This window comes from Halobacteroides halobius DSM 5150 (assembly GCF_000328625.1).
In the GTDB taxonomy this organism is placed as follows: Bacteria; Bacillota; Halanaerobiia; order Halobacteroidales; family Halobacteroidaceae; genus Halobacteroides; species Halobacteroides halobius.
The window spans coordinates 1-115,343 of sequence record NC_019978.1 but is presented as its reverse complement, the minus strand read 5'-3'; the positions used below and the strand labels follow the sequence as shown (position 1 = coordinate 115,343).

General features: G+C 33.7%; 94 protein-coding genes, 14 tRNA genes, 3 rRNA genes, 1 other RNA gene, 1 pseudogene, 1 riboswitch and 2 other annotated features (1 of these 116 running past the window's edge). Of the genes and pseudogenes, 9 read left to right on the top strand and 104 right to left on the bottom strand.

The window, feature by feature from the left end:
- Window positions 1–1,351: the 5' portion of a phospho-sugar mutase gene (locus tag HALHA_RS00560; RefSeq protein WP_015325857.1), read on the bottom strand. The gene continues 365 nt to the left of window position 1, outside the view; the window shows 1,351 of its 1,716 coding nt (coding positions 1–1,351); it begins with the start codon at window positions 1,349–1,351; the stop codon falls past the left edge of the window.
- Between the two features lie 240 nt (window positions 1,352–1,591).
- Here HALHA_RS00560 and crcB point away from each other — a divergent pair, with 240 nt between their 5' ends.
- On the top strand, window positions 1,592–1,966 hold the full coding sequence (gene crcB, locus HALHA_RS00555) for a fluoride efflux transporter CrcB (protein WP_015325856.1): 375 nt from the start codon (window positions 1,592–1,594) through the stop codon (window positions 1,964–1,966).
- A gap of 28 nt (window positions 1,967–1,994) precedes the next feature.
- Here crcB and HALHA_RS00550 read toward each other — a convergent pair whose 3' ends face one another.
- From HALHA_RS00550 to HALHA_RS00465, 18 genes are all read right to left on the bottom strand, one after another.
- Window positions 1,995–3,149 (bottom strand): D-alanyl-D-alanine carboxypeptidase family protein, encoded by a 1,155-nt coding sequence (locus HALHA_RS00550; RefSeq protein WP_015325855.1) that lies wholly within the window; start codon window positions 3,147–3,149, stop codon window positions 1,995–1,997.
- Window positions 3,150–3,163: 14 nt separating this feature from the next.
- Window positions 3,164–4,603: a bifunctional methyltransferase/pyrophosphohydrolase YabN gene (gene yabN, locus HALHA_RS00545; protein ID WP_015325854.1), complete on the bottom strand. Its 1,440-nt coding sequence runs from the start codon at window positions 4,601–4,603 to the stop codon at window positions 3,164–3,166.
- 1 nt (window position 4,604) lies between these two features.
- A complete protein-coding gene (locus tag HALHA_RS00540; protein WP_015325853.1) occupies window positions 4,605–6,209 on the bottom strand; it encodes a putative polysaccharide biosynthesis protein in 1,605 nt (534 codons plus the stop codon).
- Window positions 6,210–6,332: 123 nt separating this feature from the next.
- Window positions 6,333–6,887 carry a stage V sporulation protein T gene (gene spoVT, locus HALHA_RS00535; RefSeq protein WP_015325852.1) on the bottom strand — a complete coding sequence of 185 codons (555 nt, stop codon included), beginning with the start codon at window positions 6,885–6,887 and terminating at the stop codon, window positions 6,333–6,335.
- Between the two features lie 184 nt (window positions 6,888–7,071).
- Window positions 7,072–10,554: a transcription-repair coupling factor gene (mfd, locus tag HALHA_RS00530; RefSeq protein ID WP_015325851.1), complete on the bottom strand. Its 3,483-nt coding sequence runs from the start codon at window positions 10,552–10,554 to the stop codon at window positions 7,072–7,074.
- A gap of 101 nt (window positions 10,555–10,655) precedes the next feature.
- Window positions 10,656–10,880 carry an anti-sigma-F factor Fin family protein gene (locus HALHA_RS00525; protein WP_015325850.1) on the bottom strand — a complete coding sequence of 75 codons (225 nt, stop codon included), beginning with the start codon at window positions 10,878–10,880 and terminating at the stop codon, window positions 10,656–10,658.
- A 96-nt stretch (window positions 10,881–10,976) separates the two neighbouring features.
- Window positions 10,977–11,534 (bottom strand): aminoacyl-tRNA hydrolase, encoded by a 558-nt coding sequence (gene pth, locus HALHA_RS00520; protein ID WP_015325849.1) that lies wholly within the window; start codon window positions 11,532–11,534, stop codon window positions 10,977–10,979.
- An 84-nt stretch (window positions 11,535–11,618) separates the two neighbouring features.
- The gene (locus HALHA_RS00515; RefSeq protein WP_015325848.1) at window positions 11,619–12,275 is read right to left on the bottom strand and encodes a 50S ribosomal protein L25; all 657 of its coding nucleotides are present in this window, start codon (window positions 12,273–12,275) and stop codon (window positions 11,619–11,621) included.
- Between the two features lie 61 nt (window positions 12,276–12,336).
- Complete coding sequence (locus HALHA_RS00510) at window positions 12,337–13,284, bottom strand: ribose-phosphate diphosphokinase (protein WP_015325847.1); 948 nt, start codon at window positions 13,282–13,284, stop codon at window positions 12,337–12,339.
- A 21-nt stretch (window positions 13,285–13,305) separates the two neighbouring features.
- Window positions 13,306–14,652 (bottom strand): bifunctional UDP-N-acetylglucosamine diphosphorylase/glucosamine-1-phosphate N-acetyltransferase GlmU, encoded by a 1,347-nt coding sequence (gene glmU, locus HALHA_RS00505; RefSeq protein WP_015325846.1) that lies wholly within the window; start codon window positions 14,650–14,652, stop codon window positions 13,306–13,308.
- Window positions 14,652–15,506 carry a hypothetical protein gene (locus HALHA_RS00500; RefSeq protein WP_015325845.1) on the bottom strand — a complete coding sequence of 285 codons (855 nt, stop codon included), beginning with the start codon at window positions 15,504–15,506 and terminating at the stop codon, window positions 14,652–14,654. The genes glmU and HALHA_RS00500 overlap by 1 nt, the downstream gene beginning before the upstream one ends.
- 155 nt (window positions 15,507–15,661) lie before the next feature.
- Window positions 15,662–17,224: an N-acyl-D-amino-acid deacylase family protein gene (locus HALHA_RS00495; RefSeq protein WP_015325844.1), complete on the bottom strand. Its 1,563-nt coding sequence runs from the start codon at window positions 17,222–17,224 to the stop codon at window positions 15,662–15,664.
- A gap of 86 nt (window positions 17,225–17,310) precedes the next feature.
- Window positions 17,311–17,712, bottom strand: a complete 402-nt coding sequence (locus tag HALHA_RS00490; protein WP_015325843.1) for a MerR family transcriptional regulator — start codon at window positions 17,710–17,712, stop codon at window positions 17,311–17,313.
- A gap of 13 nt (window positions 17,713–17,725) precedes the next feature.
- Window positions 17,726–18,550, bottom strand: a complete 825-nt coding sequence (gene purR / locus HALHA_RS00485) for a pur operon repressor (protein ID WP_015325842.1) — start codon at window positions 18,548–18,550, stop codon at window positions 17,726–17,728.
- 107 nt (window positions 18,551–18,657) lie between these two features.
- Window positions 18,658–19,407, bottom strand: coding sequence for a nucleotidyltransferase family protein (locus tag HALHA_RS00480; protein WP_015325841.1), 750 nt, complete (start codon window positions 19,405–19,407; stop codon window positions 18,658–18,660).
- Between the two features lie 13 nt (window positions 19,408–19,420).
- Window positions 19,421–20,290 carry a 4-(cytidine 5'-diphospho)-2-C-methyl-D-erythritol kinase gene (gene ispE / locus HALHA_RS00475; RefSeq protein WP_015325840.1) on the bottom strand — a complete coding sequence of 290 codons (870 nt, stop codon included), beginning with the start codon at window positions 20,288–20,290 and terminating at the stop codon, window positions 19,421–19,423.
- An 85-nt stretch (window positions 20,291–20,375) separates the two neighbouring features.
- Window positions 20,376–22,997, bottom strand: a complete 2,622-nt coding sequence (gene cphA, locus HALHA_RS00470) for a cyanophycin synthetase (protein WP_015325839.1) — start codon at window positions 22,995–22,997, stop codon at window positions 20,376–20,378.
- A gap of 63 nt (window positions 22,998–23,060) precedes the next feature.
- Window positions 23,061–23,861 (bottom strand): cyanophycinase, encoded by an 801-nt coding sequence (locus HALHA_RS00465; RefSeq protein ID WP_015325838.1) that lies wholly within the window; start codon window positions 23,859–23,861, stop codon window positions 23,061–23,063.
- A gap of 146 nt (window positions 23,862–24,007) precedes the next feature.
- Between HALHA_RS00465 and HALHA_RS00460 the strand changes: the two genes are divergently transcribed.
- Complete coding sequence (locus HALHA_RS00460; RefSeq protein WP_015325837.1) at window positions 24,008–25,645, top strand: ribonuclease J; 1,638 nt, start codon at window positions 24,008–24,010, stop codon at window positions 25,643–25,645.
- Between the two features lie 22 nt (window positions 25,646–25,667).
- On the opposite strand, the gene HALHA_RS00455 is transcribed toward HALHA_RS00460, so the two are convergent.
- The 24 genes from HALHA_RS00455 to HALHA_RS00340 form a co-directional block, all read right to left on the bottom strand.
- Entirely contained in the window at window positions 25,668–27,278 is a 1,611-nt protein-coding gene (locus HALHA_RS00455; protein WP_015325836.1) for a DUF3794 and LysM peptidoglycan-binding domain-containing protein, read from the bottom strand.
- Window positions 27,279–27,377: 99 nt separating this feature from the next.
- Entirely contained in the window at window positions 27,378–27,743 is a 366-nt protein-coding gene (locus HALHA_RS00450) for a hypothetical protein (protein WP_015325835.1), read from the bottom strand.
- Window positions 27,744–27,877: 134 nt separating this feature from the next.
- Complete coding sequence (locus tag HALHA_RS00445) at window positions 27,878–28,537, bottom strand: CAP domain-containing protein (protein ID WP_015325834.1); 660 nt, start codon at window positions 28,535–28,537, stop codon at window positions 27,878–27,880.
- A 91-nt stretch (window positions 28,538–28,628) separates the two neighbouring features.
- Window positions 28,629–29,639: a chymotrypsin family serine protease gene (locus tag HALHA_RS00440; protein WP_015325833.1), complete on the bottom strand. Its 1,011-nt coding sequence runs from the start codon at window positions 29,637–29,639 to the stop codon at window positions 28,629–28,631.
- Between the two features lie 216 nt (window positions 29,640–29,855).
- Window positions 29,856–31,007 carry a group II intron reverse transcriptase/maturase gene (ltrA, locus tag HALHA_RS00435; RefSeq protein WP_015325832.1) on the bottom strand — a complete coding sequence of 384 codons (1,152 nt, stop codon included), beginning with the start codon at window positions 31,005–31,007 and terminating at the stop codon, window positions 29,856–29,858.
- A gap of 955 nt (window positions 31,008–31,962) precedes the next feature.
- Complete coding sequence (gene ltrA / locus HALHA_RS00430) at window positions 31,963–33,114, bottom strand: group II intron reverse transcriptase/maturase (RefSeq protein WP_015326122.1); 1,152 nt, start codon at window positions 33,112–33,114, stop codon at window positions 31,963–31,965.
- Between the two features lie 834 nt (window positions 33,115–33,948).
- Entirely contained in the window at window positions 33,949–34,218 is a 270-nt protein-coding gene (locus HALHA_RS00425; RefSeq protein ID WP_015325830.1) for a Veg family protein, read from the bottom strand.
- A gap of 159 nt (window positions 34,219–34,377) precedes the next feature.
- On the bottom strand, window positions 34,378–34,719 hold the full coding sequence (locus tag HALHA_RS00420) for a hypothetical protein (RefSeq protein WP_156801193.1): 342 nt from the start codon (window positions 34,717–34,719) through the stop codon (window positions 34,378–34,380).
- Complete coding sequence (locus HALHA_RS00415; RefSeq protein ID WP_041607579.1) at window positions 34,671–34,964, bottom strand: hypothetical protein; 294 nt, start codon at window positions 34,962–34,964, stop codon at window positions 34,671–34,673. The genes HALHA_RS00420 and HALHA_RS00415 overlap by 49 nt, the downstream gene beginning before the upstream one ends.
- Window positions 34,961–35,206, bottom strand: a complete 246-nt coding sequence (locus HALHA_RS00410) for a hypothetical protein (protein WP_169314482.1) — start codon at window positions 35,204–35,206, stop codon at window positions 34,961–34,963. Before HALHA_RS00410 ends, HALHA_RS00415 begins: the two co-directional genes overlap by 4 nt.
- A gap of 37 nt (window positions 35,207–35,243) precedes the next feature.
- Window positions 35,244–35,645 carry a hypothetical protein gene (locus tag HALHA_RS00405; RefSeq protein ID WP_041607575.1) on the bottom strand — a complete coding sequence of 134 codons (402 nt, stop codon included), beginning with the start codon at window positions 35,643–35,645 and terminating at the stop codon, window positions 35,244–35,246.
- Window positions 35,646–35,834: 189 nt separating this feature from the next.
- Window positions 35,835–36,692 carry a 16S rRNA (adenine(1518)-N(6)/adenine(1519)-N(6))-dimethyltransferase RsmA gene (gene rsmA / locus HALHA_RS00400; RefSeq protein WP_015325829.1) on the bottom strand — a complete coding sequence of 286 codons (858 nt, stop codon included), beginning with the start codon at window positions 36,690–36,692 and terminating at the stop codon, window positions 35,835–35,837.
- The gene (gene rnmV, locus HALHA_RS00395; protein WP_015325828.1) at window positions 36,679–37,236 is read right to left on the bottom strand and encodes a ribonuclease M5; all 558 of its coding nucleotides are present in this window, start codon (window positions 37,234–37,236) and stop codon (window positions 36,679–36,681) included. Before rnmV ends, rsmA begins: the two co-directional genes overlap by 14 nt.
- Window positions 37,229–38,251 carry a LacI family DNA-binding transcriptional regulator gene (locus tag HALHA_RS00390; RefSeq protein WP_015325827.1) on the bottom strand — a complete coding sequence of 341 codons (1,023 nt, stop codon included), beginning with the start codon at window positions 38,249–38,251 and terminating at the stop codon, window positions 37,229–37,231. Before HALHA_RS00390 ends, rnmV begins: the two co-directional genes overlap by 8 nt.
- A gap of 145 nt (window positions 38,252–38,396) precedes the next feature.
- On the bottom strand, window positions 38,397–39,272 hold the full coding sequence (locus HALHA_RS00385; RefSeq protein WP_015325826.1) for a sugar ABC transporter permease: 876 nt from the start codon (window positions 39,270–39,272) through the stop codon (window positions 38,397–38,399).
- Between the two features lie 12 nt (window positions 39,273–39,284).
- The gene (locus tag HALHA_RS00380; protein ID WP_015325825.1) at window positions 39,285–40,220 is read right to left on the bottom strand and encodes a carbohydrate ABC transporter permease; all 936 of its coding nucleotides are present in this window, start codon (window positions 40,218–40,220) and stop codon (window positions 39,285–39,287) included.
- Window positions 40,221–40,284: 64 nt separating this feature from the next.
- The gene (locus tag HALHA_RS00375; RefSeq protein ID WP_015325824.1) at window positions 40,285–41,595 is read right to left on the bottom strand and encodes an extracellular solute-binding protein; all 1,311 of its coding nucleotides are present in this window, start codon (window positions 41,593–41,595) and stop codon (window positions 40,285–40,287) included.
- A 345-nt stretch (window positions 41,596–41,940) separates the two neighbouring features.
- Window positions 41,941–42,519, bottom strand: coding sequence for a TatD family nuclease-associated radical SAM protein (locus tag HALHA_RS00370; protein ID WP_015325823.1), 579 nt, complete (start codon window positions 42,517–42,519; stop codon window positions 41,941–41,943).
- Between the two features lie 77 nt (window positions 42,520–42,596).
- Window positions 42,597–43,361: a TatD family hydrolase gene (locus HALHA_RS00365; protein WP_015325822.1), complete on the bottom strand. Its 765-nt coding sequence runs from the start codon at window positions 43,359–43,361 to the stop codon at window positions 42,597–42,599.
- 11 nt (window positions 43,362–43,372) lie between these two features.
- The gene (gene metG / locus HALHA_RS00360) at window positions 43,373–45,313 is read right to left on the bottom strand and encodes a methionine--tRNA ligase (protein WP_015325821.1); all 1,941 of its coding nucleotides are present in this window, start codon (window positions 45,311–45,313) and stop codon (window positions 43,373–43,375) included.
- Between the two features lie 43 nt (window positions 45,314–45,356).
- Window positions 45,357–45,569 (bottom strand) — a binding site (T-box leader).
- A gap of 81 nt (window positions 45,570–45,650) precedes the next feature.
- Window positions 45,651–46,898 (bottom strand): methyl-accepting chemotaxis protein, encoded by a 1,248-nt coding sequence (locus tag HALHA_RS00355; RefSeq protein WP_015325820.1) that lies wholly within the window; start codon window positions 46,896–46,898, stop codon window positions 45,651–45,653.
- A gap of 66 nt (window positions 46,899–46,964) precedes the next feature.
- On the bottom strand, window positions 46,965–48,812 hold the full coding sequence (locus HALHA_RS00350; RefSeq protein WP_015325819.1) for an ATP-binding protein: 1,848 nt from the start codon (window positions 48,810–48,812) through the stop codon (window positions 46,965–46,967).
- 80 nt (window positions 48,813–48,892) lie between these two features.
- A complete protein-coding gene (iscB, locus tag HALHA_RS00345; protein ID WP_015325818.1) occupies window positions 48,893–50,152 on the bottom strand; it encodes an RNA-guided endonuclease IscB in 1,260 nt (419 codons plus the stop codon).
- A 654-nt stretch (window positions 50,153–50,806) separates the two neighbouring features.
- Window positions 50,807–51,808: a DNA double-strand break repair nuclease NurA gene (locus HALHA_RS00340; protein WP_015325817.1), complete on the bottom strand. Its 1,002-nt coding sequence runs from the start codon at window positions 51,806–51,808 to the stop codon at window positions 50,807–50,809.
- Between the two features lie 283 nt (window positions 51,809–52,091).
- Between HALHA_RS00340 and HALHA_RS00335 the strand changes: the two genes are divergently transcribed.
- On the top strand, window positions 52,092–52,349 hold the full coding sequence (locus HALHA_RS00335) for an AbrB/MazE/SpoVT family DNA-binding domain-containing protein (RefSeq protein WP_281098766.1): 258 nt from the start codon (window positions 52,092–52,094) through the stop codon (window positions 52,347–52,349).
- Between the two features lie 44 nt (window positions 52,350–52,393).
- On the opposite strand, the gene rsmI is transcribed toward HALHA_RS00335, so the two are convergent.
- From rsmI to guaB, 9 genes are all read right to left on the bottom strand, one after another.
- The gene (gene rsmI, locus HALHA_RS00330; protein WP_015325815.1) at window positions 52,394–53,239 is read right to left on the bottom strand and encodes a 16S rRNA (cytidine(1402)-2'-O)-methyltransferase; all 846 of its coding nucleotides are present in this window, start codon (window positions 53,237–53,239) and stop codon (window positions 52,394–52,396) included.
- Window positions 53,232–53,486, bottom strand: coding sequence for a GIY-YIG nuclease family protein (locus HALHA_RS00325; RefSeq protein WP_015325814.1), 255 nt, complete (start codon window positions 53,484–53,486; stop codon window positions 53,232–53,234). Before HALHA_RS00325 ends, rsmI begins: the two co-directional genes overlap by 8 nt.
- 1 nt (window position 53,487) lies before the next feature.
- A complete protein-coding gene (locus tag HALHA_RS00320; RefSeq protein ID WP_015325813.1) occupies window positions 53,488–54,237 on the bottom strand; it encodes a tRNA1(Val) (adenine(37)-N6)-methyltransferase in 750 nt (249 codons plus the stop codon).
- The gene (locus tag HALHA_RS00315; protein ID WP_015325812.1) at window positions 54,230–54,577 is read right to left on the bottom strand and encodes an initiation-control protein YabA; all 348 of its coding nucleotides are present in this window, start codon (window positions 54,575–54,577) and stop codon (window positions 54,230–54,232) included. The genes HALHA_RS00320 and HALHA_RS00315 overlap by 8 nt, the downstream gene beginning before the upstream one ends.
- Before the next feature lie 29 nt (window positions 54,578–54,606).
- Window positions 54,607–55,398 (bottom strand): PSP1 domain-containing protein, encoded by a 792-nt coding sequence (locus tag HALHA_RS00310; protein WP_015325811.1) that lies wholly within the window; start codon window positions 55,396–55,398, stop codon window positions 54,607–54,609.
- Window positions 55,399–55,406: 8 nt separating this feature from the next.
- The gene (gene holB, locus HALHA_RS00305) at window positions 55,407–56,393 is read right to left on the bottom strand and encodes a DNA polymerase III subunit delta' (protein WP_015325810.1); all 987 of its coding nucleotides are present in this window, start codon (window positions 56,391–56,393) and stop codon (window positions 55,407–55,409) included.
- A gap of 46 nt (window positions 56,394–56,439) precedes the next feature.
- Window positions 56,440–56,880 carry a YaaR family protein gene (locus tag HALHA_RS00300; protein WP_015325809.1) on the bottom strand — a complete coding sequence of 147 codons (441 nt, stop codon included), beginning with the start codon at window positions 56,878–56,880 and terminating at the stop codon, window positions 56,440–56,442.
- Between the two features lie 79 nt (window positions 56,881–56,959).
- Complete coding sequence (locus HALHA_RS00295; RefSeq protein ID WP_015325808.1) at window positions 56,960–57,628, bottom strand: dTMP kinase; 669 nt, start codon at window positions 57,626–57,628, stop codon at window positions 56,960–56,962.
- Between the two features lie 236 nt (window positions 57,629–57,864).
- Entirely contained in the window at window positions 57,865–59,328 is a 1,464-nt protein-coding gene (guaB, locus tag HALHA_RS00290) for an IMP dehydrogenase (protein ID WP_015325807.1), read from the bottom strand.
- Window positions 59,329–59,447: 119 nt separating this feature from the next.
- Window positions 59,448–59,547, bottom strand: a riboswitch (purine riboswitch).
- Between the two features lie 346 nt (window positions 59,548–59,893).
- On the opposite strand from guaB, the gene HALHA_RS00285 reads away from it, so the two are divergent.
- Window positions 59,894–61,363: an alkaline phosphatase gene (locus HALHA_RS00285; protein ID WP_015325806.1), complete on the top strand. Its 1,470-nt coding sequence runs from the start codon at window positions 59,894–59,896 to the stop codon at window positions 61,361–61,363.
- 110 nt (window positions 61,364–61,473) lie between these two features.
- Complete coding sequence (locus HALHA_RS00280; RefSeq protein WP_015325805.1) at window positions 61,474–62,631, top strand: YibE/F family protein; 1,158 nt, start codon at window positions 61,474–61,476, stop codon at window positions 62,629–62,631.
- Between the two features lie 152 nt (window positions 62,632–62,783).
- On the opposite strand, the pseudogene ltrA (HALHA_RS00275) reads toward HALHA_RS00280, so the two are convergent.
- The 16 genes and pseudogenes from ltrA (HALHA_RS00275) to HALHA_RS00205 form a co-directional block, all read right to left on the bottom strand.
- Window positions 62,784–63,936: pseudogene (gene ltrA / locus HALHA_RS00275) on the bottom strand (group II intron reverse transcriptase/maturase).
- A gap of 847 nt (window positions 63,937–64,783) precedes the next feature.
- On the bottom strand, window positions 64,784–65,704 hold the full coding sequence (locus HALHA_RS00270) for a thiamine pyrophosphate-dependent enzyme (protein ID WP_015325803.1): 921 nt from the start codon (window positions 65,702–65,704) through the stop codon (window positions 64,784–64,786).
- A 12-nt stretch (window positions 65,705–65,716) separates the two neighbouring features.
- The gene (locus HALHA_RS00265; protein WP_015325802.1) at window positions 65,717–66,898 is read right to left on the bottom strand and encodes a transketolase C-terminal domain-containing protein; all 1,182 of its coding nucleotides are present in this window, start codon (window positions 66,896–66,898) and stop codon (window positions 65,717–65,719) included.
- A gap of 23 nt (window positions 66,899–66,921) precedes the next feature.
- A complete protein-coding gene (gene porD / locus HALHA_RS00260) occupies window positions 66,922–67,203 on the bottom strand; it encodes a pyruvate synthase subunit PorD (RefSeq protein ID WP_015325801.1) in 282 nt (93 codons plus the stop codon).
- On the bottom strand, window positions 67,203–67,775 hold the full coding sequence (locus tag HALHA_RS00255) for a 2-oxoacid:acceptor oxidoreductase family protein (protein ID WP_015325800.1): 573 nt from the start codon (window positions 67,773–67,775) through the stop codon (window positions 67,203–67,205). The genes porD and HALHA_RS00255 overlap by 1 nt, the downstream gene beginning before the upstream one ends.
- A gap of 144 nt (window positions 67,776–67,919) precedes the next feature.
- Complete coding sequence (locus tag HALHA_RS00250) at window positions 67,920–68,144, bottom strand: DUF2508 family protein (RefSeq protein WP_015325799.1); 225 nt, start codon at window positions 68,142–68,144, stop codon at window positions 67,920–67,922.
- 142 nt (window positions 68,145–68,286) lie between these two features.
- Window positions 68,287–71,892: a pyruvate:ferredoxin (flavodoxin) oxidoreductase gene (gene nifJ / locus HALHA_RS00245; RefSeq protein WP_015325798.1), complete on the bottom strand. Its 3,606-nt coding sequence runs from the start codon at window positions 71,890–71,892 to the stop codon at window positions 68,287–68,289.
- 167 nt (window positions 71,893–72,059) lie between these two features.
- Window positions 72,060–72,665: a recombination mediator RecR gene (recR, locus tag HALHA_RS00240; RefSeq protein WP_015325797.1), complete on the bottom strand. Its 606-nt coding sequence runs from the start codon at window positions 72,663–72,665 to the stop codon at window positions 72,060–72,062.
- 12 nt (window positions 72,666–72,677) lie between these two features.
- A complete protein-coding gene (locus HALHA_RS00235; RefSeq protein ID WP_015325796.1) occupies window positions 72,678–72,986 on the bottom strand; it encodes a YbaB/EbfC family nucleoid-associated protein in 309 nt (102 codons plus the stop codon).
- A gap of 26 nt (window positions 72,987–73,012) precedes the next feature.
- On the bottom strand, window positions 73,013–74,689 hold the full coding sequence (dnaX, locus tag HALHA_RS00230) for a DNA polymerase III subunit gamma/tau (protein WP_015325795.1): 1,677 nt from the start codon (window positions 74,687–74,689) through the stop codon (window positions 73,013–73,015).
- A gap of 33 nt (window positions 74,690–74,722) precedes the next feature.
- An RNA gene (gene ffs / locus HALHA_RS13230) (signal recognition particle sRNA large type) lies at window positions 74,723–74,985 on the bottom strand.
- 128 nt (window positions 74,986–75,113) lie between these two features.
- Window positions 75,114–75,202 (bottom strand) — tRNA-Ser (locus HALHA_RS00225).
- A 3-nt stretch (window positions 75,203–75,205) separates the two neighbouring features.
- Window positions 75,206–75,658, bottom strand: a complete 453-nt coding sequence (tadA, locus tag HALHA_RS00220) for a tRNA adenosine(34) deaminase TadA (RefSeq protein ID WP_015325794.1) — start codon at window positions 75,656–75,658, stop codon at window positions 75,206–75,208.
- Window positions 75,659–75,681: 23 nt separating this feature from the next.
- Window positions 75,682–75,758 (bottom strand) — tRNA-Arg (locus HALHA_RS00215).
- Between the two features lie 10 nt (window positions 75,759–75,768).
- Window positions 75,769–75,862, bottom strand: a tRNA-Ser gene (locus HALHA_RS00210).
- Window positions 75,863–76,112: 250 nt separating this feature from the next.
- Window positions 76,113–76,204: transfer RNA gene (locus HALHA_RS00205), tRNA-Ser, on the bottom strand.
- A 320-nt stretch (window positions 76,205–76,524) separates the two neighbouring features.
- Here HALHA_RS00205 and HALHA_RS00200 point away from each other — a divergent pair.
- Both HALHA_RS00200 and HALHA_RS00195 read left to right on the top strand, forming a co-directional pair.
- Entirely contained in the window at window positions 76,525–77,589 is a 1,065-nt protein-coding gene (locus tag HALHA_RS00200; RefSeq protein ID WP_015325793.1) for a ParM/StbA family protein, read from the top strand.
- A gap of 6 nt (window positions 77,590–77,595) precedes the next feature.
- Window positions 77,596–77,967, top strand: a complete 372-nt coding sequence (locus HALHA_RS00195) for a hypothetical protein (protein ID WP_015325792.1) — start codon at window positions 77,596–77,598, stop codon at window positions 77,965–77,967.
- Between the two features lie 39 nt (window positions 77,968–78,006).
- On the opposite strand, the gene adhE is transcribed toward HALHA_RS00195, so the two are convergent.
- The 25 genes from adhE to HALHA_RS00070 all read right to left on the bottom strand — a co-directional run bounded on the left by adhE (window position 78,007) and on the right by HALHA_RS00070 (window position 99,793).
- Window positions 78,007–80,607 (bottom strand): bifunctional acetaldehyde-CoA/alcohol dehydrogenase, encoded by a 2,601-nt coding sequence (gene adhE / locus HALHA_RS00190; RefSeq protein WP_015325791.1) that lies wholly within the window; start codon window positions 80,605–80,607, stop codon window positions 78,007–78,009.
- A gap of 188 nt (window positions 80,608–80,795) precedes the next feature.
- Window positions 80,796–81,434 (bottom strand): redox-sensing transcriptional repressor Rex, encoded by a 639-nt coding sequence (locus tag HALHA_RS00185; protein ID WP_015325790.1) that lies wholly within the window; start codon window positions 81,432–81,434, stop codon window positions 80,796–80,798.
- 11 nt (window positions 81,435–81,445) lie between these two features.
- Window positions 81,446–82,957: a 4Fe-4S dicluster domain-containing protein gene (locus HALHA_RS00180; protein ID WP_015325789.1), complete on the bottom strand. Its 1,512-nt coding sequence runs from the start codon at window positions 82,955–82,957 to the stop codon at window positions 81,446–81,448.
- A 29-nt stretch (window positions 82,958–82,986) separates the two neighbouring features.
- Window positions 82,987–83,211: an NAD(P)H-dependent oxidoreductase subunit E gene (locus tag HALHA_RS00175; RefSeq protein WP_015325788.1), complete on the bottom strand. Its 225-nt coding sequence runs from the start codon at window positions 83,209–83,211 to the stop codon at window positions 82,987–82,989.
- Between the two features lie 14 nt (window positions 83,212–83,225).
- Complete coding sequence (locus HALHA_RS00170) at window positions 83,226–84,374, bottom strand: SpoIIE family protein phosphatase (protein WP_015325787.1); 1,149 nt, start codon at window positions 84,372–84,374, stop codon at window positions 83,226–83,228.
- Between the two features lie 2 nt (window positions 84,375–84,376).
- On the bottom strand, window positions 84,377–86,065 hold the full coding sequence (locus HALHA_RS00165; RefSeq protein WP_015325786.1) for a [Fe-Fe] hydrogenase large subunit C-terminal domain-containing protein: 1,689 nt from the start codon (window positions 86,063–86,065) through the stop codon (window positions 84,377–84,379).
- Window positions 86,066–86,311: a (2Fe-2S) ferredoxin domain-containing protein gene (locus HALHA_RS00160; protein WP_015325785.1), complete on the bottom strand. Its 246-nt coding sequence runs from the start codon at window positions 86,309–86,311 to the stop codon at window positions 86,066–86,068. It abuts the gene before it with no gap.
- 158 nt (window positions 86,312–86,469) lie between these two features.
- Window positions 86,470–86,563 (bottom strand) — tRNA-Ser (locus HALHA_RS00155).
- 232 nt (window positions 86,564–86,795) lie between these two features.
- Window positions 86,796–86,887, bottom strand: a tRNA-Ser gene (locus HALHA_RS00150).
- 66 nt (window positions 86,888–86,953) lie between these two features.
- Window positions 86,954–88,378, bottom strand: a complete 1,425-nt coding sequence (locus HALHA_RS00145) for a glycoside hydrolase family 1 protein (protein WP_015325784.1) — start codon at window positions 88,376–88,378, stop codon at window positions 86,954–86,956.
- Between the two features lie 107 nt (window positions 88,379–88,485).
- Window positions 88,486–89,769, bottom strand: coding sequence for a serine--tRNA ligase (gene serS, locus HALHA_RS00140; protein WP_015325783.1), 1,284 nt, complete (start codon window positions 89,767–89,769; stop codon window positions 88,486–88,488).
- Between the two features lie 20 nt (window positions 89,770–89,789).
- On the bottom strand, window positions 89,790–91,376 hold the full coding sequence (gene serA / locus HALHA_RS00135) for a phosphoglycerate dehydrogenase (RefSeq protein WP_015325782.1): 1,587 nt from the start codon (window positions 91,374–91,376) through the stop codon (window positions 89,790–89,792).
- Window positions 91,376–92,542: a pyridoxal-phosphate-dependent aminotransferase family protein gene (locus HALHA_RS00130; protein WP_015325781.1), complete on the bottom strand. Its 1,167-nt coding sequence runs from the start codon at window positions 92,540–92,542 to the stop codon at window positions 91,376–91,378. Before HALHA_RS00130 ends, serA begins: the two co-directional genes overlap by 1 nt.
- 94 nt (window positions 92,543–92,636) lie before the next feature.
- Window positions 92,637–92,838: a binding site (T-box leader), on the bottom strand.
- A gap of 74 nt (window positions 92,839–92,912) precedes the next feature.
- The gene (sppA, locus tag HALHA_RS00125) at window positions 92,913–93,911 is read right to left on the bottom strand and encodes a signal peptide peptidase SppA (protein ID WP_015325780.1); all 999 of its coding nucleotides are present in this window, start codon (window positions 93,909–93,911) and stop codon (window positions 92,913–92,915) included.
- Window positions 93,912–94,061: 150 nt separating this feature from the next.
- Window positions 94,062–94,138, bottom strand: a tRNA-Pro gene (locus tag HALHA_RS00120).
- A gap of 4 nt (window positions 94,139–94,142) precedes the next feature.
- A tRNA-Gly gene (locus HALHA_RS00115) sits at window positions 94,143–94,219 on the bottom strand.
- A gap of 18 nt (window positions 94,220–94,237) precedes the next feature.
- Window positions 94,238–94,313: transfer RNA gene (locus HALHA_RS00110), tRNA-Lys, on the bottom strand.
- Between the two features lie 6 nt (window positions 94,314–94,319).
- Window positions 94,320–94,395: transfer RNA gene (locus tag HALHA_RS00105), tRNA-Thr, on the bottom strand.
- A gap of 4 nt (window positions 94,396–94,399) precedes the next feature.
- Window positions 94,400–94,476: transfer RNA gene (locus HALHA_RS00100), tRNA-Asp, on the bottom strand.
- Window positions 94,477–94,604: 128 nt separating this feature from the next.
- Window positions 94,605–94,680: transfer RNA gene (locus HALHA_RS00095), tRNA-Val, on the bottom strand.
- A gap of 54 nt (window positions 94,681–94,734) precedes the next feature.
- A tRNA-Glu gene (locus HALHA_RS00090) sits at window positions 94,735–94,810 on the bottom strand.
- Between the two features lie 22 nt (window positions 94,811–94,832).
- Window positions 94,833–94,907 (bottom strand) — tRNA-Gln (locus tag HALHA_RS00085).
- A 76-nt stretch (window positions 94,908–94,983) separates the two neighbouring features.
- Window positions 94,984–95,107, bottom strand: a 5S ribosomal RNA gene (gene rrf / locus HALHA_RS00080).
- Between the two features lie 89 nt (window positions 95,108–95,196).
- Window positions 95,197–98,154, bottom strand: a 23S ribosomal RNA gene (locus HALHA_RS00075).
- Between the two features lie 103 nt (window positions 98,155–98,257).
- A 16S ribosomal RNA gene (locus HALHA_RS00070) occupies window positions 98,258–99,793 on the bottom strand.
- The 16S, 23S and 5S rRNA genes sit together here with 8 tRNA genes alongside, the layout of an rRNA operon.
- 383 nt (window positions 99,794–100,176) lie before the next feature.
- On the opposite strand from HALHA_RS00070, the gene HALHA_RS00065 reads away from it, so the two are divergent.
- The gene (locus HALHA_RS00065; protein ID WP_015325779.1) at window positions 100,177–100,401 is read left to right on the top strand and encodes a CLC_0170 family protein; all 225 of its coding nucleotides are present in this window, start codon (window positions 100,177–100,179) and stop codon (window positions 100,399–100,401) included.
- On the opposite strand, the gene HALHA_RS00060 is transcribed toward HALHA_RS00065, so the two are convergent.
- The 3 genes from HALHA_RS00060 to HALHA_RS00050 are packed head-to-tail and all read right to left on the bottom strand — an operon-like array spanning window position 100,385 to window position 104,196.
- Window positions 100,385–101,524: a Ger(x)C family spore germination protein gene (locus HALHA_RS00060; RefSeq protein WP_015325778.1), complete on the bottom strand. Its 1,140-nt coding sequence runs from the start codon at window positions 101,522–101,524 to the stop codon at window positions 100,385–100,387. The two genes, HALHA_RS00065 and HALHA_RS00060, sit on opposite strands and share 17 nt — an antisense overlap.
- Window positions 101,508–102,629 (bottom strand): GerAB/ArcD/ProY family transporter, encoded by a 1,122-nt coding sequence (locus HALHA_RS00055; protein WP_015325777.1) that lies wholly within the window; start codon window positions 102,627–102,629, stop codon window positions 101,508–101,510. Before HALHA_RS00055 ends, HALHA_RS00060 begins: the two co-directional genes overlap by 17 nt.
- Window positions 102,616–104,196 carry a spore germination protein gene (locus HALHA_RS00050; RefSeq protein WP_015325776.1) on the bottom strand — a complete coding sequence of 527 codons (1,581 nt, stop codon included), beginning with the start codon at window positions 104,194–104,196 and terminating at the stop codon, window positions 102,616–102,618. Before HALHA_RS00050 ends, HALHA_RS00055 begins: the two co-directional genes overlap by 14 nt.
- A 125-nt stretch (window positions 104,197–104,321) precedes the next feature.
- Here HALHA_RS00050 and HALHA_RS00045 point away from each other — a divergent pair, with 125 nt between their 5' ends.
- A complete protein-coding gene (locus tag HALHA_RS00045; protein WP_015325775.1) occupies window positions 104,322–105,326 on the top strand; it encodes a substrate-binding domain-containing protein in 1,005 nt (334 codons plus the stop codon).
- 56 nt (window positions 105,327–105,382) lie between these two features.
- On the opposite strand, the gene gyrA is transcribed toward HALHA_RS00045, so the two are convergent.
- The 8 genes from gyrA to dnaA all read right to left on the bottom strand — a co-directional run bounded on the left by gyrA (window position 105,383) and on the right by dnaA (window position 115,036).
- Complete coding sequence (gyrA, locus tag HALHA_RS00040; RefSeq protein ID WP_015325774.1) at window positions 105,383–107,809, bottom strand: DNA gyrase subunit A; 2,427 nt, start codon at window positions 107,807–107,809, stop codon at window positions 105,383–105,385.
- A 10-nt stretch (window positions 107,810–107,819) separates the two neighbouring features.
- Complete coding sequence (gyrB, locus tag HALHA_RS00035) at window positions 107,820–109,724, bottom strand: DNA topoisomerase (ATP-hydrolyzing) subunit B (RefSeq protein WP_015325773.1); 1,905 nt, start codon at window positions 109,722–109,724, stop codon at window positions 107,820–107,822.
- Between the two features lie 22 nt (window positions 109,725–109,746).
- Complete coding sequence (gene remB, locus HALHA_RS00030; protein WP_015325772.1) at window positions 109,747–110,004, bottom strand: extracellular matrix regulator RemB; 258 nt, start codon at window positions 110,002–110,004, stop codon at window positions 109,747–109,749.
- Window positions 110,005–110,041: 37 nt separating this feature from the next.
- Window positions 110,042–110,908, bottom strand: a complete 867-nt coding sequence (locus tag HALHA_RS00025; protein WP_015325771.1) for a DciA family protein — start codon at window positions 110,906–110,908, stop codon at window positions 110,042–110,044.
- 2 nt (window positions 110,909–110,910) lie between these two features.
- A complete protein-coding gene (gene recF, locus HALHA_RS00020; RefSeq protein WP_015325770.1) occupies window positions 110,911–112,029 on the bottom strand; it encodes a DNA replication/repair protein RecF in 1,119 nt (372 codons plus the stop codon).
- A gap of 14 nt (window positions 112,030–112,043) precedes the next feature.
- On the bottom strand, window positions 112,044–112,256 hold the full coding sequence (locus tag HALHA_RS00015) for an RNA-binding S4 domain-containing protein (protein WP_015325769.1): 213 nt from the start codon (window positions 112,254–112,256) through the stop codon (window positions 112,044–112,046).
- Between the two features lie 11 nt (window positions 112,257–112,267).
- Window positions 112,268–113,374 (bottom strand): DNA polymerase III subunit beta, encoded by a 1,107-nt coding sequence (dnaN, locus tag HALHA_RS00010; RefSeq protein WP_015325768.1) that lies wholly within the window; start codon window positions 113,372–113,374, stop codon window positions 112,268–112,270.
- A gap of 285 nt (window positions 113,375–113,659) precedes the next feature.
- Entirely contained in the window at window positions 113,660–115,036 is a 1,377-nt protein-coding gene (gene dnaA / locus HALHA_RS00005) for a chromosomal replication initiator protein DnaA (RefSeq protein WP_015325767.1), read from the bottom strand.
- Window positions 115,037–115,343: the final 307 nt, after the last annotated feature.

Here is a 115,343-nt window from a genome sequence, read left to right as displayed (position 1 = left end):
AACCATACTCTTCATACATTCTCATTAGTTCTTCATATAAAGAACTACCTTGAGATTCATAATAAGCTGCCATTTCAGCAATTAACATTGTTGCTACTATGGCATCTTTATCTCGAGCATGAGTTCCATATAAATAACCATAACTTTCTTCAAAACCAAAGATATACTTTTTATCGTATTTACCAGCCTTGAATTCTTTAATTTTTTCACCAATATACTTAAAACCAGTTAAAGTATTCATCACATCAATATTATACTTATTAGCAATTGGATTAATCATCTCAGTAGTTACAATAGTCTTAATGATCGTTCCGTTCTCTGGAATTGAAGCTAAATTTTCAAGTATATATTCTGATAATAAAACTCCTACCTGATTACCATTTAAGAAATTCCATTCACCACTAGTATCTTTAACAGCAATCCCAACTCGATCTGCATCAGGATCATTAGCCATAATCAAATCTGCATTCTCTTCTTCTGCTAAATCCATTGCTAAATCAAATACTGCTGGTTCTTCTGGATTGGGATAGTCTACAGTTGAAAAATCAGGATCTGGTTCTTCCTGTTCTGCAACTACATGTACATTCTCAAAACCTAATTCATCTAAAATTCGCTGAACAGGAATATTTCCTGCCCCATGAAGTGGTGTATAAACAATATCAAAATCATTAGAGACTTTCTTTATGATTTCTTCGTTAAGTGATAAATTTTTTAGGGTTTCAATATACTCATCATCCATCCTAGGTGCAATAATTTCAAATAAACCTGCTTGCTTAGCTTCCTCTTTTGATATTATCTCGACTTTAGAAAAATCATTAATTGCATTAACTTCAGAAATAATCCCTTCATCATGTGGTGCAACAATTTGTGCTCCATCATTCCAATAAACCTTATATCCGTTATATTCAGGTGGGTTATGACTTGCTGTTACCATAATTCCAGCTGTAGTATTTAACTCTCTAACTGCATAAGAAAGTTCTGGAGTTGGTCTTAGATCATCAAATAAGTAAGCTTTAATTCCATTAGCTGCTAATACTAAAGCAGCCGCAGTAGCAAATTGACGAGATTTATGTCTATTATCATGAGAGATAGCAACACCTTTAGACTTATCTCCTTCTTTAGCTATGTAGTTAGCCAAACCTTGTGTAGCCTTTCTAATAGTATACTTATTGACTCGATTAGTACCAGCACCAATAATTCCTCTCATACCACCTGTTCCAAAGTCTAAATCAGTATAAAATCTTTCTTCAATTTCCTCTTCATCATTAGAAATTTTCTCTAATTCTTCTTTTGTTTCTTGATCAAAATAATCATTTTCTAACCACTTTTCATATTTTTCTTTGTAATTCATAAACTTATCCCTCCATTTATTATATTCCATTTATTGTTATTCAAGACTTATTAAATAATTCCTATTGAATTTGCTAAATAATTTCAAATTTATCTTAACTCTTCTTTTAGTTTAATCCTTTATTTAAGTTTACATTCATCTGCTAAAAAACAATTGTTAAAAGTATTATTATAAGATTTGATTGCAACTAAAAAAGAATTAATATATAATCGTAATAAGTTAATTAAAAGGAGAGATAAAATGTTTAAACTCATTAATATTGGTTTAGGTGGCTTTTTAGGAGCTATCGGGAGATACCTAATTACATTAAAAGTAAACAAGAATCTTAATCTAAATTTCCCTGCTGGAACTTTAGTAGTAAATTTAATTGGTTGTTTTCTATTAGGTTTTATTGCTACTATAACCAAAGAAAAGGAATTATTTCACCCTACTTTTAGAACAGCAATTACTACTGGATTTTTAGGAGCTTTAACTACTTTTTCAACTTTTACTTATAAAACAATCGGCCTTTTAGACAAAGAAAGTACTTTTTTAGCAGCTAGTAATATCATAATCAGCCTTGTCTTAGGCTTATTTGTAGCTTGGATAGGAATTAATACTGCTAAATTAATATAAAAAAGCAGGGGTAACCCCCTGCCTAAAATCATTTTAAAAAACCTAGTACAAAATCTTGTAACCATCTAAGTACCAAAACAAACCAGCTAGCCTGCTTTATCTCTTTAGTTGTTACTAGATTTACTGTACCTAACTCCTTATCTTGTTGAAGAAAGACTAATCTGCCTACTACTTGTCCTTTTTTTACTGGAGCTTGTAAGTTTTTAGAAATCTCTATCTTTCTTTTGATTTGATTTTTACTTCCTTTTTTAATAATTACTGATAACTTATTAGCTGTTTCTACTGTTACTGTTAATTCTTTTCCTTGGTTAACTGGTAACTTTTTAATCTTTACTTTAGAATTAATCAATCTAACTTTATGAAAAGCTCTAAAACCATAATTTAATAAATCTGCAGTTTCATCTACTCGAGCTTCTTCACTATCTGTCCCCATAACTACTGTGATTAAACGTCTTCCATTTCTTTTAGCCGTTCCCACCAAACAATAACCAGCTTCTGGCGTCCAACCTGTCTTTAAACCATCAGCTCCTGGATAATGCCCTATTAAATCATTAGTCGTATATAGTGGTAAAGTACCATTTTTAATTTTATCCACTCGATTATCTGACCACTTTAGAATCTGACTATGATTAGTAATTAATTCTCGCACCATAACTGCAATATCACGAGCACTAGAATAATGACCTCCTCCTGCTACTGGGAGTCCAGTTGGATTCATAAAATGAGTATTTTTTAGTCCTAACTGCTTTGCTTTTTGATTCATCATCTGAACAAAGTTTTGTTCTGTACCACCAATATATTGTGCTACAGCTACAGCAGCATCATTAGCCGAAGGAATAAGAATTGCTTTTATCAGACCTTTCAGTGAGAATATTTCTCCAGTTGATAACCAGAGCTGAGATCCACCCATTGATTCTGCTAATGGAGTGATTTCTACTTGATCTTTTAAATCTACTGCTCCACTATCAACAGCTTCCATAGTTAATAATAGTGTCATAGTTTTAGTAATACTAGCTGGTGGCAACTCTAAACTAGGTCGTTGACTAAATAAAATCTGTCCACTTTGGGCATCCATTAAAACTGCCGATTTAGCCTTAATAGCATAATCACTAGCCTGAGCAACCATCGGTACTAACATTACTAACATAAGACATAAAAATGTTAACTTTTTTAATTTTGACATAACCTTTCCTCCTATTATTTCAATTCTTTCTTAGCTTCTTGCCATAAATCATCTAGCTGAGATAAAGAATAATGGTTTAACTCTTGGCCCTTTTCTTGCACCTTATCTTCTAGATAGGCAAAACGATTTTTAAATTTCTGGATTGTCTTTCTTAAGCTTGTTTCTGCATCAATCTCTAAAAATCGTGCTACATTAACTAAAGAAAATATTAAATCTCCTAACTCCTCTTCAATATTATCTGAATTATTATTATTCAAAGCTACTTCAAACTCTTCTAGTTCCTCTTTTACTTTATTTAAAGCACCTGTAAGCTCGGGCCAATCAAAACCTACTTTAGCAGCTTTTTCTTGTATCTTTTGGGCCTGTAATAAAGAAGGTAACTGAGTAGGGATATCATCCAATAAATGATCAATTTTCTTTGCCTTTTCTTTTGCTTTAATTTCTTCCCAATTATCCATCACATCCGATGCATCTTCAACCTCTAAGTTACCAAAAACATGAGGATGTCTGCGTACCATCTTCTCTACAATATTAGAAATAACATTTCTAATTGTAAACTTACCTTCTTCTTTAGCTATTTGTGCTTGAAATACTACCTGTAATAATAAATCACCTAATTCATCAGCCAAACCAAAATAATCTTCCTCTTCAATCCGTTCGATTACTTCATACGTCTCTTCAATTAAATATTTCTTTAAAGATTGATAATCTTGTTTGATATCCCAAGGACAACCCTGATCACTTCTTAAGATTTCCATAATTTCTACTAACCTATTAAACTCTTGGGAGTTATCTTTATCAATAGGTAGATAAACAGAAGTTAAGTGATCAATCCATTCTAACCGATCTAATTTATATAATGGCACTTCTACTATTTTTTCTTCTTCTAATCCTACACCACGTAACACTTTAATTTTAAACTCATCAGGATAGACTTCCATTAACTTCAGTTTAACCTCAGAAGCAATAGCTTGGTTATAGACCTGACTAATTATTGTATCAACTCTTGGATTTAAGTCCCTACTAGAAAACTTTAACCCATCAATTACTTTAACACCTTTAATTGGATCTAAATTCAAGCTAGTAAATATAGTATCCAAAAAACTTGGCCCGGCTAATATTTGATATTCTGATGCGTCTAATTGATCAATAATTAGCTGCACAGATTCTTCTGCTACTAAAGGGTGACCAGGTAGCGCATACACAACATCTTTCTCGGTACTAGCTACAGAAACTACTTGATTGGCAATCTCCTGATAAATTTGAGTAAACTGATTAGCCTGTTGATATAAATAATCAAATGATTCAAAGTCAATACCTTCTGCAACTAAATCTTTAGCAGCTGGATGTACTTCAGTCCTAAGAAAAACTCTATCCGCCTCTTGTAATCTTTGATAAACCTCTAAAGTTACTAATTTTAAATCCCCTGCTCCTAAACCGACTATCTGTAACATCTTATCCCCTCACTAATCCTAATTTATCTAACTTAGAAGCTAATTTAGAACCTATTTTAGGTAATAATTCTAAGTCCTGTTTAGTTAGACCACCATTAAATAATAAAATCATTCCATAACTAATAGCTCCTATTAAAACTGCTGTTAAAGTAGTTATTATCTTTATATCTACTAAATGACTTAAAGAATAATATGTAAGATAAACAATCATTGACATAATAATACTACTATATAAAGGCTTAATAATTAAATTATAATAATCAAAATCAGGTTTAATAATCTTAAAAACTGCAATAATATTTAGTATAGCAGCTAAAGTAAATCCTGTTACAGTCCCAATTGCTGCTCCTCTAATACCTAACTGAGGCATGGCAGTCAAAAAATAATTTAAACCTGCATTAGCTATGACTCCTAAAAAAAGATTTCTCGCTGGCAATTTAGGATGATTAAAGCCTTGTAAAATACTAGAAGTAACTTGTTGTAGACTAACCGAGACTACCCCTAAAGCTACATAACGTAATGAAATAGCCGCTTGAGCAACACCAAAGATCATAACACATAATGGCCTAGCTAAAATAAATAACCCTAAGGAAGCAGGAATTGATAAATATAATGCTAGCTTAAATGCTTTAGCTATTCTATTTTTTACTAGCTTGTCCTCTTTTAAAGTAGCTGCTTCAGAAATAGCAGGCACTAAGTTTACTGCTAAGGAAGCTGCTATTACAGTAGGAAATCTAACCAATGTCATAGCCATACCATTAAATTGACCATATAAGCTCGTCGCTTGATTAAGAGTAAAACCAGCTACTATTAAACGTCGAGTAATCATTGAAGCATCTACTAATCTCATTAATGGTAAAATTAAAGCCCCAATTGTTACGGGAAGTGCCAAAGAAAATATTTTCACCAAAATATCCTTTAAATTGGGTAATTCAACATCCTTGACTTTTTGCTCAGTTGCAGTTTGAGGCTTATAACGATAATAAATAATTAGTATAGTTATTAATCCACCAATTGAACCCCAAAAAGCTCCTGAAGCAGCACCTGCTGCTGCTAATTCTACACCATACGGTAATAATAAGTAAGCTAAAAGGATCATTGTTGTCATTCTAATCAATTGTTCTATTACCTGAGAAATACCAGTAGGTTTCATCTTTCTTAAACCTTGAAAGTAACCACGGTAAGTAGCCATAATAGAAACAATAAAAATAGCAGGGGCAATAGCGATAATTGAATAATAAACTTTAATATCAGCTAGTAAATAACGAGCAATAGGTTTAGCTAGTATAACTATAGTTACAGATGCTACTAACCCAAAAATAAAGCTTACTCTTAAAGCTATTCTAAATATATAATCAGCTATGTAATCCTTTCCTTCTGCTCTCTTTTCAGAAACCAACTTAGAAATAGCCACTGGAATTCCGACAATGGAAATAGTTAAAATTAATGTATAAACAGGATAAGCTTTTTCATATAATCCTAGACCAACTCCACCAATCATTCGGGCCAAAAAAGCCTTATATATAAATCCTAAAAATTTACTAATAAAAGCTGCTACAGCTAAAATAACTGTTCCCTGTAATAAAGAGTTTTTCTGATCACTCAATAATTATCTTCCTTCCTTAATATAAAATAGCCCCCTATCTATTAACGATATCAAAAATCTAATTGTTAGTCCAGCCTCATTTTACTTAAAAATAAAAGGTGAGCTAAATAGCTCACCAGGGTTTTAATCTTCCATCTGTTTAGCTAAAAAACCAGCAGCAGTATCTGCTAACTTAATTTCTAAGTCTCCCATAGAGGATCCCTCTTGATAAGAAGCTAAAGCTACAACTCCAATAGACTCACCTTGAGAAACAATAGGTACTAATACTTGAGCTGTAAAATCTGCCTCATCTTCGCCATAGATGCCATCACAAAAGATTTCTTCCGACCTTTCATTAATTATTTTAATTTCTTGATTCTCCATAACTGTTTTAGCTAAATTACTAGCTGGTTTATCAATAAATTTTTTCTTTTTACTTCCAGCTACTGCCACAACAGCATCTTTATCTAAAACACAAGCAATATTACCCGTTACTTCTGCAAGAGAATCTACATATTCTTGAGCAAATTCTCCTAATTCTCCAATAGGAGAATATTTTTTCAAAATTACTTCTCCATCACGGTCAACAAAAATCTCTAAAGGCTCACCTTCTCTAATTCTCATTGTTCTGCGAATCTCTTTTGGAATTACTACTCTACCTAAATCATCTATCCGCCTTACAATTCCTGTTGCTTTCATCTGGTTAACCTCCTTTAAAAATATTCATTTTAGGGGACCTTAGATTTATTAATTTATCCTACTAATAACTAACTTAATTACAATGGATGTATTTTAAGCTATTAATTTCCCCTGTCTTCCAATCTGTTTCATTATTAGTATATAATTAAAATTAAAATTTTATTCTTTAAGATTACAATTAATGTTAAAAATTAGGAGTTAAACAAGCCAAAATATCTAATAATAAATTAATCTTTTGCTTATCTTCTAAATCTTTACTCTTAACTTCTAATTTAGGTTGTTTACTAGCTACTACTCGTATACCAGAAAATTGTTGTCCTAACTTTAAAAAGTCTGCTCCTTCTAACTTACAATCAGCACTGAAAATTAATTTTACTTTATCATTTTTCTCTGTTATCTCTTCTACCAATAACTTCCGGGCCAAGATTCTTAACTTAGTTAATTTCAATAACCTCTTTACTGCTGGAGGTAACTTACCGAATCTATCCTGTAATTGATTAACTAATTCAGTTTGTTCCTCTAAAGTACTAATAGTTTTTATCTCTTTATAAACCTCAATTTTTTGTTTAGAATCAGCAATATAATCAGCCGGAAGATACGCATCAACCTTCAGTTCCATCTTAACTTTTCTTTCTGCTTCTTCTTTATTTTGCAATTTCTTAATAGCTGTCTCTAACAACTTACAATATAATGAAAAACCAACGGCTTCAATATGTCCATGCTGCTCTGGCCCTAGAATATTCCCAGCTCCTCTAATCTCTAAATCACGCATAGCAATTTTAAATCCGGATCCTAAGCTAGTGAATTCTTTAATAGCTTTAAGTCTTTTTTCTGCTATCTCCGATAAAATCCGACCTTGGTCGTATAATAAATAAGCATACGCAATCCGGTTACTTCTACCTACTCGTCCTCGTAATTGATATAATTGGGCCAAGCCCATCTTATCAGCTTGATTAATAATAATCGTATTTACATTCGGAATATCCATACCTGTTTCAATAATTGTAGTAGAGACCAAAATATCAAAATTCCCTTCTAAAAAGTCAAGCATTAGTCTCTCTAATCTCTTTTCATTCATCTGACCATGAGCTACTGCAATTTCAGCTTGAGGTACTAAGCTTTGCATTTGGCTTGCTACTTCTTTAATATCCTTAACTCGATTATGAACTACATAAATCTGTCCATCCCGATTTAATTCTTTAACTAATGCATCTTTAACCAACTCATCTTTATACTCCCCTACATAGGTCCTAATTGGATACCTATTTTTAGGGGCTGTTTCAATCACACTGATATCTCTAATACCTACTAAAGACATATGTAAAGTTCTAGGAATAGGAGTAGCTGTTAAAGTTAAAATATCAATATTTTCTTTGATTCCTTTTAATTTTTCCTTCTGAGTGACTCCAAATCTTTGTTCCTCATCAACAACCACCAATCCTAAATTATTAAATTTTATATCCTGAGATAATAGCCTATGTGTTCCTATAATAATATCTGTTCTGCCTGCTTCTAAATCTTCTATTATTTTCTGTTGTTCTTTAGCAGTTCTAAACCTACTTAACATACTAACATTAACCGGATACTCACTGAATCTATCTATTAGGTTATTCCAATGTTGCTGCGCTAAAATGGTTGTAGGAACCAAAAAAGCTACCTGCTTTCCATCCATTACAGCCTTAAACATTGCTCTAATAGCTACTTCCGTTTTACCATAACCAACATCTCCACATAGTAATCTATCCATAGGCTGTTCAGATTCCATATCAGCTTTAACCTCTTCAATCGCTTTTAACTGGTCAGGTGTCTCTTGATAAGGAAAAGCTGCCTCAAAATCTACCTGCCACTCAGTATCTTTACTAAAAGCATACCCGGTAGCCATCTCCCGTTTGGCATACAACTCCAATAAATCTTCAGCCATCTCTTCTACTGATTTTTTTACTCGGGCTTTGGCCTTGGCCCAATTATCACTATCTAATTTATGCAATTTAGGCTCATTATCATCCATTCCTACATACTTTCCAATTAAATCTACTTGATCAGTTGGGATATATAATTTATCATCCCCAGCATACTTAACCACTAAATAATCTTCACTATTACCTTGTACCTCTAAAGTTTTAATCCCTAAATACTTTCCAATCCCATGATTCTCATGGACAACATAATTCCCTTCATTAAGCTCTGTAAAAGAAGATATCTTACTACCTTGATCAAAATTTTTAGCTCTCTTGCGTTGCCGTTTAGCTTGTTTAAACAATTCACTTGTAGTATAAAATAAAAATTTAGCCTCTGGGAAAATAAATCCTTTGCTTAAATTACTGACTGTTAAAATAATGTTATTAGAGTTTATCTGCTCTTTAATTTCTTCTATAACGACTGCTGTTAGATTATCTTCCTGTAACTTTTTTTGTAATCTATTAGCCTGCTTTAAATTAGAAAGTCCAATTATAATTTGGTAATCCTGCTTCCTATACTTTTTCAATTGATCAACTAATAAATCTAGTTGGCCATGTAATGATTCTAAATTTTGTGCAGTAAGATTAAGGTCAAATTGAGAAGTTATATCTTCTAGCTTCTTCTTAGTAGGCGATAAATATAATTTTGGATTTTGATCTGTAAAAAATAAATCATTAAATTCTACAAAATAATCTTGATAACTAGGTAATACCTTTCCTTGGTTTAAAAGGTTATTATATCTTTCTTGAATGCTATTTAAATAAGTAATAGCCTGTTGTTTAATTTGTAGCCAGTTATCACAGACAATTAACCCACTTACATAATCAAGTAAAGTGGCAGACTGATAAAAATAACTTAAATACTGCCTCTTTTCCACAATATCAACCTGTTCGTCTAAAAATTCTAGATCCTGCTTAATTATTTTTTTTAGTTGCTCTTCTTGTTCACCACTCAATTCTTTTAATCTAGTATCCAGATCAGCCTGAATATCTTTTATACCTTCTTTTAAATTAGAAGGAAAAATAAATTCAGTAGCTGGAGTAATCATAATGCTATCTAATTGAGAAGTAGAACGCTGATTAGCCACTTCAAACTGACGGATCGATTCAACTTGATCACCAAATAGTTCAATTCTTACTGGTAGATTTATAGTGTAAGAATAAATATCTATTATACCGCCTCTAATACTAAATTGGCCCCTGGTTTGTACTTGTTCAACTCGCTGATAACCACTTTGCCTTAACTTAGAAATAAGATCATCAGTAGATAATTTCTGGCCTGGATGAATCCGAAATACTTTATCTTGATATATCTGAGCAGGCATAATAACCTCTAATAGTGCTTGAATTGGAGCAATAATTACCCTTGGTTCCTTTGTTATAGCTGCTTCTAAAGCACTCAATCTCTCTAATTTAATTGTTTCTTCAATTTCTAATGGCTCATGTGGTAAAATCTCAAGTTGAGAAAATAACATTACTTGATTGGGTTCTAGTAACCTAACTAAATCTTCATAAATAGTATCTGCTCGTTGGTCATTTGCCGTAACAATTAATATATCATCTTCTAATTGCAAATATAAATTAGCCAAAAAGAAGTTCTTCCCACTACCCTCTAAGCCAATTAATTCTCCACTTTGAGCCCTTTGGTAATATGATTCTAACTTATTTAATTTTTCTCCTTGTAAAACTGTTAATAAATTATCCCCCATCCTCATCTACTCCTTTCAGGGAGTTTTAAATAAACTTCCCTGTTAAATCTTCTTTATTCTAAAAGCTAAAAAAGGCCTTAGATTAACCAAGGCCTTTAATTCTAATGTATTTGTGTATTATAAAGAGTTTGATTTGCTGCATAATCCTGAGCACATTCATCACAAACTACATTGACATAAGTATTATCCTCTTCTACTTCAATTATATCCTCTCGCTCTTCAGCAGTCAAGACATTGAATCCTAATGCTTCATCATCTATCTCTCCTGGTACAGCTAATTGATCAATTACTTTTTGGCATTGGGGGCATCTATAAACTAAGTTCATTACTAACCCTCCTTAGCAAGTTTATTCTGATTTCTCTTATTATTTTCACCTATCAATGCTTAAATATACAAAAAAACCTGAGAAAAATTCCCAGGCTTAGTTATACTGATTCATTACTAATTGTATATCATCTTGCTCTAGATATAATTTTAAAGCATCTACGGCTTCATCTAAGGCCTGATCAATTTTAGACCACTCTTCAGTCTCAAATTGATCTAGTACATAATCAACAACTGACATCTGTTTAGGGCGACCAATTCCAACTCGCAAACGAGGAAACTCTTTAGTCCCTAATCCAGCAAAAATAGATTTAATACCATTATGCCCTCCATGACCTCCTGTAGGTCTAACTCTAATTCGACCAGGAGCTAAATCTAAATCATCATAAACTATTACTATATCCTTAGGGTCAATATCATAATAATCACTTATCTTTTTAACTGCTTGTCCACTCTTATTCATAAATGTCTGGGGTTTAGCTAAAATAATAGTTTCACCATTAACTCTAATTTTTTCTATCATTGCTTTATGTTCTTCTCTATTAATTTCTGTGTGATAGTTTTTAGCTAATCTATCAAGTGCCATAAACCCTGCATTATGTCGAGTGGATTGATACTTGATACCAGGATTACCCAATCCAACAATTAATTTCATAGCACACCTCCAACTACTCCAAATAAAACTTAAGTAATCTAAAAAAGCGCAATCTAAAAAGATTGCGCTTTGGTCATTAATTTATTACTCTTCTAACTCTTCTTCTAATTCTTCATCTTCATCTTCTTCACCAATAACTTCTGGCTCTTCTAATTCTTCTTCTTCTGTTTCTTCACCTGGTTCATCTAAGTCTAACTCATCAGGAAGAACAACAGTAGCTATTGTTTCTTGTGGACTACTTACAATTTCAAGCTCATCTTCTAATTCAATATCATCTACACTTAAAGATTGTCCAATTTTAAGCTCAGAAACATCAACTACAACCTTGTCTGGAATATCAGCAGGTAAACATTCAACCTCAAGCTTTCTAAGTAGTTGCTCTAAAACCCCACCTTCCTGTTGACCAGCTGCAGGACCATCAAGTTCTACTCTCACTTCAATTGTAACAGGCTCATCAAGAGAAATATGATGTAAATCAACATGAACTAGATTACCTTTGATTACATCACGTTGAACATCCTTAACCATTACTGGTTGCGTAGTTCCATCATTTAACTCTAAATCAATAATTTGATTTCCACCTATTACCTTATTAACTTTTTTCTCATTTAGTTTTACACTAACTGATTCTCTGTCTTTACCATAAAGTACGCCCGGCACTAATCCGTTTTCTCTTAGCCGACGAGCAACACCTGAACCAGTTTTTTCTCTTATTTCAGCATCAAGTTGCAAACGTTCCATCAATACCCTCTCCTTTTACAGTTTTTCATAAATTATATTATAACATCTTTAAATCGAACTATCAACGAAATAACACACTTACTGATAAATCATCATAAATTCTCTTAATTGCATTAGCTACTAATGAAGATACTGATAAAGTGGTTATCTTATCTAATTGTTTTTCCTCTGGTAATGGAATAGTATCAGTAACCACTAATTCACTAATAGGAGATTCTTTAATTCTATCAATCGCTGGACCAGAAAATAAAGGATGAGTACAAGTTGCAAAAATTTCTTTTGCTCCTTTTTCTTTCAAAGCACTAGCAGCATTAGTAATTGTTCCAGCAGTATCAATCATATCATCAACTAAGATTACATTCTTATCTTTTACATCTCCAATAATATTCATAATTTCAGATACATTAGCCTCTGGTCGTCTTTTATCAATAATAGCTATAGAAGTATTTAACCTTTCTGAAAAATCTCTGGCTCGCTTAACTCCACCAATATCCGGTGCTACTACAATTAAATCGTCCATTTCCTTTTGAGCAAAATAATCTCCTAAAATTGGAGCTCCTCTTAAATTATCTACTGGTAAATCAAAGAAACCTTGAATTTGGCGGGCATGAAGGTCAATAGCTACTACCCTATCGGCTCCTGCTTTAGTAATTAAATTAGCTACTAATTTTGCAGTAATTGGGTCTCGAGCCTTAGCTTTTCTGTCCTGTCGAGCATAACCATAATATGGAACTACAGCAGTAACTACCTCAGCTGATGCCCTCTTTAAAGCATCAATCATAGTTAAAAGTTCCATTAAACTTTCATTAACTGGGGGACAAGTTGGTTGAATGACAAAAACATGATCTCCTCTAATGCTTTCATCAATCTCAACACCAATTTCACCATCACTAAATCGATTAACTTTTGCACTAACTAGCTCAGTATCTAAATCATTACATATCCGCTTAGCTAGCTGTACATTTGCATTCCCTGCAATAACTTTTAAATTCATCCCACTTGATGTCATTAATACAAACCTCCTACTAATCTAATTATCATCCTTTGGCTTAGCTGGAACTCCTATTACTGTTTGATCTGTTTCAACATCTTTGGTGACTACTGCTCCGGCCCCAGTGGCAGCATTATCACCTACTCTAATTGGAGCTACTAGAGTTGTATCACTTCCTATAAATGTATTATCACCAATAACTGTCTTATGCTTATCTTGACCATCATAATTTGCAGTAATACTTCCAGCTCCAACATTAGTCTTTTCTCCAATGGTTGTATCTCCAATATAACTCAAATGCGGAACTTTCGTCTTATCTCCTATTTCTGATTGTTTAACTTCAACAAAATCTCCTATTTTAGCATCTCTTCCTACTTTAGTGCCTGGTCTTAAGTAAGCATAAGGGCCAATAACTGTTCCTGCTCCAATTTGACTATCAACTACTGTAGAAGCTTCAATCTCTACCCTATTACCAATAATAGAATCTTTGATTCTATTGCGAGGGCCAACTATTACTTCTTCACCTATCTTAGTATCTCCTTCTAAAAATGTAAAAGGATAAATAATACTATCCCTGCCAATTTCAACCCCACTATCTATATAAGTATTCTGAGGGTCAATAATTGTCACTCCTTGCTGCAAATGTTTATTACATACTCTAGTTCTTAAGATTGATTCAGCCTTTGCTAAATGAACTTTAGTATTAACTCCAACAGTTTCCTCTCGATCCTTTGCTACTACTGCTGTAACATTCTTCTCTTGCTTGGCTAATACACCAGCCACATCTGTTAAATAATACTCCCCTTGCTCATTATTAGGAGTTATCTCTTCTAAAGCCTCCCATAATAATTGACTATCAAAACAACAAATTCCTGTATTAATCTCTTTAATCTTAGCCTCATCAACAGTAGTATCTTTATCTTCTACAATTTTTACTACCTGACCTGATTGATTACGTACAATTCTACCATAACCACTCGGGTCATCTATTTTAGCAGTTAAAATTGTTGCAGCTGCATCTTCTTGTTGATGCTTAGTTACTAATTCATCTAAAGTATTAGCTGTTAATAATGGAGTATCCCCATACATTACTAATACTGTTCCTTCAAAATCAGATAATCTATCTTCAGTTTGCATTACTGCATGGCCAGTTCCTAGCTGTTCCTCTTGCATCACAAATTGTAAATCACCTTTAGTCTTAGCCTCAACTTGATTAGACTTATAACCTACAACTACAATATTATGTATAGGATTTAACTTATCAGCAGTATCAACTGCATGCTGAACCATACTTTTACCGGCTACTTTATGTAATACTTTAGGCAAATCGGACTTCATCCTTGTTCCTTTTCCAGCAGCCAAAGTAATTATTGCTAATTCTGACATCATTCATCCCCCTTTAAAGAAAGCGATCGAAAATCAATTAACTCCCAAGCATCAGATTTTATAATTTGATTTATCTTCATTTTAGACTCAACTTCTGGTACTTTACCAGTCATAAAATACTCTCTAGCATAAATAGGATAAATAGCATCTCTTAATCCATATTTAACAAATAAATTTAATTCCTGATAAGCATTAAATAGACCTACTGTTCCATCAGAAAATATTTTTTCAATAATTTGGTCCAAACTTGCTCCACCAATAATATTAGCTACATTACTATTTCTAACCATCTGTAAAGTATCATCATAATTATGTAAAACAGGTAATTTATTATCATAACCTTTTTCTAATACATTAATGTCACAATTAAAATTATGTCCAACAAAAATATCAGGCTTAATATCTTTAATAATCCCCTTTAGGATATCAATTCCTTCTTTAATTTTTACTGCTGGGGCCAAATCACAATTAGTAAAGATAAGACCTACTTGCCAATCTTCTCCATCATAAGCTGCGTATTGAATAGAATCTAAATCACTCCATAAATATTCAGTATCTACACACATAATTGTTTTTGCTTCTGGAGCATTACTTAAATCAGTGCTAAACTTAGGGTCCGTTAAGCGTTGATAGGTTTTATCTAACTCTCTTAATTGGCGTAAGATTTTTGAATCCTTATTTTTAATCTTTAGGACTTTAGCAATTTGGTCTAAAGAAGCATTTTTAAAATCAGATTCAGTGGGAAATTTGTTAATCATACGCTTCAATCGCTTACCTCGACCTAAAATAACAGCTAATTTATGTTCATATAACTCAATATTATATAAGTCATCTGTATCCAAATATATTTTCATAATGGCCCCTTCCCTCCATTGAATTAAAGAGCCAATATCCTCTTAATTATTAAAAAATCAAAGTAAAACCATCTAAATCACATGTATTATAACAAACACTTATTGTTAAGTCAAAATTATTGTATCCAAGCTAGATATTAATCATACTTCATTTGTTATAATTTATTTTTTAATACTCTCCCAGAATTATTAGAAACTTGTCTTCCTTCCTTTATAACTAACTCTCCATTAATGATTACATATTTAATTCCTTGAGCGTATTGATGAGGGTATTGGTAATTTGCTTTATCTTTAATTTTCTTTAAATCAAAAATAACTACATCAGCATATAAATCAGGGGCCAACTGACCACGATTTAACCCCAACTTTTTAGCAGCTAGATACGTCATTTTTTTTATTGCTTCCTCTAATGACAAGACTCCTCCTTTAACATACTTATTTATAACTCGAGGAAAAGTGCCATATGTTCTAGGATGACAGTGATTATCTGCTAAAATAGTATCCTTGACTCTAGATGTAGCATCTGTACCAATCATACTAAATTTAGCCTGTAAAACTTGGATTAAATCATCTTCTGCAAGAGAAAATCTAATCATAGCTACATCTAATTTTTCCGCTATTAGTAAATCAACTGCTACCTGAGCTGGTACTTTACCTTTACGTTTAGCAATCTTAGCAATCGTTAATCCTTCCCACTCTTTGTAGTTTTTAGCCTCTGCAATCATAATCTTATCCCAGCCATCCTTTTTGGCCCTTTCTTGGTTTAAATAAGTAATTATTTCTTTTTGGTACTTCTTAATCTTTATGATTACCTCATCTTTACTACCTCCAAATACCCAATCCGGTAATAAAGAACTAAGACCTGTAGAAATAGCTAAATAAGGATATAAATCACAACTAATATCTATCCCTTCTGCTCTAGCTTCTTCAAGCAAAGCTAAACTTTTCTTTACCTTACCCCAATTATTTCTACCAATAGCTTTATGATGAGAAATCTGGACTCTAACTCCTGCCTGTTGACCAATAGTTATTGCTTCTTTAACTGCTTCTAGCAAGCAATCCCCTTCATCTCTAAGATGACTAGTATAAAGTCCATTATAATCTGCTACTATTTTAGCTAACTCAATCAGTTCTTTCATACTCGCATAACTAGATGGTGGGTAAACTAAGCCTGTTGATAAACCATAAGCCCCCTCTTTTAAAGCTTGCTCTAATAATTGTTTCATTTTTTTTAATTCACATGCTTTAGCTTTTCGCTTAGCATAACCTATAACACCTTTTCTTAGTAAACCATGACCTACTAAACTAGCAATATTAACTCCTATTCCTTGCTGGGATAACTGGTTTAAATACCCCTCCATATCATACCAGGATAAAGCTAAGTTATAATCATCTAGCTCATTTTCAACTTCTGATAGAACATGCTTATAAACTGGAGCTAAAGAAGAACCACAGTTTCCAACTACTTCAGTGGTAATCCCCTGATAAACTTTACTACTAGCTCTAGAATCAACAAGAATAGCTAACTCCCCATGCGAATGAATATCTATAAATCCAGGTGCTACAATTAATCCTTGAGCATCAATAACTTCTTTCGCTGAACTAGTAATAGAACCCACCTGAATAATCTTTCCCGCTTGAATCCCAATATCGCCCTTAAATTTAGATCGCCCAGTACCATCAACTACTAATCCTTGCTTAATCAATATATCTAACATAATTATCCCCCTCTCGGAAATATATATGCTGAGAGGGGACTTTTTATAAAATATTACTTAAAAATCCCACCTGAAGTAGTGGGAAATTAATTATTCTTATTCTTCTTATCTAATACCTCGTATAATTGGGCTCGATTAGAGACTGGATACAAAGAAGTTAATCCCTTTCTCCCCCCACGATCAAACTTATTTAACAGTCGACCATCGTAAGCAGAACTTTTAGTAGACTCTTCTTGGTTAGCCATTTCACCAGCAGTACCTATCTTCTTTTTAATCCCAGCTATATTTAAACCTTCATCCAATAACTTTTTTATTTCTGTTAATCGTTTAATATCATTTTCAGAGTAAATTCGTTGATTTCCTTCTGTTCGAGCTGGCTTAACTAAATCACATTCTTCATAATAGCGTATTTGTCTTCCTGTCAACTCTGTTCTTTTTTTTACTACCCCAATAGAATAAATAGGAGTAGAAGCTTCTTGGTTAGCCATCTTACCCCCTCCTTTAATTTAATTCTTGAATCCAAGAACTAGGTTTAACAACAATCTCTCGCTTAACTTTATCTACTTCTTCTAGTATAACTAGTGATGTATAATCATCTACTAATTTATCTTTAGGATTAGCCGTCTCTACTAATACCCCCAAATCAACCACTTCTGCCTTAAATTCAGCCATTAAATCCAGCATACCTTTAGCAGTTCCACCAGCTTTCATAAAATCATCAATAATAATTACTTTTGATTCCTCAGGTAATGCTCGACGTGCAAGAGACATCGTTTCAATCTTTTGTGAAGAGCCTGTGACATAATTAATACTTACCACTGATCCCTCTGTAACCCTACTATTCCGTCTAATACTAACTAAAGGCAAATTAAGAGCCCTCGCAACCATTAAGGCAATAGGAATCCCTTTAGTCTCCATAGTAATTATATAATCAGCCTCTAAATCAGCAAATTTAGTAGCAAATACTTTACCTATATTACTCATTAATTCTGGATCAAAGATTAAATCAGTCATGTATATATATCCACCAGGCAATACCCTATCAGAGTTAGAAAGGCGTTTACAAACATCTCTAATTATCTCTTTAATATCCCCTTCACCTTTACTAGGAATAAATCTAACCCCTCCAGCAGCTCCTGAAACAGTTTCTACCCTACCCATTTTTTCTTTAGAAAATACTCCTTTAATAATTGCTAAATCTTCACTAATTGTTGACTTAGCGGCATCAAAACGTTCAGTAAAACGGTTTAATGAAATTAACTTATATGGATTATCAGTTAATATCTTTGTTACAGCTACAATTCTTTCACTTCGTCGCATCTTCATCTTTTAAGGATGACACTCCTTCCGAATGTTCTACTAGAACAATTACTATATACTTAGTTTAATCATATCATTAAATAGTCACTTTGTAAATCTTTGCTTACCAGGAATCAATTAGCCTTACGATTAGCATAAATATCCTTTATAATCTTAAATTGATTTATATGATCTACATCAAAACCAACTTCTGGATAAGGTAGAATAATCCCTCGCCCTGGGTAACCTAATAAATCATTAATTCTATCTTCAACCTCTGAGATAGATAAAGTTCTTATCCAATACTTGAAAATAAACTTTGGCCCTAACATTCGTACTAGCTTCCAGGGATTCTTACGCCACTTTATAATTTCTTTAATCTTTTCTTGATGTTTTAAAACAACTTTACGGTTCACTAAAAATAAATTACCACCAGTAAATATACCTTCAGCTAATTTAAAATATGTTTTTTCAGCCTGAGGAAACATATTTTGCATATCATTTTTAGGAATTATAGGATAATAAAAAGCACAATCTATATTCTCGCACTGGGCCAAAAAAGAATCAATAGCTTCAACTGTAATTAGTGGAATATCAGATGTTACTAATAACACATAGGGGCTTTTAGCCGTCTGTAAGCCCCATTTAATATTTTTTAACAAGTTATTTTGGTCGGGAACTAAAGTATTAATTCCTTTACTCTTTAATCTAGAGGGGCCAACCCCAATAATCTTATCTATAATACTAACTTGTTCTAAGGTCTTAATTACATATTCAACCATAGCTTGACCATTAATATCAATTAATGCTTCATATTTTTGACTGCTTATTTTTTTTAAACTTCCCTCATTCTTACCTCCAGCCAAAATAATAGCATCTAACATCTAATTCCCCCTTTTAGGAGTCTAGTAATCCATGATTTACTGTCTGAGCTACTAAAATTCGGTGCTTACTAGATAGCTCTTCTTGTAACTTAGCTTGTACTGCTTTAGCTTGGCTTTTATTCTTTACAAAACCTAATACGGTTGGCCCACTTCCTGACATAAGAGCCTTATTTGTTAAACTTTCTACATTATCTTTAAGAGTAGCAACCTCTTGGTATAAATCAAAAGTTGTTAATTCTAATAAATTAGATAGGTTATTTATAACCATCTTTTTATTTTTCTCTTCTAATGCCTTAATCACCTTAGTAGTTTCAGGATGCTTAGTAACTTCATCTAGTGTCAAATTTTGATAAACTTGAGCTGTAGAAACTTCTAGAGGGGGATTAACTACTACTAAATATAGTTTAGGACAAGTAGGTAGTTCTTTAAGTTGTGTTCCTATCCCAGTGGCTAATTGAGTCCCCCCTTTGATACAAAATGGTATATCGGCCCCTAATTGAGCACCTCTGGTAGCTAACTGATCTTTAGTTAATCCTAAGCCCCATAATTTATTAATTGCTACTAATGTAGCAGCTGCATTAGTGCTACCACCAGCTAAACCAGCTGCTACAGGAATTTGTTTATCAATAAAAATTTCTAATCCACCATCTAAATTAAACTCATTAAATAATAATTCTGCAGCTTTATAAACCAAATTACTTGGCCCAGTAGGAAGATGAGGATGATTAGTTGTAATCTCTATTCCACTATTACCCCTAGAAAATGATAAATTATCATATAAACTTATATTTTGCATTATCATCTTTACTATATGATAACCATCAGTTCGTCTATCTAACACATCTAAAGTTAAATTAATCTTAGCATAAGCTTGTATATCCAATTTTAGTTCACCTCATAGCTATAGTATATATTCTTATTTATCTACTTACTGCTTAATTCCTTCATCTTCCTGAAATCAGCTATTATTAAGAGATCTTTTGTTCATCGTCTTGTTGCTGGTGGTTTATAAATTTAGAATCTTCTACTAGCTCTATTATCTGTTCTAGTCCTTGTTCGTAGAAGATAACTACTACATCTCCTACTTCTGCTTCTGACAATCCTTTCTTAATAGCTTCTAACTCTTTTAATTCAACTTCTATATCTTCTAATCCAGCTTTAGAGGCTCCTGCTTTTAATAACTTTGCTACTTCTCCTTTATCTCTACCCCGTAAATCAATATCTTCTTTAATAATTGCTCGGTCAAGATGACTTCCAGCTTCTTGACCTGCCTGCTCAATCAAATCATCTCCTCTATCACCTGGTACTCCAATAACCCCTATTAACTTATTATCAACTAACTGCTTAGCAAAATTTAAAGTCGCTCTATAACCTGCTGGATTATGACCATAATCAATAACAGTAGTAAACTTACTATTGGTTAATACATTTAATCGACCTGGATTATCTGTAAGCTCAGCCCCAAATTTACATAAGGCAGTTCTGATAATAAAAGTTGGTATTCCATAAGCAAAACCAGCAGCTATAGCAAATAGAGCATTCTCTAAAATATGCTTAGCTAATCCTTCTTGGGCAGCTGGTAACCTATCAATTGCCATAATAGGCAATTCATCTTCACCATCAAATAAAGTTAAGTTGCCCTCTTTTAAATAAACTGCTGGTTTAGATTCTGCTAAATGCCTTTCAATAACTAAATTATTTTCTTCTAAACTACAATAGATGATTTCTGCGTTACTTCTTTTAGCTATAGCTACCACTTGAGGATCATTAGCATTTAAAATAGCATAACCATTCTTTCTAACTCTCTCTATTACTAAAGATTTAATATTAGCTATTTCTTCTACAGTTTCAATTCCGTCTTGCCCTAAGTGATCAGCAGTAATATTAGTTATAATTCCAATATCACTCCAATCATATCCCAATCCATCTCGTAAAATACCACCACGAGCAGTCTCTAATACAGCAGCCTCTACATCTTTATCTCTTAGGACTGTTTGAGCACTTAAAGGTCCTGTAGTATCTCCTTTCAAAACTACTTCATCTCCAATTTTAATTCCACCTGTTGCAGCCATTCCTACTTTAATACCTGCTTCAGATAGGATATTTCTTATCATACGAGCAGTTGTCGTCTTACCATTAGTTCCTGTTATTGAAACAATAGGAATTCTAGCTGGATCAAGCAGATTAACAATTTTCTTAGCTACATTTCTAGACTTACCTTGACTAGGATAATGATGCATTCTAATCCCTGGAGCAGAATTAACTTCAATAATAGCTCCTTGATCAGACAGAGGCTTAGTAATATCAGAGGTTACTAGATCTACTCCTGCTATATCTAGACCTATTGTTTTAGCAGCTCTAATAGCTGATCGTTTAATATCAGGATGAAGCTGATCGGTACAATCAACTGCAATCCCTCCTGTACTTAAATTAGCTGTTTGCTGTAAGTAAACTGTTTCTCCTTGGGAAGGAATAGCTTCTAGACTATATCCTGCTTTAGATAAGACCTCCTTTAACCTATCATTAATTCTAACCTTAGTTAACGGCTTTTCGTGATCTATACCACGGTCAGGGTCTTGATTTAATTTTATTATTAACTCCTTTATTGTTTTCTCTCCATCTCCAACTACATAAGCTGGAACTCGTTTAGCACCAGCAACCACTTTATTATCAACTACTAATAATCTATAATCACTACCATTAATATACTCTTCTACTAATACTTTTGAACTATATTTTTTAGCCCTTTTAAATCCTTTTTTGATTGCAGCAGAATTCTCTAAATTAAGTGTTACTCCTGTTCCTTGATTTCCGTTGACTGGTTTAGTAATTACTGGTCTGTTCAATTGAGCTTGAAATTTAACTGCCTCATCTAATTTAGTAACTACTATCCCTCTTGGAGTGAGTACTCCCATATCATTAAGTAACTTCCTAGTTTGAGCTTTATCACAAGAAATATCAACTCCCACACAAGAAGTAGTCTCACCTATAGTTGCTTCAACTAATTTACTATATCTACCATAACCTAATTGAATCAAACTATTATCAACACCTAACCTTGTTACAGGTATCTCTTTTCTTTTCGCTTCTTTAACTATAGCAGCAGTACTTGGCCCTAGGGCACTAATTCGCTCCTGTTCTTTTAATCTACTAATTAGTTTACCCTTATCTATCTCTTCTCCTGCAATTAATTTCTCAACTAAAGTGATAGCTTCTTTGGCTACTAGTAAAGCCGTAGCTTTAGTTTTATATTCAAAAATAATCTCATAAACCCCTGTACTCTCATTATGTATTGTCTTCCCATAATATACATCCTGGCCAGCTATCACTAGTAACTCTATTGCTATATGTTCAATTATATGTCCTAGATACGTTCCCTCTTCTAAGCGCCTAATAAATCCTCCTGGTTGTTGTAAAGAACAATGATGTTCTTGTAATCCTGGCAGTAATTTTTCTAAACGCTTATTAAAATTAGACAGTTGATTACTTTCTACTTCACAGTACTCCTCTAAATCTAATGTTAATTTAATTACTGGTTGATGAGCATATACATTAGGACCAGAAATTGACTTTAACTCAACTATTCTCATACCGATTCCTCCTTAATTTTAGCTCCATTTATTTTAACCATGTCTGCAATATCTATACTATTTTTATTGGTCTTGAGGTAAAATAACTTTTTTTCTATCTAGATTAAAACCATACCTTTTAGATAAAATATGCAACTTAACATTAGTTAAAGTTAAAGCCTCATCAGGTAATAAATTAGAAATATTAGTTGTTTTTACTTGGCTACAATCTACTATTGTTACTGTTCCTGAACCTATGACTTCAAAGGTATTTTCCGTTACAATAATTGCAGTATTTTCATCAATTCCTACTCCTAATAAAGCAGGATTATGGGCCAAGCCTGTTAATAATCTCCCTAATCTACCACGTTGAGAAAAATGTTGATCAATAATCACATTATCCAAAAATCCTAGTCCCAAAGCTAAATCTAAAGCCCCTTGTTTAGCATTCTCATCACTTTCACCTGTTACTACCATAAGTCGACTCATAACAGCAGCTCCAGCACTAGTTCCAATAATTACTTTCCCATTTTTGTAGCCTCTTTTTATTGCATCACAAACCCTACTACCTCCCAATAAACTAGTGATTCTCAACTGATTTCCTCCAGTAAAAAATACTCCATCTGCCTTCTCTATTTGCTCTACATAATCTTTATAAGCAGCATCTGCTCTAGAATTAATATGCAAAGCTTTAACTTCCGGAACACCTAATTTACTAAAAATCCTATCATATTCCTCACCTGCTTCCTTAGGTTCTTGAGTAGCAGTAGTAATAATTAATAGCCTCTCCTCTACTAAGTTCGCCGCTTCTTCTAAAATTATTGGGTCATGATCTTTAGCTTCTGCACCACCAATAATGACTAATCGCCCCGCCTTATCTGTCATTTTTATCCTCCTGTAGAAACATTTTTTTACTCTTAGCTTATTATCCCTATTTAGACTCTAATTATTAATTTGATTTTGGATAAAAGATAATTTTTAGGTGATAATAAATTACAGAATCCAATAATTTGTTAGTTAGAGGTGAAATAATGGCAGAAGAAATATCCATTATCCCCTTAGGGGGCAGAGAAGAAATCGGTAAGAATATGATTTTAATTGAATACAATAAAGAGATACTGATTCTAGATTGTGGAATTGCATTTCCTACACCTAATATGTTAGGTGTAGATTTAGTCCTGCCTAAAGTCGATTACTTAGTTAAAAATCATGATAAAATTAAGGGGCTATTAGTCAGCCATGCTCATGAAGATCACATTGGGGGAATTCCTTTCTTATTATCAGAGATAAATATCCCCGTTTATGGTACTAAATTCACTTTAGGCATGATTAAAAAGAAATTAGCTGCCAAGAGTCTATCAGCTAAGACACAGCTTAGAGAAGCCAATCCTAGAGAAAAAATAAAAATTGGCCCTTTTGAAATTAATTATATTAGAGTAAATCATAGTATTCCTGGAGCAGCTGCTATTAGCATTAAAACTCCTGCTGGTACTATATTATATACAGGTGACTTTAAGTTTGATCAGACACCAATTAATCAAGAATTAACGGACTATTATAGTTTAGCCGCATTAGGGGAAGAAGGGTTACTAGCCTTATTATCAGATAGTACAAATGCGGAAAGGGAGGGCTTTTCAACATCAGAAAAGACAGTAGCTAAAAATATTAATAAATTATTTAAGAAAGCTAAAGGAAGGATTATCATTGCTACTTTCTCTTCTCATTTAGATAGGTTACAACAAATAATCGATGCTACAGCAAGAACTAACCGCAAATTAGCTATCTCTGGTCGGAGTATGAGAGAGAATACTAGCTTGGCCCAAAAATTAGGATATCTAGATATCCCAGAGGGATTGCTAATTAATCTCAATGAGATCAAAAAACTACCTAATCACAGAGTGGTTTTTATGATGACAGGTAGCCAAGGAGAAACTATGGCCTCTTTAACTCGAATCGCTAGAGGGGAGCATAGACAAATTGCTATACATCAAGGAGATATGGTTCTATTTTCAGCTACTCCTATTCCTGGAAATGAATTAGCGGTCAGTACCACTATTGATCAATTATTTGCCAAAGGAGCTTTAGTAAAGTATGGATCAGACCTTAACCTCCATGCATCAGGCCACGCCTCCAAAGAAGAATTAAAAATGATGCTTAATTTAACTAAACCTCAGTACTTCATTCCAGTTCATGGAGAGTATCGCCATCTTTACCATCATGCTTTACTAGCTAAAAGAGTGGGCATCCCTAAAGATAATATCTTTGTTGCTAAGAATGGGTCACGATTAAATCTAAGTGCTAATAAAGCATACTTTGGCTCGCCTGTAAAAACAGGCAAATTATTAATTGATGGTTCAAAGGTAGGTGATGTAGGGCCAACCGTTTTAAAAGAACGCCAAAGATTGGCCCAAAATGGTTTTCTACTCATCATAATTAACAACAACAAAGTATTAGATATCATTTCACAAGGGTTTGTCTACCTTAAAAAATCCGAAAAACTAATTAAAGAACTAAAAGAAACTATTCAACAAACCTTAAATAAATCTCCAGCTAAAAATAAAACTATCTTGCAAAACAAAATAAAAGAGAAAAGTCAAGAATTTCTATATAATAAAACTAAACGCAACCCTAAAATCATAACAGTCATTACAAAAAACAAAAAAGAGTAGGACTATGTCCTACTCTTTTTTATCAACCTCTTGGTTGATCAATGATTTCTTTAGGTATGATTATTTTTTGACCAACTTCGATATAATTAGGATTTTCTATATCATTGACTTCAACAAGAGCATCCACAGTTGTATTGTAACGAGCAGCTATCTTATATAAGGTATCTCCAGGTTGAACTACATAAACAATCCTAGATGGTCGCTCATAATCAGGCTGATCAACCACAGGAGAAACTGCAATAATATCAGTTACAATATTTAATTCTTTTAGATCGCTTACTCTAACATATTCACTTATAGTAGCAGTAATTTTAACACTTCTATCTCCCTGTTTAGTAGCTTTAACTCTTTGTAATACTACATCCTGATAACAATCCATACCAGCTTTAGCTCCACCTACACTAACAAAACTGGTAAATTCTTGATCTGCATTTTGTGCTTCAGTAGACCACACAAAATGAGCTGAGTTATCTTCAGCTTGATATAAAACCCCTGATTGCAAAGTACCTGTTACAGTTACTCCCCCATCATCTACATTGCAATCTAGATTCAACAAATTACCTTTAGATTCCACAATACTTTGAATATCCGGTTTCACATCTGGGATGGTAAAGCTTTGTACTATAGTATCCGTTATTTGATTTTCTCCAACAATTTCTTCTACCCTAATAACTTCTTCTTCTACTTTTACTTTATCACTACTAACATCAACAACAGCCATAACCTCTCTTGGAGCAGTTACCTTAACATAAATATTAATTATAGCATCTATATTAGCTACATTTGTATCTGCTATACTATAATTCCATCTTTTCAGATCTACATCAGCATAAGCCTTCATCTCATTAGTTACTTGCGGTATGTCTATAACTTGAGTAAAGTCAAAAGTGCCTTCTTCAATATAAACTGGTTGATCATCTGCTGCAGTATCAGCTACATACATTACTTTAGCTTTAAATCTACCTGTAACCTTTACTGCTCCATTTACTATTTTAGCCTTTGCAGTAGTAATCAATCCTCCTTCAACCTTTAAAATCCGTGAGATATCATTGTCTAATTCTAAATTTTTATCCTTGATAATTTTCTTTTGGTTAATCTCATCTATAATGTCTTCAACCTTTAATAATTCTTTATCAACTAAACTATCTTTAATTCCCGTTACGTCAGTAATAACTTCGATTTCCCTAGTTTCTGTAGCCTTAACCTCAATAGCTAAAATAGCTGTAACTTCTATAGTATCAGTAGGTGGATTAACTTCATAGCTTATATCTGTAACTTCAATTTTAACACTCACATTCATATCAGAAGTTAATTCTGGAATATCTAGATCAATATTACTTAATTCAAGATCATCATGGAAAAAATGCACTGGTTGGTCAGCTTCAGCAGCAACATAAACAACTCCCATTTCTATTGCCCCACCAGTAAATGATACCCCACCTTCTTCTACATATAAGTCACTGTCTGATCCCATATCATCAAGCTTAACCTGTTCAACACCAATTTCTAATACTCTTTGAATATCTGGCTTTTGATTTGGAACTTGTAATGTACCCTCAACAGAAGTTCGCACTGTCTCTTCAACAACAACATACTCAACCCTTACTTCTTCTTCCTTAACATTAACAGCCATTTTTTTCCCCCTTTTTTATTAATAAAAGAGTCCTCATTGATAAATATATGCTGGAGTAAGGGAAATGTGTATAATTTTTATTTACAATTATTGTAAATATTATCCTAGATGAATCGCTGGATGCTTACTAATACTTTTTCGACCTACTTCTAAATTATCTAGTGTAATCACACCCTCAACTGTTTGGTCAGTGAATTGACCTTGCTTAACTAATTTACTTATATTAAAATAAGCAATTAATTCTTCTTGATTATAATTATCTATCCAGGATGCTTCTACACCATTACCAGAGATTAAAGCACCTCTTCTATCAACCCCAAAAAATTGAATATTATCTCCTTTTAATTGATATCTTTTCATACTTACCAACAAGTAGCCAGGAACCTGTTTTATTCTTTCAGTGAATTGCCCGATTTCTATTTGAACCTTATTGCTTAACTTCTTAGCTCTTTCCAAAGCTAACAATTTACTACCTCCTTTTAATAATAACAAAATATATAAGCACCTTGCTATTGAATAATATATGTAACTAATATAACAAATATAATCAAATAAATAGTAAAAATAAAAAAGGAGCCTGGTTTAACCAGCTCCCTTCTTTAATCTTCTAAATCAACAAACTCTTGTGTATACATTTTTTCATATGGTCCACCTTCAATAATACCAATTCCAATGTGAGTAAAATCAGGATGTAAGATATTATTACGATGACTTTTACTCTTCATTAATTCTTCAAAAGCAACTTCTACACTAGATGCTCCTGCTAAATTTTCTCCTGCTAAGTAATAGTTAATATTTAATTTCCTCATCATATCAAAAGGTGAACCATAATTAGGAGAGTAATGACTAAAATAATCTTCCTTGATTAAATCTCGGCTTTTGGCCCGAGCTATCTTAACCAATCGATAATCAACTTTTAAGGGACTTAATCCCTTTTTAACTCTAGCTTGATTGACCATCTCTACCATTTTTTCTTCAGCTTTAGTTAAAGATGTAACTTCTCTTGCTGTCCAATCAGTTTCAATAGTTACTGAAACTGGAGATGAATTGTCACTAGCTTCAGTAGAATTAGATGTTGGTTGCTCCGTCTCAAACAAACCAAAGAATAATAGGTCTAATAACTTACTTAATAAGTTAAGAAACCCGTTATCTAAGTCTCCTCCTTGAGAAGCAGAAGCTAATTCAGTGCTAATTAATATTGTTGCTGGAAAAATTAAAGCTAAAATTAATACTAAACTTATTATCTTCTTTAACTGCATTCTCTGCCTCCTTTACCCTCTATAGTTAATTTTATTATAGCATAAATAGTCCTAACTAAGGTAATGTAACTTATGGCAGAAATGTTTTAGTTTAATTAAAACTAACTTCTAATGCATCCAAAACATTAGTAATTTTATTACAAATAGTACTTTTATCTGAACCAGCAAATAATAGACCAACCGCCTGATTTTGCTTATTAAGAACCAAAGAACCACTATCCCCTGGTTTAGAAAAAGGCTTTGTTACAATTTGGTCAGTGAATATAGCTGATCTAGAAGCAGATAATTGTACCTCCAGTGTCGCATTAACTGCTTTAATCTCAGATTCTGTTAAACCAGTAGTTCGACCACTCTTCTTTACTGCCATACCCACCTTAGGTTCAGTAACTCCTTTTACTGTACCAATATCCAAAATTTTAGAATCTACTACTTTTGCTTCCTTGGGCTTAGCTAAAGCACAATCTACTTTATTCTCTACATTCATAGTTCGTACCTGCTTAGATGAGTTTAATAACTTATTAACTCCATTTAGTACTTGCCTAAATCCAGACATTAAAGGACAACTCGGGGGTTGCTTATCATAAATAGGAACAAACCTTTCTAAATAAGCAATAGTATCCTCTCCTTTTTCACCTCCATCATAACTTCCAGGCTGTAAGATTGGATCACCAATTTGAGCTCTTCCATCCTGCCCATTAGTAATATTAGCTAATACATGATTGTTAGATAATATTAATTTCTCACCTGTATTATTATCTGTAACCACGGCTCCAAAAGTTCCGGCAGTAATCTTATAATGTCCAATACTTATCCCAGGTTGGGCTGGTCTTAATTTAGTAGTTCTTATTTCACTATTATTACCTAAAAGTTCCACTTTGCCTATTTCTATAACATCTGTCTTTTGCTCATCTAGACTCTCAGGAACAATATGATTACCACTTAATTCATCAGGGGTTAATTTTTCTTCTACTAATACTACAATACATTCTTCGCTAGTTTGTTTCCCATTAACCTCTTTATAACCTTCTCCAACCCCTATTACATTATCTAAAGAAAAAATTTGCTGCTTATAATTTTCTATTATCTGTTTAATCTTACTCATTTTATCCCTCCTTTCTGTTATTTATAATATATTCACCAATTAGTTAATTTCGTGACAAAAGAAGGGTATAAATAAAGTAGGACCAGCCTCACGGCTGGGACCTCTTGTCAAACTGCACGTACGGTTCTCCCGTATACAGCTTTCGGTCATTGTTGCTCCTTAACAGAGAGTAAGTTATCGTCTTTGTGTTGCCACAAATGTATATTTTACTCTTGTCTAAAGCACATCGGTAAGCAGTGATTCTAGTCCTAAATCTCTTAATATTTTATTAGGAAGGCGATAATTCTGCCCTTTCGCCTTCTTTCCTTCTATAAAACAACGTAATCTCATTCTTATCCAACCATCTAACCTTTTATATAGTCCTTTAACATTTCCTAGTAGAAAACTATTACCCCAACCTCTAATAATTAAATTAAGCTCATCAATCATTACAGCTACTCCTATTGACCTATTCCTTTTAGTTTTCTTTCTTACTTTGTCCTTGAAACTTTTAATAGAGCTCTCTTTTGGCTTTTTGTAATCACAATTATAAAATTTAAATTCTAGAAATTTAAATCCATCATTAAAATTCGTAATTACTGTTTTCCGAGGATGTAGTCTTAAGTTTAATTCATTTTCTATAATCTGGCGAGTTACTTCCAAAGCACGTTCTGCTTTAGCTTTACTCTTAGCCATAATTATAAAGTCATCGGCAAATCTAACTATCTTATATCCTCGACACCTCATTTTCTTATCAAAATGATGTAGGTAGATATTTGCTAAAAGTGGAGAAATTACGCCTCCTTGTGGAGTTCCCTCCGTTGTTTCTTCTCTTCCTTGCTCAGTCATGACACCTATAGTAAGCCACGACCTAATAATATCTAATACCCAACCATCACTTACTTCCTCTGCTATCAGCTCCATTAAAATTTCATGATCTATTGTATCAAAGTAAGATTTGACATCTGCGTCTAATACCCAATTATAACCTTGTTCTTTATATTCTTCTACTTTCTTAATTGCATCTTCGGTTGACCTATTAGGTCTAAAACCATAAGAACAGTCGCAGAATATTTCTTCAAAGTGTATCTCTAGAATCTGTTTCACTGCTTGTTGGGCAATTCGGTCTTTAATTACTGGAATACCTAGTGGTCTTTGTTCTCCATTTCCTTTTGAGATATACGTTCTTAGAACTGGTTGTGGCTCATATCTATCTTCTGTTAACTGGCGATATAAAGCACTCATATTCTTAGTGTAATTTTCTCTAAATTCTTCAACTTCTACACCGTCAATCCCTCCACAACCACCATTATTCAAAACTTTCTGAGCTGCACAATGTAAATGTCTTTTCTTAGTCACTAAATCTTTTATACTATATAGCGAACTAATTTTTTTTCACCTATCCTACCTCACGACTTACCAGTTCTTCCTATCCTGTCTTAATATCTAAACCCCTATATTCGTAGCATTCCTAAGCACGTCTTCTAAGCTCTCGCCAATCGCACCTCTTAGTTTACTACTACTTAGGTCATGGTTTTTCTTAAATTCATCACGCTTCCAGCTATGATTTTCTGTCCGCTATTTCTTTTAAGACTTATTGTCTTTAACAATGTTTAAACCATTTTGATTTAAATACCATCAACACTCAATTCTAAACTTCAATAACCTGGCTATCCTTCACTGTAATCAACTTTCATTGATTTTTTTTTTTTTTCACTACTATGATAGCTTCTGAACTCTAATATTTCATCGCTTTGACTTTCCCTATTCAGGTTATATCATCACTTATCTTTATAGATTTCTATAAAGACCATATTAGAGCATCCTCTGGTCACCTATGCTATATTCCAATCATTCCGACCATAATCACACTCATTAATCTAACATACTCCAATGGTCTGTAAGTCAGCTTTGGACTTCTCCATCCTTTTGGTAGATCGTCACTAATGAATGCCACCTTCGGTTCACATATTGTTCCGGACTGATTTTTCGCCTCAAACTCTTCAGATCACATCTCACGATGAACACCCTGTTACTGTTGGCTTCATATCCTGTTCTTTATTAACTTAGGTTGACGTTTGTTTTCTCCGTTTGCTCACCCATTTCGTCTGTGAGTGCCACAATATCTCAACCATATTATCCATTCTTCCAGAATAGGCAGGACTTACACCTACTATCATCATAGACTACAGAGCACACATAAAGTAGGACCAGCCTCACGGCTGGGACCTCTTGTCAAACTGCACGTACGGTTCTCCCGTATACAGCTTTCGGTCATTGTTGCTCCTTAACAGAGAGTAAGTTATCGTCTTTGTGTTGCCTCAAATGTATATTTTACTCTTGTCTAAAGCACATCGGTAAGCAGTGATTCTAGTCCTAAATCTCTTAATATTTTATTAGGAAGGCGATAATTCTGCCCTTTCGCCTTCTTTCCTTCTATAAAACAACGTACTCTCATTCTTATCCAACCATCTAACTTTTTATATAGTCCTTTAATATTTCCTAGTAGAAAACTATTACCCCAACCTCTAATAATTAAATTAAGCTCATCAATCATTACAGCTACTCCTATTGACCTATTCCTTTTGGTTTTCTTTCTTACTTTATCCTTGAAACTTTTAATAGAGCTCTCTTTTGGCTTTTTATAATCACAATTATAAAATTTAAATTCTAGAAATTTAAATCCATCATTAAAATTCGTAATTACTGTTTTCCGAGGATGTAGTCTTAAGTTTAATTCATTTTCTATAATCTGGCGAGTTACTTCCAAAGCACGTTCTGCTTTAGCTTTACTCTTAGCCATAATTATAAAGTCATCGGCAAATCTAACTATCTTATATCCTCGACGCGTCATTTTCTTATCAAAGTGATGTAGGTAGATATTTGCTAAAAGTGGAGAAATTACGCCTCCTTGTGGAGTTCCCTCCGTTGTTTCTTCTTTTCCTTTCTCAGTCATGACACCTATAGTAAGCCACGACCTAATAATATCTAATATCCAACCATCACTTACTTCCTCTGCTATCAGCTCCATTAAAATTTCATGGTCTATTGTATCAAAGTAAGATTTGACATCTGTGTCTAATACCCAATTATAACCTTGTTCTTTATATTCTTCTACTTTCTTAATTGCATCTTCGGTTGACCTATTAGGTCTAAAACCATAAGAACAGTCGCAGAATATTTCTTCAAAGTGTATCTCTAGAATCTGTTTCACTGCTTGTTGGGCAATTCGGTCTTTAATTACTGGAATACCTAGTGGTCTTTGTTCTCCATTTCCTTTTGAGATATACGTTCTTAGAACTGGTTGTGGCTCATATCTATCTTCTGTTAACTGGCGATATAAAGCACTCATATTCTTAGTGTAATTTTCTCTAAATTCTTCAACTTCTACACCGTCAATCCCTCCACAACCACCATTATTCAAAACTTTCTGAGCTGCACAATGTAAATGTCTTTTCTTAGTCACTAAATCTTTTATACTATATAGCGAACTAATTTTTTTCACCTATCCTACCTCACGACTTACCAGTTCTTCCTATCCTGTCTTAATATCTAAACCCCTATATTCGTAGCATTCCTAAGCACGTCTTCTAAGCTCTCGCCAATCGCACCTCTTAGTTTACTACTACTTAGGTCATGGTTTTTCTTAAATTCATCACGCTTCCAGCTATGATTTTCTGTCCGCTATTTCTTTTAAGACTTATTGTCTTTAACAATGTTTAAACCATTTTGATTTAAATACCATCAACACTCAATTCTAAACTTCAATAACCTGGCTATCCTTCACTGTAATCAACTTTCATTGATTTTTTTTTTTTTTCACTACTATGATAGCTTCTGAACTCTAATATTTCATCGCTTTGACTTTCCCTATTCAGGTTATATCATCACTTATCTTTATAGATTTCTATAAAGACCATATTAGAGCATCCTCTGGTCACCTATGCTATATTCCAATCATTCCGACCATAATCACACTCATTAATCTAACATACTCCAATGGTCTGTAAGTCAGCTTTGGACTTCTCCATCCTTTTGGTAGATCGTCACTAATGAATGCCACCTTCGGTTCACATATTGTTCCGGACTGATTTTTCGCCTCAAACTCTTCAGATTACATCTCACAATGAACACCCTGTTACTGTTGGCTTCATATCCTGTTCTTTATTAACTTAGGTTGACGTTTGTTTTCTCCGTTTGCTCACCCATTTCGTCTGTGAGTGCCACAATATCTCAACCATATTATCCATTCTTCCAGAATAGGCAGGACTTACACCTACTATCATCATAGACTACAGAGCACACAAAAAGACTCCTCATTTGAGGAGTCTTAAACAGTAATACAACCAATTTTCATTTGATTTTTCTTAATTTCTATTTCAACTGTTTCAGTAAGTACATCAGCATAACTATAAGACATCCGGCGAGGAGTTTGATTACCTTCCACCTTAACTACAAAGACTTTAGGGTAAGTACTTTCTAAAACCCCTTGTCGTTCAATAATTTTTCGCCGTCCTTGATTGGCTTTTAACTTAACTTCTTGCCCAACAAAAGAATCAAGATCAGACTTAATTTGCTTTAAGATGTTATTATCCCCCATTAGTGTCCCCTTTCGTATCATTGGAGTCATACTACATTATAACACACCTTTTAATTCTTTGCAAGAAATCTAATTATACCAGAAAAATATTACTCTGTCAATATATATAGCAATATAGAGTTTCCCCAAAATTATAATACCAGCAAGCCAACATTGCTATTATAGCAATAGTTTAGACAACATTAATTGTTGTGATTGTTGGTATTTGATATTTTTATTAATAAAACTTTGGATACCTGTTCGGGTTTTCTTGAAAATATTATAAATTCCAGTAGCTATTGCATAATAATCAAATTCGGGGATATCATAAATTCTTTCAGATAATTTAGTTATCCACATATTTAATTTAGTTTTATTTCGCTTTTCTGACAGCATAGCAATAAAACCAATTAAAATACTAAGTAGCAAATCCATAGTTCTAATACTATTTAAAGATCTGACTCTAATATTTTCTAAATTGAATTGTTGTTTTTTAAATCGAAGTATTCTTCTACTTTCCATCTTTTTAAGTATGCTTCAAATATAGTTTTAGTAAGTTTTTTTGATTCAGGAGCTAAATTACTAATTAATATCATAGGGGTTAGCCCAAGCCCTTTTACTATAACCATAGTTAAATCTTTATCTGGCATAGCAGGAAGTTTTATTTCAGCATAACTATACTTTGCTTTTTGGGGATTATTGTTTTTATCTTTAAAATTAGCAACATATTTACCTTTGTAAAACTTTGCTACATCTAATATATTCATTGTTTGCCCTTTATAAATAACATTTCTAGTTTTTTAGCTCTAATAACAAAATTACATTCATCATTGTTTTTTGTAAAATATTTATAAAAACGATTATTATCGTACCAACGATCTAAGGCATAAATACCTTGATTCCCAAAGTGTGATTTAACAAAATCAAGACCTTTGATAGTCTCTATATTCTGACTTTTGAATCCTTTTTCTTTAGTAGAATAAACCCGAAGAATATACAAAAACGGCATTCTCATGTTCTTTTGTTAATGATCCATTTCAAAAGTATCAATACCCATCGTTAATTTTCCCAGTGCTTCCATCACGAACTTGGTCTAATGCTTCTAATTTTTTGCTTGCAGGTTTAACTATATCAGATTTATCACAACAAAAAATTGTGTTTTCGTTAATGCATGTTTTAACTGAATTAATATAATTATTCATAACTGTTGATCTTTGATCAAAATTTTTACAATTGCGAGATAAACGATCAATTACTTTTTTTAATGTTATATCTTCTTTTAAAGCTCTAGAAATTTCACTTAATAATATAGATTGACTTTCTAATAGACCATATAATATTTGAAAAATGAATTTAGATTTTGGTTTTGATAAATTTTTAGTGATTTTATCTGAAAAAGTTGATAATTTTCGTTTCAATTGATAGATAAGTTTGGTATAATTAATCATGGTGAAATGACCTCCTATTTGGTTTTGGTTGCCAAACTAATTATACCAAATTTAGGAGTTCATTTCACCTTTTTTTATTTTAGAGCAGTTACTATCTGTTTTACCAAAAGTTATCCACAATTTTATTATCAATAAGTTCTAATTTATTATTTTTGAAAAAATGGGGAAACTCTACATATAGCAATTAACTTAGTTATACTTTAACTTAAATAAAAGATCACTTAATTGAGCAAATTGTTCTATATTTAATTTCTCTCCTCTTCTTCGCGAGTCAATCCCTACTCTCTCTAGTGCTTCATCTACTAAGTCACGACTCAAATCAATATTAGCTGCTTTACTTAAAGCATTTCTAATTGTCTTTCTTCGTTGCTGAAAAGAAGCTCTTACTACTTTAAAGAAGAATTTTTCATCTAATACCTCTGCTCTAGATTCTTCTCTAACTGTAAGTGATACTACTGCCGAATCAACTCTAGGCTGAGGAATAAAAACACTTGAAGGAACATTGAAGGCTATATTAGCTGCCGTATGATACTGGACTCCAATAGATAAAACCCCATAATCTTTTCCATCTTCTGGGCTAGCTACCATCCTTTCTGCTACTTCCTTTTGCACCATTACTACTATCTTATCAACAGAAAAATCTTCTTCTAGCAACCTCATAACAATTGGTGTAGTAATATAATAAGGTAAATTAGCTACTACTTTATAATTTTTACCTGCTAACTGATCAAAATCAACTTCTAAGGCATCACCATGCTTAATTTTAACATTATCATATTCAGCTAAAGTATCTTCTAATACAGGAATTAATCTATCATCTAACTCAACTGCTATTACTTCTCCTGCTTCTTTAGCTAATTGTTGAGTTAAGGAACCAATTCCCGGGCCAATCTCTACCACTGTATCATCTTTAGTGATATCAGCTACTCCAACAATATTTCTCAAAATATTACCATCAACTAAAAAGTTCTGTCCTAAACTCTTTTTTAAATTTAGATTATACTTTTGCAAAATTTCTTTTGTCTGACTTGGACTACCTAACTCCATTTTTATTACCTCCCATCTCTCGTTCAACAGCTTCTACTAATTCTTGTGGGCTAATCCCATAATTATTTAATCTACTTAAAAACTGCTTTCCATTTGCATAACCAATACCTAACCTTTTACCAACTAGTTCCCGCCTATTCTTGGCATTTTTATTACCTAATAGACCTAATTGAACTAAGTCTTGTTTATCAAATTGTTTCTGTCTAGTTTCATCCTCTACTTGAGCCTTATTTAAAGCCTCTCTAATCACTTGGGGAGGGGCATTCTCAATCCCAATATCTCCTGCTTCAATAGCTTCTGCTTGGGATAAATAAGCATCCTTACAGCCTGATACTTCTTGTTTAATTCTTTTTCTAATTAATTCACCTGCATGATCTGGGTCAGTAAAGATAATTACTCCTTTTCTTTCCTGGGCTAAACGAATCCTATCTAATACTTCCTCTCCCAAAGAAAAACCTCCTGTAATAATTAATTCTGCATCAACTGCTTTTTTAACTGCATCTACATCATCTCTACCTTCTACCACAATAACTTCTTTAATCATTCTTACCACCACAAGACTCTCTAACAATTAAATCAGTTGGTACTATATCATTACAATAACTAGTTACTTGTTCTGTAATTACTTGAATTAACAAACTAGTTGCCTTTCTTCCTAATTCATAAGTGTTAATATCAACAGTAGTTAAAGCAGGTTCAATTAATTCTGATAAAGGATTATTATTAAACCCAACTATAGCTATATCTTCAGGAATTTTAAAGCCTAACTCCTTAACTGCTTTGATTGCTCCATAAGCTATCCGATCATCAATACCATATAAAGCAGTCAGTTCAGGATAAGAATTGAGTAGATCTTTAGTAAATCGATAAGCTTTTTCTTGTTTACCACTTTCGATTTGTACTATATAATCTTGATTATAATCAATCCCGTGGGACTTAAGAGCTAATTTATATCCTTTTAATCGATCCTGATCAACTATATATTCTTCACTACCAATAAATGCTCCTATTTTATTATGCCCTAAATTGATTAAATATTCAACTAACTCCTTACTAGACTGTACATTATCATTATTAACCCAATAATTTTTATCTTCTTCTTCAGGTCTTCCTACTACTACAAAAGGAAAGTTCATCTCGTTTAATTTATCAGTTAACTTATCACTTTTTTTGGCCCTTAATAACAATAGACCATCCACCTGCTTTCCTCTAACTGCTCTTAAGGTAGCCTCTAACTCTCCTCCCTCTTCATCACCGGTAATTAATAATAAACTGTAACCATTTTTTTGAGCCATCGAACCAATTCCTCGTAAGACTTCGGCATAAAAAGGGTCTGCAAAAGCTTCCTCAGTAGAAGGGGCCATTACTAACCCTAATGTATTGGTCGTTTGATTAACTAAATTTTGAGCAATAACATTAGGATGATAGCCTATTTCATCCATTGCCTGCAAAACTTCCTCTCTGGTTTCTTGACTAATCCGTGGGTGATTATTAACTACCCTAGAAACTGTTGAAGGAGAAACACCTGCTTTCTTTGCCACATCCTTGATTGTTGGCATAACTATCTTCCTTCCCATTATTTATTAAAAATTATTTTACTTTTAAGAGTACTTTCTTTAATTACTATAATTGAATAAACTAACTAAATCAATAACTAAACAAAGAAAAAAGCCATAGACCAAAAGCCTATGACTTGATTATCGATTATCCTTTTACTCCTCCTAATGTTAATCCACCAACTAAATAGCGGGATAATATGAGAAAAACCGCCATTACTGGGACCATAATCAATACTGACGCAGCAGCAAAGTTGGCCCATTGGGTATTAAACTGAGATGCTAAATTTCTCAGACCTACTGGTAGAGTATATAAATTACTATCCGTCATTAAAATTCGAGCTACCATAAATTCATTCCAAGCTGTCATAAAAGAGAATAAAGCAGTAATTACTAAAGCTGGCTTAGCTAACGGTAAAATAATCTTATAAAAAGCCTGGAATTGATTTAAACCATCAACTAAAGCAGCTTCCTCCAAACTACCCGGAATTGTATCATAATAACCTTTCATCTGCCAAACACAAAGTGGTAAAGCAGTAGTAGAATACATAATTATTAAAGCTAGATGAACTTTAGACAGACCAATAAAAGGAATAATTATTTCTTGAGAAGTTAACCCAAATTGAGCTAATAATAGATACATCGGTAAAATTAACATCGTAGCTGGAAACATTTGAGTAACTAAAAAGAAAGTTAACCCTGCTTTTCGTCCAGTAAACTTTTTACGAGAAAAAGCATAACCTGCAGTAGTAGCTAAGCTTACTCCAATAATTACTGTAAATACTGTAACCAATAAACTGTTCTTTAACCAAGTTAAAAATGGCTTTTCAAATAATATAGTTTTGTAAGCCTCTAGAGTTGGATTGTCAGGAATAATCCCGATACTACTGGTATGAAGTGCACTAGTAGGCCGCAGAGAAATTCCAAATACTCGTAGAGCTGGATAAAGAGCAAGTGCTACTGAAACTAATAATATAAAATGAATAATAAATCTCTTTAGTTTACTATCTTTTTTAACTGACATTTTAAATCCCCCCTACTCTTCTCTAAGATGTTCAATAAAGATTATACTCCAGATTAATAAGATCAAGAAAATCACAAATGAAAATGCTGCAGCATACCCATAACGGTAATAAGTGAAGGCTGCTTTATAAACATAAGTTACTAAAATATCAATTTTTCCTGTTAAAGTTCCTGCTGTTAACATAAAGATTACTTTTAAATTCTTAAATGTCCAGACAACCCCTAAGATAACTGCTGGAATCATAACAGGCTTTAGCAGCGGCAGTGTAACATTCTTTACCTGTTGCCAATTGCTAGCTCCATCAATCTCTGCTGCTTCATAATAGTTAGGATCAATACTTTGTAATCCACCTAAAGCAATCATCATCATAAAAGGAATTCCTAGCCAAACATTAACTATAATTGCAGCTAAAAATCCAGTTGTAGGATCACTTAACCAAGCAATAGACTCAAAACCTAACTTATTTAACATTAAGTTAATAGCACCAAACCGATAATTAAACATACCCTTCCAGACTAAAATTACAATATATTGGGGAATAGCCCAAGGAATAACTAATAAAGTCCGATAAATTCCTTTTAACTTCATATCTCTATCTAATAAAATAGCAAGAAGAATCCCAAATCCAACGTGGCAAGCAACATTGACTACTGTCCAAACTATTGTTCTTCCAAATACAGTCCAAAAATCACTAGTAGTTACAACTTCAACAAAGTTCTTAAATCCGATATAATTTAAAGTACCATTCTTAATAAATGCTCGCATACTATACATATTTAAATCTGAAAATGCTAACTTTAAATTATAAAAGAAAGGATAAATAATAACAAAGAATACTCCAATAAAGGCTGGTAGTAACATTAAATAAGCAAATCTATTCTTTTCCCAAAATTCACTTAAGGAAAAATTTAAAATACCATTATCTTGCTTCTGAACTTCAGCACTCATCCAAACTCCCCCTTTACTATCTTAATAAAAAGATGGGGCATATTCCCCATCTTTTATTACTTTACTATTTCATCTGTTTAATTTTCTTTTCAGCAGTTTCTTGAATCTTAGCTGGTGCCTTAGCTGGTGCTAAATCTCCACTCATTACACTTTGTAAAGCTGGTCGAATAGCATCCCAAACAGCTCTCATCTCTGGAACTACAGGCATAGCTCTACCTTTTCTTAACTGCTCTCCAGATACTTTCATTACTGGATTATTTTTAATAACTGGTAAATCATAAACTACCTTATTACTTGGTAATCGTTTATGATGCTTAACAATTGTCTTCTGAGCTTCTTGACTAGTCATGAACTTAATGAATTTCATAACAGCAATCTGTTTAGCCTCTGGTAAACCAGACATCATAATTAAGCCAGCTCCACTAGTCATTGGCTGAGCATACTTACCTGTTGCCTCAAACTTAGGTAAGACAGCTACGCCAGCATCAATCTTTTCACTTTCGGTATAACCATTTAGAGCCCACACTCCATTAATAATAAAAGCAGCTTTTCCTTTTTTAAATAGACTATCAGCTACATTATATCCACACTCTTTAGGAATAATCTTGTGTTCAAATTCTAAGTCATGTACAAATTGCATAGCTTGCTTAGTTGCTTTGGTATCTAAAGTTGGATTATATTCTTTATCAAAGACCCAACCTCCAAAACCACCGTGAAATACAACCCACCAGAATGGTTCAGCTGAATTATATACTAAGCCATACTGATCAGTTTTCCCGTCACCAGTTGTATCCTTAGTTGCTTTTTTAGCTATTTTAATTAATTCTTCCCAAGTCTTAGGCACTTGGTTAACTAAATCTTTGTTATAATATAACATTAAGTGATTACCCATAGTAACTGGCACACCATAAACATTACCTTTTAAGCTCATACCTGGTAGTGCAGAATCAATATAACGATTCTTTAGCTCATCACTCATTAACTTATCTAATGGTTGCGCAATTCCCATTGCAGAAAATGGGCCAATGTGATCAAAAGGACTCCATACTACATCTGGACCCTTACCACCCATATAAGCAGTTTGAGTATTCTTTCTTAAATCCTCAATCCCCATATGAGTTCGATCAACATTAATATTAGGATATTTCTTTTCAAACTTCTTGATTAAAGGCGTCATTGTCTTTTTATCAAATTTTACTGATTCTTTCTCCCAAAACTTAATAGTCACTTGCTTAGATAATTCTCTTTTATCTAAAGCAACTGCTTTTTCTTCTGTGTCCTTTTTAGGTGCTGCTTCCTTATTGGAGCCACACCCGACTACGACTAAAGATAAAGCTAGAATAGCAATCAATACAACACTAAATCTTTTTTTCATTGATAGTCCCCCCTCAAATTTTTAAATTCTAAATAATAACCAACTCAATTCCCCATCTTATGTAATTATAAAATTATTGAGGAAACTACCTTAAGTTACTTAGTGCAAGCGATTCCACAATTAAAAAATAAAATACTTCCCTTATAAAATTATTAACTTATTCTCTAATTTTATTATTGACTTATTTCTTACTAAATTTATTATAACATATATCATCTGCATTTTAAACTAATTTAAGACTATTCTTATTAAATTATAATATAAATGCAAACGATTGCATCTGTTATAATATTAATTCTACGCTTTAGAGAAAATTCCTCCTTCTTTTTTAAATTAATTTAAAATCTAACGAATTCTAAATTCTACCTCTAACTGAGAAGCTAAATCCCTGCAAGCTTCTAAATCAATATTAGAACTACTAACGACTGATACAATTACCTTAGGAATTACCTTTTTGGCCTGCTTAATAAAATCAACTACTGCTGTAAAAGACTCTACACCAAAATCTGATTGACAAATCTCTTGGTATTTAGTAGCATTAGAAGCATTTAAACTAATTGAAATTATATCAATCTTTCCTTGTAACCTAGGTAAGATATTCCCTCTATGAATTAAATTAGCTTGCCCATTGGTATTAACCCTTACTAAAGTATCAGGGTAGTTATCTTGTAAGTACTGACTAATCTCCACTACAGCAGCAACTCTTGTTAGTGGCTCGCCATAGCCACAAAATACTACCTCTCCATATTTACTAACATCATCAAATTCAGCTATTACTTCTGTAACTGAAGGCTCTTCCTCAAGCCATAAGTCATATCCTCCTACTCCATCTTTAAAATTTCTGACGCAAAATTTACAGTCATTACTACAACGATTAGTTAAATTGATATATAATTTATCGCCTAATTGATAAGTAATAGTCACTTTAACGCCTCCTTTAGAGATTCACAGTTCTATAAAAATAAAGTACTAATTGCTAAATAGCAATTAGTACAATTTTATTAGTCTAACTTAAATAATTTCTTTGCGTTTTTAGTAGTTTGCTTAGCTACTGCTTCTAGATTAGTGTTCTTTAATTTTGCTATCTTTTTAGCTACTTCTTTAACATACTTAGGCTCATTTCGTTCTCCACGATGTGGCTCAGGTGTTAAGTAGGGCGCATCCGTCTCTATTAGTATTCTATCTAAAGATAAATTAGGCACTACCATTCTTAAATCTTTGGCACTACCGAAAGTTAATACGCCTCCTAAAGCCACATAAAATCCTAAATCAATAACTTCACGGGCTACTTCTAAATCGTAAGCAAAACAATGTAATACACCTTCTAGATTAGTTGCTTCTTCTTTTAGAATCTTGAGTGTATCTTCTTGTGCTTCACGACTATGAATTATAACTGGTAGATCAACCTCTTGGGCCAACTGTAATTGTTTTCTAAATGCTTCTTGTTGCTCCTGTCGGGGCGAATTATCATAGTGATAATCTAATCCCATCTCACCAATAGCAACTACTTCATTTTGACTAGCTAAATTTTTTAGTTCTTGATAATCTTGGTCTGTAAAACTTTTGGCCTCATGAGGATGAACTCCTACACTAGCTACAATAAAATTATATTCTTGAGCTAATTCCACTGAATTACGACTTGATTTCATGTCGGCTCCTACATTAATAACTTGCTTAATTCCTGCTCGATAAGCATCCAGAATTACCTTATCTCGATCATTATCAAATCTAGGAAAATCAAGATGAGCATGTGTATCAATTAACATTTTTCCACCACCTATTTTACTTTAGCGCCACTAGCAATATCTCGATCTACAGTAGTTACTGTTAAATCTCCTTCATCATTAGAAGCCGCTAAAATCATTCCATTAGATTCAACTCCAAAAATAGTTGCTGGCTCCATATTAGCTATCATAACTATCTTTTTGCCTGTTAATTCATCCGGTTGATAATGCTTAGAAATACCCGCTACTAATTGTCTCTTTTCTGCTCCTAACTCTACTTGAACCTTAAGTAACTTATCACTACCTTCTATCTTTTCTACCTCTAGAACTTCAGCAACTCTTAAATCCAATTGACCAAATTCATCAAAACTAATATAATCTTGTTCTGTCATTTCTTCTTCCTCCTTATCTGCTACTGCTTTTGTATCTTCTGCCTCTAAATTAGCATAATACTCTTCAATATCGATTCTGGGAAAGATTGGTGCTCCTTTATTAATTTCTAGTCCAGCTTCTAGTCCACCTTTTGTCTTAACATCTTCCCACGTTTGATCTGCTAAATCTTCTTTAATTCCAATCTGTTTCCACATCTTAGCTGGAGCTTCTGGTAAGAATGGTACTAGTGAGATAGCAATTCTTCTTAAATTATCCATTAGGTTGTATAGTACTCTTCCTAATTTATCACGTTTGCTATCATCCTTAGCTAAAACCCAAGGTTTGGTCTGATCAATATACTTATTAGTTCTTCTAATCAATCTCCACAACTCTTCTAAAGCTGTACTAAACTGTAATTGTTCCAGGTTTTCTTCAATCCTAGCAAAAGCATCTTGGGCTACACTCTCTAAATCTGCATCATAATCTGTCTCTACTTTACCAACTGGAATTTGACCATCAAAATACTTCTCTACCATAGCTACTGTTCTATTTAATAAATTGCCTAAATCATTAGCTAAATCAGAGTTAATTCGTTGGATAAAAGACTCTGTTGAATAAGAACCATCTGTACCAAAAGCAATCTCTCGTAATAGATAATATCTAACGGCATCAACACCAAAGTCATCAATTAGCTTAACAGGATCAATCACATTTCCTTTAGACTTAGACATCTTACCACCTTCAACAAGTAAGAAACCATGTCCAAATACCTGCTTAGGTAGTGGCATATCAGCTGCCATTAAAATAGAGGGCCAAATGATTGTATGGAAACGTAAGATATCCTTACCTACAATATGAATATCAGCAGGCCAATAATCATTGAATTTATCTTGATTACGCTGAAAATCAATCCCTGTTAGATAACTAATTAAAGCATCAAACCAAACATAAATAACATGCTCATCATCAACAGGTACTGGAACCCCCCAATCAAAACTAGCTCGTGAAACACATAAATCTTCTAGCCCATCTTTAATAAAATTAATCATTTCACTACGCCGTTTACTTGGCTGAATAAAGTCAGGATTAGAATCTAGAAAGTCTAGTAGCTGATCCTCATACTTGGACATTTTAAAAAAGTAGCTCTCTTCTTCCATCCACTCTACATCTCGATCACAATCTGGGCAGTTATCATTTTCATTTAACTCTCGTTCTTTCCAAAAAGTCTCACAAGGAGTACAATAATATCCCTCGTACTTATCCTTATAGATATCGCCTTTATCATAAAGTTTTTTAAAGATATATTGAACATCCTCTTTATGTTCTGGAGTAGTAGTTCGCACAAATTCAGTATAATCAACTTTAAGCTTGGCCCAAAGATCTTTAAAACTCGTAACAATGCCATCAATATACTCTAGAGGCTCCATGCCATGTTCTTGAGCTGCTTGTTGTAATTTCTGACCATGCTCATCTGATCCAGTAATAAACTCAGTTTCATAGCCTTGTAATTCTTTAAACTTAATAATTGTATCTGCTGCAGTAGTTGTATATGTATGTCCTATATGCAGCTTATCATTTGGATAATAAATCGGTGTTGTAACATAAAAAGTATCTTTACTCATTATTAACCCCCCTAGTTTTATAATTAAAAAATCCCCTCACCCTGCTAGGGGCGAGAGGTCGCGGTACCACCCTATTTATCATCTCGTTAGATGACTACTTTGAGGCTATTAACGATAGCTAACCGATATAGTCTACTACTAGTTCAACTATATAGCTTAAGGACCATCTTCAATATTCTTACTAACCTAGGTTCTCAGCTCCTCCTAGTTCTCTGTAGCTAGTTTAAATATTTACTCTTCCTTGCAAAGCATTTAATCCTATATTAAAATTATCTCATTATCTATTATATAAACTATACTTAAAAATATACAAAAGAATAACTATTTTGTCAAGAAGCTACTCCTGATATAAATCTATATCCTTTACAACTAGTTTATGCAGATCATCTACTATTATCTCTAATTGGTCTGCTATAGCTGCAGTCTGTTGAGCTTCAGCTGACTGCTCTTCACTAACACTAGCTACTTCCTGAGCAGAGGCTGAGACTTCTTCAGTAAAACTGGCCATTTCTTCTGTAGAAGAAGCAAGCTTATCTAGAACTGAATCTAACTTATCAACTCTATTTCTAATACTCATAAACATCTCATCAGCCTGATTTATAATTTTTAATCCAATATTTGCTTGTTCTCTTCCTACTTTCATTTCTTCTACAGTATTCTTTGATTGTTGTCGCATACGATTAATTAATCCTACAATATCATCAGCGGCACCATTAGATTCTACAGCTAACTCTCTAATCTCTTCTGCTACCACAGCAAAGCCTTGTCCATGCTCTCCAGCCCTAGCTGCCTCAATGCTAGCATTGAGTGCTAATAGATTAGTCTGTTCAGCTATATTAGTAATTACATCAACAAACTGACTAATCTCTGTAGTAAAATCATTTAAACGTTCTACTGTATCCGCTGATTGATTAATCCGTTGATTAACTTGTTGCATTGTATCTACAGCCTCATCAACTAACTCTGTCCCTTCTTTAGCAGCCTCTGAAATATCCTTAACTGAAGTTAAATCTGTTTGATCACGATCACCATTAACTTCTTGTACTTCCTTCTTTAAATCATTAATTAATTTAACATGATTTTCTGAACCACTTGCTACTTGTTGGATAGCACTTGCAGCTTGAGTAGCCATCTGACCACTTTCTTCAGAAGCAACGGCCAAATCAGAGCTAACCTTTTCTACTTGTTGAGTAGTTTGATCAATTTTTTCTAACATATCATTCATATTCTTGATCATATTATTTACTTCAGTTTGTAATAAACCAATTTCATCATTTCGACTTACAGTAATAGTCTCCCTATCTAGATCCCCTTTAGCTAATCCTTCAATTATATCTATTACTTCTTCTACTGGAGCAATAATTAGTCGTCTAGTTAAAAACAAAATAACTCCAGTGACAACTATTACATTAATAACATTTGATAAATATCCAGATAAATAACCAGTATAAATATGCTTTTGTACTAGACCATTTAGATATTTAGCAACAATCGGGCCAACCAATAAAGAAAAGACCACAGCCAACACAAACTTAAACTTTAGACTAAATGAAAATTTAAACAAGTTTTTTATTTTTTCTTTCATAAATATTCCTCCCTACAAACATAAGATATTCAACAATAGTACTGAAAGTCCTCTTTATTCTCGAATTTATTCACAAGCTCTTTGATAAATTTGATCCCCTAAAGGAGAAGCTTTTTTCTCAACTCTTCCTTTCTCAGCTAATTTATCCAACTGCTCTAATAAATTTTCCCGATCAAGAGTAGTAGGTAGTTGTTCATTAATCTCTTCTAATTTAGATAAAATATTGATACTATCAATTGGTAAACTATTAAAAATTGCTTGATATAACTCATCATCTTTTTCTTTAGTTTTAGCTTCTAACTCATCAAAAGGATTTTCGGTATGAGGACTTGTTGTCTTAGCAACTCTAATCCTAACTGATAATGTCCTTCCAAAAATTGCAGAAGAAACAAAAGTATCTCCTGAACGTAAATAAGGTAGCCTTTTTGCTTCCTCAGCTGTCAAATCAGTTTCTTGCTTAATCGTCTCAATATCTGTAGCTCTAACTGTTCTAAAGACAAACTTTGTATTTAACTGTGCTGTAACAGTTTCATTTAACAAAGTGGGTCTTTGTGTTGCTAAAATCAAGAAAGTTCCATACTTTCTACCTTCTTGGGATATCTCCTTAATAATCTTATTGGCTGGAGCATCTTGTCCTTTAGGAGCAAAGTTATGAGCTTCATCTGTTGCTATTACAAAAGGTGGAAAATAATCAGCCGTTTGTTGTCTATACTGAGCATCCTTATAATCACGACGTTTACGATATAAAGTTCCTAGTACATAAGTAGCAAAAACCTGTAGTAGCCAGATTGGCCCTTGAATTACAACCAATTTTCTACCTCGAATTGCTGCTTCAATCTGATCAATACTTTGACTAAACAATCCTTCTCTCTCTAAACGCCCTAACCTCCAGCTTAAACCATTAACTGAACTAGCAGGCAAATCTCCATAGGCATCCAATAATTCTTGGTAGGCCTCATACTCTTGCTTTTTTATTCCACTTACTGCTCCATTCTTTAAATCACGTTCAATTCTTTTCTTACCTATCTCTTGGGCTGTTTTTAAATCATCTAACCTGCCTTTAAAACTAAGTAAGCTATCATTCTTTTGGTGTAACTTTTGTACAGCATTAACCATTGAGTTAGTTAAACTATCAGCTGCAGCCAATAGATCTAATAGATCTTTGGTTGATAGATCCTCAAAGTTAACTCCTACATCATAACCAATTTGATATTGGACAAATTTACTATCAAATTCACTTTGATCTTTATTATCTAATCCCGGAAATGGATTACTAAAATCCATCTCAAAATGGGGGTCAAATACAATAGTTGGAATCTCTAACTTCATCATTTCTTCTAAAATAACCCTCATTCCAAATGATTTACCTGACCCTGAACCACCAATAATTCCTACATGGGGATACTGATGCATAGCCTTAACCTTAAAGTTAAAAGGTACACCCTGTTGTTCTACTACCTCATCTCCTTCTAGCAATGGTGCAATACCCTCTAAATTATTATCCATTCCTGTAGCTAACTCTTCTGTTCCTTTAATCACTCCTAAAACTAAACCATCTTGTGGTTCTTCTTTAATCAATAGTTCTTTTACTTCACTAAATTCTGGTGTCTCTACAATTGAACCAGTTTGAATTGGATAAGGTGCTTCCTCTAATAATCTGACCTTAGCAATATTAATTTCGTCTTCAGCTATATTATACCCTATACTTTCTAATGAATCAATTACTCCTTGATCTACAAAACTATTATCAATTGATAAAGGAATATAACGGTTATAAGATTGGGTTTCAATTACCTCTCCTAAAGGATTATCTAAAGTCCCATCCATTATCTTTAACATTTCATTAATTCTAAATTTATGTTCTTTAGAAGCTACATAAACTTCTTGTTGATTAGTTAAACCTACTACTTGCATCTTTTTGCCTGCTTATAAAAACCTATTTAAAACTACTTATAGGTTTATAAACAGATACACCCCCTTTTTAAAAATACTTATTAAACAATCATTAGACCTTTAGGTCTATTTAATAGAGTTAAATTTCTAAATCCATAACCTCGAAAAATCTTACCTTTTAAAGTTGAGAAATTACAGACTTTAGAATTATATTTATTATTCTTAATTCTTAATGAAGTAATATAGCCTGTATAAGTTTCACCATTTCTCTTAGTATATTTAACTAAATCTCGCTGTCTAAAACATTTTAATTCTTTAATTTTAGCCTTAGACTTCTTTCTAAGAGGTTTAATATAATACTCTTTAATATCATCAATATTATCAACAGGTAATAGTCCAGTAGTACAAATAGCATCATTACTATGACTTTTTTCTATCTCATAGTCAATCCGTTTATTAGCAGTATTACCACCTGATGTAATTTCTAGTTGAGCTATTTTAGATAATTTATCTCTTAACCAAGTCTTACCTTGCATAACATGACTTGCTGATTTTAAGTCAGATAGTTCTTTACTGTCAATAATAGCTAAAAATTGGTCTTTATACTGATACTCATTATTATCTACTTTATCTTTATGACAAGCTTTACATAAGGTAATTAGATTATATATACTATCTGCTCCACCATCTCGTCTAGGCATGATGTGGTGGGCGTGTAGCATAGTTTCAGTAGTACCGCATAATTGACAAGTACAATCATCACGATATAGCGTAGCTTTTCTTAAATTTTCATCAAGTCGATTAGACTCTTGATACTCCCAATTATAAAGTTCTCTACCTTCTGTTAATTTACGAATATCAATTGATACATCTTCTAAAACTATCTTATCTATTCTAATGTACTTCTTTAATTTATTTACTACTCTTAAAATAGCTTGTTTCTTTTGGAGTATGCTAGGTGGTATTCGACCTTTTCTCTTGCTAGAGGAACGATTATCAAATCTAGCAGGTCTATATCTCTTATGAGAACGTCTATACCTACGATAACCTCTACGTTCTTCCATCTTTTTAGATACATCTTGACGTTGCTCCATTACTGCTTTAAATAGAACTTTATTTTTAGTTTGACACTTCTGTACTAAAGCAAACCCTACCTTTTTAGTACCATCATCAATTCCTAAAATTAGCTTATCACTATTAACTTGGTCTTTAGGTACTTCTCTTTTTAGCTTAATAATAAGTGGATATTCTTCTACTAAACTAGCTTTACCCTTTCTAATTAAATACCATGCTTTTTTACTTTTAGTAGGATCAAGTAGCTTGCCCTTACTATCTAATACAAAAGCATATTTGTTTGGCATCTCTGCCACCTCCATAATGGGAACTTCCCTTCTTTGTCGCAGAATCATATAGATTCTTGCTCTTAAAGTACATTGGCGAACATAACCATTGGTTATAGTTCCCAGATGTAGTCAATAGCTAGGGTATGTAAATACCCTGCTATAGGCAATGTCAAATGGGGCTTAAAGTGTCTTTGGTGTTAGGTATTCTATAAGAACTTAGGTAAGCGTTCTTCCTTGACACCACAGAGCAGTTTACAGAGCAAGGCTCTGCCTGCGACCTAAGACTGATAGGATACATCCGAGGGTGTGATAATAAGCCTTGTAGAGTTAAAAGACTCTTTGACCAAATAACATAGAGCATTGTGCTAAGGATATTTCTATCCTCTACACTCCCTTAACCTTGAAAGCAACGAAACAGTTTTACCTAACTTTAAATAGCATTAGTTAGGATTTTATAAGCTGTTTCATAGCTCCTTATAAGTTAGGTTAGTTTAGAAACTAAAACTTAATTGATATAAAGCTTCACTTTTAATTTACAATTAACAATTGACAATTAGAACCCATTAAAACCTTTCTAAATCAAGGGTTTATACGATTTTGAAGTTTAATTGTAAATTGTTCATTGTCCATTGTCAATTGCTCTTAATATCACTATTGCTTGATTACAAATAATTAATAAATCCTATCCTTACGCTTGGAATGAAATAGTCTTTCCTTTAAAGCCGGATCCAAATAATTATTTAATAACAACTCCATCATTTTATTAGTAATCCTTACTTCTTCATCAACCATATCCAGCCATATAGGGATTCCTCTACCTTCTTTAGGGGTCAAAGAATAAATCACTTGATTTATAAATTCTAATTTATTTGCCTGTTGTTTTAAGATATCTACGCCTATTACTCCTGGTCCACTAGAACTTCTTAAAAATACAGTCTCCAAACCTGGCTTAAAATCAATTCCTGGCTTAAACTGTAACATCTCACCTTTCTTTAGCAAACCAAATAATAGTTCTCTATCATACATCTCTTTCATCTGAACTGGTAATTGCTCCTTTAATTTTTTACTTATTTGATGAGTTGCAATTTCTTCTATAACCCCTACTAATAACACATCTTCTGCTAATGCTAAATCAACTAGCTCCTTCCATAACTCTTCTGCTTGATAATAATATCTAATCAACGAACCATCCATCATAATTAATTGTGGATTACATTGTTTAATACTCTCGTAAGCTACTTTTACCTCCAAAGCAGCTAATAAAGATGTTTTAATCTTTCCTGCTGCTTCTTGAGCATTATCTAATCCTTCTTTACTTAACTTTCTAAAGATCTTTTCTTTATCTTTTTCACTTAGCGGACTAAAAATTTCATGTCTAATAACTTCTTTCTCAGTTGTACTTTTAGCTAATGCTTGCAATAAAGTAAGATAGTGAGGATAGACCTTACCTGTAGTATTGACTGAACCATCTACCCCTACAATTGGCCCGTTTTTTGTCCACTCTTTAAGTTCTTTACCAGCTAATTCTTCTATCAGTTTAAAGTCACCAAGGTGCTGAATAATTAACTTTTTTAATTGTTGGTCAGTTAAATTTGATTTATTTTGATATTTTTGTTGCAATTTATCATTAAATTTTTCTAATGATGACTTTAATCCAGAGCTTAATTCACGCACTTTATCAACTCCTTATTTGATAAATTCAATTTACAATACTCTACTTATATCTTTTGCTTTAAATTATTGTTTCCCTTGTTATGTAAAAGATAATTTATTATTGACTAAAAAAGAAAATAATGGTATAATCTAGTATGGAATTTGTCGAAAAAAATATTTTTATAAAATTTATTCATTCTATTGACTTTTGTTGGAATACGTGTTATTATTTAAATGTAATAAATGTCGAAACCTGGAATATGAACCCAAAAAACATATTATTTTACAATCTTATAAGGAGGAAATAAATATGAAATCAACTGGTATTGTACGTAAGGTGGACGAGCTAGGTAGAGTTGTTATTCCTGTAGAATTAAGAAGGACTTTAAATATTGAGAATAAGGATTCTTTGGAGATTTATGTCGATGAGGAAAAGATTATCCTTAAAAAATATCAACCTGCATGTATCTTCTGTGGTAACGCTGGAAATATTCAAAACTTTAAAGGGAAGAATATCTGTCCGGACTGTTTAGAAGATATGGCTGATTCTGTTTCTGCTTAATAACAGATATCAGTTATAAAAGAGAGTGCATCATGCACTCTCTTTTATTTATTAACTCTAATTTTAGTTGCTATTTGATAAACTTCACTTTTAGGCAACTCCCTTAGTTTAGCTACTTCCTTGATTGCTTCTTTCTTAGTTAATCCTGTTTTCATTTCTTGCTTAACATGCTCTAAAATGGATAAACTTTTCCACTCATCTGTAGATTTATCGTTATTTCCCCCTTCTACTACTAAAACAATTTCTCCTTGAGGTTTATTATTTTTAAAGTAATCTAATAAATCGCTAACTCGCTCTGTAAGTACTTCTTCAAATTTCTTTGTCAACTCACGACAAACTGCTATCTTACGATTACCTAAAACATCTAATATATCCTTTAATGTTTTAACTAAACGATGAGGAGCTTCATAGTAGATCATAGTTCGTTCTTCTGATTTTAATTGCTGTAAATATTTTTGCCGTTCACTCTTCTTCCGAGGTAAAAAACCTTCAAAACTAAATTTATTTGTAGGCAACCCTGAACTAACTATAGCACTAGTCATAGCCGTTGGCCCGGGGACTACTCTAATTTCAATCCCTTCATTTCTTAATAATTTAACTAGCTTATAACCTGGATCTGAAATTCCTGGCATTCCAGCATCTGAAACCAAAGCTATATCATTATTTGTTTCCAATTTAGCTAATAGTTCTTTCTTTTTATCATCAGCATTATGCTCATGATAACTAGTTAGCTTAGTTTTAATTTCATAATAATTAAGTAACTTGCTTGTCCTACGAGTATCTTCAGCAGCAATTAAATCAACTTCTTTTAATATATCTAATGCTCTTAAAGTAATATCTTTTAAATTACCAATTGGTGTACCACATATATACAATGTCCCTTTAGTCATTGCCGTCCTCCTTAATTAAATCTAACTTCTCTTGCCGCTTTAATTGTTTTATAGCATACTCTCTTTTTTGGGCTTCACTTCTAGTTAGATATTCTTCAGTATAACATAACTTTACTGGAGTTCGACCTCTAGTATATTTAGCTCCTTGACCTTTATTATGTTCCTTTAATCTCCTCTTAACATTTGTAGTATAACCAGTATATAAAGTATTATCCGCGCATTCTAATATATAAATATAGTGAGCCATTTTAATCCCTTTCTGGATGATACATGTTTTCTATTTCTGTAGTATAATTACCTTTTTTATTATAAACAATTACTGGATCTTTTATTTCTAATCCACTTCCTCCACCTTTGACTGCTTCTACTAATACCAATTTAGCTTTACTGTCTTTAGATGAATGAATCAGTCTCATTCTTTTAGGTGTTAAATTATAATCTTTCATCAAGGCTAACAACTCAGCCAATCTCTTTGCTCTATGAATATAAGCAACCTTCCCTCCATACTTAACCAATTGATTACTAACCTTAACTATGTCCTCTAATTTACATTCTAACTCATAACGAGCAATTGCAACTTCCTTTTTAGGGCTAACCTTTCCACTTCCTACTTTCATATAAGGAGGGTTACTAATAATATAATCAAAACTTTCTGAACCAAAAAATTCAAGAGCCTCTTTTAAATCAATTTCAGTAAAATTTAATTTATCTTCTAATTTATTATACTTAGCACTACGCTGAGCCATATCAATCACTTCTTGTTGAATATCAATCCCCCAAACTTCTTGTAAATCATATTTAGCCTGAGTTAAATGAGGAATTACTCCAGTTCCTGTCCCTAAATCCAAAACTCGGTCTTTCTTTTTAGGATTTACAAAATTAGCTAATAAAACAGCATCTAATGAAAAACAAAAATGTTTAGGATCTTGAATTAGCTCTAAATCATCAATTAATAATTTATCTAATCGTTCTCCAGGTTTTAAATCTTGGTTAGCCACTAGTATTCTCCTTTATTTGATTAGGATTTTCTTCATCATCTAACATTCCAGCACAAAATAGGCAGCTACCCTCCCGTTGCTCTCCAAAGTTAAGATGGCAAACATGAAAACCTTCCTGATATAAACGAGATAAGTTATGTTGACCTTCTTCTTTATCTACTCCTTCTTCTTGTGCCTCTTCTTTTTCAAATAATAATCTTTTTAAATTTTCATTTTCTTCTCGTAAACTTTCATTTTCTTTATACATATCATAAACTGTATTTTTTACTTTTTGAAAGTCATCATTTAAAACCTGTAATTGTTCTTGAAAATGGGCCAACAAACCAATGATCTCTTCCACCTTTTCACCCCCTAATATTCAGCTTGACATCATGATTCTATATCTTCAAAATCTATTTCTATTTTCTCATCATCACCTAAATCAACCTTTAGGGTTTTCTTAATAACATTTATATCTTCTACATTACCTGTACCAAAGTTAGTCTCTACTTTTTCTCCTACATTAGGTAATTCGTTTTTAATTTGTTTATAACTATTTGTTTCATATTTTAGACAACACATTAAACGACCGCAAATTCCAGATATTTTATTGGGGTTTAAAGATAAGTCCTGTTCTTTAGCCATTTTAATTGAAATTGGATCAAAATCCCTTAAAAATTTAGAGCAACAAAGCACTCTACCACACGGGCCAAGTCCACCCCGCATTTTAGCTTCATCTCTAACTCCAATTTGTCTTAATTCAATTCTTGTCTTAAAAATGCTAGCTAAATCCTTAACCAGTTCCCTAAAATCAACCCTATCATCAGCAGTGAAATAAAATAAAAGCTTACCTCGATCTAGGGTATACTCCGAATCAACTAACCTCATCGGTAAATTATGTTCCTCAATTTTATCTAAGCAAATCTCAAAAGCTTCCTTAGCTTCCTTTTCATTCTCCTCAGCCCTTTTTAAATCTCTTAAAGTAGCTTTCCGTTTAATTGACTCTATAGGATGACCGAAATTATCTGGATCAACTATCTTAGAAGGGTTAACAACTTCCCCAATCTCAATTCCTCGAATAGTTTCAGCGACTACCTTATCTCCTACACTAAATTCATCATTAGTCATTTTATAATAGTATATTTTACCTGCTTCTTTGAATTCTACTCCAATTACTTCCATTAATGACTTCACCTCCTGAGACGATTTAACTTTAGTAACATCACTTCTAAAGTTAGTTGTAGATTAACATTAACTGTCCTAATCTTATTCTTTGTTTCTTCGACCAATTGTATTATTTTTTCTGCTTGCTCTACACTAGTTATAGCTACTTCTTCTTTTAATTCTTCCATATAATCAATATTAATAACCTGTTCTTCCTTTTTTAACTTAAGTAATAATAAATCACGATACCAAACTAAAACCATATGTAGAATCTGGTCTATTTGGTCTTTATATTCAGTTAACTTTTCTACTATCCTAAATACTTGTAAGCAATCTAAATCTTTAAAAGAAAGGATTAATTTAATAATGTCCTCCCGCTTCTTTAATTTTTCTTTCTCTTCTACTAAAGCAATCGCTTCTTTTATCTTTCCAGTAGCTAAAGAAGTAATTAATTCTTCTTCTTGCTCCGATAATTTATAATTTTCACTTAATCTTTTTTTTATTAAATGATTAGAAACTCTATTAAAACGCACTAATTGACAACGAGAAATAACGGTTGGTAATAACTGATTTATATTATTTGTTAATAGTATAATAATTCCATGTTCAGGTGGTTCTTCTAACGTTTTTAAAAGACTATTAGCTGCTTCCGGAGTCATCTTTTCAGTTTGATGAATAATATAAACTTTTTTCTCACTCTCATATGGTTTATATAAAATTTCCTGTTGGAAAGATCTCATCTGATCTATTTTAATTGAACTACCATCCGGTTTTAAGACCTTGATATCAGGGTGATTGCCACTTGCCGCCTTGCGACAAGAAATACAACTATCACATGCATCATTAGCTTGGCCCTTGCAATTTATTGCTTTAGCAAATTCAAAAGCTGTTGTATCCTTTCCTACCCCTTCAACTCCTGTAAATAAATAAGCATGACTTAATCTACCTTGTTGAAGGGAATTTTTTAAAATAGAAACTGCTAAATCCTGTCCTAATACTTCACTAAAAGACATCTTATTCTCTCCTTTCAAGAGAATCTAACTATTAATATACCCCACTCTATCTATATAAATCAATTAATAAACCGCGTACCTCATCTAATTGAGCTAAAATATCCAATTGGGCCGATTGTTCATCTACAATCATCTCCGTTAAATCCTCTAAAGAACTATCAACAGACTTAACTATTGTTCGAACTTTCCCTTGCTGAGGACTATAATCCTCTTTTAATTTATACATTTTTTCTACCGCTTCTTTAATAAATTTCTTAACCATCTTTTTATACTCAATTAGCTCTTTAAAGGTACGATGATTAGCTAATTTATCACCTTGCTTATCAATCATGCCTAATAAATCATCTAATTTAGCTTTAACCTGTTCACCATGCACCTGTTTTAATTCTTCTAAAAAGGTAGTGTTCTTATCCTGTACTTGATTTATTCTTTTACTAGCAGCAACCGAGTTCCTAAAATTCCCTTTAGTTTTATTTTCAATCTTCATATTATCCCCTTCCTATCTTAGGGATTAAACATTTTACTATTATTTATAATTATATCACCTATCAATAAAAAAAGAAAATTTAGCTCTCAAATAAATTAATTACTAGATTATAAATTTGATTATGGATATCTTCAATGCTTCTTAATTTCCCGTTATGAAGACAATCTATTATCTGCCAGTTATATTCTTCTGCAACCCAGCAAGCATTATTATATGATTTAACTAAGTAATCATAATTTTCTTCGTGAATATCTTGTGAATTATTTTTTCTTTGTTTCATTAATCTTTTACTTTCTTCAGGAGGCATATCTAGAAATATAACAGCATCTGGTACAGGAAGTCCAAATTTATCAAACTCAAATTCCCATAGCCAATTTAAATATGCTCTCTTTTCTTCTAAATTTGCAAATTTAGAAGCCTGATGAACCATATTCGAAGTTGTATATCTATCCGCGATAATAATTCCTCCATCATTATAAAAGTCTTTCCACTCTTTTTGAAATGATGCAAATCTATCTACCGCATAAAATGTAGAAGCAGCATAAGTATTCACCTCTCCCGGATTTTCTCCGAATTCTCCGTTTAAATACATTTTAATTAAGGCTGAAGAAGCACTTTCATAGTTAGGATACTCAATTTTCCGAACTTTTCCTTTTATATCGGATAACCTATTATATAGTTTTCTAGTTTGAGTCTCTTTCCCACTAGCATCTGTCCCTGATTCAATTACAATTAGTTTTCCTGACATTTTAATCCTCCTAGTGCTTTAGTATTGATATTAAAAGCAATTGACAATGGACAATTTACAATTAAACTTCAAAATCGTATAAACCCTTGATTTAGAAAGGTTTTAAAGGGTTCTAATTGTCAATTGTTAATTGTAAATTAAAAGTGAAGCTTTATATCAATTAATTTTCACTTAAACTACTACAAATATAATTTCTCTAACAAAAAAGAAAGCCCTCCTATTAGAGGGCCAATAACTTAATCTTGATCAAGACTGTAATTAGGTGCTTCCTTAGTAACTGTAACATCATGCGGATGACTTTCTTTTAAACCGGCACCTGTAATTTTAACAAATCTCCCGTCTTTTCTCAATTGCTTTATTGTTTTAGTACCACAATAACCCATTCCAGAACGTAGACCACCGATTAATTGATAAAGTGTATCCTTTAGTTCCCCTTTATAAGGAACTCGTCCTTCAATGCCTTCTGGCACTAATTTTTTCTTTTCTTCTTGGAAGTAACGATCTTTACTACCTTCTTTCATAGCCTCTACAGACCCCATACCTCTATATACTTTAAAGCTTCTACCTTTATAAATTACTCTTTCTCCTGGTGCCTCTTCTGTACCAGCTAATAAACTACCTAGCATTACTGTAGAAGCTCCTGCTGCTAAAGCCTTTACAACATCACCAGAGTATTTAATGCCACCATCAGCAATAATAGGCACTCCATAATCATTAGCTGCTTGAGCACAATCATAGACAGCTGTAACTTGCGGGACTCCTACTCCTGCTACTACTCTAGTAGTACAAATAGAACCCGGGCCAACTCCTACCTTAACTGCATTAGCACCAGCTTCAATTAATGCTTTAGTTGCCTTAGCTGTAGCTACATTGCCAGCTATTACTTCTAAATCAGGATACTTAGTTGTTATTTCATCTACCATATCAATTACTTTTTGAGAGTGACCATGAGCAGTATCAATAATTAATACATCTACTTCAGCTTCTACTAAAGCAGAAATCCTTTCTCTAGCATCACCACCAACACCTACAGCAGCTCCTACTAATAATCGTCCTTGGTCATCTTTTGCAGCATTAGGATATTTTTTTGCTTTTTCAATATCTTTAATTGTAATTAATCCTTTAAGGGTATTATCCTTATCAACTAGGGGTAACTTCTCTATTTTATGCTTCTGTAGAATTTCCTTGGCCCCTTCTAAATCAGTTCCTACAGGAGCAGTTACTAAATCTTCTTTTGTCATTACATTTTTAATTGGTTGATCATAATCTTTTTCAAATCTTAAATCCCGATTAGTAATAATTCCTAGTAATTTTTGCTCTTCATCAACAATAGGAACCCCAGAAATATGAAATTTAGACATTAATTTTTCAGCTTCATAAATTTCATCCTCAGGATTTAAATAAAATGGGTTAACAATAACTCCACTTTCTGATCGTTTAACTTTATCTACTTCTGCAGCTTGTTCGTCAACCGACATATTTTTATGAATAATTCCTAAACCACCTTGACGAGCCATAGAAATAGCCATTTTAGCCTCTGTAACAGTATCCATAGCAGCACTTAAAACTGGTATATTTAATTTAATATTCTTTGTTAAATTAGTTTTAGTCTCCACTTCTTTAGGCAATACCTCAGAATGAGCCGGAACTAATAAAACATCATCAAATGTTAATCCTTCTTTTGTAAACTTACCTTTCATTTTTTCTCCCCCTTTATTAGTATTAAACAAAACCCTACAATTATTAAATACAAAAAACCCTAAATATAACTAGGATATCAGATCTTCTATACCAATTAAGGATGATACCCCTAGCTATACTTAGGGATTTCTTAACTGGTAGTCAGGAAGTTTAGGGCTCCCTGGTAGAGACTCTTAAGCCATATTCTTAAGATTATACGCTTATTTAATTATTTTTAAGTTTATCAAGTTTATTATCTAATGTCAAAGTAAATTAGAAATAATATTTTTTAAATTGTTTGACAATTGAAAAATCTTTATTTATAATATAACTAAAGATTCAATTAAATATATCATTTGGCTTAATCTGTAAAAATTATAAACAGTAGAGGAACTACTAAAGAATCGTAGTTCTTTTTTATTATCTGTTATCGTCAGACATCTAACCTCTAAGTTATTAAAAGAATATAAGTATATATACAACAAATAACTTAGTATAAGATATATATAAGTAAAGTAACATTTAAGTAGTTAGCTACTTAAGAAGTTTAAAATTAATTATTCTAATCTAAGAGGAGGAGAAAAAATGTTCAAACAAAGAAAAGTTTTAAGTAGTATCTTAGTAGTAGCAATGGTAGCTTTATTGATAACAAGTCTTACTTCTACTCCGACTAATGCATGGTGGATATTTGGGGAGGACTCTCAAGAAGAATCACAAGTAAAAACCAAGCAAACTAATAAACAACCTAAATATGTATTCTTATTTATTGGTGATGGTATGGCTGCTTCCCAAAGGCAATTAGCAAGTTACTTCTTAAAAGCTAAGACAGGTAATCAAGACGCACAGCTAACAATGAATAAATTACCAGTGGGTGGAATGAATACTACTTATGCATCTAATACATTGGTAACAGATTCAGCTGCAGCTGGAACTGCTCTAGCTACTGGCTATAAGACAAATAAAGGGATGATTGGACAATTACCAAATGGTACTTCTGTTCGAACAATTATAGAAGCAGCAGAAGCTAAAGGAATGGGCACTGGAGTAATCTCTACTATGAGATTAACTCACGCTACTCCGGCCTCTTTCTTAGCCCATAATGAAAGTAGATATAACCCAAATCAAATTGCTGAAGATATTGCTCAAAGTAATGTTGACTTTTTAGCTGGTGGTGGATACCGACACTTTATTCCTAAAACGGCTAAAAAATCTGAAAGAAAAGATAATAAAAACTTAGTTAAGGTATTTAAAGATAAAGACTATAAGACTTTTGTTGGTGATCCACAAGGTTTTAGAGCTTATAAACCTAAAAAAGGAGATAAAGTCTTTGCTCCTTTAACTGCTAGTCACTTACCATATGAACTAGACAGAAATCCAAATACTACTCCAAGCTTAGCAGAAATCACTCAAAAAGGAATTAACACTTTAGTTAAACATGATAATGGTTTTGTTATGATGGTTGAAGGAGGAAGAATTGACTACGCTGGTCATGCTAACAGTCCTGCTACAGTAGCTAATGATGTATTAGCTTTTGATAAAGCTGTTCAAAAAGCTTATAGGTTTTATAAAAAACATCCTAAAGAAACTTTAATTGTAGTTACTGGTGATCATGAAACTGGTGGTTTAGGATTAGGATTTAAAAACAATTATTTCTTGAATATAGATAAATTACTTCCAATTAAATCTTCCCTAGATCAACTTAATTATACTGGAGATAGAAAAGCATTCTTCACTTCTCTTAAAAAAGATTATGGATTGACTAATTTAACTGCGAAGGAAAAAGCTAAAATTGAAAAAGCAATGAATTTAGCAGATGCAGGCAAAAAATTAGTAAATTATATGCCAGGTTGGATGAGTCCAGTTAATGCTATGGTAGCTAAAATTGTCTCTGCACGAGCTGGATTATTCTGGACTACTTATGCCCATACAGGAACTGCAGTTCCATTAACAGCTGCAGGAGTTGGTGCTAATAACTTTAGTGGATACAAAGATAATACTCAAGTTGCTAAAGAAATGGCTAATTTATTAGATCTCAAATTAACAAATTTAAAATAATTCAAGTTAAAAATAGTCGGGAATTTCCCGGCTATTTTCTTATCTAATTAGATGAATAATCTTCACCTAATAGATTACTAATATCTCTAAAAAATATGGGGTGAATCTATATGAAAAAAATTAACTTAAAAACAACCATTATAATCTTAAGTCTTATAATAATCTCGATCTTATTTATTAATAATCTTAGAATTAATAAAGCAGATAATCTTTCTAAAGCTATCGTATTAAAAACAAATAACAGTAACGTAATAAGTTCTGGCGTAACTAATATAGGTCATCAAATATTAACTGTTAAAGTATTAGAAGGAGGGCATACCGATAGTAAACTAAAAGCTTCTAATCACTTTACTGGTACAGCAGAAATAGATAATTATTATCAAGAAGGAGATGAAATATTAATTTCAATTAAAGAGAAACAAGGAAAAGTTACTGCAGTTAAAGCTGTGGATTTATATCGACAGCATTGGGAATTATTACTCTTTGGCCTTTTCGTATTAATTCTAATACTTTATGCTGGATACACAGGTTTAAGAGCTTTATTTTCCTTTGTAGCAAGCGTATATATTATTTGGAATATTTTAATTCCTGGCTTACTAGCTGGCCAAAACCCTTTGCTTTTATCCTCTTTTGTATTAGTTTTACTAACAGGTATTATTATTTTTTCAATAGCTGGATTTACTAGAAAAGGATTAGCAGCTCTAGCTGGAACATTATCAGGACTTTTTATAACAATTGTTATTACAATAGTTTTTGGTAATAACATGGGACTACGTGGAATGACAGCCCCTTTCTCTCAAACTTTATTATTTAGTGGACATATAGACCTTAATATGAAGCATATTTTCTATGCTTCTATAATTATTGGTGCTTCAGGAGCTGCTATGGATATTGCAATGGATATTGCTGCTTCCATGGAAGAAATTAAACTTAAAAAACCAGATATTGAAATGAAAGAACTAATCCAATCTGGTTTTAATGTTGGAAGAGCTGTAATTGGAACTATGACTACAACTTTACTTTTAGCTTATTCTGGCGGATACTTAACTTTACTAATGTTGTTTGTGAGTAAAAATACAAGTTTAAGAAGAATAATTAATTTTAAGATGGTCTCTGCTGAAATACTAAGAACTTTAACAGGTAGTATTGGACTTGTATTAGTAGCTCCTATTACTGCTCTATTTGCTGGCTGGATTTACTGCTCTGATTTTTTCATAATTACTTGGTTGAAAGATTTAAAAAGTCATTTGAAATTTCTGCGCCCTTAAATATACAATAAAGTAGGACCAGCCTCACGGCTGGGACCTCTTGTCAAACTGCACGTACGGTTCTCCCGTATACAGCTTTCGGTCATTGTTGCTCCTTAACAGAGAGTAAGTTATCGTCTTTGTGTTGCCACAAATGTATATTTTACTCTTGTCTAAAGCACATCGGTAAGCAGTGATTCTAGTCCTAAATCTCTTAATATTTTATTAGGAAGGCGATAATTCTGCCCTTTCGCCTTCTTTCCTTCTATAAAACAACGTAATCTCATTCTTATCCAACCATCTAACCTTTTTATATAGTCCTTTAACATTTCCTAGTAGAAAACTATTACCCCAACCTCTAATAATTAAATTAAGCTCATCAATCATTACAGCTACTCCTATTGACCTATTCCTTTTAGTTTTCTTTCTTACTTTGTCCTTGAAACTTTTAATAGAGCTCTCTTTTGGCTTTTTGTAATCACAATTATAAAATTTAAATTCTAGAAATTTAAATCCATCATTAAAATTCGTAATTACTGTTTTCCGAGGATGTAGTCTTAAGTTTAATTCATTTTCTATAATCTGGCGAGTTACTTCCAAAGCACGTTCTGCTTTAGCTTTACTCTTAGCCATAATTATAAAGTCATCGGCAAATCTAACTATCTTATATCCTCGACACCTCATTTTCTTATCAAAATGATGTAGGTAGATATTTGCTAAAAGTGGAGAAATTACGCCTCCTTGTGGAGTTCCCTCCGTTGTTTCTTCTCTTCCTTGCTCAGTCATGACACCTATAGTAAGCCACGACCTAATAATATCTAATACCCAACCATCACTTACTTCCTCTGCTATCAGCTCCATTAAAATTTCATGATCTATTGTATCAAAGTAAGATTTGACATCTGCGTCTAATACCCAATTATAACCTTGTTCTTTATATTCTTCTACTTTCTTAATTGCATCTTCGGTTGACCTATTAGGTCTAAAACCATAAGAACAGTCGCAGAATATTTCTTCAAAGTGTATCTCTAGAATCTGTTTCACTGCTTGTTGGGCAATTCGGTCTTTAATTACTGGAATACCTAGTGGTCTTTGTTCTCCATTTCCTTTTGAGATATACGTTCTTAGAACTGGTTGTGGCTCATATCTATCTTCTGTTAACTGGCGATATAAAGCACTCATATTCTTAGTGTAATTTTCTCTAAATTCTTCAACTTCTACACCGTCAATCCCTCCACAACCACCATTATTCAAAACTTTCTGAGCTGCACAATGTAAATGTCTTTTCTTAGTCACTAAATCTTTTATACTATATAGCGAACTAATTTTTTTTTCACCTATCCTACCTCACGACTTACCAGTTCTTCCTATCCTGTCTTAATATCTAAACCCCTATATTCGTAGCATTCCTAAGCACGTCTTCTAAGCTCTCGCCAATCGCACCTCTTAGTTTACTACTACTTAGGTCATGGTTTTCTTAAATTCATCACGCTTCCAGTTATGATTTTCTGTCCGCTATTTCTTTTAAGACTTATTGTCTTTAACAATGTTTAAACCATTTTGATTTAAATACCATCAACACTCAATTCTAAACTTCAATAACCTGGCTATCCTTCACTGTAATCAACTTTCATTGATTTTTTTTCACTACTATGATAGCTTCTGAACTCTAATATTTCATCGCTTTGACTTTCCCTATTCAGGTTATATCATCACTTATCTTTATAGATTTCTATAAAGACCATATTAGAGCATCCTCTGGTCACCTATGCTATATTCCAATCATTCCGACCATAATCACACTCATTAATCTAACATACTCCAATGGTCTGTAAGTCAGCTTTGGACTTCTCCATCCTTTTGGTAGATCGTCACTAATGAATGCCACCTTCGGTTCACATATTGTTCCGGACTGATTTTTCGCCTCAAACTCTTCAGATTACATCTCACAATGAACACCCTGTTACTGTTGGCTTCATATCCTGTTCTTTATTAACTTAGGTTGACGTTTGTTTTCTCCGTTTGCTCACCCATTTCGTCTGTGAGTGCCACAATATCTCAACCATATTATCCATTCTTCCAGAATAGGCAGGACTTACACCTACTATCATCATAGACTACAGAGCACACAAAAGGCCAACCTTAGCTAAGGTTGGCCTTTCTCTAATCAAATTTACTTTTCACCACAACGTTCAAGAATAGATTCCCAACGCTGATCAACATGCTCTTGAATATCTTCAACTAAAGCTTCATTTCCTTCTTCAAATAAATGTTTAAATCGCCCTTGAGGCTTTAACCATTCTCTAATATCTTTTTTTTCACTTGGTTGATAATTTAAATTCCATTCACCATTCTCAACCTCAAATAAAGGCCAAAAACAAGTTTCGGAAGCAATTTTAGTTAACTCAATTCCCTGTTCGGCTCTACTTCTCCAACCACGTGGACAAGTAGCTAATATATTAAGAAAAGCAGGACCATTAACCTCAAAAGCTTTCTTGGCTTTTTTAATTAAATCTTGAGGTCGCCATGGTGATGTTTGAGCAACATATGGAATTCCATGAGCAGCCATAATATCTGTTAATTCTTTACGATACTGCTGCTTACCTGGAATCACTTCACCTGCCGGAGACGTAGTAGTATTAGCTCCTTTAGGAGTAGCACTAGAACGCTGAATTCCAGTATTCATATAAGCACCATTATCATAACAAACATAGACCATATCATGCCCACGTTCCATAGCTCCAGATAAAGACTGGAATCCAATATCATATGTTCCCCCATCTCCACCAAAAGCAATAAAGTCATAGTCCTGATTTATCTTACCTTGGGTCTTAAAAGAACGATAAGCAGCTTCAACACCACTTATTGTAGCAGCTACATTTTCAAAAGCATTGTGGATAAAAGAATCCTCCCAAGCAGTATATGGATAAATAGTACTAGAAACCTCTAAACAACCTGTTGCACACCCTACAACTGCTGGATTATCACTAGCATTCATAATCATTCTTGTAACTGGTCCAGCAACACATCCAGAACATAATCTATGTCCACCACTAAATCTATTACCTTTACTTGCAATTTCTTTTAAATCCATTAATTACACCTCCTATTCTCGTACACCAAGATGGTTAATTCTGCTTTCTACTTGACCTGTCTTAACAATTTCTTGTAATTTTTTATATACAGTTTCAATCTCTCCAACTTTAATATCTCGTCCACCTAAACCATAAACATAGTTAACTGCTTCAACATCAGCTTTGGCATCATATAAAGCAGATCTAATATCAGCAAATACTGGGCCACCAGTTGTAGAGAATGTCTCTGCCCTATCCATTACAGCTACTGCTTTAAGACCTTCTAAAACCTCAGCAATTTCTTCTGCAGGGAATGGTCTATATAATCTAATCTTTAACAAACCTGCTTTAACACCTTGCTCTCTTAAATTATTTACTGCAGCTTTAGCAGTTCCAGCTGTAGAACCTAAAGCAACAACTGCAATTTCAGCATCCTCTAGTTTATATTCTTCAAATAATCCATACTCTCTACCAGTTAATTCTGCATAATCCTTAGCAACATCCAATACAGCCTCTTTAACGTTAGCAACTGCATCAACTTGTTGCATCTTATGTTCAAAGTAGAAGTCTTGTAAATCTAGAGGACCTACAGTAATTGGATTATCAGAATCTAAGAGAGTATGTTCAGGATTATAATCTCCTATAAAGTCCTGTACATCATCATCAGCTAATATTTCTGTATCCTCTACAGCATGACTGATAATAAATCCATCCATATTGACCATAGCAGGCAACATAACATCCTCAGTCTCAGAAACTCTAATCGCCTGAATAGTATTATCATAAGCTTCTTGAGCATTTTCAGCATAGAACTGAATCCATCCCGAATCACGAGCTCCCATTGCATCACTATGATCACAATGAATATTAATTGGCCCACTTAAAGCACGATTTACAACAGGCATTACAATTGGTAATCTAGTACTAGCAGCAATATAAACAATCTCCCACATTAAAGCTAATCCATTAGCAGCAGTAGCAGTCATTGCACGAGCACCCGCTGCTGAAGCTCCTACTGTTGCACTCATGGCACTATGTTCACTTTCTACTGTAACAAATTCAGTATCTACTTCCCCATCAGCTACAAATTGCGAGAACATCTGTACAATTGCAGTCTGGGGGGTAATTGGATAAGCACAAACAGCATCTGGGTTAATCTGACGCATAGCTTGAGCCACAATCTCATTACCAGTTAAGGCAACTTTGTTAGACATTTTATTTCCTCCTCCCGAATTCTTTACTCATCATCCATTTCTATTGCATTTACTGGACATTCATAAGCACAAATTCCGCAACCTTTACAATGGTCATAATCAAATCCTGTCACTTCCTCATTCTCAGAAACAACAGCAGAATCTGGGCAAAAAATCCAACACAAATGACAATTAATACACTTTTCATTATCTAATAATGGTCGTTTGGTTCTCCAACCACCTGTCTTATAACTATTAGCATTACCAGCATCTAAGATTAAACCACCTTTGGGAATATCTTTATATCCGTCTCCTGATTTAACCATTACTTGGCCACCTCCTTATAAGCCCGTTTAATTGCAGCAACATTCTTATCAATCATTTCAGGCTTATGGGCAAACTTCTTCTCTAATTCAACCTTAATTTGTTTAACAAAATTTTCGAATGGTAATAAATCAGTAGCTTGCATTAAAGCACCTAACATTGGAGTATTGGGAAATGGACGTCCAATTTCCTTATTAGCAACGCCATACGCATCCAGCACCCAAATATCCCCATCAAATTCTAATTGTTCCTTAATTGTTGCTACATCCTCTTCAGAATTAACTACTAGTGTTCCATCCTCCGGAACACCATCTGTAACATCTACAACATTTAATAACGTTGGATCTAATACAGTAACAATGCCAGGATCTGTTACCTGACAGTGAACTGTAATATCATCTTCACTAATTCGATTATAGGCTAATACTGGAGCCCCCATTCTCTCTGGGCCATACTCAGGAAAGGCCTGAATATGCTTACCAGTCTTAGCAGCAACTTTACCTAATAAAATAGAAGCAGTCTTAGCTCCTTGTCCACCTCTACCATGCCAACGAATTTCAGTTAAGCTTGCCATCTATGTTCCTCCTTTCATATTAAAGAATAAATCCGACTTAATAATAGATATCCTTTCCTTTTCTATAATACCTTTTTCAATATAAATATATACAACCTAAATAAATTTTAGATAATTAATAGAGTAACAAAGCATAAATTATTTCTATACATCTTTTTTCTTCTTTAACAAATATGTATACTTACTCTCTGCTGCTTTCAGTCGATAAATAGCATGGTCAATCAAATCTGGGTCAGATACAGAATCGAAATATTTTCGAGCCTTATTAAACTCTTCTTGTGCTTCTATTATCTCTTCTTCTAATTTCTCATCTACCCTCGTGGACAAACTAGAATCATTCAATACTCTAGCTATGATTTCAAAAGCCATAATAGTATTACCTCCATTTTTTATAATAAAGCAATCTTTATTAATATCATGGCTTTATCTAATAAAAAATATTAGTCAATATTTTAAAATTAAAAAAAGCAGTGGATATATATCCACTGCCTTAATAAATTTAAATTGAACTTTATTCTTTTGTAGCTGCTACTTCATCTTCAGCTTTTGTTGTATCAGAATCTACATCAGAATCTAAAGAATAATCCATTGCAGCATAACGCTGATACATTCTCCATCGCTCTTGGGCTTGCTCTTTATTAGCCTGAAGTAATTCATCAGCTTCTTCTGGATTAATCTTTTCTAATTGAGAGTAACGTCTCTCACTCATTAAGAAGTCATAATACTGATCCCATTTAGGCTCGCTACAATCGATTTGGAATGGATTCTCACCTTCTTCAGCTAAGGAAGGATCAAATCTAAATGTTGGCCAGTATCCACATTCTGTAGCCAACTTAGCTTGTCTTTGAGCCTTACTTAATCCACCTTTTACTCTGTGGTTAATACATGGTGAATAAGCAATTATAAGTGATGGACCATCATGAGCTTCAGCTTCTATCATAGCTTTTAATACTTGAGATTGGCTCGCACCATGAGAAACTTGAGCTACATAGACATCACCATAAGTCATAGCCATAGCAGCTAGATCCTTCTTCTTACCTGACTTACCTGCAGCAGTAAATTTAGCAATAGAACCAGACGGAGCAGCCTTAGAAGATTGTCCCCCTGTATTAGAATAAACTTGTGTATCTACTACTAAAATATTAACATCTTCACCACTAGCAAGTACATGATCTACTCCACCATAACCGATATCATAAGCCCAACCGTCTCCACCGATCATCCAGTTAGACTGTTTTACAATATAATCTTTTAGATTTAATAACTCTTTAGCTTTTTCACAAGAACTATCTTCTAATGCAGAGACTAACTTAGCTTTTAATTGCTTAGTCTTAGCTCCGCTATTACGGTTGTCAATCCATTGATTAAATAAGTCTTTTAATTCAGACTCTACTTCATCCATTGTATTAACCATAATATTTTCCATTCTATCACGAATAGTTTCAGAAGCAACTCTCATACCAAAGCCAAATTCAGCATTATCTTCAAATAATGAATTAGCCCAAGCTGGACCTCTACCATCATCATCTTTAGTAAATGGAGTTGCTGGATAAGAACCACCATAGATAGAAGAACATCCAGTTGCATTAGCAATTGTCATTCTATCTCCAAATAATTGAGATGCTAATTTAACATATGGAGTCTCTCCACAACCAGCACAAGCTCCAGAGAATTCAAATAATGGCTTAGCAAACTGTGAAGCTTTAACATTAGTTGATGATGATATATCATCTTTATATGTTACTTCATTATACATATATTCAGTATTCTCTGCTTCACCAGCATCCATAGATTCTTTAAATGAAACCATCTCTAATGCTTTTTCTGGTGCAGGACATACATCAGCACAATTTCCACATCCAGTACAGTCTAGAGGTGAAACTTGTAATCGATACTTTAATCCTTCTGGTCCTTTACCAAGTGGGTCAATAGTTTCAAGTCCTTCAGGAGCATTAGCTCTTTCTTCTTCATCCATTAAAAATGGTCTAATTGCTGCATGAGGACAGACAAAAGAACATTGGTTACATTGAATACAGTTATCTTCTTTCCACTCTGGAACAGAGTTAGCAATACCACGTTTTTCATAAGCAGCAGTACCATTGATCATTGTACCATCTGCATAATCTTCAAATACAGAAACTGGTAAGTCATATCCTTCAATTGCATTAATTGGTTTAGCAATATTCTTAACAAAGTCTGGACAGCTCTCACAGTCCTTATCTGCTTCTAAAACAGTTTCTTTTGCTTCTAAATTGGCCCAAGCTGAATCAACTGGAATCTCTACTAAACCTTCAGCACCTTTGTCAATAGCTTCCCAGTTCATTTCTACAATCTCTTTACCTTTACGTCCATAGGCTTTTTCAGCATATTCCTTCATTAGTTTTTGAGCCTTGTCATAAGGCATGATCTGCTCATTTAACTTAAAGAATGCAGATTGTATAATAGTATTTGTCCGATGTCCTAATCCAATTTCTTCAGCCAAAGTAATAGCATCAATGATATAGAACTTAGCATCTTTTTTAGCTAATTTCTTTTTAACACTATTAGGCATCTCTTCTATAATCTCTTCAGCATCAGAAACTGTATTTAATAAGAATGTTCCTCCTTGACTTAGCCCACTTAACATGTCATATTTACCTAAGTATGAATCAGTAGAGCAAGCTACAAAGTCTGGATTAGACACTAAGTAAGTAGAACGAATTGGGTCTGGGCCAAATCTTAAGTGAGAACGAGTTACTCCACCTGACTTTTTAGAGTCATAAGCAAAATAACCTTGCGCATATAAGTCAGTACTATCACCAATAATCTTGATTGTATTCTTATTAGCACCTACAGTACCATCTGAACCTAAACCAAAGAATAATGCTTCTGTAACCTCATCAGATAATACATTAACCTCTTCTTCAACTGATAAAGATAAGTTAGTTACATCATCTTCAATACCAATTGTAAAGTCATCTTTGGCCTCTCCTGCCAAGTTATCATAAACAGAAATAATTTGCGCTGGAGTAGTATCTTTAGAAGATAATCCATAACGTCCACCAACAATTGTTGGAGCATCCTCTTTATCATAAAAGATTGATTTAACATCTAAGTATAGTGGTTCTCCTTCAGAACCGGATTCTTTTGTTCTATCTAATACAGAGATTCTTTCAACAGTCTCTGGTAACTGATCAAAGAAGTACTTAGCACTAAATGGACGATACAAGTGAACAGTCATTAAACCTACTTTACGTCCTTGATCTACTAAGTAATCAACTGTTTCTTCAATAGTTTCAGTTACTGACCCCATTGCAACAATAATATCAGTTGCATCTTCTGCACCATAATATACAAATGGAGCATAGTCACGACCAGTCTCTTCAGAGATTTCATCCATATAATCTGCAACAATATCAGGTAATCTATCATAATATTTATTTTGAACTTCTCGTGCTTGGAAGTATACATCATCATTTTGAGCTGAACCACGAGTTACTGGATGTTCAGGACTTAAAGCATTATCTCTAAAGTCTTGTACAGCTTCTCTATCTAGTAAACGATCATATACATCGTAATCCATAACTTCAACTTTTTGAATTTCATGAGAAGTACGGAATCCATCAAAGTAATGGATAAAAGGTAAGCTTCCTTCAATTGCAGCTAAGTGAGCAACTCCACCTAAATCCATAACTTCTTGTACTGATCCACTTGCTAACATAGCACAACCAGTCTGACGAGCAGCCATTACATCTTGGTGATCACCAAAGATTGATAATGCTTGTGTAGCTATTGATCTAGAAGCCACATGTGCAACCCCTGGTAATAGTTCTCCAGCGATCTTATATAAGTTAGGAACCTTTAATAATAAACCTTGAGAAGCAGTATAAGTAGTAGTCAATGCACCAGCTTGTAGAGAACCATGCACTGTACCGGCAGCTCCTGCTTCTGATTGCATTTCTACAACATTAACAGGCATTCCAAATAAATTTTCTTTACCTTCTGAAGCCCATAAATCAACATACTCTGCCATCGGAGATGATGGTGTGATAGGATAAATACCAGCTACTTCAGTAAACGGATAAGACGTATATGCAGCAGCTTGGTTTCCATCCATAGTTTTCATTTTTTTTGTCATTATTTCCCCTCCCTGTTTTAAAAATATTCCACTCTAATTCATACACATTGTTAGTATACTACAATTAATATAACCAGTCAAACATCATAATCTTCAAACAATTCTGTAATAAAATGATTTAAATAAAAAAAGACCAGACACCGAAAAACCAGCTCTGGTCTAATATATTAGATCTCTCTTCTCCCTTCTAAAGCCTTAGATAAAGTAACTTCATCTGCATACTCTAAGTCTCCTCCAACTGGTAGTCCATGAGCTATCCGAGTCACCTTTACATCAAAAGGCTTAAGGAGTTTAGAAATATACATGGCAGTTGCTTCACCTTCAACATTAGGGTCTGAAGCTAAAATAATCTCCTCTATATCTTCATCACTAGATTGAATCCTTGATAATAACCCTTTTATTTCAATATCATCCGGGCCAACCCCATCCATTGGGGAAATCGAACCATGTAATACATGATATAACCCTTTATACTCTCCTGTCTTCTCCATAGCTATAATATCCTCAACTTTTTCTATCACACAAATAGTTGTTTGGTCTCGTTTGAGATCACTACAAATAGGACAGGGATCATCTTGAGTTAGGTTATGACAAACAGAACAGTAAATTAAATTTTTTTGCACATCCAAAATAGAATCAGCTAAATCATTAGCTGATTCTTGATCCATCTTTAAAATATAAAATGCTAACCTTTGGGCTGTTTTAGTTCCTATCCCTGGTAGTTTTGTTAGTTGACCAATTAGTTTAGATAATGGTTGAGCGTAATATTTCATACCTTAAATTCCTTAAAACATTCCTGGAATATTCATACCACCAGTTAACTGCCCCATTTTCTTATCAACCATATCTTGTACCTTTCTCATTGCTTCATTAGTAGCTGCTAAAATTAAGTCTTCTAACATCTCTGCATCATCTGGATCTACAGCATCAGGTTCAATATCAATATCTACAACTTCTTGCTTCCCATTAACTGTAACAGTTACAACTCCACCACCAACTGAAGCATCTACTGTCTCATCAGCTAATTGTTCCTGCATCTTACTCATCTTACTTTGCATCTGTTGAGCTTGCTTCATCATTTTCTTCATATCCATAATTATCATCCTCCTGGATAAATAATTTAGTTTACTTTCTCCACCTTAACAACTTTACCATTAAACTTTTTTACTGCTTCTTTAACTACAGGATGATTCAAAACTTCCTGGTTTTTATCATCGTTCTTTTTATGCTTCCTTCTATTACTTCTAGAAAAATCATACTTAACCTGCAAGTGAACCCCTAAAAATTTCTTTAGAATCTTTACCAAAGTATTCTTACCTTTTTTTAGGGTATCTTTATAAAAATCACTTGGTTTCTCTAATCGAATAAATAATTTCTTATCTTCAAGTTTAATTAATTGGGTATTATGTTTTAAAACTGCATGCAAAGTCATTATCTGTTGAGATTTTAAGTAATCTAAAACTTGGTCCCATTGTTCTTTTACTTGTTCTAAAGTAACCTCTCCTTCATCAAATGAATCAGCAACCTGTTTTTTCTCTTTTGGTTTCTTAGTTGCCCCTTGGTTATCATTTGTTGTAATTTCATTAGCAGAGATTTCTTTTTCCTCGGTAACTTTTTCTTTAGTAGATTTATTAGTAACTAATTGCCCACTCTTAACTATCTCTTCTAACCTAGTAACTCTATCTAAAATAGTAGTTAATGATTTATCTGTAGCAGGCTTGATTAACTTTACTATTCCCATTTCTAAAATAATTCTAGGCTGATTAGTCTGTTTTAATTTATAATCTAATTCATTTAAAATCTCAACCCAACGTAATAATTGCGAATTTCTTAATTGCTTCGCTTGTTTCTTTAACCTTTCGCAAGTATCATCAGTTAAATCAAATAATTTATCAGCACCTTGACATTCTTTAACTAATAATAAATTACGCAAGTGGTAAACTAAATCATTAACAAATTGTTTTATATCTTTTCCTTCATTAATAACTTTAGTAATCAACTTTAAACCAGCTTCTACATCTTGGTCGTTCATTACCTTAATTAACTTAAATAAAACATCCCGTCCAACCATCCCTAATACAGCCGCTACATCATCTATTTTAATTTCACTACCACTAAAAGAAATAGTCTGATCCAAAATACTAATAGCATCACGCATTCCACCTTCAGCATTACGAGCAATCGTTGTTAAAGCATTTTCAGATACCTCAATTTCTTCTCGTTGGCAAATATAAGATAATCTTTCTTTAATATCAGTGATCGATAAGCGACTAAAGTCAAATCTCTGGCATCTAGATAGAATGGTTGGTAATAATTTATGAGGTTCTGTTGTAGCCAGAATAAAAATAACATAATCTGGTGGTTCCTCTAGTGTCTTCAATAAAGCATTAAAAGCTTCCGTAGTTAACATATGTACTTCATCTATAATGTATACCTTATAATTTCCTTCAGTTGGAGAAAATTTTACTTTTTCTCGAAGCTCTCTAATCTCATCAATACCTCGATTAGAAGCAGCATCAATCTCAATTACATCAATTGAATTATTATTATTTATTTTGGTACAAGCTATGCACTCATTACAAGGCTTTATTGTTGGACCTTCTTCACAATTTAATGCTTTAGATAGTATTTTAGCTGTACTTGTCTTCCCTGTCCCTCTTGGCCCACAAAAAAGATATGCATGTGCAATCCGATTCATATTTATAGCATTTTTTAATGTTTTTACTACACTTCGTTGACCAGCAATATCTGAAAAGTCTTGAGGTCGCCATTTACGATAAAGTGAAACATAGGCCATTTATATATTACCCCCATTATAAAATACTAAAGGTCGTGCATCTACCCTCACCAATTTCTTCCAAGCGTTACTTAAGCAGTTAGCTCGAACCAGGCAACCTTACGGCACACGAAGACATTTGCTTACCGCTGCTTCCTTCCGGATCTGACGGAATTCACAACGCTTCGTTGCGTAAGACCCAATCGTCAACGCCACTTACTTAAGCCAGACCTTACAAGAAATAGGCTAAAGTAGACTTCAACCCTGCTAAGCGGATTGCAGGTTATAGGGTACCGCTACCCCCCCGTCTAGCACGACCAAATTTATATAAAGGCTATAAGCCTCTATTACTATTTCATTCTCATCAATTTAAATTGTATCAGATTTTAAGCAATAAGTCAATGCCAAATTATAACAACTATCTACCAATTTATTGCATCAAGGGCGGAGAGGGAGGGATTCGAACCCTCGAAGGGCGTAAACCCTTACTCGCTTTCCAGGCGAGCTCCTTAAGCCAGACTCGGACACCTCTCCACATTATCTTAATTGTTTAAAGAAATTTTTCATAATTTGACTACATTGCTCTTCTAATATACCAGACTTAACATTTAACTGATGATTTAATCTTCTATCATTTACTATATTAAATATGGTTCCAGCAGCTCCTCCTTTAGGATCCGTAGCACCATAAATTAAGTTATCTATTCTTGATTGTACTAATGTTCCAGCACACATTGAGCATGGCTCTATTGTAACATATAAACTACAATCTATCAACCGCCAACTATTAATAACTTCACTAGCTTTACGAATTACTAATACTTCAGCATGTGCCGTGGGATCTTGTAGACTTTCTCTTAAGTTATGAGCTTTAGCTATAACCTGATCCTCTTTAGTAATAATAGCACCAATAGGCACTTCATCTTTATTAAATGCTTTTTGGGCTTCTTTTAAAGCTAATTGCATATAATATCGATCATTATTTTTCATTCAACCACCTTATTAAATAAAAATGGCGTGCTCGGGAGGATTTGAACCCCCAACCTTCTGATCCGTAATCAGACGCTCTATCCAGTTGAGCCACGAGCACACAATATTATTGGCGGAGAGAGAGGGATTTGAACCCTCGCTAGAGCTTGATGCCCTACTACAGGTTTAGCAAACCCGCCCCTTCAGCCACTTGGGTATCTCTCCACGCTATTCAATTGAAAATGGACAATGGACAATTTACAATTAAGTTCAAATAATAAATCACAATTAATAAAGAATAAATAAAATATAAAATAATAGAGACTAAGTTTGAGTAACTGTTAAACCATAAATTATTACTAGTGATTTTATGGTGAATCTAATCTTAAACTCAATCTCAAACTGAATTTATTATTCTTTCTTTAATTATTATTCTTTGGTCTCCAATTGCCGATTATCAATAGTAAATTGATAATGGCGGAGGGGGTGGGATTCGAACCCACGGTACGCATAAACGCACAGCAGATTTCAAGTCTGCCACCATAAACCGGACTCGGACACCCCTCCACAACACTTAATTAGTATATAATACTTTAATGAGCTTGTCAAGATTTTTTAAAAATCTTTGTAAGACATTGGGGAATGCCTTTCTCAAGCGACATTTACCATTTTAGCATAATGATTTTGATAAGTCAAATTGCTATTTCTGTAATTTTTCCTAAATTATTACGTCTTTTTACGAAAAAGTAGGATATATAAAGTTTAAGTTCATTTTTAAATCTAATTTTTACGCATTATTCCGAAAAAATCGAATTTTCTATTGACTAATAGCTAATCTTTTAATTATAATTAAAATGTAATGTAAAAATATTGAAGAGGTGTTAATAATGGGTATTGGTGTAAATGTTTCTTATTGCGGATGGGATTCTGGCTATGATACATGTAAGCTGATTACAAATCAAATGAAAGACTCTAATCAAAAGCCTTTAACTTTTCCTAGTTTAGCTAAAGAAAGAACAACTAGTCTAATCGATAAAAAGGAGTTAGGTCTGGGCCAAAGCTTTTCTAAAGAAAAAATGTTAATTGAAGTCCAAGATAAAAATGATGAGTGGTACGATTTTATGGTAGGAGATTATATAGTCAACCAATTAGAGAGTGGTGGCTCTAACTATGAAGTAAACAAATATCAATCAGAAGAAGAATTAGCTAAATTATTAGCTGGGCTATCAACTCTTTATCCTAATGCTAATAGGATTTATATAGACAAATTAGTAACCGGGTTACCTATTCAGCATCACCGTAATCATAAAAAAGGTATGAAAGAAAGGTTCGAAGGTAAATTTAAAAGTAAAATAACCGCTAGAAATGGTAAAGAAGTAACTGTTCGCTATACAATAAATGATATAGTAGTAGTTCCTCAAGCTGCTGGAGCTTTACTATATTACTTAAATCAAGATAATAATGCAGATATAATGCGAGATAAAATAGCAATCATTGATGTAGGAGGAAGAACAACAGATGGACTAGCTTACAACTGTGGGGAAATAATTAATGAATCTCCTTTTAGCTCCGATATTGGAATGTCTAATGTTTTTAGAGCAGTGAGTAACAACCTAAATATAGACGAAAATCTAATTAGAAGTGCAGTAGTAAATCAACAAGATACTATCACTTATAATCAAGAAGAAAAATCGATTAGAGATATTGTTAATAAATGTTATCAAGAGTTAGCTAGAGAGATCTTTAAGGCAACTAGAAATGAATGGAGAGACTTCATTAGTCTAATCAATCAAATTCTAATCGTTGGAGGAGGAGCAAAACTACTAGCCCCATTCCTTAAAAAAGAGTTTGGTAGGATTGGTATACAAGCTATTCCTAATCCTCAGCTCGCAAATGTTTTAGGTTATCTATTAAGGGCTGAAACAATTTATAATAAAGAACAAAAGGAGTAAGGTACTATGGATATAAATGATGACTTCAAACTAAGAATTGATGTCACCTTCTCTAATAAAAATATGCCTAATGAAGCTCTAAGCTGGCTTAAAGATAAATATTATAATCATGCTGGAAGCAAAACTGAGTTTATTAGAAAATTAATTATTTCATTATACAAGTCTGAACAAAAAGTAAATAAAAATACAAATCAAGAAATAAAACATGAGAAAAAGCAAGACTTAAAAGAAGAAGTCTTAGGTTATGTAATTAAGAACCTTAAAGAAGATGATTTTGAAATCAAAGAAGATAAAAAGGAAGATCAGTTAATAAAAGATGTTTCAAAAGAACAGGCCAGAACTCAAGATATAATTCTTGACCAATTAAACAATCTATAATAAACAGGGCCAACCTTAAGGTTGGCCCTGTTTATTATACTACTTTCTATCACCATAAGCTTTTTTATAAATTTCTTCTAACTCACTTACTCTTGGTTTACGTGGATTAGCAGGTGTACACTGGTCATTGAATGCTACATCTGCCATTTCACTAATCTTTTCTTCAAAATCTGACCATTCAATATCACAATCAGCAATTGTTAATGGCATATCTAATTCTTTCATCAGATCTTTAATAGCTTCAACTAAATTTTCTACACCCTCTTCTGGCGTATTAGCCTCCAACCCTAAATTTCTAGCAATTTCAGCATATTCCTCATCTGCTTTATGATATCTATAATTAGGGAAAATAGCCCACTTTGTAGGTGTCGCAGCATTATATCTAATTACATGGGGCATTAATACTCCATTAGCTAATCCATGTGGAATATGGAATTTTCCACCTAAAATATGAGCTAAACTGTGATTAATACCTAAGAAAGCATTAGTAAAGGCAATTCCTGCCATGCAAGAAGCATTATGCATTTTTTCTCTAGCTTCTCTATCCTGTTGACCATTCTTATAAGCACGTGGTAAATACTTAAAAACCATTCTAATAGCTTGTAAAGCTAAAGCATCCGTATAATCAGAAGATAAAGTAGCTACATAAGCTTCAATAGCATGAGTTAAAACATCAATACCAGTATTAGCAGTTACACTAGCTGGCACAGTCATAGTTAAATCAGAATCAATAATTGCCATATCTGGAGTCAATTCATAAGAAGCTAGTGGATACTTAATGTCATTCTTCTTATCAGTAATTACAGCAAAAGCAGTTACCTCAGAACCAGTACCACTAGTTGTTGGTACTGCAATAAACTTTGCTTTTTCTCCTAAATTAGGAAATTCATAAGTTCTCTTCTTAATATCAGCAAATCTAAGCTTTAAATCTCTAAATTTAGCTTCTGGATGTTCATAGAATAACCACATTCCCTTAGCAGCATCCATTGGAGATCCACCACCAAGAGCAATAATAGTATCTGCTCCAAACTCTTCAATAAAGTCTTTCCCTTTCATTACTGTTTCAACAGAAGGATCAGGTTCAACTTCATCAAAGACTCTATAATCTACTCCAGCTTCCTCTAAATATTCAGTCACTTGATCTACATAGCCTAAATCAACCATTACTTGATCAGTAATAATTGCAGCCTTTTTTCCTTCTTCATCAGCTAATTTAGCTAATGATCCTGCTTCTGTATAAATCTCAGGTGGTACTTTAACCCATAATCTTTCAGTCTTCCGTTTAGCAACTGTCTTTACATTGTATAGGTGATCTACAGTTACATTTTCACTTACTGCATTACCACCAAATGTTCCACAGCCTAGAGTTAATGATGGCGCAAAATTATTGTAAATATCTCCAATACCACCTAAAGCACTTGGAGCATTAACAATAACTCTACCAACTTGCAGTTTGTTACCAAACTCTTCAATCACTTTATCATCATTAGAATGAATTACAGCAGAGTGTCCTAATCCACCAAATTCAGTCATTTCAATAGCTTTTTGAATTCCTTCATCAGAATCTTCAACTTCAATTAAAGCTAAGATAGGACTTAACTTCTCTCTAGATAAAGGATAATCTGGGCCAACCCCATTAATAGGAGCAACTAACACAACTGTATCTTTAGGAACATCAATTCCAGCTAACTGGGCAATCTTAGTAGCTGACTGTCCTACAACCTCAGGACTCATAGCATTTCTTTCTTTATCTATAGCAACTTCTTCTACCTTTTTAATTTCTTTCTCATCTAACATATAACAATGATTTTGGACTAATAATCCTTTAGCCTCTTCAGCAATCTCTTTATCAAGAATGATCGCTTGTTCAGAAGCACAAATAGTACCATTATCAAAAGATTTACTCATTACTATATCATTAATTGCTTGCTTTAAATTAACAGATTTCTCTACATAAGCTGGCACATTACCTGGGCCAACACCTAATGCAGGAGTACCAGAACTATAAGCTGCCTTAACCATCCCGGCTCCACCAGTTGCTAAAATCATATCTACACCATCATGTTTCATTAATGCATTTGTAGCTTCTAAAGAAGGTTCACTAATCCAACTAATACAACCTTCAGGAGCACCTGCTTTAACTGCAGCATCATGTAAAATCTGAGCTGATTTAGCACTACATTCTAAAGCACTTGGGTGAAAACTAAATACAATTGAGTTTCCAGCCTTTAAGGCAGTTAAAGCCTTAAACATGGTAGTTGAAGTTGGATTGGTTGTTGGAGTGATACCAGCAATTACACCAACAGGTTCAGCAATCTTAACAGTACCTTCTACTTTATTTTCTTCTAATACTCCAACTGTCTTTTTATCTTTAATATCATTATAAATATATTCAGTAGAAAAAATATTCTTAGCTATCTTATCTTCATAAACCCCCATACCAGTATCCTCTACTGCTAACTTAGCTAGCTCAATATGCTTATCTACACCAGCTAAAACCATTTCTTCGACAATTTGATCAATCTCTTCTTGATTCATCTGAGCTAATTCTTTTTGTGCCTTTTGCGCCTTAGAAATTAAACCATCAACCATCTCTTGAGCCTCTGACCTATGTTGAACCTCTTTCTCTTGAACAGCCATTTCTAACTCCTCCTTATAACCTTATTATTGTTATTTTTTTAACAAGCAAAAGAAAAAATAAATAAGTTTGTGTTTTAATTCACATTATCTTGTAAAAAAACAGCCCTCAAGACTGATACTCACCCTTATCTTCACTTAAATAATAGCATAGCTCCTTTTAGTTGTCAAGACTTATTGTGAAAAAAATATCATTCATCGATCTTAAAAGAAAGTCTCAACAAACCTTCAGTTAGATGTTCATTCTCTATTTTTATTTCTTGGGGACATTTTAAATCAACAGGAGCAAAATTCCAGATTCCTTGTATTCCCGCTCTAACCATTTTGTTAGCTATTTCTTGAGCAGCCTTTTCTGGTACTGCAATAACTCCAATTTTAATTTTATGTTCTGTAATATAATTCTCTAATTGACTGACATCTTTAACTTCTAAACCATTAATTTTAATTCCTACTAACCGTGGATTAATATCAAAAATAGCTGATAAATAAAAACCACGCTTTGTAAAATCAGTGGAGTTGACTAATGCTTGACCTATATTCCCAACTCCTACTAAAACCATATTACTCTTTTTTTCAATCCCCATAATCTTAGAAAGAGCATTATATAAATTCTCAACATTATATCCGTATCCTTGTTGTCCAAAATTACCAAAGTGATTCAAATCTTGACGTAACTGTGGAGCAGAAACACCAGCAATTTTGCCAAATTCTCGTGAAGAAATTCTTTCTACTCCCTTATCAAGTAAACTTTCTAAATTCCGATGATATTTAGGTAATCTTTTAATTACAGCACTAGGGATGACAATTGACTCTCCATTCTTTTCAACCATTTATACTCCTCCTACTTTTGACGATGAAATTCTTCACTTCCTAACTTATCTATCATCTCTTGGGCTTGCTTATTTTCTATAGCTTCGTTAATCTGTGCCTTAGAACCAAAATCATTAACTTGTTTAGTCGTGAATTTACTATTCATTAAAGCAGCTGGACCACCAACACAACCTCCAGTACAACCCATCCCTTCAATAAAGTAGTTTTGGTATTGTCCTGCTTGAGCTAATCTTAAAGTTTTAGTACATTCTTCTAACCCTTCAGCCTGAATAGCTTCAAATTCTATCTTAGGTTCAAGTTCTGTAGCTGAACCAGTAACTGCCTTTACTAATCCTCCAGCTCTACCAAAAGTCCTTCCAGCATCTGATGCTTCTTTAAATTTATTATCCCCTGCTAATTGAACTAAATTAATTCCTGCCCCAACAAACATAGCTCCTAATTCTTCAAAAGTTAATACAGCATCAACTTCATTATAAGCTAATCCTTCATCTTTTTTAGCAATACATGGGCCAACAAATACTATCTTAGCATCTGAAGACTCTTTTTTCAATACTTTAGCTATAGCTACCATTGGAGAGACTGTACTAGATGATTTCTCAATTAACTGTGGAAACTCCTGCTTAAGTAAGGTAAAAAATGAAGGACAACAAGATGTTGTTAAAAATTCTTGCTCTTTTGGTACCTTAGCTAATAACTCTTTTGTCTCTTCAATAGCTACAATATCTGCCCCTAAAGCTACTTCATGAACCTTATCAAAACCTAATTTAGTTAACCCTTGTTTAATTTGGTTGGGGGTTACTTGTGGCCCAAATTGTCCTACAAAAGAAGGGGCTAAAACAGCTATCGTTTTCTCTTTCTTTAACATTTTAGCAACCTGTAAAATCTGTGATTTATAAGTGATAGCTCCAAAAGGACAAGATTCAATACAGGCTCCACACGAAACACAATGTTTTGGGTCAATATTAGCCTGTCGATCATTATTGGCTTCAATAGCATCAACTCCACATGCAGATTCACAAGGACGAGTCATCTCTAAAATAGCATTATAAGGACATGACTGTTTACATAAACCACATTCAATACACTTCTCCTGGTCAATATAAGCCCTATTTTGTACGGTTACTATTGCATCTTGGGGACAAGCATTCATACAACTATGATCCACACAGTTTCGACAAGCATCACTAACTCTATATTTATCTAAGGGGCACCTATCACAAGCAATATCTAATACATTGACAGTTGGCCCTGTTAAATCATCTAGTTCTAACGCCTGGTCAACTGCTGCACTTAAATCTGATACTTCTCCATTAGGTTCTAAACCTAAGGCTGACTTAATTCTATCCTTAACAATTGCTCGCTCTTTATGCACACAACATCTATATCCTAATCCTTCCTCAGGAATTACTGTCTGCGCTAGATTATTAACTTCAGCTCTCAAATTATTATTTAAAGCCAATTCAGCCACTTTACTAAACAGTTTGCGTCTTAATTTAGTGATTCCTGATACATCATTAGTCATTATTTAGCCTCCTTATAAACTTATTCAATTTATAACCTGTTTTCAATCAACTCAATTAATTCTTGGGGAGTAGAAGGAGCATAGACTTTCCCATCTAACTCTACTGCTGGTGCTTGTTTACAGTTATCTAAACAATTTACTGCTTCTATATCAAGCTTAATAGTTTTCTTGTGACTAAATTCTTTCACCGCCGAAATCAAATTTTGTGCTCCCATTAAATGACAAGGTGTCCCAATACAAACCTTTAATTTCATCTTCGGCCCTCCTTTTAAAACCAATTTATTTGAATTTCTTTTCCTTGTCTCTCTAAAGATTTAACTAACTTTTCAATAATTTGTTTTCTGATCGCCATTTCCTGCGGTAACTTTAAACTTTGGTGGGCAGAATTAACCGCTTGACCTACAAGTAGTTTTACTTGATCACTTTTTAATAATAATCTAGCTAATTTAGTTGCTCCATCTTCTTTAACAGGTAAATCTTCTTGGCAATCAGCCTCCTTAAGTCGTTCTAAACATTTACTTAAAGTCAGCAATCCTTCAGTTACTAAATCCATCCCCTCCATCTTGGAAATAGGAGGTACCTCTTGATCATGATAACTTAACTCAACCTCTAATTCTCGATCTAATTCTCGAGCAACAATTTGTGCTGTTGTGCCTCCACAAATCACCTTCTTACTATCACTAGAAACTAATTTGTCTACTACTTCTTTATCCGTTTCTTTCTCTTTAGGTGGACCGGTAAAAAGGGTAATCTTCCTTTGTGATCTAAACTTTACAACTACTGCTGTTGTATCATCCCCTGGTTCCATACAATAATAAGCTTCACAAAGTTCTACTAATTTTTGAGCAATCTTATTACTACTTTCATACTTTTTTATATAATCTTCTAAATGCTTAGCTACCCCATCCCAACCCAAACCAAAATTAAGCAAACCTCCAATTCCAGCATGTACTACTCCATCACTAACTAACATTATCATCTCATCTTCTTTAAGTTTAAAGTGAGCCTCCTTAATCTCCTTGTCACCAACCTGTCTTTCATTCATCTCTAACTTAGTAATTTGACCTTGTTTGTTAATTAAAAAAGAAGATGGATTATCTATCTCAACTAAATAACATCTACCATCATTAAAGACCTTTAATACAGATAACGTTGAATAAGCTAACTGTCGTTCTTGGCAAACAGGTAATGTCTGGGTTATAGTTTCAACAACTTCTTCAATAGGAATTCCTTTTTCTAATAAGCCACTTGCTATCTTAGTTGTTAAAGTAGATAAAATATTAGCCTTAACTCCACTACCTAATCCATCAGATAAGACTATAATCTTAGCATCTTCATTACCTACTACCTGAACATTATCTCCACACAACTCTTCACCATGCTTAGAAACATGAGCAGCACTAGTTTCTACGTGCATCACTACCGCTCCTCCCTCATTAATTCTCTAACTTCATGCAAAATAGCTTTAGTTTCAGAAGTTGATTCCCCTAATAATCCAGCAATCTCTTGAGCTACTTTCATCTGTTTATTAATCACAGCATTAGCCTTTTCTAAAGTCGTCTCTTTCATCTTAGCTACCTTCTCTTTATGCTTTTCTTGTTCTGTAACATCGGTTAAAATCCCTACTATCAAATCATACTCTGGTAAGGGAAAGATTGCTTCTTCTACAATCACATCATACTGCTTATACTCAACCTTTTTTCTAGAAATACATTTTTTACTATCTGCTACATTAATAAAATCCTGGGGATCAAGATAGCGATGCAGTTTATTACCAATTGCTAGTTCATCTCTTCGATTAAAAAGCTTATTTGCTTGAGGATTAAACTTTTGAATAACCATATCCTTATCAACTACAATAATTGCATTAGGAGAAGTTTCCACTATTATATCCGCTAATGACTCTAATTTACCTTTCATATAAGGGATACACATTCTATTTTCAGCTAACCCTTGATAGACTGCTATTGCCTTTTCTCGACAAGAATTATAACCACACCCTCCACAATCTAATTCATCTTCTGGGCTAAATTTGCCTATTTGGGATAAGATTAATTTAATTTGATTCTCAGTTGGTAGATCTATTTCAGCTTTTTTGTTTGTATAACTACGCTTTAAATTGCTATCTAACCGGTGTTGGTTTTTTTTCTGTTTAACTATATTTTGTGTATAATTAACTATTTTTTCTCTTCTAGCATTAACACCTAATTCAGATGATAAACCTGGCCCATTAATACATCCTCCATTACAGACCATAGCTTCAATAAATCTAGGACTTATTTCTGTAGCTAACAAATCCTGAAAAGTATTAATACATTCATCTAACCCTGATACAGATAATATATCACTATTAAAATCTGTGTTTAATTCAGCACTCTTTAAAACTCCACCTTCTACTGGAAAAGCAGTAGCCCAGGATGATATAGAATTATTTCTTTTTACTGGTTCTAAATTCTTATAATCTATTTGCGATTGGATTAGTAATTCTTGTAATTGATCAAAAGTAATAGCTAAATCAATAGCTTCTTTAGAACTATCCCAACTCACCTCATCTAATTTGGCAATACAAGGGCCAATAAAAACAACTTTAGCATCGGTATACTTCTCTTTAATCATCTTCCCATGAGCAACCATAGGAGAAATACTAGGAGCTAAATAAGGAATTAATTCTGGATAATGTCTTTCTATCAAATTCACTACTGCAGGACAACAAGCTGATATAAGTGGTTTATTTCGTTTAGTTAATAGTTGATTATAATGTTTAGTAATTACTTCTGCTCCCTTAGCAGTCTCCTCTACTGCACTAAATCCCAGTTCTTTTAAAGCTGCCACTAACTGATTAGGTTGACAATCAAATGCAGCTACAAAAGAAGGGGCCAAGCTAGCTATCAATTCTTCACCCTCTAATATTTTTTTTAACTCAGTTAATTGATTACTAACTTCTTTAGCATTTTGCGGACAAACTTCTATACATTCTCCACAATAAATACATTTATCCTCTACTACCTCTGATTGTCCTCCTTTATTTCCAATTGCCTTTAGAGAACAATTTCTAATACAACGATGACAATCCTTACAATCAGATTCAGTCAGTGTAATAATCCCCATTTATATCTCTCCTTCAAGTTGGGAGTAAAAGATATCCACTATATTATCTGGACTTACATTAGTTATAATTTCTTCATCAAATTTTACAATTACTCCTTCTGTACAACACCCTAAACAAAAAGAAGCACTCAAGTTAACCTCAGTCTCTAAATCATATCTTCTGACTAGTTTCTTGAGTTTCTTTATTATCTGCGGTGCTCCTTTTAAGTGACAACTACTGCCAACACAAACTGTAATTTCGTTCATGCTACCATCCCTTTTGTTATTTTTTTAACAAATAATTTCATTATTATATTACCATAGTTTATAGCTATCTACAAGCTGAGAATTAAAATAGAAAATCTTCTAAATATTACTTAACCAAAAAATAAAAAACATCCCGCTAGGGATGTAATCTTAAGTATTGGCGGAGAGAGAGGGATTTGAACCCTCGCTAGAGCTTGATGCCCTACTACAGGTTTAGCAAACCCGCCCCTTCAGCCACTTGGGTATCTCTCCACGTTATTCAATTGAGAATTGACAATGAACAATTTATTACAATTAAGTTCAAATAATAAATCACAATTAATAAAGAATAAATAAAATAATAGGGACTAAGCTTGAGTAACTGTTAAACCATAAATTATTACTAGTAATTTTATGGTGAATTTAATCTTAAACTTAATTTCAAACTGAATTTATTCTTTGGTTTACAATTTACAATTAACAATTGTTAATTGTAAATTGATAATGGCGGAGGGGGTGGGATTCGAACCCACGGTGCGCATAAACGCACAGCAGATTTCAAGTCTGCCACCATAAACCGAACTCGGACACCCCTCCATATTTTCAACAATCACCATTATACTAGTTTCAAACTAAGATGTCAAGAAAAAATTTACTTTAAAGCTACTTTTCTTTTGGTATTACTTTTTCTCCATTACTTGCTATAACCTCTTTATACCAGTCAAAACTTTTCTTCTTAATTCTTTCTAATGTTCCTTCACCACTATTATCTCTATCAACATAGATAAAGCCATACCGTTTTTTCATCTCTCCTGTAGAAGCACTAACTAAGTCAATTGGACCCCAACTAGTATAGCCCATCAAGTCAACACCATCTGCAATAGCTTCTCCTAGCTGTTCAATATGGGCTTCTAAATAATCAATTCTATAATCATCATTGATACTGCCATCTTCTTCTATTTCATCTACTGCACCTAATCCATTCTCTACTATAAATAATGGTTTTTGATACCGATCATATAATCGATTAGCAATATATCTCAAACCTTTTGGATCTATCTGCCAACTCCAGTCAGTAGTTTCTAAGTATGGATTTTTAACTCCGCCTACAATATTTCCGCTAACCTGCTCCTTATCTTCAGGAAAAGTACTAACTGCACAGCTCATATAGTAACTAAACCCTACATAATCTACTGTATGTTCTTTTAAAATCACTTCATCTTCTTCCTTCATTTCAATATCTATATCATCTTCTGCCCAGATACGGTCCATATAACTTGGATAGTATCCTCTAGCTTGCACATCGGTGAAGAAAAATAACTCTCTTTCTCTCTTCATTGCTTTTAAAACATCATCTGGATCACAAGTATAGGGATAAAATGGAATAGCAAGTGACATACTTCCTATTTGGGCATCAGGAATAATTTCATGACAAGCTTTAACAGCTAAAGCACTGGCTACAAATTGATGGTGAGCAGCCTGATATTTTATCTCTTCTTTATTTTCACCATCTTCTAAGATCAGTCCTCCAGCATTAAAAGGAGTATGGAAAATAGCATTAATCTCATTAAAAGTTAACCAGTACTTAACCTTATCCTTATATCTGTCAAATACAACTTTAGCATAACGTTCAAAGAATTTAACTAACTTTCGATTTCTCCAACCACCATACTCTTTTACTAAATGTAACGGCATCTCATAATGAGAAAGAGTCACTACTGGTTCAATATCATATTTTAGCAACTCATCAAATAAATTATCATAAAATTGTAATCCGGCTTGATTAGGACTTTCCTCATTGCCCTTAGGGAAAATTCTAGTCCAAGCTATTGATACCCGAAGACAGTCAAATCCCATTTCAGCAAATAATTCTATATCTTCTTTATAACGATGATAAAAATCAATTCCTTCATGATAAAGACATTCCTCACCAGCATCTTCATCAATCTCACCTAAGGAACCATTAGGTAATACATCTGCTGTTGAAAGTCCCTTATCATCTTCTAAATAAGCCCCTTCTAATTGATTAGCAGCAGTAGCTCCACCCCATAAAAAATCTTTTGGAAAAGTTTCATCTGCCTTATTCATAATAAACAACCTCCATATATGCTATAAAGAGCCTTCCCTCTCTATTCCCTTAGTCAGTTTAAATTTAGTATTTAAATAATATTACTTATTGTGCATTAATTTAGTTGTTATTCTTTATTAATTCTTTTTTGTCCACCCATATAAGGCTGTAAAGCTTCAGGAATAGTAATACTACCATCTGCATTTTGATAATTTTCCATAAGTGCTGCTACTGTTCTACCTATTGCTAAACCAGATCCATTTAAAGTATGAACATAGCGAGTATTGGCCCCTGCTTTTGGTCGATACTTAATTCCGGCTCTTCTTGCTTGAAAGTCTTCAAAGTTACTACAAGAAGAGATTTCACGATAAGTATCATAACTTGGCATCCAAACCTCAAGGTCATACTTTTTAGCAGCAGTAAATCCTAAATCACCAGTACACATATCCATTACTCTATATGGCAATTCTAATCTCTGAAGAATAGTTTCTGCATTTTTAACTAATTTTTCTAACTCATCATAGGAATCTTCTGGTTCAACAAATTTAACCATCTCAACTTTATTAAACTGATGTTGTCTAATAATCCCTCGTGTATCTCGACCATGAGCTCCTGCTTCTGCTCTAAAACAAGCACTATGAGCTACATGATAAATTGGTAATTCCTCTTTATTTAATATCTGACCACGATACATATTTGTAACAGGTACTTCAGCAGTAGGGATTAAATAATAATCTGTCCCTTCAACCTTAAAGGCATCTTCTTTAAATTTAGGTAACTGTCCTGTGCCTAACATACTATCTTTATGCACCATAAATGGTGGAAAAACTTCATTATAATCATGTTCTTGAGTATGAATGTCAAGCATAAAAGAGATTAAAGCTCGCTCTAACTTAGCTGCAGCTCCTTTTAAAAATGTAAATCTAGCACCAGAAACCTTGGCCCCTCGTTCAAAATCTAAAATACCAAGTGCTGTTCCTAAATCCCAATGAGCTTGAGCTTCAAAATCAAACTCTGTTGGTTTACCCCACTTACGGTTACAAACATTATCTGATTCATCTTTTCCAACAGGAACAGATTCATGGGGAATATTAGGAACTCTAAGCATAATTTCATCTAATCGCTGATTATACTCTTTTACTTGCCCTTCTAATTCTTTAATTTCATCAGCAACTTGGCCCATCTTTTGAATTATCTCTTCTGCTTCCTTATCTTTACCTTCCCTTTTTAATTGACCAATTTTAGTGGATTCCTTATTTCTTTTTTGTTGTAATTTTTCTACCTCTTGAATTAATTCTCTTCTTTTATTATCAACTTCAGTAAATTCATTAATTGGTGCTTCAGTTCCTCGCTGATCTAATACTTCCTTAACTAAATCAATATTTTCTCTAACAAATCCTAAATCTAACATTTTTGTCCTCCTTTTAAACCTTAGTCAGCTACGGTTAGTATACTGATATCCAACATCCCATTTATATTTAATAATTTCTCTTTTAATTGAGCATCAATTTCCTGGTCAATATTTAAAATCATAATTGCTTTACCACCAGCATTGTCTCGCCCCACTTGCATACTAGCAATATTAACTTCATTCTCTCCTAAGATAGTTCCTACTTGCCCTACTATCCCAGGCTGATCTTGGTGATCAGTAACTAGCATTGTTCCTTGAGGTACAATATCAACATCATAACCATTAATAGCTACAATTCTAGGTGTGTCATGGAATATTGTGCCAGAAAGTTCTTTCTTTTGAGATTCACTCTTTACTTTAAGCGTAATTAAACTAGAATAGTCATCACTTGTATTACTTGTAGTTTGAGAAACCTTAATTCCTCTTTCTTCAGCAACCATTTCAGCATTTACACTATTAACCTCTTCATCTAAAATAGGATTTAATAGTCCTTGTAATACCCCTTTAGTAACCGGTGTTAAATCATATTCAGCTATTTGCCCCTCATAGATCATCTCAATTTCTTCAATTCTTTCCTCATTCCAGCCAGCATAAAATTGTCCTAAATTATCTGCTAAATCAATATATGGTTTTAGTTTAACCATCTCTTCAGGTTGTAAACGAGGAATATTCAAAGGCGTTCTTGGTGGCTCACCATTTAATACCATTAGAGCCTGCTTAGCAGCCTCAATAGCTACGTTATCCATAGCCGCTACAGTAGTACCACCTAAGTGGGGGGCTAAAATCACTTTATCTTCTAATTCTAATAAATTATAATCCTTACCTGGTGGCTCTTCTTCATGAACATCTAAACCAGCAGCTGCAACTTTACCACTTTCAACTGCATCATATAAATCAAACCGATCAATACATCCACCTCGAGCTGCGTTTATTATTCTAACTCCGTCTTTCATCTTGGCAAATGTCTCTTTATTAAAGATATGATCTGTCTCGTCAGTTAATGGAGTATGGATAGTAACATAATCAGAGCGTTGATATAGCTCATCTTTACTAACTAGTTCTACTCCTAGCTTTTCTCCTCTCTCTTCAGGAATATATGGATCATTAGCTATAACTTCCATATTAAAAGCTTTTGCTCTCTTAGCTACTTCTCCTCCTACTCTACCTAAACCAATAATTCCTAAGGTCTTATCATTAACTTCTACTCCCATATACTTATTTCGATCCCAAACTCCTTTGTGAAGAGCTTGGTTAGCCTGAACAGTATTACGGGATATAGCTAACATTAAAGCCATTGTCTGTTCAGCTGCAGAAATAGTATTCTCTCCAGGAGTATTTAAAACAACAATTCCTTCTTTTGATGCAGCATCTAAATCAATATTATCATAACCAGATCCTGCCCTAGCAATTACCTTTAGATTATCGGCTTGACTTAATACCTCTTCGTTTAATGGGGTCATACTACGTAATAAAATTCCGTCATAGTTACCGATTTCCTCTAATAACTGATCATAAGATAACTCTGTATTATAAGTAACATCAACCCCATTCTCTTCTAATAAATCCATACCTGCTTGAGAAAGTGGATCACTAACTAATATTCTCATTATCTTCTCTCCTCCTCTAAAAATACTTTTTGGGCTGCCTGTAAACCTGTGCCTAATTCAACTTCTAATCCTTCCTTTTGTAAAACTAACTCTAAAGCTGAAATAGTAGCTAATACGTCAGTTCGACTAACATTCCCTAAATGACCAATTCTAAAATAATCTCCCTTTAGTTTACCTTTACTACCAGTTACATAAACGTTATGTTCATCTTTTAGTCGTTGCCGTAAAATAGTAAACTCTATTTCAGTTGGTAACTTAATAGCAGTTACTGTTTTAGAAGCAATTTTTTCATCCTTTACTAATACATCTAAGCCTAAAGCTTGAACTGCTTGACGAATAGCTTTAGCAACTACTTTATGCCGTCTGAATACATTCTCTAATCCTTCTTCTCTTATTTCAGCTAATACTTCACGTAATACATATAAAGTTGAAAGTGCTGGAGTAGATGGGGTCTGTGTATCTCTATCATAACGATCTTTGGCCCGTTTAAAACTCCAATAAAATTTAGGTAAATCTGAATCTTCTCCAGCCTTTAAGGCTTTTGGGCTAACACTGACTAAACATAATCCTGGTGGAGTCATTAGTGCTTTTTGAGAAGAAGTTACTACTACATCTACTCCCCACTCATCTGTCTTTAGTTCAATCCCACCTAAAGAACTGACTGCATCAACTAATAATAAGCAATTATATTGCTCAGCTAATTCGCCTAGCGGTTGCGGATGATTAATTACACCTGTAGAAGTTTCATTATGAGTCATCAAAATGGCCTTAATTTCATCTGTTGTATCCTCTTCTAATCTCTTCTCTACTCTTGTTACATCCACTGCTTCTCCCCAAGGAAAGTTCATGCGTTCAACATCTATTCCATACCGTTCTGCAATCGTAGCATATCGCTCACCAAAGGCTCCTGTACATAAAACTAATACTTTATCACCTTTAGATAGGGTATTAGCAATAGAAGCTTCTAGACCTCCAGTTCCAGAACAGGTTAAAGCTAGAACATCATTTTCAGTCTGAAACACATATTTTAACCCCTCTGTTACTTCTCTTAATAAATCTTCACATTCCTTTTCACGATGACCTATTATCTTTTGTGCTCCAGCTTGACGTGCATGCTCTGGAATTGGTGTTGGCCCAGGCAACATTAAAGTTCTCTTCTCCTTCATACTCTTATCCTCCTTCTCAATACTCAAATATTAATATTTTTACTCATTTAAAGTAAAAAATCCCCTCCATAACAATCTAAACTAAAATTAGATTGCTAGGGACGAGAGATTAATTCTCGCGATACCACCCTAATTGACCAAGATGATCCACTCTAATGATGATAACGGCATCACCGATCTAGCTTAACTCACTAGCCACTCCTAGGCGGATTTGATTTTCTTTCATATCGACTCCCAGCACCGTCGACTCTCTCTAAATGAAAGGCAAATCTACTATTCCAATTCATAGTGTTTAATTGATTTTTAATTTTATCTTAAGCTTATTTTAAAATTTATTATACAATACTATTAACATAAATTCAAGTTTATTCTAATAATTTAATTGTACCCGCTTGAAATTATCCCTACTTCCTTGCTGTAAAAAGTAGTTATAAAAAAAATTAAAATTATCATGTTCCAAGTTTATATTTTCTTTAATCATTCCCTTAAATAAAGTATAACTAATTACTTCTTGAAAAGAACCTATTAGTCGCTTTAGTGGAGACGTTTGGCCGTAATGAATTAAGTTTGGTTGGCCCTCAATATTTGCTAATCTAGCAGTAGCATTTATAGCATCATAATAAGTCCCCAATTTATCAACTAAACCTAACCTTCTTGCCTGGGCTCCAGTATAAATTCTACCATCTGCTAAATCCTTTACTTCATCTCTAGAAAGGTTTCTCCCCTCTACTACTACATCAACAAAGCGTTGATAAACATCATTAATCATTTTTTGTATAATATTTCTTTCTTTTTTACTTAACTCTCGACTTGGACTGCCTATATCTTTATAAGGACCACTAGTGAAAGTTACAGGTTTAATCCCTACTTTATTATACAATTCTTTTAAATTAGTAAATTTCATTATAACCCCGATGCTTCCAGTAATAGTATTACCATTTGCATAAATCTGGTCCGCAGCAGTTGAAACATAATATCCTCCCGAAGCTGCTATATCCCCCATAGAAACTACTATGGGCCTTCCTGTAGCCTTAAACTTCTTTAATTCCTTATATATAGCATCAGATGCCGCTGAACTACCACCGGGAGTATTTACTCTTAATAATATTCCCTTTACCATTTCATTATTTTTAGCCTGATTAATATACTGCATAATTCGATAAGAATTAGCTTGAGCATCACTTAAAACACCACCACTACTGCCTGCTGCAATTGGCCCGCTAATATTAATAACAGCAATGCTTTCTTTAAAAAGCTCATTTTCTCTAAAATTATTAGCTATAGCATAAATAATTCCACCTAAAAATAAACCTCCAAGAAGAATAACGATAAGAAAAAATAAAGCTAAGTACTTAATATCAACCTTCATCTTGACTCCTCCTTTAATTATACAATAATTATCTTAACCTTACTAATACAAATTTATAAATAAAGCTATTACTTATAATTAAATAAAAAAATTATCATTCCTTTAAAATACAAAAGAGCCCCCTCTAAAAGGGACTCTCAAAAAACAATTTGGTCGGAGCAGCAGGATTTGAACCTGCGACCCCCTGGTCCCAAACCAGGTGCTCTGCCAAACTGAGCCATGCTCCGATAATGGAGCGGGAAACCGGACTCGAACCGGCGACACCCAGCTTGGAAGGCTGGTGCTCTAGCCAACTGAGCTACTCCCGCTCATTCAATATATTTATATGGTGAGCCATGGAGGACTCGAACCTCCGACACCCAGATTAAAAGTCTGGTGCTCTTCCAGCTGAGCTAATGGCCCATCTAATGGAGCTGACGACCGGAGTTGAACCGGTAACCTGCTGATTACAAGTCAGCTGCTCTGCCAATTGAGCTACGTCAGCATTATGGCGGGGACGACGAGATTCGAACTCGCGATCTCCGGCGTGACAGGCCGGCGTGTTAACCAACTACACCACATCCCCACAATAAAACAAATTGACAATTGATAATAAACAATTTACAATTAATTTCTAACTTCAAAATCAAATCATTACCTATGATTATCGTCTTTAATTGTCAATTCTCAATTGTACATTGTCAATTATTTCAATGGTGGGCGAAACAGGACTTGAACCTGTGACCCCCTGCTTGTAAGGCAGGTGCTCTCCCAACTGAGCTATTCGCCCACAATATTAACTGAATAGTTTAAAAAGAACTTAATCTATTTCAAATAGTAAACTTGGTACCCCCAAGGGGATTCGAACCCCTGCCGCCAGGATGAAAACCTGGTATCCTAGGCCACTAGACGATGGGGGCCTAGTTAAATTGTTAGTTTTATTGGCTGGGGTGGCTGGATTTGAACCAACGAGTGCAGGAGTCAAAGTCCTGTGCCTTACCACTTGGCGACACCCCATTAATAGTCTATCCTTATTAACACAAGGAGTATTATATACTATTAATTACTAACTGTCAAGAAATAATTCAATTGATTCTGGCAGCGACCTACTCTCCCATAAGGCTGCCCCTATAGTACCATCGGCGCTGGAGGACTTAACTGCTGTGTTCGAGATGGTCCTTCGAACCGGCACATCCTGTGCCACTTAGGACACTAGAACATCCGTGTTCGTCGGGAACAGGTGTTACCCCTCCGCAATCACCACCAGAATATTTTATTACACTTTCAAACTGCACAATAGTCATTCTAGATTAAACCCTCGCTCTATTAGTACCAGTCAGCTTAATGTGTTACCACACTTACACCTCTGGCCTATCTACCTGATAGTCTATCAGGGGTCTTACTGGATTATTCCATGGGATATCTAATCTTGAGATCTGCTTCACGCTTAGATGCTTTCAGCGCTTATCAGTTCCGCACTTAGCTACTCAACAATGCCAATGGTTGACAATTGATCCACCAGCGGTACGTCCATCCCGGTCCTCTCGTACTAGGGATAGTTTCTCTCAAATATCCTGCGCCCACGACGGATAGGGACCGAACTGTCTCACGACGTTCTGAACCCAGCTCGCGTGCCGCTTTAATGGGCGAACAGCCCAACCCTTGGAACCTGCTCCAGCTCCAGGATGCGACGAGCCGACATCGAGGTGCCAAACCTCCCCGTCGATGTGAACTCTTGGGGGAGATAAGCCTGTTATCCCCGGGGTAACTTTTATCCGTTGCGCGATGGCAATTCCATTCTTAGCCATCGGATCACTAAGCCCTACTTTCGTACCTGCTCGACCTGTATGTCTTGCAGTCAAGCTCCCTTATGCCTTTACACTCTACGTGTGATTTCCGACCACACTGAGGGAACCTTTGGGCGACTCCGTTACTCTTTAGGAGTCGACCGCCCCAGTCAAACTGCCCGTCTGAAACTGTCCCAGCACTAGATTATAGCGCTTGGTTAGAATCACGGCACAATAAGAGTGGTATCCCAATGATGGCTCCATCGACACTAGCGTGCCGATTTCAAAGCCTCCCACTTATACTGTACATAGTGTACCAAAATTCAATATCAGACTGCAGTAAAGCTCCACGGGGTCTTTCCGTCCAGTCGCGGGTAGTCTGCATCTTCACAGACACTTCAATTTCACCGAGTCCTTCGTCGAGACAGTGCTTAGGTCGTTTCGCCATTCGTGCAGGTCGGAACTTACCCGACAAGGAATTTCGCTACCTTAGGACCGTTATAGTTACGGCCGCCGTTCACTGGGGCTTAAGTTCGATGCTTTAGAACAAAGTTCCCAACATCTCCCCGTGACCTTCCAGCACCGGGCAGGCGTCAGCCCCTATACTTCGACTTGCGTCTTAGCAGAGACCTGTGTTTTTGGTAAACAGTCGCCTAAGCTTCTTTGTTGCAACCTCTTTGCGCATAACGCTAATGAGGTACCCCTTCTCCCTAAGTTACGGGGCTAATTTGCCGAGTTCCTTGACGAAGGTTCTCTCGCGCGCCTTAGAATTCTCATCTAGTCCACCTGTGTCAGTTTACGGTACGGGTACCTACTAACTTGTTAGAGGTTTTTCTTGGCAGTGGAGAATCAATTACTTCGTTTCCGTAGAAACTCCTGGTCACACCTTAGAGTTAATGATGATCCGGATTTACCTAAATCATCCTCTTTAATGCTTCAACCTGATATACCGTTCTCAGGCAAACCTATCTTCCTGCGTCACCTCTTCACTCAAATGCTAATAGGTAGTGTCGGATTTTTAACCGACTATCCATCACCTACGCCTTTCGGCCTTGGCTTAGGACCCGACTTACCCTGAGCGGACGAGCCTTGCTCAGGAAACCTTGGACTTTCGGCGAATAGGATTCTCACCTATTTCTCGTTACTCATACCGGCATTATCGCTTCTATACAGTCCATAGCTCCTTTCGGTACTACTTCTTCCCGTATAGAATGCTCCCCTACCATTGGATTAACCAATCCGCAGTTTCGGTGGTAAACTTAAGCCCCGTATATTTTTGGCGCAAGACCACTCGACCAGTGAGCTATTACGCACTCTTTAAATGAATGGCTGCTTCTAGGCCAACATCCTGGTTGTCTAGGCAGTCTCACTTCCTTTGCCACTTAGTTTACACTTTGGGACCTTAACTGGCGGTCTGGGTTGTTTCCCTCTCGACTATGAAGCTTATCCCACATAGTCTGACTCTTAAGTTCTCTATATCAGCCTTCGGAGTTTGACTGGATTCGGTAGCTTGGGTAAGCCCCTAGTCCAATCAGTGCTCTACAGCCAATATAGCAATCTTAAGGCTAGCCCTAAAGCTATTTCGGGGAGAACCAGCTATCTCCGAGTTCGATTGGCCTTTCACCCCTATCCACAGCTCATCCCATGACTTTTCAACGTCAATGCGGTTTGGACCTCCACATGCTATTACACATGCTTCATCCTGGCCATGGATAGATCACTCGGTTTCGGGTCTATGCTAAGCGACTTACGCCCTCTTCAGACTCGCTTTCGCTTCGGCTTCACCTTTTTGGCTTAACCTGTGCCACTTAACATAACTCGCCGGTTCGTTAAGCAAAAAGCACGCCATCAGGCACATACGCCCTCTGACCGCTTGTAAGCATATGGTTTCAAGGTCTATTTCACTCCCCTCCCGGGGTTCTTTTCATCTTTCCCTCACGGTACTGGTTCACTATCGGTCGCTAGTTAGTATTTAGCCTTAGGAGATGGTCCTCCTTGCTTCCCACGAGGTTCCACGTGACTCATGGTACTCAGGTGCTATTTAGACCCTTTTTAGTTTTCATCTACTGGACTATTACCATCTGTGGTGTAGCTTCCCAACTACTTCAATTAACTAAAAAGATATCTATGATACTTTTATGGTAGTATCATAATAGACCTACTACCCTGTAATAGTAACGCCCATAAGCTTATACACTATTACAGTTTGGACTCTTCCCCTTTCGCTCGCCGCTACTTAGGGAATCGATTTTCTTTCTTTTCCTAGGGTTACTAAGATGTTTCAGTTCGCCCCGTTACCCTCTTAGAGTTATTCTAGTTAGCTCTAAGATAACATGGGTTACCATGTTAAGTGCTCTCATTAGGAAATCCCTGGATTATCACTTGTTTGCAGCTTACCAAGGCTTATCGCAGCTTGCCACGTCCGTCTTCGGCTTCTAGCGCCTAGATATCCACCATACGCCCTTACTAGTTTAATCTAGATTAATCGCTATTGTGCAGTTTTCAAGGTGCAATTGAGACTTCTCAGTCTCTCAAAACTAAACAATGTAGGATTGACTATCTTCGTGTTTAACTCCTTAGAAAGGAGGTGATCCAGCCGCACCTTCCGGTACGGCTACCTTGTTACGACTTCACCCCCCTTATCGGGCACACCTTCGGCACTTCCTTCTAAAAGTTAGGTCAGTGACTTCTGGTGCCCCCAACTCGGGTGGTGTGACGGGCGGTGTGTACAAGGCCCGAGAACGGATTCACCGTGGCATTCTGATCCACGATTACTAGCGACTCCAGCTTCATGCAGATGAGTTGCAATCTGCAATCCGAACTGAGGTCTACTTTTGGGGATTTGCTCCACCTTGCGGCTTCGCTCCCCTCTGTATAAACCATTGTAGCACGTGTGTAGCCCAGAACATAAGGGGCATGATGACTTGACGTCATCCCCACCTTCCTCCGCGTTGCTCCCGCGGCAGTCTTCTTAGAGTCCCCATCACTACATGCTGGCAACTAAGAATAGGGGTTACGCTCGTTGCGGGACTTAACCCAACATCTCACGACACGAGCTGACGACAGCCATGCACCACCTGTCATCTGTGTTCCAAAAGGAAAAGTTCTTGTTAAAGAACGATCACAGGGATGTCAAGTTCTGGTAAGGTTCTTCGCGTTGCTTCGAATTAAACCACATGCTCCGCCGCTTGTGCGGGCCCCCGTCAATTCCTTTGAGTTTCAACCTTGCGGTCGTAATCCCCAGGCGGGATACTTAAAGCGTTAACTACGGCACCGAAGGAGTTGAACCTCCAACACCTAGTATCCAGCGTTTACAGCTAGGACTACCGGGGTATCTAATCCCGTTTGATACCCTAGCTTTCGTACCTCAGCGTCAGAGTCAAGCCAGAAGACTGCTTTCGCCATTGGTATTCTTCCTGATATCTACGTATTTCACCACTACACCAGGAATTCCATCTTCCTCTCTTGCTCTCAAGTCTAACAGTTTCAAAGGCACTTCATTGGTTAAGCCAATGGATTTCACCTCTGACTTGCTAGACCGCCTGCGTACCCTTTACGCCCAGTAATTCCGGACAACGCTAGCCCCTTACGTGTTACCGCGGCTGCTGGCACGTAATTAGCCGGGGCTTCCTTTAAAGGTACCGTCAATTCTAGCAGTTATTCACTACTAAAGTGTTCTTCCCTAAAGACAGAGCTTTACGACCCTAAGGCCTTCATCACTCACGCGGCGTTGCTCCGTCAGGCTTTCGCCCATTGCGGAAGATTCCCCACTGCAGCCTCCCGTAGGAGTCTGGGCCGTGTCTCAGTCCCAGTGTGGCCGATCACCCTCTCAGGTCGGCTACCCATCGTTGCCTTGGTGAGCTGTTATCTCACCAACTAGCTAATGGGACGCAAGCTCATCTTTAAGCAATAGTAATACCATCTTTCCTCCAAAGGAGTATATCTGGTATTAGCCCCTCTTTCGAAGAGTTATCCCAGACTTAAAGGTAGATACTTACGCGTTACTCACCCGTTCGCTGCTTTACTTGTTACCCGAAGGTAACTTTCTCGCACAACTTGCATGTGTTAAGCACGCCGCCAGCGTTCGTCCTGAGCCAGGATCAAACTCTCCGAATAAAGGATAAGAGTTTGAAACTGACTTAGATAGTCAAAACTCTACATTGTTTAGTTTTCAAAGACCAAATGTCTCTTGTCTTTTTAAGCGACATTTACTATATTAACAAATTAGTTTATCACTGTCAAGACCTTTTCTGTTTTTTCTTGCTTGTCCCAAGAAAGTGATTTCTCTTTTCAAGCGACATCTACTATATTAACAAATTTAATGTCTGTTGTCAAGAAAATTAATTTCTTATCTCAAAATAAATCTTCTTCTCAAGCGACGTCTACTATATTAACAAATTATTTTATCACTGTCAATAATTTTTCTGAATAATAAAGAATGTCTTTACATAGTTTAGTCGCAAAGAATGTATATTACTTATTAAACAGGAGGTATCTTAATGCTAGAATTAATAATAACAACCTTTAACTTTATTTATTCTCTATATTTTGTAATATTGATGTTGATCACAGGTGGACTTATTCTAACATTAGATCTCTATTACCATCAGCAACAGAAACAATCAAAAGGTTTTTTGATTTCCCGCACTATTGGACTTTCTTATATTATATTAGGAGGGGGTTTTTTCTTATTTAATAAAATAATTATTAGTCTCGATATTTAATCATCCCTACTTGTCTAATATAAGCTTGAGTTTCAACATCAATCTTTAGCTTTGGGTATTTATTGTGCCACTCTATGCTATTCCAATAATTTGGATAATAAGCTCTAACATACTCTCCGACCCCAAAAATATCTGCTTGAAACTTATCTTGAGTTTTTCGGATAAGTTTCTTTATTTCTTTTTTTAGCTTAATTTCTATTCTTTTTTCTATCCTTCGGACTACTTTTTCTTTACTCAAATTCGATTGATTAAGTTGTTCTATTACTTTTCCTTCTACCTCAGTATTAATATGCATAACTAATTCTTTATTTTCAAACTTAGGTCTTAAATATGTAGAAACTCCTTCAATTTTAATTGTCAATCTATCAATTTCTGTTGTGGGATCTGAAATTACTAAACTACCTTTATCATTAACCCCCAGAATTCGTTGATAATATATAGCTTCTGATTCACTTAAGGTACCTACAAGTTCATCACCTTCAAAAACTCCAAGCCCTATATAATCAATTACATCTTTATTAGCCTTCACCAAAACAGCTGAAGGTTGAGCACCTGGATCAGCTAGCTTTACATAAAAGTCACCTAATCTTAAGTTAGGTATTTGCCCCATATTTACTCCATTATTAAGCATATGCATTAAATAAACCGCAGAAATACTCTCTAATTTGGGTTTAGCCTTTATTACATCTTCTGCGCTTTTCTTTGCTACTAACAACCAACTCAATCTTCTGATTTCAGGTAAATTACGGAAGAAGTTTAAGTGTTGTCTAATTCCTGTTTTAGCTAATTCTTGACTAAATACAATTATCCTCAGATGTCCAAAAAATAGTTTTTGATTCATTTTAGTTTGCATTTCATTAATTGCTTCAGCTATGGTATTGCCTGTTGCAGTTACTACCCAAGTAACATTATCTCCTCCTTTTTCTGCCATTTTAGCAGGGATTGGAGCTTGAATAGTAATCTTAATTTTATTTTTTTTTGCTACTTGATTGTTTTTATCTTCTGCAAAATCTATACCAATTGCTAAAATAGGAACTCTATCCTCTAAGTCTCTTCTATCCCAACATCCAGTTAACAAATTCAAAACTAAAATAATAATTAATATTTTAACTATCCTTTTCATTATTAATCCTACCTTCTTTACCTCTAATTATTGCTACTACTAATAGTATACTTGGAATTACAAATGTAATTATAATTCCTACCATAGAAATTATATCTATTATGTTAAATAATTCATAAGCATTTCTTGGAGCTAAAGCTATTAAATATAATATCGGCAATAATGGAAATACTAATGTTTTATTATCACCTAAGTCTAATGTTTGAGCAGTTCCAATTGACACCCCATATAATATATTAGCAGCAGTTGTAAAGATAGCAATTACCCAAATCGCAACAAAGGCAACCTCTAATCTTTCAAATAATAAACTAGAGAATTGCATCGATTTAACTAGCTCAAAAACGGGCCAAGTTAAATTCTTCAATTCAAATGCCCCAAATACAGCGATAGAAACTATTACAATTATAAACATTAAAAATGTTGTTATTCCCCAAGCTCTAAAGGCATACTTTGAAGTTAAATCTTTTGTTGTAATATGAGGAATAAAAATAAATATTACTTCAAACCCTAGTAAACTAAAATAAGAAGAAATACTACCTTTTAAGAGATTAGCAATACTATGCCCTCTAAAAACTGGAAATAAATGAACCATTTTGCCACCTTTTAAAGACATAATAATTAAAATTAATAACGGAATTACTAAAAAGAGAGCATATACTTCATTAACTCTCCCTATAATTTGAATATCCTTACGGGCCAAGTAAGCAATTAATAATATTATACTTATCATAATTACTTCTAATGGGGTAGTCGGTAAAATAGCTGTCACTATTAACTCACTAAAAGCTCTAATTCCTATTGCAATAAATAATATCCAATATAAGAGAATCATTGCACTTATAAATTTGCTAAGTACCCTTCCTACAATTTGATTCATGTATTGGAAAATATTTCTCTCAGGGAATCTTAAGCCCAATTTAATAACTATTAATAAATTAATAAAGGAGAAAATGGCTGCTAACAAAAATGAAATAGTTCCACCTGTATGAGCAAACTTAACAGCTGCCCGAGGTAAAATTAAAATTCCTACCCCAATAATTGTATTAATCATAATTGCACTAAATTGTCTTTCTGTTACTCTACCTGGTACTTTAATCTGTATCACCTTCTTGTGAACTTTCCTTTTTATCTGGGTCTTCTGTTCTCATTAAAACTGGCCTTTTAACCATCTTCCATAAAGGAAATCTAACTATACTATCCTTTAAATCAGAAATTCTTGACGGAGCAAATGGCGTTAAATATGGAATACCAAAAGATTTTAAAGAAGCTAAATGAACTGTAATACCTATTAGACCTAACATCAACCCATAAAGTCCAAAACTAGAAGCTAAAACCATTAAAATATACCTTAAGATTCTAAGAGCAATAGCTGCATTATAATTAGGAGTTGTGAAAGAACCTAAAGTAGTTAAAGCAACAACGATAACCATCGATGGACTAACCAATCCAGCATTAACAGCTGCATTTCCAATAACTAATGCTCCTACTATCCCAAGAGTTGAACCAATTAGATTAGGTAAACGAACACTAGCTTCTCGTAATATTTCTATAATTACTTCCATTAAAAAAGCTTCCATATAAGCAGGTAGAGGTACTTGAGCTCTACCTCCTGCAATCGATAACATAAAAACAGTAGGTAACATTTCAGGATGAAAAGAGGTTATAGCTATATAAAAGGCTGGTAAAGCTAATGAAATTAACCCGCCTACAACTCTTATTATCCTAGTTAGACTCGCCACAATAAATCGTTGATAATAGTCTTCAGGAGATTGATAAAATTGATCAAGTACAGCTGGAATGATCAAAGCAAAAGGTGTCCCATCAACTATGATAACTACCCTGCCTTCTAATAGATTTGCTACTGCTTTATCAGGTCGCTCAGTACTTTGAATTTGAGGAAAAGGAGAAAAAGAACTATCCTCAATAAATTGTTCGACATAACCTGACTCTAATACACCATCTATCTCTATATTAGTTACCCTTTTAACTGCTTCATCTAAAATATGTTCGTTAGTTAAATCATCAATATAGAGAATTGCTACATCAGTTTGACTTCTTCTCCCTAGAGTATGATTCTCAATTCTTAATCCAGGATCTCTTAATCGCCGTCGAACATGAGCCGTATTGGTCCTTAAATTCTCAGTAAATCCATCTCTTGGCCCTCGAACAACCGATTCAGTAGTTGGTTCTGAAACAGCTCTAGCTTCCCACCCTTTACTACTAATAATCAAGCCTTTATCAATCCTATCAATTAATAATAATGATTCCCCTGATAAGATTAATTTAATAATCTTAGATAACTTCCCTTGTTGCTCAGTACTACTACTAGTAAGAATGGATTCTTGAATCATATCAATTTTTTCTTGATTTGATTTATTCTTTAAATCTTTTAATTTTAGTTTATGTAATAGTGGATCAATCACAGCTGTCTCTAATAAACCTGTATTTACTAAACCATCTATATAAACTAATAAAGCTGGTTTGTTTTTATCACCAGTTAAATTAAAATTTTTAATAATAACATCATTACTTTCACCAAGGATACCTTTTAATATTTTTTTATTCTGCTGTAGATCTTTTTTTAGATTTTCAACTTCTAATCCTAGTTCTAACTGCTGCCCATCAAAACCAACTACTCCTTCAATTCTCTCTTTTAGTTTATCCCAAACCATCTCTTACCTCCTTGGTAGTTTATTATGTACTAAAATATTTTTTTTATAAATAATCATCATTAAAAGCTAAAAATAGCTAGTATACTTTTTTTAGCTTAGCTTAAAATATAATTAAGGTGATAATTATGAAGAGACTATATGTTATACTAATATTATTTACAGTGGTTACTATAGGGTGTAATCTAAATATAGAAAGAATAAATCCTTTAACTTCTTCTTCCCCTAAAAAAGAAATAACAATTGGGGTCAGTATAGCAAGCACTCGACCAAATATAACTGAAATAATAAAAAAGGCCTTTATAAAAGATAGAAACAAACAAAATATAAATATACTATGGCAAAAAAATAGTGATAGTATAAAAAAACAAAAAGAAGATGTTATCAGCTTAATTAAACAAGAAGTAGACATTATTATTATTAAACTCTTAAAAATAAATCAACAAAGCAAAGAAATCATTAAACTTATTAATGAAAATAGTATTCCTGTGGTAGCTCTTGATAAACTCCCCCCTAATACTAAGGTAGCTGCTTATGTAAGCGCAAATAATTTTAAAGTTGGAAAATCCCAAGCTCAATATCTTATAGATCAAATTAATAAAAAAGGGAATATTTTAATTTTAAAAGGGGATAAAGATGATAAAAAAGCTCAAGATATAACCGCAGGAAATAAAACCATACTAAAAAAGCATAAAAAAATAAAGATTATTAAGGAAAAGTGGCATAATAACTGGTCAGAACAATTAGCTAACCTAACAGTAAGGCAGACTATTAAAGAAAATAAAAAAATTAAAGCAATTTTAGCTAATAGTGACCAATTAGCTTTAGAGGCCATTAAAGTTTTACAAAAAGAAAAAATTAATAAAGAAATTATAGTGATTGGAGCAAATGCTAGTAAGAAAGGAACAATTGCACTAATAAAGGGGGATATGAGCTCTACAGTTGATCAAATGCCCTATATAAGAGGATTAAATGCTCTTAAAGTAGCTACTTTTATCGCTAGAAAAGAAAAATGGAATTGGGATGGCATAATTAAAAATGGTAAATATAATATTAAATTAATAACTACACCTATAAAATTAATTAATAAATATAATGTTAAGAGGTTAAAAAAACGTTGGCAAGATCTTTAAAAATAAAAACAGGGAACTAGATCTGAATCTAGTTCCCTGTTTTACTCTCTATTATATTATTCAATAAAATTTACAGTATCTACTCCTACAACTTGATCATTTTCATTTAATCTCATACATCTTACCCCTTGGGTATTTCTACCTGTAACAGAGATCTCATTAACTAAAGTTCGTAGTAAAATTCCTTGTGCACTAACTAAGACAATATCTTCTAAACCATCTACCATTTTAATATCTATTATTTTTCCATTAGTCTCAGTTTGCTTTAAAGTAATTAATCCTTTACCACCCCTGCCTTGAAGACTATATTCATCAATAGAAGTTCTTTTCGTATATCCTTTTTCTGTGATAACTAGTAAATCACCTGTATCTCTAATAACTTCCATACCGATTAATTCATCATTAGCATCCAATTCAATCCCTTTAACTCCTCGAGCAGTTCTTCCCATACTTCTAACATCATTTTCTGAAAACCTAATTGCTAAACCATCTTTAGTAGCTAATATAATTTCTTCTGCTCCACTAGTTAATTCTACATCAACTAATCTATCATCCTCATCTACAGATAAAGCAATTAGTTTAGCATAGCTAGTATTAAAGTCCTCTATACTAGTCTTTTTAACGATTCCATCTTTGGTAGCCATAAATAAGTATTCTTCATCATTAAATTCAGACATAGGAAAAATAGTTGCAACCTTTTCATTTAAATCAAGATCTAATAAATTAATCATTGGGATTCCTCTAGCTTGTCGACTACTTTCTGGAATCTGATAACCTTTTAACTTGTGTACATAACCTTGATTAGTAAAGAATAAGAAGTAATCATGGGTAGAACCAATCTGAACATCTTGCACTAAATCATCTTCTTTTGGTTTGGTTCCAATGATCCCTTTACCATTACGATGTTGCTTACGATAGGTGTCTAATGTCATTCTTTTAATATAACCCTCTTCAGTAGAAAGAACTACAATTTCTTCTTCCTCAATTAAATCCTCTAGCTCAAGGTCAATACCTTGGTCTTGGATCTCTGTTCTTCTCTCATCTTTGTATTTTTCTTTTGTTTTAGTTAATTCTTCTTTGATAATTCCTAATAATTTAGATTCATCAGCTAAAATAGATTTATAATAACTTATTTCTTCTTGAAGTTCCGAATATTCATCTTCTATTTTTCCACGTTCTAGATTAGTTAATCTGTGTAATCTCATATCTAAAATTGCTTTTGCTTGCTTTTTAGAAAACTCAAATCTATTTATTAGTCTTTCTTGGGCGATTGAAGAATTTTTGGAACCTCGAATTATTTTAATTACTTCTTCAATATTATCTAAAGCTACTCTAAATCCTTCTAGAATATGAGCTCTAGCTTCTGCTTTATCTAAATCATATTTAGTTCTTCGCGTTATAACTTCTTTTTGATGATTAATATAATGATTTAATGTTTCTTTAATATTTAGTACTTGTGGCTCACCATCCACTAAAGCTAACATGATAATTCCAAAAGTAGTCTGTAATCTAGTATGTTTATATAACTTATTTAAAGTTACTTGAGGATTTACTCCTCTCTTTAGTTCAATGACTATTCTCATACCTCTTCTGTCTGATTCATCACGTAAATTAGTAATACCTTCTACCTTATCGTCACGTACTAATTTAGCAATCTTTTCAACTAATTTAGCTTTGTTTACTTGATAAGGAAGTTCATTAACTATTATCTGACATTTATTATTATCTAGTTCTTCTATCATAGTTTTAGCTCTAAGCTTAACTTTTCCTCTACCAGTTTCAAAATAATCTTTAATTGGTTTCCGCCCCATAATAATTCCACCAGTAGGGAAATCAGGGCCCTTTATGGTTTTCATCAACTCTTTTATCTCTAAATCTGGGTTTTCTATTAATTTAATAACTCCATCTATAACTTCACTTAAATTATGAGGTGGAATATTAGTACTCATTCCAACGGCAATTCCTGAAGCTCCATTAACTAATAAATTAGGAATCTTAGCAGGTAATACCTCTGGCTCTTGTAATGTTCCATCAAAATTATCAATAAAATCTACAGTATTCTTTTTAATATCAGCTAATAATTTATTAGTGATCTGAGCCATCTTAGCCTCTGTATATCTCATAGCAGCTGCGGAATCACCATCAATCGATCCAAAATTACCATGTCCATCAACTAATTCATAACGATAAGAAAAGTCCTGAGCCATCCTAACCATAGCATCATAAACAGCAGTGTCACCGTGAGGATGGTATTTCCCTAATACTTCTCCTACAATTCTAGCTGATTTTTTATGTGGTTTATTAGGCTTAAGCCCTAAATCATACATTGCATATAAAATACGTCTATGAACAGGTTTTAAACCATCTTTTACATCTGGTAATGCCCGGCCTACTATTACACTCATAGCATAGTCAAGATAAGCTTCTTGCATTTCATCTTCAATACCTACTTGTCTTACTTGTTGAGAATTTATTTCAGTCATAACTCTCCTCCTAGACATCTAAATTCTGAACTTCTTTAGCGTGTCGTTGAATAAATTCACGACGTGGTTTAACTTTATCCCCCATCAACTTAGTAAACACATCATCAGCTATTACTTCATCACTAATTTGAACTTGTAATAAAGTTCTATTTTCTGGGTCCATTGTTGTCTTCCATAATTGAATTGGATTCATTTCACCTAATCCTTTATACCTTTGAATAGAGGTTCTCTTCTTTCCTATCTCCTCTAATAAGTCTTGTAACTGCCTATCTTTATAAACATACTCTTCTCTTCTACCTTTTTTCACCTTATATAAAGGTGGTTGAGCTATATAAACTAACCCTTCTTCTAATAAAGGTCTCATATAACGATAAAAGAAGGTTAATAAAAGAGTCCTAATATGTGCACCATCTACATCAGCATCTGTCATAATAATAATCTTTCTATAACGCAAATTATTCATATCAAATTCATCGGCTATTCCTGTTCCTAAAGCTGTGATTAAAGATTTAATCTCTTTATTGCTCAATACTCTATCAAGTCGTGCCTTCTCAACATTTAAAATTTTACCCTTTAAAGGCAAAATAGCTTGAAATTCCCTATCGCGTCCTTGTTTAGCAGACCCACCAGCAGAATCTCCCTCAACAATATATATTTCACTTTCTTCAGCATTTCTAGAAGAGCAATCCGCTAACTTACCAGGTAAAGCAGTACTTACCAAAGCATTCTTTCTTTTAGTTAACTCCCTTGCTTTTTTAGCTGCTTTTCTAGCTTGCGCAGCTGCAATTGACTTTTTAACTATCTGCTTACCTAATTTAGGATTCTCACTTAAAATAGTGCTTAATCCTTTTGAAACAATTGAATCAACCATACCTCTAATTTCACTATTACCTAGTTTTGTTTTAGTTTGGCCTTCAAACTGAGGGTCAGTTAGCCTTACGTTAATAATTGCTACAATACCCTCTCTAATATCATCACCTGATAAATTATTATCGTCATCCTTTAAAAAATCATTTTGTCGGGCATAATCATTAATAGTTCGAGTTAAAGCTGATTTAAAACCACTTAAGTGAGTCCCTCCTTCATGAGTATTGATATTATTAGCGAAAGTAAATATCTTATCTGCATAATCTGTATTATATTGAATTGCAACTTCTACTTCTGTATTATCTATTTGCTCTTCAAAGAAAATAACATCTTCATGAATAGGAGTATTATGCTCGTTTATCTCTTCTACAAAAGAAATAATCCCTCCATCATACTTAAATTCGTCCTCAATTAAATCTTCTCTCTCATCAAGAATCTTAATCTTAACTTCTTTATTTAAATAAGCTAATTCTTTAAATCTCTGTGATAAAGTATCATAGTTATATCTAACACTTTCAAATATTTCTTCATCAGCCTTAAATCTAATTTCAGTACCGGTTTCTTCTGTATTTCCAATAACCTCTAAATCATTATCTGGAACACCTCGGTGGTACTTTTGATAATAAATCTTTCCATTCCTATGTACTCTTACCTCAAGCCATTCTGATAAGGCATTAACAACAGAAACTCCTACTCCGTGTAATCCACCAGAAACTTTATATCCTTCTCCTTCAAATTTACCTCCAGCGTGTAAAACAGTCATTACTACTTCTACCGCAGGTCTATCCAACTTAGCATGAGAAGCAACAGGAATCCCTCGACCATTATCTCTAACTGTAATGATCTCTCCTGGTTCAATTTTAATTTCAACTTCATCACAATAACCAGCTAAAGCTTCATCTATACTATTATCTATTACCTCATAAACTAAATGATGTAACCCTTTCTTCTCTGTACTACCTATATACATGCCGGGACGTTTACGAACAGCTTCTAAGCCTTCTAATACTTGAATCTGATCAGCATCGTAGTTGACTTCTTCTCTCATTCATATAAACCTCCATTGTAAGTTATTCATTAGAACCAAGGTTATAAATAAAATTAACTCTCTTTTGCAAAGTATCAGAAGAAATCATAGAATAATAAATCTTTTCTTCAGTAATCACAAAAGAACTTGGTTCACCATCTGAATAATCAATTATAAATCCTTCCTCTTCTGCTACCTTTAGAAAATAACGTGTTTCTGGTGAATCAGTTGTTGATTCCCAATCAGCTATCATAACTACATCTTTAGCAGGTATGGTATAGCCACCCCCTAAGTGTAACAAAGGTATCCCCTCCCTGAATAGCTTAATCAAATAATTACTATAAACTACGATAAATTTTCATCTTATTGCCCCCAATAATTTTTTTTATTAATCTATCAGTTAAATTATCCGGGGTAACTCCTGTTTCTAGCATTACATATTTTTGAAATATTACTCTTAATTTTTGTTGGTTTATTTCACTCTTTAATACTTGAATAGTTAAATTATCAATCTTAACTTCTAATTCTTCAATCATTTCCTGTTTTACAAGTTGAAAATCATCCTTGCTTAATTGAGGAAAATAGTCAATTATCTCCTGATAACTTAACCAAGGGCTGCTAACTAATAACTCTTTTACTTCTTTAGTATTTACCCTTTTTTCTTTAGTCTGACAAATATAACATTTATCTTCCTCAGGAGAGATCAAAACTGAACAATCTGGACAAGGATGCCAATCATTTATCTTCTGCCATTTTTTTCTCTTTTGATCATTAATCAATAAATTAAAGAATTTATCGCGAATTTCACTATCCTCAACTTGATTAGTTATTTCTTGTAATTTATTTAATTCATTAGAGGTTAACTCTATATCTTCTAATGGATCTGAATCAGAAAAATCTTGAACTGCTTCTTTATTTAATTTTCCTACCTGAAATCTAATTTCTTTTACAATCTGTTGGCCCATTTTTTGATTGATTTTCTGGATTAGGTTCTTTTTCATAAATAATAATTGGTGGGCCCAGGTAGAATTATCTACTGTTACAAATAATACCCCGCAATTAATATACTTAGCCTGAGTATGAGCACCGATCTTATCGCCTATTAGCTGTGACCATAAATTTAAAACTTTTTCTTCTTTTAATCTACGAGATAATCCTAATTTATTCAAAGTATCATCTAGCAATTTTTTTATTGATTCAGCCATAATCACACCTCTATTGCTTTACCGTTGTTAATTTTATATAAATTATAATCATTTATTCCTACTTTTTCTGAATTTAGCTCTCTTTGATTAGTACTTGTAATAAAGGTCTGAATCTTGTCCCTGACTGTATTTAGCAATTGTGCACAACGCTTATTATCCAATTCAGAAAAAACATCATCTAGTAATAAAACGGGATATTCCCCAGTCTCCGATTTCATAAATTCTAATTCTGATAACTTTAAAGCTAAAGCTGTTGTTCTTTGTTGACCTTGAGAACCAAACTTTCTAATATCGATATTATTCACTATTAAAGAAATATCATCTCTATGCGGGCCAATAGTTGTAACCCCTCTAGCAATCTCCTTTTGCTGTTGCTGTATTAAATAGGATTCAAATTCTTTTTTTATTACGTCTACAGAACTTTCATGACCTATTTTTAATTTAGTGTCATATTTTAACTCTAAGGTTTCTGCTCCACCAGTTAGTTTACGTTGTTTTAGTCTAGCCAAAGGAATTAATTTCTTTAACGCTTCCAACCTACGTTTGATAACTTTGGCCCCTAAATCAATTAACTGTTGATTCCAAACTTCTAACATTGCTGCCGGAGCTCCATTATCTCTAATCTCCTTTAGTAAATTATTTCTCTGTTTTAAAACCTTCCTGTAGTCTTTAAGCAAATGATTATAATAGCTATTAACCTGAGCTAACTCCAAATTGATAAACTTTCTTCTTAAAGATGGACTCCCTTTAATTAATTTCAAATCTTCAGGAGAAAAAATAACCACATTAAGATATCCTATTAAATCAGTAATCCGGTCTAATTTATTAGAATTAACCTTAACTTCTTTTTGTCGCCCCTTTAAACTAACTGTTAATTGATAATCTTGACTTGCTGTAAGAACTTCTCCTTTGGCATAGAATTTCTTATCTTCCCAATTTGCTAATTCAGAAGTTACATTAGTCCGATGAGAAGAACCAGTTCCTAATAGATAAATTGCCTCTAACAAATTAGTTTTTCCCTGAGCATTATCTCCAATAAATAAATTTAAATGTGAGTTAAACTCTAAGTGCTGTTGTTTATAATTCCTAAATTTATTTAGATATAGCTGGGATAATTTCACCTTTTTAACTCCTCTCAAGAAGAAGTTATTTGATAATTAGTTCCTCCGTATTCTATTTTATCACCACTAGTTAAGGTTTTTGATCGTTGTGTTTCTATTTCTCCATTTACCTTTACTTTTCCTGCTTGAATAATTACTTTGGCTTCTCCTCCAGTAGAAACTAAATTGGCCCATTTTAAAAATTGATCTAGGTTGATAGTATCCGTCTTGATTTCTATTTTTTTCATAATATACCTCCTTAAGCACTTCTTACTGGCATTATAACATAAATATATTTTTGTTCTGAATTAGTCTTAATAACACCTGGGGCCAAGGCTCCAGATAATTCTATAATTACTTTTTCTTTATCTATCTCCTTTAAGCAATCCATCAGATAACTAGCATTAAAAGCAATTTCAGATTCTGGACCAGTTAATGAAACGGGCACTTCTTCATATGCCTGTCCAATCTCTGGAGCATTAGATGTGATAATTAACCTATTAGATTCAAAGTTAATTTTTATTATATTTGATTCTTTTTTAGCTAATAAAGCTGCTCTTTTAGTTGCTTGCAATAAGGTGTTTTTATCTACCTCAACTTGTGTTTTAGTTTGGTTTGGAATAACTTGTTGGTAGTTTGGAAATTGGCCCTCAATTAAACGAGATACAATTGAAATCCCAGCAAAAGTAAATAAAATTTGGTTTTCAGTAATTACAATTTCAACTTCATCTGCTGATTTGTCTAATAGTTTACTTAACTCAGTTAAAGTCTTATTTGGAATAATAGCTTTTTCTGTAGCAGAGGTTTCTTGACTGATTTCATCTTCTCTATAAGCTAAACGATATGTATCTGTCGCCACTAACTCTACCTTCTGATCATTAAGAATCAATAATCCTCCAGTTAAAAATGGTTTGTTTTCATCTTCTGATACAGCAAACTCTATTTGATTAATAATCTTTTTTAACTTTTGCTGTGAGATAGAAAACTTAGTATTTGATTCTATTTCAGGTAATAAAGGGAATTCATCTGCTGCAGAACCATGAATGTTAAACTGAGAGTTATCACATTTTATTTGAGATGTATTATTAGATGGTTCAGTAGCTAAAATAACTTTTTCATTTGGTAATTCTCGGATAATACTTGCTAAGTATTTAGCTGGTAATACAATATCTCCTTCTGTAGTAACTGTTGCATCAACAAAACATTCAATACCAATTTCTAAATCTGTCCCCACTAATTTTAAAGTATTCCCTTGGGTGCGCAATAAAATTCCCGAAAGAATTGGTAAAGTTGTTTTAGTTGAGACAGCTTTTTTAACAGTTTGAATAGCTTGATAAAATTCTTTTTGATTGACTTCAACTTTCATATAAATCCTCCTTTTTACGCTTAATTTATATATATAATTAGTACTATTAGTAAACATATAATATATACAAAAACATAGTAGTAATAGTAGTAGGGGTTGTGGATAATGTGGATAAGTCCGGTCAACCCTTGATATCAAAGTAAACAAGCTTGTGGATAAGTTGTGGATAAGTTGTGGATAAGTCTTTAAGTTATCCACAGGCCTGTGGATAAAATTAAGCAAAAAAGACATTTAAAAGTTGTCCACATGTTATCCACAGGGTTATCCACAGGGTTATCCACAGGGTTAATATGTTATTTTTTCCAATATTTCCTCTATATTTTTTTCAAATTCTGCTTCATTGGAAATTTTATTTTTTATTTTATCGTAAGCATGTAAAACTGTACTGTGGTCTCGCCCGCCAAATTTATCTCCAATTTGTGGTAAAGAAAGATCTGTTAATTCTCTAGTAAGATACATAGCTATCTGTCGCGGAAATGCAATAGCTCTGGTTCTCTTTTTAGAATTCATTTTTTCCAAACTAATATCATAATGATCAGCTACTATTTCTTTTATAAATCCAGGTGTTATTTCTTTTCCTTCCGGTCTATTGGCTGGATTCTCTTGAGCTATATTTGCAAGTACCTGTTGGGCCAACTCTACAGAAACGCTCTTGTTAGAGAATGAAGAGTAAGCAATTATTCGAATTAATGCTCCTTCTAGTTCCCTAATATTAGATTTTATTTTATTTGCAATATGCACTATTACATTGTTTGGTAATTCTAATCCTTCTAAAGCAGCTTTTTTCTTTAAAATAGCTATTCTGGTTTCTAAATCTGGTTCCTGAATATCAGTAATTAAGCCCCACTCAAAACGAGACCTTAACCTTTCTTCTAAAGTAGGTATTTCTTTTGGTGGCCGATCACTTGAAATAATAATTTGTTTGTTAGCATCATGCAAAGCATTAAAAGTATGAAAGAATTCTTCTTGGGTCCTTTCTTTTCCTGCTAAAAACTGAATGTCATCTATTAATAAAATATCAATATTGCGATATTGATTCCTAAAAGCCGTAGTTTCATCATCTCTAATGGAGTTAATTAATTTATTGGTGAATTTTTCTGATGTTAAATACATCACCTTCATATCTGAATTGTGTTCAAGTATATAATGTCCTATAGCATGCATTAAATGAGTTTTACCTAACCCAACATCTCCATAGATAAAGAGTGGATTATACGCTTTAGCAGGCGCTTCTGCTACTGCTAAAGAAGCAGCATGAGCAAAACGGTTACTACTACCAATTACAAAACTATCAAAAGTATATTTAGAGTTTAAAGCAGGAGGTTCTATTTCTACCTCCTCTTGTTGCGACGCTTTTGTTTTAGATTTGGTAGTTGATTTTTTTTCCGTTAAGATTTCTTCTTCTTTCATTTCAGGAATTATAAATTCAATTTTATAAGAATTGTTAGTTATATCTGAGATAACTTCTTGAATTAATTTTGAATATCTTGTTTCGAGCCAATCTTTAGCAAATTCATTAGGAACTTCTATAAGAAGACTATTATTTTTAATTCCTAAAGCTTGAGTTGATTTAAACCAAGTTTCAAAACTAGGCGTGCTAAGTTGGGTTTTAATTTTATCTAAAGCAGTGTCCCAAATTTCTTGAATATTCTCCGTATGCACTACAATACCTCCTATTAGACAAAGTTATCCACAAAATTGTGAATAACTTTGTGGATAACTAGTGATTCTTTGGGATAAAGCTAAAAAAAGATTAGTTATCCACAGCTTTGGTAGCTATTTAAAGATAGATTGTGAATAACTAATCCTTAATTATTTTATTATTTAAATTATTTTATTTAAGTACTACAAAATAATATTAACAAATTAAACTTGTTTTATCAACAGTTTTTGCAGATAATTAGTTTGAATTTATATTGAAATGATATATATATCTTGACAGCACTTTACTTTATCACCTATAATTGAA

Bases quoted from the DNA above. Each gene is read 5' to 3' on its own strand.
- crcB (WP_015325856.1), top strand. From the start codon at position 1,592: ATGTTTAAACTCATTAATATTGGTTTAGGTGGCTTTTTAGGAGCTATC.
- HALHA_RS00550 (WP_015325855.1), bottom strand. From the start codon at position 3,149: ATGTCAAAATTAAAAAAGTTAACATTTTTATGTCTTATGTTAGTAATG.
- yabN (WP_015325854.1), bottom strand. From the start codon at position 4,603: ATGTTACAGATAGTCGGTTTAGGAGCAGGGGATTTAAAATTAGTAACT.
- spoVT (WP_015325852.1), bottom strand. From the start codon at position 6,887: ATGAAAGCAACAGGAATTGTAAGGCGGATAGATGATTTAGGTAGAGTA.
- mfd (WP_015325851.1), bottom strand. From the start codon at position 10,554: ATGGGGGATAATTTATTAACAGTTTTACAAGGAGAAAAATTAAATAAG.
- HALHA_RS00525 (WP_015325850.1), bottom strand. From the start codon at position 10,880: ATGAACTTAGTTTATAGATGCCCCCAATGCCAAAAAGTAATTGATCAA.
- pth (WP_015325849.1), bottom strand. From the start codon at position 11,534: ATGAAATTAATTGTTGGATTGGGTAATCCTGGTATCAAGTATCAATCC.
- HALHA_RS00515 (WP_015325848.1), bottom strand. From the start codon at position 12,275: ATGGAACGTTTGCAACTTGATGCTGAAATAAGAGAAAAAACTGGTTCA.
- HALHA_RS00510 (WP_015325847.1), bottom strand. From the start codon at position 13,284: ATGACATCAAGTGGGATGAATTTAAAAGTTATTGCAGGGAATGCAAAT.
- glmU (WP_015325846.1), bottom strand. From the start codon at position 14,652: ATGTCAGAATTAGCAATAATTACTTTGGCTGCTGGAAAAGGAACAAGG.
- HALHA_RS00500 (WP_015325845.1), bottom strand. From the start codon at position 15,506: ATGAAAATATATTTGGATACAGATGACTTATATAATATTGAGTTATAT.
- HALHA_RS00495 (WP_015325844.1), bottom strand. From the start codon at position 17,224: ATGTTAGATATATTGATTAAGCAAGGATTAGTAGTTGATGGTACTGGG.
- HALHA_RS00490 (WP_015325843.1), bottom strand. From the start codon at position 17,712: ATGGCTAACCAAGAAGCTTCTACTCCTATTTATTCTATTGGGGTAGTA.
- purR (WP_015325842.1), bottom strand. From the start codon at position 18,550: ATGAAGATGCGACGAAGTGAAAGAATTGTAGCTGTAACAAAGATATTA.
- HALHA_RS00480 (WP_015325841.1), bottom strand. From the start codon at position 19,407: ATGTTAGATGCTATTATTTTGGCTGGAGGTAAGAATGAGGGAAGTTTA.
- cphA (WP_015325839.1), bottom strand. From the start codon at position 22,997: ATGAGAATAGTTGAGTTAAAGTCAATTTCTGGTCCTAATGTATATGCT.
- HALHA_RS00465 (WP_015325838.1), bottom strand. From the start codon at position 23,861: ATGACAGATAAGGCGGGGCGATTAGTCATTATTGGTGGTGCAGAAGCT.
- HALHA_RS00460 (WP_015325837.1), top strand. From the start codon at position 24,008: ATGGCAGAAGAAATATCCATTATCCCCTTAGGGGGCAGAGAAGAAATC.
- HALHA_RS00455 (WP_015325836.1), bottom strand. From the start codon at position 27,278: ATGGCTGTTAATGTTAAGGAAGAAGAAGTAAGGGTTGAGTATGTTGTT.
- HALHA_RS00445 (WP_015325834.1), bottom strand. From the start codon at position 28,537: ATGCAGTTAAAGAAGATAATAAGTTTAGTATTAATTTTAGCTTTAATT.
- HALHA_RS00440 (WP_015325833.1), bottom strand. From the start codon at position 29,639: ATGAGTAAGATTAAACAGATAATAGAAAATTATAAGCAGCAAATTTTT.
- HALHA_RS00425 (WP_015325830.1), bottom strand. From the start codon at position 34,218: ATGGGGGATAATAACATCTTAAAGCAAATTAAGTCTGATCTTGATTCT.
- HALHA_RS00420 (WP_156801193.1), bottom strand. From the start codon at position 34,719: ATGGAAAGTAGAAGAATACTTCGATTTAAAAAACAACAATTCAATTTA.
- HALHA_RS00415 (WP_041607579.1), bottom strand. From the start codon at position 34,964: ATGAATATATTAGATGTAGCAAAGTTTTACAAAGGTAAATATGTTGCT.
- HALHA_RS00410 (WP_169314482.1), bottom strand. From the start codon at position 35,206: ATGCCGTTTTTGTATATTCTTCGGGTTTATTCTACTAAAGAAAAAGGA.
- HALHA_RS00405 (WP_041607575.1), bottom strand. From the start codon at position 35,645: ATGATTAATTATACCAAACTTATCTATCAATTGAAACGAAAATTATCA.
- rsmA (WP_015325829.1), bottom strand. From the start codon at position 36,692: ATGGAGTTAGGTAGTCCAAGTCAGACAAAAGAAATTTTGCAAAAGTAT.
- rnmV (WP_015325828.1), bottom strand. From the start codon at position 37,236: ATGATTAAAGAAGTTATTGTGGTAGAAGGTAGAGATGATGTAGATGCA.
- HALHA_RS00390 (WP_015325827.1), bottom strand. From the start codon at position 38,251: ATGCCAACAATCAAGGATGTGGCAAAGAAAGCAGGTGTTTCTCCTTCA.
- HALHA_RS00385 (WP_015325826.1), bottom strand. From the start codon at position 39,272: ATGTCAGTTAAAAAAGATAGTAAACTAAAGAGATTTATTATTCATTTT.
- HALHA_RS00380 (WP_015325825.1), bottom strand. From the start codon at position 40,220: ATGAGTGCTGAAGTTCAGAAGCAAGATAATGGTATTTTAAATTTTTCC.
- HALHA_RS00375 (WP_015325824.1), bottom strand. From the start codon at position 41,595: ATGAAAAAAAGATTTAGTGTTGTATTGATTGCTATTCTAGCTTTATCT.
- HALHA_RS00365 (WP_015325822.1), bottom strand. From the start codon at position 43,361: ATGTTAATTGATACACATGCTCATCTTGATTTTCCTAGATTTGATAAT.
- metG (WP_015325821.1), bottom strand. From the start codon at position 45,313: ATGAGTAAAGATACTTTTTATGTTACAACACCGATTTATTATCCAAAT.
- HALHA_RS00355 (WP_015325820.1), bottom strand. From the start codon at position 46,898: ATGAAAGAAAAAATAAAAAACTTGTTTAAATTTTCATTTAGTCTAAAG.
- HALHA_RS00350 (WP_015325819.1), bottom strand. From the start codon at position 48,812: ATGCAAGTAGTAGGTTTAACTAATCAACAAGAAGTTTATGTAGCTTCT.
- iscB (WP_015325818.1), bottom strand. From the start codon at position 50,152: ATGCCAAACAAATATGCTTTTGTATTAGATAGTAAGGGCAAGCTACTT.
- rsmI (WP_015325815.1), bottom strand. From the start codon at position 53,239: ATGACTAAAGGGACATTGTATATATGTGGTACACCAATTGGTAATTTA.
- HALHA_RS00325 (WP_015325814.1), bottom strand. From the start codon at position 53,486: ATGGCTCACTATATTTATATATTAGAATGCGCGGATAATACTTTATAT.
- HALHA_RS00310 (WP_015325811.1), bottom strand. From the start codon at position 55,398: ATGGAAGTAATTGGAGTAGAATTCAAAGAAGCAGGTAAAATATACTAT.
- holB (WP_015325810.1), bottom strand. From the start codon at position 56,393: ATGTCTTTTAGTGAAGTATTAGGACAGGATTTAGCAGTTTCTATTTTA.
- HALHA_RS00300 (WP_015325809.1), bottom strand. From the start codon at position 56,880: ATGAAGATTGAAAATAAAACTAAAGGGAATTTTAGGAACTCGGTTGCT.
- HALHA_RS00295 (WP_015325808.1), bottom strand. From the start codon at position 57,628: ATGTCAGGAAAACTAATTGTAATTGAATCAGGGACAGATGCTAGTGGG.
- guaB (WP_015325807.1), bottom strand. From the start codon at position 59,328: ATGAAAGGTAAGTTTACAAAAGAAGGATTAACATTTGATGATGTTTTA.
- HALHA_RS00285 (WP_015325806.1), top strand. From the start codon at position 59,894: ATGTTCAAACAAAGAAAAGTTTTAAGTAGTATCTTAGTAGTAGCAATG.
- HALHA_RS00280 (WP_015325805.1), top strand. From the start codon at position 61,474: ATGAAAAAAATTAACTTAAAAACAACCATTATAATCTTAAGTCTTATA.
- HALHA_RS00270 (WP_015325803.1), bottom strand. From the start codon at position 65,704: ATGGATTTAAAAGAAATTGCAAGTAAAGGTAATAGATTTAGTGGTGGA.
- HALHA_RS00265 (WP_015325802.1), bottom strand. From the start codon at position 66,898: ATGTCTAACAAAGTTGCCTTAACTGGTAATGAGATTGTGGCTCAAGCT.
- porD (WP_015325801.1), bottom strand. From the start codon at position 67,203: ATGGTTAAATCAGGAGACGGATATAAAGATATTCCCAAAGGTGGTTTA.
- HALHA_RS00255 (WP_015325800.1), bottom strand. From the start codon at position 67,775: ATGGCAAGCTTAACTGAAATTCGTTGGCATGGTAGAGGTGGACAAGGA.
- HALHA_RS00250 (WP_015325799.1), bottom strand. From the start codon at position 68,144: ATGGCTTTTGAAATCATAGCTAGAGTATTGAATGATTCTAGTTTGTCC.
- nifJ (WP_015325798.1), bottom strand. From the start codon at position 71,892: ATGACAAAAAAAATGAAAACTATGGATGGAAACCAAGCTGCTGCATAT.
- recR (WP_015325797.1), bottom strand. From the start codon at position 72,665: ATGAAATATTACGCTCAACCATTATCTAAACTAATTGGTCAACTAACA.
- HALHA_RS00235 (WP_015325796.1), bottom strand. From the start codon at position 72,986: ATGGATATGAAGAAAATGATGAAGCAAGCTCAACAGATGCAAAGTAAG.
- dnaX (WP_015325795.1), bottom strand. From the start codon at position 74,689: ATGGCCTATGTTTCACTTTATCGTAAATGGCGACCTCAAGACTTTTCA.
- tadA (WP_015325794.1), bottom strand. From the start codon at position 75,658: ATGAAAAATAATGATCGATATTATATGCAATTAGCTTTAAAAGAAGCC.
- HALHA_RS00200 (WP_015325793.1), top strand. From the start codon at position 76,525: ATGGGTATTGGTGTAAATGTTTCTTATTGCGGATGGGATTCTGGCTAT.
- HALHA_RS00195 (WP_015325792.1), top strand. From the start codon at position 77,596: ATGGATATAAATGATGACTTCAAACTAAGAATTGATGTCACCTTCTCT.
- adhE (WP_015325791.1), bottom strand. From the start codon at position 80,607: ATGGCTGTTCAAGAGAAAGAGGTTCAACATAGGTCAGAGGCTCAAGAG.
- HALHA_RS00185 (WP_015325790.1), bottom strand. From the start codon at position 81,434: ATGGTTGAAAAGAATGGAGAGTCAATTGTCATCCCTAGTGCTGTAATT.
- HALHA_RS00180 (WP_015325789.1), bottom strand. From the start codon at position 82,957: ATGACTAATGATGTATCAGGAATCACTAAATTAAGACGCAAACTGTTT.
- HALHA_RS00175 (WP_015325788.1), bottom strand. From the start codon at position 83,211: ATGAAATTAAAGGTTTGTATTGGGACACCTTGTCATTTAATGGGAGCA.
- HALHA_RS00170 (WP_015325787.1), bottom strand. From the start codon at position 84,374: ATGCACGTAGAAACTAGTGCTGCTCATGTTTCTAAGCATGGTGAAGAG.
- HALHA_RS00165 (WP_015325786.1), bottom strand. From the start codon at position 86,065: ATGGGGATTATTACACTGACTGAATCTGATTGTAAGGATTGTCATCGT.
- HALHA_RS00160 (WP_015325785.1), bottom strand. From the start codon at position 86,311: ATGAACGAAATTACAGTTTGTGTTGGCAGTAGTTGTCACTTAAAAGGA.
- HALHA_RS00145 (WP_015325784.1), bottom strand. From the start codon at position 88,378: ATGAATAAGGCAGATGAAACTTTTCCAAAAGATTTTTTATGGGGTGGA.
- serS (WP_015325783.1), bottom strand. From the start codon at position 89,769: ATGTTAGATTTAGGATTTGTTAGAGAAAATATTGATTTAGTTAAGGAA.
- serA (WP_015325782.1), bottom strand. From the start codon at position 91,376: ATGAGAATATTAGTTAGTGATCCACTTTCTCAAGCAGGTATGGATTTA.
- HALHA_RS00130 (WP_015325781.1), bottom strand. From the start codon at position 92,542: ATGAAGGAGAAGAGAACTTTAATGTTGCCTGGGCCAACACCAATTCCA.
- sppA (WP_015325780.1), bottom strand. From the start codon at position 93,911: ATGAAGGTTGATATTAAGTACTTAGCTTTATTTTTTCTTATCGTTATT.
- HALHA_RS00065 (WP_015325779.1), top strand. From the start codon at position 100,177: ATGCTAGAATTAATAATAACAACCTTTAACTTTATTTATTCTCTATAT.
- HALHA_RS00060 (WP_015325778.1), bottom strand. From the start codon at position 101,524: ATGAAAAGGATAGTTAAAATATTAATTATTATTTTAGTTTTGAATTTG.
- HALHA_RS00050 (WP_015325776.1), bottom strand. From the start codon at position 104,196: ATGGTTTGGGATAAACTAAAAGAGAGAATTGAAGGAGTAGTTGGTTTT.
- HALHA_RS00045 (WP_015325775.1), top strand. From the start codon at position 104,322: ATGAAGAGACTATATGTTATACTAATATTATTTACAGTGGTTACTATA.
- gyrA (WP_015325774.1), bottom strand. From the start codon at position 107,809: ATGACTGAAATAAATTCTCAACAAGTAAGACAAGTAGGTATTGAAGAT.
- gyrB (WP_015325773.1), bottom strand. From the start codon at position 109,724: ATGAGAGAAGAAGTCAACTACGATGCTGATCAGATTCAAGTATTAGAA.
- HALHA_RS00025 (WP_015325771.1), bottom strand. From the start codon at position 110,908: ATGGCTGAATCAATAAAAAAATTGCTAGATGATACTTTGAATAAATTA.
- HALHA_RS00015 (WP_015325769.1), bottom strand. From the start codon at position 112,256: ATGAAAAAAATAGAAATCAAGACGGATACTATCAACCTAGATCAATTT.
- dnaN (WP_015325768.1), bottom strand. From the start codon at position 113,374: ATGAAAGTTGAAGTCAATCAAAAAGAATTTTATCAAGCTATTCAAACT.